This is a genomic window from Kitasatospora albolonga (assembly GCF_039535905.1).
Taxonomy (GTDB): Bacteria; Actinomycetota; Actinomycetes; order Streptomycetales; family Streptomycetaceae; genus Kitasatospora; species Kitasatospora albolonga.
The window spans coordinates 53,677-167,298 of the sequence record NZ_BAAAYB010000065.1 but is presented as its reverse complement, the minus strand read 5'-3'; the positions used below and the strand labels follow the sequence as shown (position 1 = coordinate 167,298).

Below are 113,622 nucleotides of genomic sequence, written 5' to 3'. Positions count from 1 at the left end.
TCCGCCCGGCGCCGGTGGCCCGCACCGCCTTCCCCGCCCGTTCTCCCGGCGCCTGCGCCGTGTCCCCGTCGTGCCGCCCGCCCGGGCCCCTCGTGCTGACCGGCCGTCAGGCCTCGCTGCGGATGATGGCGAAGCGGGCGCCGAACGGATCGGTGAGCCAGGCCATCCGGCCCGATGCCGGGGGCGTCCATGCCGGGAGCAGCACGGCGCCGCCGTGGGCCGTCGCGCGCTCGATGGTCGCGTCCGGGTCGGTGACCTCGAAGTAGGGGAGCCAGCCGGCCTCGTCGTGGCCGGGCTGGGCCGGGGCGATGCCGCCGAAGGAGGCGCGCTGCTGGTCCCTCGCCCTCGGCGGTGGAGAGCACGGTGTACGTCATCCCGGGCACCTCGACCTGCTCGTAGCGCCAGCCGAAGAGCGCGCCGTAGAAGCCCCGCGCGCCCGTCGGGTCGGGTGTGTGCAGCTCGGCCCAGCAGAAGCTGCCCGGGACGGTGGTGGCCTCTCCAGGCCGGCGATCCCGCCCGGCTGCCAGACAGCGAACTGACCGCCCGCCGGATCGGTGAACGCCGCCAGCCGGGCCCGCCCCGGGGATGTCGTCGGGGGAGACCCGGACGGTCCCACCGGCCTGCTCGACCGCCTTTCGCGGTGCCGTCCGCGTCGGGCGTGTGGAAGTACACCGTCCAGGCGGAGTGCGCGCCCTCCTCGGTGGAGCGGGCCGAGCGCGGCGACCGTTCCTCCCGTCGTGCCGGAAGAAGCCGTAGCCCGCCGGCCTCGTACCCGGCCGATTCGAAGGGACCAGCCGAACACCGCCCCGTAGAAGGCGGCGGCCGCCGCGGTGTCGGGGCTGCCCAGGTCCAGCCAGTTCGGCGAACCGGTCCGGAAGTCGGTGCTGAGCATGGCGGAGAGCTCCCTCGAGGAGGACGGGTCGGGTCGGACCCGCCCAGCCTGCCACCGCCCACCGACAAACCGCGCGTCGGGCCTGACGGCCCGTCACCCGAACGGCAGGACCACCCGGAGCGCCTCCATCGCTTCGCGCTCCCCGGCGACCTCGACCGCCGCCCGTTCGCCGCGCCCGAAGGCGTACAGCACCAACTCGCCCGGCTCGCCCCGCACCTCGACCGCCGGTCCGCCCTGCCGGCCGACCGCCCACCGACCGGCCGTCCGGGCGCCGCAGCACCAGCAGCAACGGGCAGCCGCCGCCCTGCCTCCAGCCGGACCAGCATCGGCAGCCGCTTCCAGAGCAGTTCGGCCATCGACGGGGCGACCGGCTCCGGCTTCCACCCCGGGCCCGGCCCGGCGGACGTCCTCGGCGTGCACGTAGTACTCGACCAGGTTGGCCGCCTCGTCCACCCCGGGCAGCGCGAACGGCGAGAACCCCGGGCCGGTGCGCACCAGCCGCAGCAACTCCTCGTACGGGCGGGCCCGGTAGCGCTCCTGCACCCGCGCCGTCCCACCCCGCCAGCGGCCCGATCCCGGATGCCGGGCCGCCGCGTCCAACCGCCGCTCCCCGCAGGACCAGATGGGCCGCCAGGTCCCGCGTGGTCCACCCGACGCAGAGCGTCGGCGCCTCCGGCCCCGCCGCTCGCCGCAGCAGATCGGGCCATAGCCGCTCCCGCTCCCCGCGCGCAAAGCTCGTCATGCGGCCACCTTAGACGGACCGGCGACCGGGGGCGCCGTCGTGGTGACCCCCAGGGGGCGAGGAACTGCCCGGAAGGAAGGCGGACCAGCACCGGGCCGTGCCGTTCGTGGTCAGGGGGCGGCGGTCGAGCCGGCGAGGTGGCCGGTGAGCTTGCGGCCCTGCTGGCTGTTGCTGGCCGAGAGGGTGCAGGAGGCGTCGCGGTGGCCCTGGGCGTAGTGCTTCACGGACGGCCCGATCGGGTAGCCGTAGTACGGGCCGCCGGAGGGCTGCCGTGCCTGCCACTCGGCGGCCGCGGGTTCGCAGAGCTGGCGCAGCGCCCGGGCGATGTCGGCGTCGTCCGCGAGGCCCTCCGGGAGCTTGACCACGGCCACCCCCTCGCCGTCGTGCGGGGCCTCGCAGGGGCGCAGTTTCGGGCAGCGTGATCACCTTGCTGAGCTGCGGGTGGTCGAAGCACTCGCCCGGCCAGAAGAACGGGTAGGGCGGCCGCTCCCGGGTCGGCGAGGGGCTGGGCGAGGCGCTCGGGCTCGGCGGCGGGGCGGCCGCCGGCTTCCTCGCCGGCTCCGGCCAGAACAGCACCACGGCCCCCACGACCAGCACCAGCACGGCCACCACCGTGGCCACCACCCGACGCCGCCTCATCCCAGACCCCCTCGACTCTCCGGAGCCCACATTCTGTCCGCCCGCCCCCCGTCCCGTCAGCCCGTTCCCGGAGCCGGCCCAGGCCGCGCGGAGCCCGGCGGGCGGCAGCAGCATGGAGGGAGGACGAGCCACGGGAGGCACCCCATGTGGTGGGAGCCCACGGATCCGCGGACGCAGCGCTTACGCGTCGAGACGCGCCGGCTGCTGGCCCTGCTGCGGTCGGCCCTCGGGCGCACCGAACCCCTCCGGCAGCCGCTGGTCTGGGGCGTCGGCAGCGCACCCGGGGCCGACGGCCGCTGGGGCTCTCCGCTGGTGGTGGTGAACGCGGCCGAGGCCGGGCCGACCGGACCGGGCCGGTACCGCTGGGAGGACCTCCGGAGCGAGGGCTCGCCGGTGACGGACCTGCTGGCCGGCTGGGAGCTCGCGCCCGGAACGCGGTTCGACGTGACGGGCCGTCCGGTCCCGGCCGCCCGGATCGACCCGACCGACCAGGTGGTGGCCCCGCCCGGTGGCCGGGGCACCGTCGGCCTGACCTGCACCCACCTGGGCGCCCCGGCCTTCCTGACGGCCGGGCACCTGGTCTCCGGCAGCGGTGGCCGGGTCGAGGTCGCGGCCACCGGACGGGGCGCTCCGGTCGGCTGGGTGAGCGGCCAAGTGGTGCGCTGGAACGACCCGTTGGGCCTCGGGCCGATCGGCGGCTACGACTACGCGGTGGTCCGGATCGCCCCGCCGGACGACACCGCCACCGTCACCCACGCCGGCCCGCTGCCCGCACCCGGCCCGCCGTACGGGCCGCTCGCCGTCTCCGTCTACGGCGGCCGCTCCGGCCGCTGCCGGGGCACCGTCACCGGCGCCCTCGAACAGCTCGGCGACGCCGACCGGCAGTGGCTGACGCTCTGGCAGGTCGTCACCTCGGAACCGCTCGGGTACGGCGACTCCGGCAGCCTCGCGATGGTCGACTCCGGCCCGTACCGGGGCCGTCTGCTGGGCCACCTCGTCGGCGGCACGGTGACCGCGCCGCACGCCTTCGACCACTGCTACGTCCAGGACCTGCGCGCCTGCCTCGCCCACCAGGACGGGCCGGACGTCCTCCTCTGACACCACCCGGTCCCGTCGGCCTCGGCGACGGGATCCGCGAATCCACCCGGAGGATCCGATGAGCACCATCCGCAGCATCGCCAAGGGGGCCCACATCCGCACCAGGGCGGCCGCGCTGCCGTGCTCGGCCCGCCGGGAGCGAAGGCCGTCGCGGTCCGGCCGGCCCAGCCGGCCCAGGGGCAGCAGGGCGGCGGTGGCGAGGCCGCGGAGCCCCAGGAGAAGGCCACCGATCTCAGCTCGTTGCTCAACACCGTCCCGGTGGAGGTGGTGGCGCTCTACACCACCGTGCTCGGCGTGCTCACCAGCGTGCTGGCGGCCGACGCCCAGGACAGCTACCTCCCGCTGCGGTGGTGGCTCTACGGCGGCTGCGTGCTGGCGACGGTCATGGCCGTGCCGCTCGCGTACTCGCTCGACAAGGCGCCGCCCGCGGAGCAGGGACAGGAACCCGCGGCCGAGCCGCCCGTCACGGCCCCGCCGCAGAAGCCGCCCGGGGTGGACGGCCCCGCCGGCGCGTCCGCCCTCGTCCCGGCCGTCGGGGCGGCCGCGGCTCCGGCCGCCGTGGAGACCCCCGTCAAGAAGCCTCCCGGCCGGGACCGCCGGGGCCCCGTCGCGGAGACCTTCATGGCCGCCTTCTCCTTCGCGGTCTGGGGCCTGGTCATCCCCGAGTCCCCGCTCTACCTGCTGATGGAGGCCCCCACCCTCCCCGTGGTGGTCGCCCTGCTGAGCGCCGCCGGCGCCTTCCTGGCCAACAACGTCTTCGGCCCCTGGCTGGACCGCCCGGCCCGCCGCATCCGGATCACCCTGTACTGAGGCCCCGCCCCGCCGGGACGCCGCCCCGCACGGGTACCCTGCCTGCGGCACGACCCTCACCCAAGGGGTCAACTCATGCGCGTAGGCATCGTCGGTCACGAGGGTCTCTCCGACCTCAGCGAGATGCTGGTCCGGGGCGAGCTCTGGCGCCTCGTCACCTCGCACACCCCGCACGACCTGATCGGCGTCAGCTGCCTGGGCCAGGGGCCAGAGAGCTGGTTCGCCCAGTCCGTGCTGGACCACGGCGGCAAGCTGGAGGTCGTCCTGTCCGCATCCACGGCCCAGGCGGGCGCCTTCGCCGGGCCCGCCCGCTCCACCGTCCGCTCCCTGCTCAACCAGGCCAACGCGGTGCACCGCCTGGCGCCCGAGCAGTACGGCGGCCTCGGCGACGACACCTGCCGGGCGATGGTCGGGATGATCGACGAGCTGGTCGCGGTCTGGGACGGCGTCACCCCCGGTGCCCCGGCCGAGCTGGTCGCGGCGGCCAGGGCGGCCGGGTTGTACGTGGAGGTGGTCTGGCCGGCCGGATGTGAGAGCCCGTCAGCGGGATGAGCCGGGCGCGGGGTGCCCGGTGCCCGGACGAGGGCCGGGGGAGCGGGGCCGAGCTGCCACAATGGGCCCCATGTCGATCACTCCCGCCGCCCCCGGCAGCACCGCGCTCGACCCGGCGATCGCCGCCCGGCTGAAGCGGACCGCCGACGGCCTGCTGCCCGCCGTCGCCCAGCAGTACGACACCGGCGAGGTGTTGATGCTCGGTTGGATGGACGACGAGGCGCTGCACCGCACCCTCACCACCGGCCGCTGCACCTACTGGAGCCGCAGCCGCAGCGAGTACTGGGTGAAGGGCGACACCTCCGGCCACGTCCAGGCGGTCAAGTCGGTCGCCCTGGACTGCGACGGGGACACCCTGCTGGTGAAGGTCGACCAGACCGGCGCGGCCTGCCACACCGGCGCCCGCACCTGCTTCGACGCCGACGTGCTCCCGCTCTCCTGAACCGCTGACCTCCCCTTCGACCGAACGGTGCCCAGCCCCATGGATCTCGAGACCTTCCGCAAACTCGCAGTGGACACCCGGGTCATCCCGGTCTCCCGTCGGCTCCTCGCGGACGGCCTCACCCCGATCGGGCTCTACCGCAGCCTGGCCGGGGAGCGACCGGGCACCTTCCTGCTGGAGTCGGCCGAGCAGGGCAACTGGTCGCGCTACTCCTTCGTCGGGGTCCGCAGCGCCGCCACCCTCACCGCCGACCGGGACGGCAACGCCCGTTGGCACGGCACCCCGCCGGTCGGCATCCCCACCACCGGCGACCCGCTCGCGGTGCTGCGCTCCACCCTGGAGGCGCTGCACACCCCGCGCCACGACGACGACGGCCTGCCGCCGCTCACCGGCGGCCTGGTCGGCTACCTCGGCTACGACGTGGTGCGGCGGCTGGAGAAGCTGCCCAACCTCACCCCGGACGACCTCCGGCTCCCCGAGCTGACCATGCTGCTGGCCACCGACCTCGCGGTGCTGGACCACGCCGACGGCTCGGTGGTGCTGATCGCCAACGCGGTCAACCACAACGACCTGGCCTCGGGCGTGGACGAGGCGTACGCGGACGCGGTGGCCCGCCTGGACGCCATGCAGGCCGACCTGGCCCGCCCGGTCGACCCGGGCCTGGCCACCTTCACCCCGACCGCCGTGGAGCCGCACTCGCCGTTCGGCGGGGCGCCCTACCGGGCCGCCGTCGAGGAGGTCAAGGAGCGCATCCGGGCCGGCGAGGCCTTCCAGGTGGTGCCCTCGCAGCGCTTCGAAGTGCCCTGCGCCGCAAGGGCCTTGGACGTCTACCGGGTGCTGCGCACCACCAACCCCAGCCCGTACATGTACCTGTTCCGCTTCCCCGGCCCGGACGGCACCGCCGAGGGCGGCTTCGACGTGGTCGGCTCCAGCCCCGAGGCGCTGGTCAAGGTGACGGACGGTCAGGCGATGCTGCACCCGATCGCCGGCACCCGGCACCGGGGCGCCACCCCGCACGAGGACGCCGAGCTGGCGGCCGAGCTGCTGGCCGACCCGAAGGAGCGGGCCGAGCACCTGATGCTGGTCGACCTGGGCCGCAACGACCTGGGCCGGGTCTGCGAGCCGGGCAGCGTCGAGGTGGTCGACTTCATGTCGATCGAGAAGTACAGCCACGTGATGCACATCGTCTCCACCGTCACCGGCAAGGTCGCCCCCGGCCGCACCGCCTTCGACGTGCTCACCGCCTGCTTCCCGGCCGGCACCCTCTCCGGCGCCCCCAAGCCGCGCGCCATGCGGATCATCGAGGAGCTCGAACCCACCCGCCGCGGCCTCTACGGCGGCTGCGTCGGCTACCTCGACTTCGCCGGCGACTCCGACACCGCCATCGCCATCCGCACCGCCCTCCTGCGCTCCGGCACCGCCTACGTCCAGGCCGGCGCCGGCGTGGTCGCCGACTCCGACCCGCACGCCGAGGACACCGAGTGCCGCAACAAGGCCGCCGCCGTCCTGCGCGCCGTCGCCACCGCCAACACGCTGAAGGCCTCCGGCTGACCCCCGGTGAACCGTCGGTGTACGGCTCGGGGATAGTGGACGGGTGACCACCGAGCTGCCTTCGCCCCGTACCGCCGAACCCGTCGAGACCGCTGCTCCGAGCCCGAAGGGGCGGCGGATGCTCGGGGTGATGCTGGGGTGCACGGTGCTGGGGGCGGTGCTGGTGCTGACCGCGGTGAGCCGGGTGTGGGCCGAGGGGACGGCCGGGGGTCAGCTGGAGGTGTCGGCGACCGGGAGCGCGGTGTCGGGCCTGCCGGGCGGGCTGGCGCTGGTCGGGCTGGCCTCGGCGGTGGCGGTGTTCGCGGTGCGCGGGGTCGGCAAGCTGGTGGTGGGCGCGCTGCTGACGCTGGCCGGGCTCGGTGCGGCGGTGGCCGCGGTGCTGGGCGCCACCGACGGTGCCGCGCTGCACTCGGCGGCGGCCAAGAAGCTGGCCCTGGTGAGCGCCTCGGCCGAGCAGGTGAGCCACACCGCCTGGCCCTGGGTCGCCTTCGCCGGCGGACTGCTGCTTGCGGTGGCGGGCGCCCTGACGGTGCGTCACGGCCGGTCCTGGCCGGCCATGGGTGCCCGGTACGAGGCCCCGGCCCGGAAGGCGGCGCCGAAGCCGAAGGGTGCGGGCACCCCCGCGGACATCTGGCAGGCCCTCGACCGCGGCGAGGACCCGACGGCGTAGCGGTGGTCGACCCGGGGCCCCGCAGGGGCCTCCAGGGGCGCGAGGAACTGCGCGCAGGGGAACGGCAGTACGTGCAACTGGCTGACGTGCCCCGATCTCACCCTGGGCCGCCTTCCGTACTCGCGCAGTTCCTCGCGCCCCTGGGCCTTCGGCCCCCGGGGTGACCGCGGCGGACCCCCGCTTGGGGTCGGGTGTGTGGGCCCGGCACAATGGACGAGTCAACCCGACGGGCGCCCGCAGTCCGGCCGGGCCCCGCAGATTCAAGGAGCACCATCAGATGTCGGCAACCGCGCACGGCCACACCCCCGCCGCCTGGACCGGCTCGACCATCGCCTTCATCGGCTTCACGGTCAGCGGCGTTGCGATGATCATCCCCGCCGTCTGGCTCTTCTGGGTGGGCCTGGGCGTGGTCCTGCTCGGCGGTGTCGTCGGCAAGGCGATGTCGATGGCCGGCATGGGCAAGCAGCCCAGCCCGTACTTCGCCACCCCGGAGGAGACCCTCGCCCGTCGCGAGCTGGCCGCCAAGGCCGCCGCGGGCGTCTGATCCACGGTCGACGAACGGGAGCGGTGGGGCGCGCGGAGCGCCCCACCGCTCCCGTTCGCATGACACGCACCGCCGGCTGAGGGATGCGCCCCGGCCCCGGGGGCAGAATCGGCCCTGTGACCGCCGCCCCGCAGCCGAAGCCCGCCGCCGCCCCGCCCTCCCGGGCGCGCCGGACGGTCCGTCCGCTGCTGGCGCTGGTGGCGGTGGCCGTTCCCACCGTCTACGTGGCCGCGGTCGACCCGAACGCCCCGGGCCACTACCCCGTCTGCCCGGTGCTGGCCGCCACCGGCTGGTGGTGCCCGGGCTGCGGGGGCCTGCGAGCGGTGCACGCGCTGGCCCACGGGGACCTGGCCACCGCCGCGCACGACAACCTGCTGGTGGTGGTGCTGGCGATGGTCGTCGGGGTGCTGTGGAGCGGCTGGCTCTGGGCCGCGCTGACCGGTGGGCGGGCGCCGAAGGTCCGGTTCGGGCTGCCGCAGACGGTGCTCCTGCTGCTGGTGCTGGCGGTCTTCATGGTCTACCGCAACCTCCCGGTCGGGGCCGGGCTGGCGCCCCCGGTGCTCTGACGGAGCCCACGCGACGGCGTACGGCCGGGTCCGCTCCGCGAGACGCGCGCCGGGCGGATGCGGTTCGCGCCCCCCGCGCCCGATACCATCGAGGAGCCGACGGGGGCCGGAAGTTCCGCGCCGTTCAGCAGGACGGAGCAGGACGTGGTCCGCCGCCCGCGGTGAAACACCCGACGAGCCGGGCATGTGCCCGGCGGAATGATGGGGGCGCCCGCGTGAGTGTGCTCGACGAGATCATCGACGGGGTCCGTGAGGACCTCGCCGAGCGGCAGTCCCGGGTCTCCCTGGACCAGCTCAAGGAGCTGGCCGCGAAGGCCCCCGACGCCAAGGACGGAGTGGCCGCGCTGCGCGGCGACGGCGTCCGGGTGATCTGCGAGGTCAAGCGCTCCAGCCCGTCCAAGGGGGCCCTGGCGGCGATCGCCGACCCGGCCGCCCTGGCGCTCGACTACGCGGCCGGCGGTGCCGCCGCGATCAGCGTGCTGACCGAGCAGCGCCGCTTCGGCGGTTCGCTGGCCGACCTGGACGCCGTCCGGGCGGCGGTGGACACCCCGCTGCTGCGCAAGGACTTCATCGTCACCGCCTACCAGCTCTGGGAGGCCCGCGCCCACGGCGCCGACCTCGCGCTGCTGATCGTGGCGGCCCTGGACCAGCCGGCCCTGGTGTCGCTCATCGAGCGCGCCGAGTCGATCGGGCTCACCCCGCTGGTCGAGGTGCACGACGAGGAGGAGATCGCGCGCGCGGTGGACGCCGGCGCGAAGATCATCGGCGTCAACGCCCGCAACCTCAGGACCCTCGAGGTGGACCGGAACACCTTCGGCAACGTGGTGGACGCCATCCCGGCGCACATCGTGAAGGTGGCCGAGTCCGGCGTGCGCGGCCCGCACGACCTGATCGCCTACGCCAACCTCGGCGCGGACGCGGTGCTGGTCGGCGAGTCGCTGGTGACCGGCCGGGACCCGAAGGCGGCCGTGGCCGACCTGGTCGCCGCCGGTGCCCACCCGGCGCTGCGCAACAACGGACGGGGCTGACCCGCAGATGAACGCCCGCCTCGCTCCCGGCTGCCGGCCGCGCGGTTGCCGCGCGCCCGCGCGCCGGGTGCTGGGGCGGCGGGTCCGGTACGTGATCGGTTGTGAGCCGGGGCAGGTCCCCGGTCGGCGATGGCGACGCACGCACGGCTGACGTTCCGTCAGCACGCATGCCATGCACGCCACTTCACCGATTCACGAGGACGTAACTGCCATGTCCGAAAAGGACTACCTGCCAGGCACCCAGGTCCCCGACGCCCGGGGGTACTTCGGGGCGTACGGCGGCCGCTTCATCCCGGAGGCGCTGGTCGCCGCCGTCGAGCAGGTCGCCGAGGAGTACGAGAAGGCCAAGGCCGACCCGGCCTTCGCGGCCGAGCTGGACGGGCTGCTGAAGGACTACACCGGCCGCCCGAGCCCGCTCACCGACGTGCACCGGTTCTCCGCCGAGGCCGGCGGGGCGCGGATCCTGCTCAAGCGCGAGGACCTCAACCACACCGGCTCGCACAAGATCAACAACGTGCTGGGCCAGGCCCTGCTCACCCGCCGGATGGGCAAGACCCGGATCATCGCCGAGACCGGCGCCGGCCAGCACGGCGTGGCCACCGCCACCGCCTGCGCGCTGTTCGGCTTCGACTGCACCATCTACATGGGCGAGGTCGACACCCAGCGCCAGGCGCTGAACGTGGCCCGGATGCGGATGCTCGGCGCCGAGGTGGTGGCCGTGAAGTCCGGCAGCCGCACCCTCAAGGACGCCATCAACGAGGCCTTCCGCGACTGGGTGGCCAACGTCGACGACACCCACTACCTGTTCGGCACGGTCGCCGGGCCGCACCCCTTCCCGGCCATGGTCCGGGACTTCCACCGGGTGATCGGCGTGGAGGCCCGCGAGCAGGTGCTGGAGCGCACCGGCAGGCTCCCGGACGCCGTGGTCGCCTGCGTCGGCGGCGGCTCCAACGCGATGGGCATCTTCCACGAGTTCATCCCGGACGCGGGCGTCCGGCTGATCGGCTGCGAGGCGGCCGGCGAGGGCGTGGACACCGAGAAGCACGCGGCCACCCTGACCAAGGGCGACCCGGGCGTGCTGCACGGCTCCCGCACCTACGTGCTGCAGGACGAGGACGGCCAGACCATCGAGTCGCACTCGATCTCGGCCGGCCTGGACTACCCGGGCGTCGGCCCGGAGCACGCCTGGCTGAAGGACACCGGCCGGGCCGAGTACCGTCCGGTGACCGACGACGAGGCGATGCAGGCGCTGCGCCTGCTGTCCCGCACCGAGGGGATCATCCCGGCCATCGAGAGCGCCCACGCGCTCGCCGGGGCGCTCAAGCTCGGGCGCGAGCTGGGCCCGGAGGCGACCATCCTGGTCTCGCTCTCCGGCCGCGGCGACAAGGACATGCACACCGCCGCCGAGTACTTCGGCCTGTACGACGCCGCGCAGAACGACAGCAACGGGGGCAAGTGATCATGGCTTCGAAGTTGAGCTCCGTGCTGGCCGCCGCCAAGGCGGAGGACCGCGCGGCCCTGATCGGCTACCTCCCGGCCGGCTTCCCGACCGTGGACGGCGGGATCGCCGCCGTGAAGGCGCTGATCGAGGGCGGCTGCGACGTGGTCGAGATCGGCCTGCCGCACTCCGACCCGGTGCTGGACGGCGCGGTCATCCAGACCGCCGACGACATCGCGCTGCGCGGTGGCGTGAAGATCAAGGACGTGATCCGCACCGTCGCCGAGGTGGCCGACGCCCACCCGGAGGCCGCGGTCCTGGTGATGACGTACTGGAACCCGGTCGAGCGCTACGGCGTGGCCCGCTTCGCGGCCGACCTGGCGGCCGCCGGGGGAGCGGGCTGCATCCTGCCCGACCTGCCGGTGGAGGAGTCCGGCGAGTGGCGCTCGGCCGCGGCCGAGCACGGTCTGGACACCGTGTTCGTGGTCGCGCCGAGCAGCAAGGACGCCCGGCTGGCCGAGGTCACGGCGGCCGGCTCCGGCTTCGTCTACGCCGCCGCGGTGATGGGCGTGACGGGCACCCGGGCCGCCGTCGGCTCGATGGCCGAGGACCTGGTCGCCCGGACCCGGGCCACCACCGAGCTGCCGGTCTGCGTCGGCCTAGGGGTCTCCAACGCGACCCAGGCCGCCGAGGTGGCCGGCTTCGCCGACGGCGTGATCGTCGGCTCCGCCTTCGTCCAGCGCATCCTGGACGCGGACGGCGAGCCGGCCGCGCTGGACGCGGTCCGCTCGCTCGCCGCCGAGCTGGCCGAGGGCGTCCGCAAGCGCTGACGCCACCCGCCGCCCGACCGAGGCCCGTGCGAACCCCCTCCGGGGGGCGCACGGGCCTTCGTCATCCCGGGCCGCGCCACGCTCGGGAGCGCCCCGCAGGGGCGCGGGGAACTGCGCGAGTACGGAAGGCGGCCCAGCGCTAGATCGGGGCAGGCGAGCCAGTTGCACGTGGTGCCGTTCCCCTGCGCGCAGTTCCTCGCGCCCCTGCGGGGCGCTCCGCCATTGCCGCGTCAGGGACGACACTCCGGCGGGCTGCCCCGTCCGGGTGAAGTACCCGGCTCCGACGCATCGGGGGGGATTGACCGGCGTTGAGTGGAGGGACGAGTTCGTGTGCGGTACGGACCGTTCCCGACCGAAGGAGTCCATCCAGTGCCCTGTTTCCAGCGCGCCGTCCTGCTCAGGGCGGCGGTCGCCGCCCTGGTGCTCGGCGTCGCGATGGGGGCGGAGGCGACCGTCGGTCCGGCGATGGCCCGGCGCGGGGTGGAGCGGGCCGAGCACGAGGCGTACCGCTGCGGGCAGTTGGCCAGCGCGGACTCGGCGGCCCGGGCCGGGCGCTCGCAGCCGGAGGGCCGGCCCCCGCTGGGGTCGGCGGCCGAGCGGCTGCGCTGCCGCCAGCTGCGCTGACCCACCGTCAGTGAGATCGGACATACGCACTATTCCATCACTCATTCGGCTTAAGGTGCGAATGTGGAGTAACCGCCATTCATCCCCTACGGTTCATCAGGAAGCGTGAGCGGCAGCCACGTCACGACGCACCGATGGGGGAGGACACCCGATGGCCAGTGAGCAGACCGCCGAGCGTCCGGGCGGCGGGTCCGCCCTGCGCAGGGCGGTGGACGGTCCGCCCGGTGAGTGGTTCGGGCTGGTGGTCCGGCTCGGCCTGGCGGTGGTCTGGGCCTGGGCCGGGCTGGCGAAGATCGCCGATCCGGCGGAGGCCGCCCAGGCGGTGCGGGCGTACGAGATCCTGCCCGAGTCCCTGGTCAAGCCGGTCGGCTACGGGCTGCCGTTCCTCGAAGTGACGCTCGCCCTGCTGCTGTTGATCGGTCTGGGCACCCGGATCGTCGCGGCGGTCTCGGCCCTGCTGCTGCTCGCCTTCATCGCCGGGATCGCCTCCGCGTGGGCCCGGGGCATCTCGATCGACTGCGGCTGCTTCGGCGGCGGCGGTGCGGTCGACTCCTCGAAGACCGAGTACGCGCAGGAGATCGCGCGCGACACCGGCTTCCTGCTGCTGGCCGCCTGGCTGGTCTGGCGGCCGAGGACCAAGCTCTCGGCCGACGCCTGGCTCAACGCCTGAACGGCCCGCGCCCGCCCCGGACCTGACGGACTCCCGACGACTTTCCCCGCCCACCCGGCCCCCACCTTGGACGTACCGAGACATGAGCGAGAAGAACCGAGAAGGCAAGCGCACCGCCCGCGAGCGGATGCTGGAGGAGCGGGCTGCGGAGGAGGCCCGGGACAAGCGCAAGAAGAAGCTGGTCATCGGCGGCGCGGTGCTGGCCGTGATCGCGGTCGGCGTGGTGATCGGCGTGGTGGTGCAGAACCAGCGCGACAAGCCGGACACCCCCGTCGCCCACCCGGCCGGGACGATCGGCGAGAAGAACCTGGTCATCCCGGACGGCCCGTCCAACGCCCCCTCGACGCTCACCGTCTACGAGGACCCGCGGTGCCCCGCCTGCGGCATCTTCGAGCGTGAATTCGCCTCCACGGTCGACCAGTTGGAGGACGCCGGGAAGCTCCAGGGGAACTACCACATCGTCTCCTTCATCGACCGCTCGCTCGGGGGCAAGGGCTCCAAGTACGGGGCCAACGCGCTCGGCTGCGCGCAGGACGCGGGCAAGTTCCGCGCCTACCACGACGTGCTCTACAAGAACCAGCCCGAGGAGACCGCCGACACCTTCGGCACCAAGTCGACCCTGATCGACCTGGCCAAGCAGGTGCCGGGCCTGGACTCGCCGGCCTTCGAGAGCTGCGTCAACGACAACAAGTACGCGGACTGGGTTTCGGCGGTGCAGCAGGACTTCGACAAGTCCAGCTACAAGTCGACCCCGACGGTGCTGCTCAACGGCCAGCCGGTCTACCCGAAGAACGCGGCCGGCGAGCAGATCTCCCCGGAGAACCTGGTGAAGTGGGTGGACGAGGCCAACGCCGGCAAGCAGCTCGGCACGGTGGCCTCCGCGCCCGCCTCGCCGGCCCAGTAGCGAACGTTCGGAAGCTGTGACCCCGCGCGGTGCAGGAGTGCCGGGCGGGGTCGGGTAGCGTCGACCCTGCCATGGATCTCGCATACATTCCGAGCCCGTCGCGGGGCGTCCTCTACCTGGGGCCGGTCCCGCTGCGCGCCTACGCGTTCTGCATCATCATCGGTGTCGTCGTGGCCGTCTGGCTCGGCAGCAAGCGCTGGGTCGCCAGGGGCGGCGCCAAGCACACCGTCGGGGACATCGCCGTCTGGGCGGTGCCGTTCGGCCTGGTGGGCGGCCGCCTCTACCACGTGATCACCGACAACCAGCTGTACTTCGGGGAGGACCGGAACCCGGTCGACGCCCTGAAGATCTGGGAGGGCGGCCTCGGAATCTGGGGCGCGATCGCCTTCGGTGCCGTCGGCGCCTGGATCGGCGCCCGCCGCCGGGGCGTGCCGCTGCCCGCCTACGCCGACGCGATCGCCCCGGGCATCGCGCTGGCCCAGGCCTGCGGTCGCTGGGGCAACTGGTTCAACCAGGAGCTGTACGGCCGGGCCACCGACCTGCCGTGGGGCCTGGAGATCCACAAGGTCGAGGCGGACGGCACCGTGGTGGACGGGGTCTTCCACCCGACCTTCCTCTACGAGTCGCTCTGGTGCGTCGGCGTCGCGCTGCTGGTGATCTGGGCGGACAAGCGCTTCACCCTCGGCCACGGCCGGGCCTTCGCGATCTACGTCGCCGCGTACAGCGTCGGCCGCTTCTGGATCGAGGGGATGCGGATCGACGAGGCGCACCACTTCCTGGGCCTGCGCCTGAACGAGTGGACCGCGATCCTCACCTTCGTCGCCGCGATCGTCTACCTGGTGGTGGTCGGCAGGCTGCGCCCCGGCCGGGAGGCTCCGGACAGCATCGACCCGGCCTCGAACGTGGGCGAACTGACGGTGTCCGCACCGGAGTCCGCCACCGGCGACCAGACCCCCGCCGAGACGCCGGCCGAGGCCCCCGCCGAATCGGACCGACCGGAGCCCGGCACCAAGGCCTGACCTGCGACTCCCCAACTCCTCGGCCGCCCGCACCGCTTGGTGCAGGGCGGCCGAAGTCGTGTTCGGGAAGCCTTACTTTGCTGGAAAGCCCCGATACATCGGACTACCTTTCAAATCGTCACGAGAAGACCGCAACCACCTTCCTGAGGGGGGCTATTCGCCATGGCCGCGACCATTGCCGAGCCGATCGCCGAGGAGAACCCGATGCCGCGCATCCCGGCCGAGGGGCACCACCGGGACGTCAACGGCGGCTGGCTGCGTCCGGCGGTCTTCGGCGCCATGGACGGCCTGGTGTCCAACTTCGCGCTGATGACCGGTGTGGTCGGCGGCGCCGCCTCGCCGGGCACGGTGATCATCACCGGGCTGGCCGGCCTGGCCGCCGGGGCCTGCTCGATGGCGGCGGGGGAGTACACCTCGGTGGCCTCCCAGCGCGAGCTGGTCGAGGCCGAGATCGAGGCCGAGCGGCTGGAGCTGCGCCGCAACCCGCAGGGCGAGCTGGCCGAGCTGGCCGAGCTCTACGTCTCGCGCGGGGTGGAGCCCGAGCTGGCCAAGGAGGTGGCCCGGCAGCTCTCCGCCGACCCGGAGCAGGCGCTGGAGGTGCACGCCCGCGAGGAGCTCGGGGTGGACCCGACCGACCTGCCCTCCCCGATGGTGGCGGCGGTCTCCTCCTTCCTCTGCTTCGCGGCCGGCGCGCTGCTCCCGCTGCTGCCCTACCTGCTGGGCGCCACCTCGCTGGCCCCGGCCCTGGTGCTCTCGCTGATCGGCCTGTTCCTGTGCGGCGCGGTGGTGGCCCGGGTGACGGCCCGCACCTGGTGGTTCAGCGGCCTGCGCCAGCTGGTGCTGGGCGGTGCCGCGGCGGCCGTGACCTTCGGGCTGGGCGCGCTGATCGGCGGCCAGATCGGCTGACCGGGCGAGCATGGTTATGACATTGCACACATGGTTCTGCGGGCCGACCTGCGCAGATCCCGGCCGAGCCGTGGTCCGGCCGCAGAATCTCATGCCGCGCTCGCCGATCGACGCAGGATTCGCAGGGCACCCGTTCTCGACATGTGGACAGGGAATTACGCCCCTGTTTCGTCCTCGGGGGCAGGGGGCACACTGGTGGGGGCACGCGGCCGAGAGCACGCCTCCGGCCCGTCCCCGATACGTCAGGTTGAGCGCCCTGACCAGGGCGGACTGTCCGCACTGTGGACGAGAAATCCCACTGTCCGGTCAGTCCGACATCATGTAACCTGCACGAAATCGCATGAGGGCCAACGTCGTCCCTACTGCACCAAGCACTTGCCAGAGACGACGACGGGAGAGCCGATGCTGTCTGCATCCATGCACTCCGCCAACGAGCCCGGTCAGGCCGCCGCGCGGCCTTACGCGCTCGTTCCGGATGCGCGACCCACTGCTCAGGGCCTGTACGACCCGCGTAACGAGCACGACGCCTGCGGCGTCGGTTTCGTCGCCACGCTGACCGGCATCGCCGACCACACGATCGTCGACCAGGCGCTGACCGTCCTGCGCAACCTGGAGCACCGAGGCGCCACCGGCGCCGAGCCGGACTCCGGTGACGGCGCGGGCATCCTGACCCAGGTGCCGGACGCGTTCCTGCGCTCCAAGGTCTCCTTCGAGCTCCCCGAGGCCGGCTCCTACGCCGTCGGCATCGCCTTCCTGCCGGACGAGGACGCCGCCGACGCGGCCGCCGTCGCGCAGATCGAGGCCATCGCCGCCGAGGAGGACCTGACCGTCCTCGGCTGGCGCGAGGTGCCGGTCACCCCCGACCTGCTCGGCGCCACCGCCCGTTCGGTGATGCCGCGCTTCCGCCAGCTCTTCGTCACCGGCGAGGGCAAGAGCGGGATCGCGCTGGACCGGGTCGCCTTCGTCGTCCGCAAGCGCGCCGAGCGCGAGGCCGGGGTGTACTTCCCCTCGCTCTCCGCCCGGACCATCGTCTACAAGGGCATGCTGACCACCGGTCAGCTGGAGCCCTTCTTCCCCGACCTGTCGGACCGGCTCTTCGCCTCCGCCATCGGCCTGGTGCACTCGCGGTTCTCCACGAACACCTTCCCGAGCTGGCCGCTGGCCCACCCGTACCGCTTCGTCGCCCACAACGGTGAGATCAACACCGTCAAGGGCAACCGGAACTGGATGACGGCCCGTGAGTCCCAGCTGGCCACCGACCTGATCCCGGGCGACCTGAACCGGATCTTCCCGATCTGCACCCCGGACCACTCCGACTCGGCCTCCTTCGACGAGGTCCTGGAGCTGCTCCACCTGGGCGGCCGCTCGCTGCCGCACTCGGTGCTGATGATGATCCCGGAGGCGTGGGAGAACCACGCCACCATGGAGCCGGCCCGCCGCGCCTTCTACCAGTACCACTCCAACCTGATGGAGCCCTGGGACGGCCCGGCCTGCGTGACCTTCACCGACGGCACCCAGATCGGCGCGGTCCTGGACCGCAACGGCCTGCGCCCGGCCCGGTACTGGGTCACCGAGGACGGCCTCGTGGTGCTCTCCTCCGAGGTCGGCGTGCTCGACATCGACCAGGAGAAGGTGACCCGCAAGGGCCGCCTGCAGCCGGGCAAGATGTTCCTCATCGACACCGCCGAGGGCCGGATCGTCGAGGACGAGGAGATCAAGTCCGCGCTGGCCGACGAGCACCCGTACCAGGAGTGGGTGGCCGCCGGGCAGATCGAGCTCAAGGCGCTGCCCGAGCGCGAGCACATCCACCACACCCACGCCTCGGTGACGCGCCGTCAGCAGACCTTCGGCTACACCGAGGAGGAGCTGCGGGTCATCCTGGCCCCGATGGCCAAGACCGGCGGCGAGGCGCTCGGCTCGATGGGCACCGACAGCCCGATCGCGGCGCTGTCCGAGAAGCCCCGGCTGCTCTTCGACTACTTCGTGCAGCTCTTCGCGCAGGTCACCAACCCGCCGCTGGACGCCATCCGCGAGGAGCTCGTCACCTCGCTGCTGTCCAACCTCGGGCCGGAGGGCAACCTGCTCTCCACCACCTCCGCGCACTGCCGCTCGATCGGCATCACCTTCCCGGTGATCGACAACGACGAGCTGGCCAAGCTGACCCACGTCAACCAGGACGGCGACCAGCCGGGCCTCAAGGCCGTCACGCTGTCGGGCCTCTACAAGGTCGCCGGCGGCGGCGAGGCGCTGGCCGCCCGGCTCGCGGCCATCGCGGCCGAGGCCGACGCGGCGATCGCCGACGGTGCCCGGATCATCCTGCTGTCGGACCGTCACTCCGACGCCGAGCACGCGCCGATCCCCTCGCTGCTGCTCACCTCCGCGGTGCACCACCACCTGATCCGCACCAAGCAGCGCACCCAGGTGTCGCTGCTGGTCGAGGCCGGTGACGTCCGCGAGGTGCACCACGTCGCGCTGCTGATCGGCTACGGCGCCGGCGCGGTCAACCCGTACCTGGCCATGGAGTCGGTCGAGGACCTGGTCGAGCAGGGCGTCTTCATCCAGGGCATCGAGCCCGAGAAGGCGATCAAGAACCTGATCAAGGCGCTCGGCAAGGGCGTCCTGAAGGTGATGTCCAAGATGGGCATCTCCACCGTCGCCTCCTACCGCGGCGCCCAGGTCTTCGAGGCCATCGGCCTCGACCAGGCCACCGTGGACGCCTACTTCGCGGGCACCACCACCAAGCTCGGCGGCATCGGCCTGGCCGAGGTCGCCAAGGAGGTGGCCGCGCGCCACGCCAAGGCGTACCCGGCCTCCGGCATCTCCGCCGCGCACCGCGCGCTGGAGATCGGCGGCGAGTACCAGTGGCGCCGCGAGGGCGAGCCGCACCTGTTCGACCCGGACACCGTCTTCCGGCTGCAGCACTCGACCCGCTCGCGCCGCTACGACATCTTCAAGCAGTACACCGAGCGGGTGAACTCCCAGTCCGAGCGCCTGATGACGCTGCGCGGCCTGTTCAAGTTCGACGCCAAGGGCCGTGCGCCGATCTCCGTCGACGAGGTCGAGCCGGTCTCCGAGATCGTCAAGCGCTTCTCCACCGGCGCCATGTCGTACGGCTCCATCTCGATGGAGGCGCACGAGACGCTGGCCATCGCGATGAACCGCCTCGGCGGCAAGTCCAACACCGGTGAGGGCGGCGAGGACCCGGAGCGCCTGTACGACCCGGAGCGCCGCTCGGCGATCAAGCAGGTCGCCTCCGGCCGCTTCGGCGTCACCTCCGAGTACCTGGTGAACGCGGACGACATCCAGATCAAGATGGCCCAGGGCGCCAAGCCCGGCGAGGGCGGCCAGCTGCCCGGCCACAAGGTCTACCCGTGGGTGGCCCGGACCCGGCACTCCACCCCGGGCGTCGGTCTGATCTCGCCGCCGCCGCACCACGACATCTACTCCATCGAGGACCTGGCTCAGCTGATCCACGACCTCAAGAACGCCAACCCGGACGCCCGCATCCACGTGAAGCTGGTCTCCGAGGTCGGCGTCGGCACCGTCGCGGCGGGCGTCTCCAAGGCGCACGCGGACGTGGTGCTGGTCTCCGGCCACGACGGCGGCACCGGCGCCTCGCCGCTCACCTCGCTCAAGCACGCGGGCGGTCCCTGGGAGCTCGGCCTGGCCGAGACCCAGCAGACCCTGCTGCTGAACGGGCTGCGCGACCGGATCGTGGTCCAGACGGACGGTCAGCTCAAGACCGGCCGCGACGTGGTCATCGCCGCCCTGCTGGGCGCCGAGGAGTTCGGCTTCGCCACCGCCCCGCTGGTGGTCTCCGGCTGCATCATGATGCGGGTCTGCCACCTGGACACCTGCCCGGTCGGCGTCGCCACCCAGAACCCGGTGCTGCGCGAGCGCTTCTCCGGCAAGCCCGAGTTCGTGGTGAACTTCTTCGAGTTCATCGCGGAGGAGGTCCGGGAGATCCTGGCCGAGCTGGGCTTCCGCTCCATCGAGGAGGCGGTCGGCCACGCCGAGCACATCGACGCCGCCGACGCGATCACCCACTGGAAGGCGGCCGGTCTCGACCTGGCCCCGCTGTTCCACGTGCCCGAGCTGCCCGAGGGCGCGGCCCTGCACTGCACCACCACGCAGGACCACGCGCTGGACAAGGCGCTGGACAACCAGCTGATCGCGCTCGCCGAGGACGCGCTGGAGCGCGGCGACTCGGTCCGCATCCAGCTCCCGGTCCGCAACGTCAACCGGACGGTCGGCACCATGCTCGGCCACCAGGTGACGAAGCGTTACCGGGGCGAGGGCCTGCCCGAGGGCACCATCGACGTGACCCTCACCGGTTCGGCCGGCCAGTCCTTCGGCGCCTTCGTGCCCAAGGGCGTGACGCTCCGTCTGGAGGGCGACGCCAACGACTACGTGGGCAAGGGCCTCTCCGGCGGCGTGGTCATCGTCCGCCCGGCGCGGGACGCGGCCGCCATCGGCGCCGACGCCCAGAACCACGTGATCGCGGGCAACACCATCGGCTACGGCGCCACCTCGGGCCGGATCCACCTGCGCGGCAAGGCCGGCGAGCGCTTCGCCGTCCGCAACTCCGGTGCCACCCTGGTGGTCGAGGGCGTGGGCGACCACGGCCTGGAGTACATGACCGGCGGGCGGGTCGTCATCCTGGGCGAGACCGGCCGCAACCTGGCGGCGGGCATGTCCGGTGGCATCGCCTACGTGCTGGACCTGCGCCCGGCCAACGTGAACGACGGCATGGTGGGCATCGAGGCCCCCTCGGCCGACGACCGCGAGTGGCTGCGCGAGACCGTCCAGCAGCACTACGAGGAGACCGGCTCCACCGTCGCCGCCGAGCTCCTGGCTGACTGGGGCAGCGGGGTCTCCCGCTTCTCCAAGATCATGCCGACCGACTACAAGGCTGTGCTCGCCGCCAAGGACGCCGCTGAGCGCGATGGCCTCTCCGAGGCCGAGACCACTCGCAAGATGATGGAGGCGGCACATGGCTGACCCCAAGGGCTTCCTGACCACGCCCAAGCAGCTGGCCGAGCGCCGTCCCGTGGACGTCCGTCTGCGGGACTGGAACGAGGTCTACGTCGAGCGCAGCCTCCTGCCGATCATCACCAAGCAGGCCGGCCGCTGCATGGACTGCGGCATCCCGTTCTGCCACAACGGCTGCCCGCTCGGGAACCTCATCCCCGAGTGGAACGACCTGGCCTTCCGGGACGACTGGAAGGGCGCCATCGAGCGCCTGCACGCGACCAACAACTTCCCGGAGTTCACCGGGCGGCTGTGCCCCGCGCCGTGCGAGTCGGCCTGTGTCCTGGGCATCAACCAGGACGCGGTGACCATCAAGAACGTCGAGGTCACCATCATCGACAAGGCCTGGGACAACGGCGGGGTCACCCCGCAGGTCCCCGAGCGCCTGTCGGGCAAGACCGTCGCCGTGGTCGGTTCCGGCCCGGCCGGTCTGGCCGTGGCCCAGCAGCTCACCCGGGCCGGCCACACCGTGGTGGTGTACGAGCGCGCGGACCGGATCGGCGGCCTGCTGCGGTACGGCATCCCCGAGTTCAAGATGGAGAAGCGCCACATCAACCGCCGCATCGAGCAGATGCGCGCGGAGGGCACCCGCTTCCGCACCGGCGTCAGCGTCGGCGAGGACATCACCGGCCAGCAGCTGCGCGAGCGCTTCGACGCCGTGGTGGTCGCCGCCGGTGCCACCACCGCCCGCGACCTCCCCGTCCCCGGGCGGGAGTTGAAGGGCATCCACCAGGCGATGGAGTACCTGCCGCTGGCCAACAAGGTGCAGGAGGGCGACTTCGTCGAGCCCCCCATCTCGGCCAAGGGCAAGCACGTCATCGTGATCGGCGGCGGTGACACCGGCGCCGACTGCCTGGGCACCGCGCTGCGCCAGGGGGCCGCCTCGGTCACCCAGCTGGAGATCATGCCGCGCCCCAGCGACGACCGGCCGGCCGGCCAGCCCTGGCCGACCATGCCGATGACCTACAAGGTCACCTCCGCGCACGAGGAGGGCGGTGAGCGCGTCTACGCGGTCAACACCACCCACTTCACCGGCGACGAGGACGGGAACGTGGCCGAACTCCACCTGGTGGAGGTCGAGTTCAAGGACGGCCGGTTCGAGCCGGTGCCGGGCACCGAGCGGGCCATCCCGGCCCAGCTGGTCACCCTGGCGATGGGCTTCACGGGTACGGACGTGAAGAACGGCCTGGTCGAGCAGCTCGGTGTCGAGCTGGACGCCCGGGGCAACGTGAACCGGGACGCCAAGTTCGCCACCAACGTGGACGGCGTGTACGTCTGCGGCGACGCCGGCCGCGGCCAGTCGCTGATCGTCTGGGCCATCGCGGAGGGCCGTTCGGCCGCCGCCGCGGTGGACAAGTACCTGGGCGGCAAGACCCCGCTGCCCGCCCCGATCCGCCCGACCGACCGCCCGCTGGTGGTCTGACCACTTCCGGTGGTCACCTTCAAATCCCTCACCAGAAACCGCCGGACGCCTTTGGTTCGGCTGCTTTAACCGCCTGCCCGTCAGAGCCGCCGGGCTCATGCGGTCCCTACGGCGCCTGCTCCCTCCCCGACCAAGTGGGGAGCAGGCGCCGTTTCTTGCGTTTCCGTCAGGTTAATGACAGGTAGAAGCTGTACGTTCGCTGGATGCGCACGGGAACCTGACGATGACCGCCGTACCCTTTCCGGGTTCGCCCCCGATGTGACGTACGGAGTCCTGCTGGTCCGTCAGATTCTGGCTGGTCAAGTTAGTTGACGGTTGAATGTCAGGTTCCTTTCGGATGTGATGGGCCGCAGTGGTGAGCGAGCCGGGTTCGAATTCGACGGCCCACGCTGCCACTTCCTTTCGGTGCCCCACGCCCGAGTCCTGTCACCGCATCCGGACCAGCCCGGCCCAATTGGGCGGTCCAGCGTATCCGAAACACGTCAAAGCGGCACCGGTCCATTTCTGGCCGTTGCCGGAAGGAAGGACCAACTGTGGCTCAAGTGACGGCAGTTGAGGCTCAAGACTGGCTGATCGAGAAGATCGCCCACCGGCTCGGATCCACGCCGGACCAGGTCTCGCCGGAGCAGTACTTCGACGAGCTGGACCTGGACTCCACCGAGGCGCTGATCCTGGCCGGGGAGATGGAGAGCTGGCTCGGCTTCGAGCTCGGCACCACCACCCTCTGGTACCACCCGACCATCAAGGACCTGGCGGCCCACATCGCGGAGGAGTGCAGCCGGCGTGCAGCCGCGTAGAAGCGGGCCCGCCCTGGTCCTGCCGCTGCGCCCGGCCGGACCGGGCGGCCGCACCGTCCACCTGGTGCACCCCGGGGCGCTGGCCGCCCAGGTGCACCACACCCTGGCCGAGGCCCTGCCGGACGGGACCGGGCTGACCGTGCTGGACCTCTCCGCCCTGCCCGAGTACGGCGAGGCCGCCCTCACCGGCGGCCGGGCCGAGACCACCGTCGGGGCGCTCGCCGAGCGGCTGACCGCCGAACTGAGGGACGGCCAAGTCACCTTGCTGGGTTGGTCGTTCGGCGGCGTGGTGGCCCAGGCCATGGTGGAGCTGCTGCCCGCCGAGCGGCGCCCGGAGCAGTTGGTCCTGTTGGACAGCATCGCGCCCACCGAGGAGTACCAGCAGCCCGACGAGGCACTCGAACCGCCGCTCCTGCTGGGCTGGTTCGCCATGTACCTGGGGGCCAAGCGCGGCCGCCCGGTGCCGATCGACCCGGGGGCGCTGGCCGGCCTCGGGACGGACCAGGGCCTGCCCCTCGTCCTGGACGCCGCCACCGCGAGCGGCGCCCTGCTGCCGGACACCCCTCTGCCCGGCCTGCGCAAGCTCTACGACACCTACGTGGACGGCCTGTTGCGCAACAACCGGCTCACCGCCCCGCACCGGCCGGAGCCGTCGAGCGTCCCGTTGGTCCTGGTCAAGGCCGAACAGAGCCTGATCCCGGAGGACCCGACGCTCGGCTGGCAGCCGCTCGCCCCGCGCGGGCTCGGCCTGGCGGTGGTCCCCGGGGACCACTACACGATGCTCACCCGACCGGACGCCGCCCGGGCCGTCGCCCGCCTGCTCGACCTCTGAGCGCCGGGCCGCTCCGGCCCACCCGAGGCCCCGCTCCGCGTACCAGACCGCGCAACCGCCCCGCCCCAGCCCTTCGCCGGGCCCGGGCCGGGCGGCAGACCCGGCCATCCGAGACCAAGAGAGCCCCGCCGTGAACCCTTCGCAGCCAGCGCACTCCCCGAAGCACACTCCCCTCGAAGCCGGCAGACCGAGCGACCGCGAGCTCGACCGCCGCCTCGCCAACGACCCGATCGCCATCGTCGGCATGTCCGCCCTGTACCCCAAGTCCCGTGACCTGCGGGAGTTCTGGTCCAACGTGGTGGCGGCGGCCGACTGCATCGAGGAGGTCCCGGCCGACCACTGGGACCTGGACGAGCACTACGACCCGGACCCGAACGCGCCGGACAAGACCTACTCCCGGCACGGCGGCTTCATCCCCACCGTGGAGTTCAACCCGCTGGAGTTCGGCCTGCCGCCGAACACCCTGGAGGTCACCGACGTCCTCCAGCTGCTCAGCCTGATGGTCGCCCGCGACCTGCTGAAGCACGCCGGGGCCGACCAGGGCTGGTACGACCCGTCCCGCACCGGCGTGGTGCTCGGCGTCACCGGCGCCAACCAGCTCACCCAGCCGCTCTCGGCCCGTCTGCAGACCCCGGTCATCAAGGAGGTGGCCCGCAGCGTCGGGCTCTCCGAGCAGGACGCCGAGGAGATCGCGGAGAAGTTCAAGCTGGCCTTCGCGCCCTGGGAGGAGAACTCCTTCCCCGGCATGCTGGGCAACGTGGTGGCCGGCCGGGTGGCCAACCGCCTCGACCTCGGCGGCATCAACATGACCATCGACGCCGCCTGCGCCTCCTCGCTCGGTGCGGTGAAGTCCGCGATCAGCGAGCTGATCGAGGGCCGCTCCGACACCATGCTGGTCGGCGGCTGCGACGCCGAGAACACCATCTTCATGTACCTCTGCTTCGCCAAGACCCCGGCCTTCTCCAAGGCCGGCCGCATCCGCCCCTTCGACAAGGAGGCCGACGGCACCCTGATCGGCGAGGGCATCGGCATGCTGGCGCTGCGCCGCCTCGCCGACGCCGAGCGCGACGGCAACACCATCTACGCCGTGATCAAGGGCATCGGCGCCTCCAGCGACGGCCGCTTCAAGTCCATCTACGCGCCGCGCAAGGAGGGCCAGATGACGGCCCTGCGGCGGGCCTACCAGGACGCGGACTGCACGCCCGAGAGCATCGAGCTGTTCGAGGCGCACGGCACCGGCACCGCGGTCGGCGACGCCACCGAGCTCTCCGCGCTGGCGGCCGTGGTCGCCGAGTCCACCGAGGCCCGGCAGTTCGCCGCCGTCGGCAGCGTCAAGTCCCAGATCGGGCACACCAAGGCGGCCGCCGGCGCGGCCGGTCTGATCAAGCTCTCGATGGCCCTGCACCACAAGCTGCTGCCGCCCACCATCAACGTGGACGAGCCCAACCCGGCCATCGACTTCGAGAACAGCCCGTTCTACGTCAACACCGAGACCCGGCCGTGGATCCGCGACCCGGAGCGGGAGCGCCGTCGGGCGGCGATCTCCTCCTTCGGCTTCGGCGGCACCAACTTCCACGTGGTGCTGGAGGAGTACGGCGACGGCGAGGACCTCAAGGTGCTCTTCCCGGTCGCCCGGGTGCACCACTGGCACGCCGCCACGGCCGGCGAGCTGGCCGGGGCGCTGAACGGGCCGGAGTCGGTGGAGGCGGCTCCGGCCGGGCACGCGCGGATCGCGCTGGTCGCCCGGACGGCGGAGGAGCTGGCCGAGCTGCGCGCGCTGGCCGCCGCCGAGCTGGCCGCCAAGCCGGGCGTGACCGAGTGGGCGCACCCCAAGGGCGTCTACTTCCGTTCCACCGCAGGGGAGTTCGGCAAGGTCGGCGCGCTCTTCGCGGGCCAGGGGAGCCAGTACGTCAACCCGGGCCACCGGGCCGTGCTCGCCGTCCCGCCGCTGCGGGCCGCCTTCGACGCCGCCAACCGCCGCTTCTCCGGCGCCGAGCCGCTCTCCCGGGTGGCCTTCCCGCCGCCGGCCTTCGACCCGGCCTCGCGCGGCGGTCAGGAGGAGGCGCTGCGCCGCACCGAGTACGCGCAGCCCGCGATCGGCGCGCTGGCGGCCGGCCAGTTCCGCTACCTGAGCGACCTCGGCTTCGCCGCCGAGGGCCACCTCGGCCACAGCTTCGGCGAGTTGACCGCCCTCTGGGCGGCCGGGGCGCTGGACGACGAGGCCTTCTTCGGCCTGGCCCGGGCCCGGGGCGCCGCGATGGCGCCGCCCGCCGAGGCCGGGTTCGACCCCGGTGCGATGGCCGCGCTCAGCGCGGACGACCAGCAGGTCGCCGAGCTGCTGGCCGCCCGCGACGGCGTGGTGGTCTGCAACCGCAACGCGGCCGACCAGATCGTGGTCGGCGGCGGCACCGCCGAGATCGAGGCCCTGGTGGCGGCGGCGAAGGCCGCCGGTGTGCGGGCCAGCCGGCTGCCGGTCTCGGCCGCCTTCCACACCCCGTACGTGGCGCACGCGGTGGAGGCCTTCCGCGCGAGCGTCGAGCAGGTCGAGGTGCGCGAGCCGCGCGGCCCGGTGTACGCCAACACCCCGGGTGCGGTCTACGGCGCGGACGTCGCGGCCAACCGGGCCGTGCTGGCCGAGCAGTTGGTCAACCCCGTGCACTTCGCCGACCGGGTCGAGGAGATGTACGCGGCCGGGTTCCGCACCTTCGTGGAGTTCGGCCCGAAGGGTGTGCTCACCCAGCTGGTCCGCCGCATCCTCGGTGAACGCCCGCATCAGGCTGTTCAGTTGGACCCGGGCCCGGGCGGTGACGCCGACGTCGCGCTGAAGCGCGCGGTGGCGCAGCTGCTGGTGCTCGGCCTGCCGCTCACCGCGGCCGACCCGTACGTGGCGGCCGAGACGGCGGAGGAGGCCGGGAAGAAGGGCATGGCGGTGCCGCTGAACGGCATCAACCACGTGTCCGAGCAGCGCAAGGCCGCCTACAAGGAGGCGTTGGAGAACGGCTACCGGGTCTCCACGGCTCCGTCGGCCCCGGCCCAGGCCCCGGCCGCCGCCGCGGTGCCGGCGTCGGCCCCGAAGCCCGCCCCGGCCCCGGCTCCGGTCGCGGCTCCGGCTCCGGTGGTGGCAGCGCCCGTCGCCGTGACGCCCGCTCCGGCACCCGTCGTCGCCCCGGCTCCCGTCGCCGTGCGGCCCGCCGTCCCGGTGGTGCCGGTGGTTGCGCAACCCGCCTCGCCGGTCATACCCCCGGCCGTCCCCGTACCTGCCCAGGAGGCAGCACCCGTGGAGCACGAAAGCCGGTCCGACCGGCTGTCCGAGCTGATCAGTGATCACCTCGCCCTGCACGACGACTACATGAACGGCCAGATGCAGAGCGCCGAGCGGCTCGCCGGTCTGCTGGAGAACGCGGTCGGTCAGGGCCGGCTGGCCGAGGTGCTCGGCGGCGTGACCGCCGTCAAGGAGCACGGCCTCGCCATCGGCCGCACCCACCTGCGGGCCAACGAGATCCTCCGCGACCTCGCCGCCCTGGAGCTCGGCGGCACCCCGGCACCCACCCCTGTGGTGCCGGCCGCCTTCGCCGCTCCGGTCGCCCCGGTGGCCCCGACTGTCGCCGTGCCCGCCCCGGCCCCGGTCGCCCAGGTGGCACCGGCCCCGGCCCCGGTACGGGAGATCGCCCCCGCCCCGGTCGCTCCGGTGGCCGCACTGCCGCCCGCTCCGGTGGCCGCCCCGGCGCCCGTGGTGGCGGCCCCGGCCCCCGTGCAGGCCGCCGCACCGACGGTCGACGTCGCGTCGGCCCTGCTGGCCGTGGTGTCGGCGAAGACCGGCTACCCGATCGACATGCTCGACCTCGGCATGGACGTCGAGGCGGACCTGGGGATCGACTCGATCAAGCGGGTCGAGATCCTGGGTGTGCTCTCCGAGCAGTTCCCGAGCGACACCCACGTGGGCCCGGAGCAGCTGGGTGAGCTGCGCACCCTGGGCCAGATCGTGGAGTTCATGAGTGCCTCCGCTCCGGTGGCTGCGGCTCCGGTGGCTGCGGCTCCGGTCGCCACCGTTCCGGCCGCCGATGTGGCCGGCGCCCTGCTGGCGGTGGTCTCCGCCAAGACGGGCTACCCGGTGGAGATGCTGGACCTGGGCATGGACGTGGAGGCCGACCTCGGCATCGACTCGATCAAGCGGGTCGAGATCCTGGGTGTGCTCTCCGAGCAGTTCCCGAGCGACACGCACATGGGCCCGGAGCAGCTGGGTGAGCTGCGCACCCTGGGCCAGATCGTGGAGTTCATGAGCGCTGCGGCCCCGGCTGCTCCCGCTCCCGCCGCTCCCGCTCCGGTCGCCGCTGTTCCGAGTGCTGATGTCGCGTCGGCGCTGCTGGCGGTGGTGTCGGCGAAGACCGGTTACCCGGTGGAGATGCTGGACCTGGGCATGGACGTCGAAGCGGACCTGGGGATCGACTCGATCAAGCGGGTCGAGATCCTGGGTGTGCTCTCCGAGCAGTTCCCGAGCGACACGCACATGGGCCCCGAGCAGCTCGGTGAGCTCCGCACGCTGGGTCAGATCGTGGAGTTCATGTCCGGTGCCGTTGCTCCGGCCGCCGCGCCGGTCGCCGCGCCGGTCGCTGCCCCGGCGGCTCCCGCCGTCGACGTGGCGGGTGCGCTGCTCGCGGTGGTGTCGGCGAAGACCGGTTACCCGGTGGAGATGCTGGACCTCGGGATGGATGTCGAGGCGGACCTGGGGATCGACTCGATCAAGCGGGTCGAGATCCTGGGTGTGCTCTCCGAGCAGTTCCCGAGCGACACGCACATGGGCCCCGAGCAGCTGGGTGAGCTGCGCACCCTGGGCCAGATCGTCGAGTTCATGTCCGGTACTGTCGCGCCCCAGCCCGTCGCCGCTCCGGTGGTGGAGGCGTCCGCGCCGGTCGCCGCCGTGCTGCCCGGCCGGCTCGGCCGCACGCACGCCACGCTGACCGAACTGCCGCTCCCGGACCGCCTGGTGGGTGCCTACCCGGCCGGCTCCGGCGCGCTGCTGGTGGACGACGGCGGGGAGCTGACCCCGGTGCTGGCCGAGCGGCTGGCCGCCGAGGGCTGGCAGGTGCAGGTGCTGCGGCTGCCCGGGGTGACCCGGGAGGTCGAGGGGGTCCGCAACCTGGCGCTGAACAGCTGGGGCGTCAACGAGCTGGCGGACCGGATCGAGGAGCTGACCCAGGTCCGACTGGCCGTCAACCTGGCCGTCCGCCGGGACGGCGACTGGGCGGACGGCGTGCGCCGGCTGTCCCACGCGCTGCTCACCGCCAAGCACCTGGTCGAGCCGCTGACCCGGGCCGCCGACGGCGGCCGGGCCTGCTTCGCCACCGTGACCCGGCTGGACGGCGGCTTCGGCCTCGCCGGCGTGGACGAGGCGCTGGCCCCGTCCGGCGGGTACGGCGGTCTGGTGAAGACCCTGGCCGTGGAGGCCCCGGAGCTGTTCTGCCGGGCGGTCGACCTGGCTCCGGCCCTGTCGGACGCGGCCGCCGTCGAGCTGCTGCTGGACGAGCTGCTGGACGCCGCCGCCGAGCCGGTGCAGGTCGGCCACGACGGCACCCGCCGGGTGACCCTCGGTCTGCTGACCACCGATCAGCTCCCCGCCACCACCGAGCCGGTGGCCGCGCCGACCTCCGAGGACCTGATCGTGGTCACCGGCGGAGCCCGTGGCATCACCGCCCGCTGCGTGGTCGATCTGGCCGCGACCCACAAGCCCGGCTTCCTGCTGCTCGGCCGCACCGCGCTGGCCGGAGAGCCTGCCTGGGCCCAGGGCATCACCGGGGACGCCGAGTTGAAGGCCGCCGCCGTCGCGCAGCTGCGCACCGCGGGTGAGAAGCCGACCCCGAAGCGGGTCGAGCAGCTGTACCAGGGCGTGGTGGGCGAGCGGGAGATCCGTCGCACGCTGGCCGAGGTGCAGGCGGCCGGGGGCACGGCGGAGTACCTGGCGGTGGACATCACCGACGCCGCCGCCACCGCCAAGGCGCTGGCCCCGTACGCCGCGAAGGTGACCGGTCTGGTGCACGGCGCGGGCGTGCTGGCGGACCAGCTGATCAGCGCCAAGAAGGCCAGCGAGATCGAGCGGGTCTTCGCGCCCAAGCTGACCGGGCTGCGCTCGGTGCTGGACGCGCTGCCGGCCGACGGCCTCAAGCACGTGGTGCTGTTCACCTCGGTGGCCGGGTTCTTCGGCAACCGCGGCCAGTCCGACTACGCGATGGCCAACGAGGCGCTGAACGCCTGGGCGGCCGGTTGGAAGCGCAAGCACCCGCAGGCCCGGGTGACCGCCCTCAACTGGGGTGCCTGGGACAGCGGGATGGTCTCGCCGCAGATCAAGGCGGTGTTCCGGGAGCGCGGCATCACGCTGATCCCGGAGGAGGTCGGCACGGCCCTGTTCACCGGCCAGTTCGCGCCGGAGCGCGGGCAGGACGTGGTGACGGTGCTGGGCCCGACGACGCCGCTCTCGGTCCGCGAGCAGTCGGTGCCGGAGGCGACGGTGCTGGAGCGCCGCCTGGACGTGCTGGCCGGTGACCCGATCGTGGCCGACCACGTGATCGGCGGGGTGCCGGTGCTGCCGGCCGCCGTCGCGCTCGGCTGGGCGGTCGGTGCGGTGGAGCGGCTCAGCGGGGGGACGGTCCGTCAGGTCCGGGACTTCGCCGTGCACAAGGGCGTCACCTTCGACGGCGGTGAGCACGGCAGCTTCCAGCTGGCGGCCTCCCCGGCCGGTGACGGTGCCACCACCGAGGTGGTGATCCGCTCGGTCGCCGCCGACGGTGCGGTCCGTCCGCACTACGCGGCCGGTGTGGTGCTCGGTGCCGACCCGGCGGGCGAGGTGAACCGGCCGAGCATGGCCGGGCTGCCCGCCCTGGGCCGCGGCCGCGACGCGGCCGGCTTCTACGCCGACGGCACGCTCTTCCACGGCGAGGCCCTGCGCGGACTGCGCAAGGTGCTGGCGGAGGACGAGTCCCGGCTGGTGCTGGAGGCGCAGCTGTCCGAACTCCGGCCCGGGAACGGCGCGTTCGGCGCCTCGCTGTACGGCCCCGGCACCGCCGACCTGCTGCTGCAGGCCGCCCTGGTGTGGATGCGGCTCTACCGCTCGACCGCGAGCCTGCCGCTCTCGGTGGCCCGTGCCGAGCTGTTCCAGGCCCTGCCGGACGGTGAGCCCTTCCTGATCGTGGTCGAGCCGGTCTCCGCCAACGGGGTCAGCGCGTCCCTGACGGTCACCGCCTGCGCCCCCGGCGGCCGGGTGCTGGCCCGCTTCGGCGGGATCAGCCTGGTCTCCACCCCGCAGCTGGCCGCCAAGTTCGCCGCCAACTGACGTACCTGGCACCCGGGTCCGGCCGGCCGTCCCCCGTGGGCGGCCGGCCGGGCCCCGGCCCCGTCAGGCTCCGGAAAGGACCACAGCTTCCATGAGCAAGTACGCCATTGTCGGCCTCTCCTGCCTCTTCCCCGGCGCGGCCACGCCCGCCGAGTTCTGGCAGAACCTGAGCGCGGGCGTGGACAGCCGCCGGGAGGGCGGCGCGGAGGTGTTCGGCCCGCAGGCCGACCCCCGCGACGAGGACCCGGCCCACCGCATCTACTGCAGCCGGGGCGGTTTCGTCTCCGGCTTCGACTTCGACCCCACCGGCTACCTGCTGGACGCCGACCGGCTGGCCGGGCTGGACCGGGTCTTCCACTGGACCCTGCACGTGGCCCGCGAGGCGCTGCGCGACAGCGGTGCCGACGGACGCCCGGAGCTGCTGGCCCGGACCGGCCTGATCATGGGCAACTACTCGTTCCCGACGCCCGGTTCGGCTCGGATCAGCCTGCCGCTGGTGGACCGCGCCGTGCTGGCCGGTCTGCGCGAGGCGGGCCTGCCCGGCCTCGACCTGCCCGAGCCGGCCGCCGCCGAGCCCGCCGACGCCCGGGTCAGCGGCGCTCCGGCCCGGGTCGCGGGAGCGGCCCTGGGCCTCGGCGGTCCGCGCTTCGCACTGGACGCCGCCTGCTCCTCCGCGCTCTACGCGCTCAAGCTGGCCTGCGACCAACTCGCGGCCGGCCAGGCGGACCTGGTGCTGGCGGGTGGCGTCTGCGCCCCCGACCCCACCCTGATCCACCTCTCCTTCTCCGATCTGCACGCCTACCCGGAGAACGGCTTCAGCCAGCCCTTCGACTCCTCCTCGGCGGGCATCCTCACCGGCCAGGGCGCCGGGATGGTGGCGGTCAAGCGCCTCGCCGACGCCCAGCGCGACGGGGACCGGATCCACGCCGTGATCGACGGCATCGGGCTCACCAACGACGGCGCCGGCCGTCACCTGCTGCTCCCCAACGCGGCCGGGCAGCACAGCAGTTACCAGCTCGCCTACGCCGAGGCCGGGGTCGAGCCGACCGCGATCGACTACCTGGAGTGCCACGCCACCGGCACCCCGGCCGGTGACTCCACCGAGGCCGAGTCGGTGGCCCGCTGGTTCGGCGGCCACGGCAAGGTGCCGCTGCTGGGCTCGGTGAAGGGCAACATCGGGCACCTGCTGACGGTGGCCGGGCTGAGCAGTCTGCTCAAGGTCATCCTGGCCATGCAGCACGGCGAACTCCCGCCCACCGTCGGGGTGGACACCCCGGTGGACGCCACCGTCGGCGGCGCCCTGGTGCGCGAGCGGACGGCCTGGCCCGCGCACGAGGGCCCGCGCCGGGCGGCGGTCTCCGCCTTCGGCTTCGGCGGCACCAACGCCCACGTGGTGCTGTCGAACTCGGCGGAGCAGGTGGCCGAGGCGCAGCCGGTGGAGGCGCCCGCGCTGGACATCGTCGGGCTCGGCGCGCACTTCGGCACCCTGGAGACGGTGGCCGAGTTCGAGCGGGCCCTGCACGAGGGCGCCGACGCGTTCCGTACGCTGCCCGAACTGCGCTGGCGCGGCATGGAGTCCGGCCCGGTGCCGGAGGGCGGCTTCGTCGACCAGGTGGCCATCGACCCGGTGGACTACCGGATCCCGCCGGCCGACCTGCGCAACTACAACCTCCAGCACGCCCTGATGGCCAAGGTGGCCGACGAGGCGCTGGCCGACGCGGGCTTCGCCCGCACCCCGGCCGAGGGCCAGTCGGTGCCGGCCCCGCGCCGGGTCGCGGTGGTCGTCGCGATGGAGATCGAGCCCAGCGCCCACCTGCACCTGGCCCGGCACGGCCTGGCCGGGCGGCTGCGCGAGGCGTACGCGGCGGCCGGTCTGGAGCTGACGGACCAGCAGGTCGAGCAGCTGGCCGCGGCGGCCCGGGACGGCGTGCACCAGCCGATCGTGGCCAACGAGGTGCTCAGCTACATCGGCAACATCATGGCCAGCCGGATCTCCGCCCTGTGGAACCTGACCGGCCCCTCCTTCACCATCTCCTCCGACGGCGCCGGCACCGCCGAGGCGCTGGACATCGCGCGGCTGCTGCTGCTCGACCCGGAGATCGAGGCGGTGCTGGTCGGCGCCGTCGACCTGGCCGGCTCGCCCGAGTCGCTGCTGCTGCGCAAGGACGCCCCGGTGACCGGAGCGGGCCTCAGCTTCGGCGCGGGCAGCCAGGGTTGGCGGATCGGTGAGGGAGCCGGCGCCGTGGTGGTGGCCCGCCCCGGGAGCGACCGCCAGGTGTACGCCCGGCTGGACGCCGCCGTGGTGCGGCACGCCGTCCCGGTGGCCGGGGAGCTTCCCGAGGCCGACCCGGCACTGTTCGCCGAGGCGGCCCGCGAGGCGCTGGCGCTCGCCGGGGTCGGCCCGGCCGAGGTCGGCTACCTGGAGGCCCACGCCGGCGGCACGCCGGAGCAGGACGCGGCCGAGCTGACCGCACTGGCGGAGGTCTACCCCGCCGGGGCCTGCGAGCCGGCACTCGGCAGCGGCAAGGCCCAGTTGGGCGACACCCAGGGCGCGGCCACCATGGCCGGGCTGCTGCGCGCGGTGCTGGCCCTGCACCACGGCTACCTGCCGGGGGTGCCCAACTGGCGCGGCCCGGCCGAGGAGCACGCGGAGACCTTCGCGGCGGCGGGCTTCCACCTGCCCGGCGAGTCCCGTCCGTGGCTGCGCGCCGAGCGCTCGGCCCGCCGGTACGCGGCGGTCAGCTTCCTGGGCAGCGGCGGGGCGCACGGACACCTGGTGCTCTCCGCCGGTCAGACCCGCGGCGCGAGCGTGGAACGGGACTGGCGGCGGGCGGGCGGCCCGGTGCTGCTGGCCCTCGGCGCCGAGGACCGCGCTGGGCTGCTGGCCGAACTGGACCGCCACCTCGACCTGCTCTCGGTCAACGCCGACCCGTACGCCCTGGCGGTGGCCGCGAGCCGCCGCCTGACGCCCGGTCGGACCGTGCGCGCGGTGCTGGTCGGCACCGACGCGGACAGCCTCACCGCGCAGCTCACCGCCGCCCGGCGGGACCTGCCCGGGGTGTTCGCGCGGGACGAGGAGTGGGCCACGCCGGCCGGCAGCTACGCCACCGCGCGGCCGATCGGCCCGGAGGGCAAGGTCGCGCTGGTCTACCCCGGAGCCTTCAACTCCTACCCGGGGCTGGGCCGGGACCTGTTCCGCGCCTTCCCCGGCCTGCTCACCCGCTTCGAGGCCGAGGCCGAGCAGCCGGACCGCGCCTTCCGCTCAGCGCTGCTCCACCCGCGCTCCCAGCAGCCGCTCGGGAAGCGGGAGTTGATGGGGCTGGAGGAGAAGCTGGGCGGTGACCTGCCGTTCATGCTGGCCACCGGCACCAGCTTCGCGATCCTCTACACCGACCTGGTCCGTGAGCTGCTCGGGGTCAGGGCGCACGGCGCCTTCGGCTACAGCCTGGGGGAGAGCAGCATGCTGTTCGCCACCGGCGGCTGGCTGCGGGAGGCCCGGCGGGACGACCGGATCAGCGCCACCCCGCTCTTCAAGGACCGGCTCTGCGGGCCGCGCCGGACGGTCCGTGAGCTGTGGGGCCTGGCCGAGGACGCGCCGGACTCGGCGGTCTGGGGCAGCCACGTACTGCTGGCCGGGGCGGAGGACGTGCGGGCCGCGATGGCCTCGTACGACCGGGTGTACCTGACCCACGTCAACACCCCCAACGAGGTGGTCATCGCCGGGGCGCCCGACCAGTGCAAGGCGCTGATCGCCGAGCTCGGCTGCCCCTCGGCCCGCTCGCCCGTCAACTCGGTGATGCACTGCCCGGTGGTGGACGAGGAGTTGGCCGGCCTGGCCGAGCTCAATGACCACCCGGTCGGCCCGGTCGGGGAGTTGGACCTCTTCACCGCCTACGACTACGGCACGGTGGGAGAGTTGGACCGGGAGACGGTCGCCGGGCGGATCGCGCACACGCTCCGCTCCACCATCGACTTCCCCAAGCTCACCCGCACCGCGTACGAGCAGGGCTTCCGCTACTTCGTGGAGGTCGGCCCCAGCTCCACCTGCACCCGCTGGGTGAAGGAGTCGCTGGGCGCCGAGCACCCGCACGTGGCGGTCTCGGTCGACCGGCGCGGGGTGCCCGCCACCAAGGCGATCGCCCAGTTGGCGGCCCGGCTGGTGGCGCACGGCGTCCCGCTCGACCTGACCGGGCTGCTCGGTGAGCTGCCCGCCCCGGAGGGGCGGAAGCGCCTGCGCTTCCCGGTCGGCGGCGGCCCGTCCATCCCGGCCGCCGTGGCCGCCGCGGCCAGGCCGGTCGTCAGCGGCACGGTGGGTGCCCCGGCCGCCTTCGCGGGCGTCGGCATCGTGCCGGGCGCACCGCTCGCCGCCACCGCCGCGTCCAGCGCCCCGCCCGCCGTCTCCGCCCGGCGCCGCCGCGCCGAGGCGGCGACCGTGCCGGCCGGCCCGGTGGCTCAGGCCGCTCCGCGCGGGACGGTCGCCTCGATCGACCTGCCGGGTGCGGGTGCGGCCGCGCGGCCCGGTGTGGGCGCTGCGGCCGGTCCGGCCGCCGCCGCTCCCGCCGGGGCGGGTTCGCCCGCGCAGCCGGGGCAGGTGACCGCCCTCGGTGCGTCCGGGCCCGTCGCGATCATGGCCGGGCCTCCTGCGGTGAGTGCCGCGCCCGCCGCCCCGCCCACCCCGCCGGTACGGCCGTCCGCCGTCGTCCCGCCGTCCCCCGGACCGTCCGGTCCCGTTCCCGTGGAGGGCCAGCCCCCGATGCCTGTCGATCCGTCAGTCGCCGACCCCGAGGTCATCACCTTCGACGGCGAGCCGATCTCCTTCCTGCCCTGGGCCGAGCCCGAGGCGGCCCCGGTGGCCCAGCTGCCCGCGCGGCAGTCCGTGGCCGCCACTGCTCCGCAGGACACCGCTCCGCAGGCGGCTGCGCCGCAGCCCGGCGTCAGCCCGGCGGGCCAGCTGGTCCGCGAGCTGCGCGAGCAGCTGCTCGCCACCCACTCGGTGGTGATGGAGACCCAGCGGGTGCTCCAGGAGTCCACCCTCAGCCGGGCCGAGGCCCTGCTCTCCCAGGCGCCGGTCGTGCAGCCCGGATTGCCGGTGCTCCCGGCCCCCGAGCCGATCGCCTTCGCGATCGAGACCACCGTCCCGCAGGCCTCGGCCCCGGCTCAGGCCCCGGTGCTGCCCGCCGCCGTGCTGCCGCCGGTCACCCCGCAGCCCGTCGCCCCGGCCAAGCCGGCCGGAGTGATCTGGGACCAGGCCGACCTGCTGGAGTTCGCCACCGGCAGCCTGGCCAAGGTCTTCGGCGCCGAGTTCGCCGAGATCGACTCCTACGGCAAGCGGGTGCGCCTGCCCGCCGAGCCCTACCACTTCGTCACCCGGGTCACCGACCTCAAGGCGGAGACCGGCGTCTACCAGCCCTCCTTCATCCGCACCGAGTACGACGTCCCCGAGGACGCCTGGTACACGGTGGACGGCGGTGTGCCGCCGGCCGTGGCGATCGAGGCCGGGCAGTGCGACCTGCTGCTGATCAGCTACCTCGGCATCGACTTCAAGAACAAGGGCAAGCGGGTCTACCGCCTGCTCGACTCCACCCTGGTCTTCCACGGCGACCTGCCGAAGGCCGGGCAGACCCTGCGCTACGACATCTCGATCAACCGCTTCGTCACCCAGGGCGAGACCACGATCTTCTTCTTCTCCTACCTCTGCTACGCGGACGGCGAGTTGATCCTGGAGCTCAAGGACGCCTGCGCCGGCTTCTTCAGCCAGCAGGAGCTGGAGACCCCGCTCGGCGTCGTCATCACCGAGAAGCAGAAGGCCGAGCGGGCCGCGCTGAAGAAGACCTGGTTCAAGCCGTTGGCGGAGACCGGCCACAACGACCTGACCGCCGCCGATCTGGAGCTGCTGGCCCAGGGCAAGCCCGGGGAGGTGTTCGGCCCGCACCACGCTCAGGACGAGGGGATGAACCCGGCGCTGCGGCTGCCGGACGCCCGGCTGCGGATGATCGACGAGCTGCACATCGACCGCACCGGCGGCCCGCGCGGCCTCGGCCTGCTCACCGCGAGCAAGCAACTGCAGCCCGATGCCTGGTACTTCGAGTGCCACTTCCCGGACGACCCGGTGCTGGCCGGCTCCATGGTGGCCGAGGGCGCGGTGCAGGCCCTGCAGGCCTACCTGCTCCACCAGGGCATGCACCTGGTGCTGCCGGACGCGCGCTTCCAGACCATCATCGGCCTGCAGACCGAGGTCCAGGTGCGCGGCCAGATCACCCCGCAGCACAGCGAGATCCGCTACGAGATCGAGGTGATGGAGCTGACCCTGCTCCCGCGCCCCTCGGTGATCGCCGACATCCTGGTCTACCTGGGCGACAAGCCGGTGATCCGGATGCACAACTTCGGCATCCAGATCCGGGAGAAGGAGGGCACCCCGTACCGTCCGGAGGCGGGCGGCGTCCCGGTCTTCCTCGGCCGGCGCAACCGCAGCGGCGAGCCTGCGATGATCAACGAGCTGCACCTGGCGCACGCCGCCAAGGGCGACCTGGGCACCGCGATGGGCCCCGAGTTCGACGTCTACGCGAACAGTCGCGCGCCCTACATCCCCAACGGGGACTTCCAGTTCGTCGACCGCATCATGCGGCTCGACGGCACCCGCGGCGACCTCAACCCGGGCTCGGAGATGGTCACCGAGTACGACTCCCCGGCGGACGCCTGGTACTACACCCAGAACGCCCACCCGCACATGCCGAACGCGGTCTACATGGAGACCTCGCTGCAGGCCGCCATCCTGCTCGGCTACTACCTGGGCGCCACCCTGAAGCGCCCGGAGGAGCAGTACGCGATCCGCAACCTGGACGGCAAGGCCACCCTGGTCAAGGACCTGGACCTGCGCGGGAAGACCATCCGCCACCACTCCAAGCTGCTGATGACCAGCGCCATGTCCGGCGCGGTGCTGCAGAACTTCAGCTACGAACTCTCCGCCGACGGCGAGGTGTTCTACGTCGGCGAGTCGCTGTTCGGCTACTTCAGCGACGCGGCGCTGGCCAACCAGGTGGGCCTGGACGCGGGGACGTACGTGGCCCCGTGGATCGAGCAGGAGCAGCCGGCGAACGTACGCCGGATCGAACTCCCCTCGGACGCACCGGCGTTCACCGACCCGACCGGTGGACGGCTGCACCTGCCGGGCGAGCACTACGCCCTGGTGGACCGGGTCGACCTGGTCGAGGGCGGCGGCAGGTTCGGGGCCGGCTACCTGCACGGGCACCGCGAGGTCCGCCCCGACGAGTGGTACTTCGACTGCCACTTCCACCGCGACCCGGTGATGCCCGGCTCGCTCGGGGTGGAGGCGATCCTCCAGGGCCTGCGGCTCTTCGCCCTGGAGCAGGGCCTGGCCGAGGGGATCGAGCAGCCCCGCTTCGGGCTGGCCGTGGACGTGCCGATGAGTTGGAAGTACCGCGGCCAGATCCTGCGCCACGACCGCGAGTTGAGCTTCGACGTGCACGTGAAGGAGGTCCGCCGCGAGCCCGGCCGGGTGGTCGTGATCGCCGACGCCGACCTCTGGAAGCCCGGCCTGCGGATCTACGAACTCACCGACGTGGCCATCGAGGTCCGCTCCGACGCCGTCTGACGGCTCACCAGACACCCGGGGCTTGCCGGGTCGGTCCTCGGCCCGGCAAGCCCCTTCCCCAGCTAGGAGACAGAGACCCCACCCATGGACACGCTGGAGACACCGCTCCGCTGGTACGGGGAGAGCTACCCCGCCACCGACTCACCGGGCATCTACCAGGCCCTGGCCGCACTGGACCGCCCCTGCTTCATCGTCCGCACCCCCGAGGGCATCGGCGCCGTCGCCGAGGGCCACCCCGCCGCGCGCGGCGCCCGCGCCGGCGGTGGACTGCCGCTGCTGGCCGCCGTCCCGCCGCTGCCCGCCGACCGGCTCGGCTCGCCCGAGTTCCGCGCCGCGCACGGCGTCCGCCAGCCGTACCTGGCCGGGGCGATGGCCGGCGGCATCGCCTCCGCCGATCTGGTGATCGCCCTCGCCAAGGAGGGCTACCTGGCCTCCTTCGGCGCGGCCGGCCTGCTGCCGGAGACCATCGAGCAGGCGCTCACCCGCTTCGCCACCGAGATCCCCGGCCTGCCGTTCGCCGTCAACCTGATCCACAGCCCGAGCGAGGAGCGCCTGGAGCGCGAGGCGGTCGAGCTCTTCCTGCGCTACGGCGTGCGCTGCGTGGAGGCCTCGGCCTTCATGGCGCTCACCCCGCACGTGGTCCGCTGGCGGCTGGCCGGGCTGCGGCCCGGCCCGGACGGCCGGGTGCTCGCCGAGCACCGGCTGATCGCCAAGATCTCCCGGACCGAGACCGCCGAGCGCTTCATGAGACCCGCTCCGGCCGCCATGGTCGGCGCGCTGCTGGCGGAGCGTCTGATCACCCCGGAGCAGGCCGAGTTGGCCCGCCACGTGCCGATGGCCGACGACATCACGGTGGAGGCCGACTCCGGCGGCCACACCGACCGCCGCCCGCTGCCCGCCCTGCTGCCCTCCATCCTGCGGCTGCGCGACACCGTCCAGCGCGAGCACCGCTACCCCGCCCAGATCAGGGTCGGCGCGGCCGGGGGCCTCGGCACCCCGACGGCGGTGGCCGCCGCCTTCGCCATGGGCGCCGCGTACGTGGTGACCGGCTCGGTCAACCAGTCCTGCGTGGAGTCCGGCGCCTCCAAGGCGGCCAAGGCGATGCTGGCCGAGGCCGGGATCGCCGACTGCGAGATGGCGCCGGCCGCCGACATGTTCGAACTCGGCGTCGAGCTCCAGGTGTTGAAGAAGGGCACGCTCTTCCCGATGCGGGCCAAGCGGCTCTACGAGCTGTACCAGGCCTACGACGGGCTGGAGGCACTGCCGGCCGAGGAGCGGGCCCGGCTGGAGACCCAGGTGTTCCGCCGCCCGCTCGCCGAGGTCTGGGACGAGTGCGTCGGCTACTTCCGGCGGCGCGACCCCGAGCAGCTGGCCCGGGCCGAGGGCAGCCCCAAGCGGCGGATGGCGCTGGTCTTCCGCTGGTACCTGGGCATGTCCTCGCGCTGGTCGGTGGTCGGCGACCCGGACCGCACCCTGGACTACCAGGTCTGGTGCGGCCCCGCGATGGGCAGCTTCAACGACTGGGTGACCGGCAGCTACCTCAAGACCCCCGGCAACCGCCGGGTGGCCGACGTGGCCCACCACCTGATGCACGGCGCCGCCTTCCACACCCGGGTCGCGCAGCTGCGCACCGCCGGCGTGCGGATCCCCGCCACGGCGGGCGACTACCGGCCGGTGCCGCGGTGACGCCCGAGGAGCTGGACCGCGAGCTCGGTGACCCGGCCGACCCGGAGAACCCGTACGGCTGGGCGGCGGCGGTGCGGCGGGACGAGGCGGGGGAGTACCCGGAGGAGCTCGCCGCCGCGCTGCGCAAGCACGACTTCCACCTGAACTACCTGCCGCGCGAGCTGGGCGGCGCCTTCGAGGGCTTCGACCGCAGCCTGACCCTGGTCCGCACCGCCGCCCGGCGGGACCTCAACGTCATGCCCAGCACCATGTTCTCGATCACCGCCGCCACCTGCGTCCAGCTCCACGGCTCGGCCGCCCAGCAGGAGCGCGTGGCGGAGGTCCTCCGCCGCGGCGGCTCCGTCGCCTTCGCGATGTCGGAGGCCGACCACGGCAGCGACCTCCTGGCCAACGAGGTCCGGCTCACGCCCGTGGCGGCGCGCAGCGCGAGTTCGCCTGCGGCGGGCTCGGTGGAGGAGACGGGGCAGGCCGCGCGCAGCGCCGGGTCGCCTGCGGCGGGCTCGAGTTCCGCCTCCGACGCCTCTCCCGCGCGGAGCGCGTCCCCGGCCTCCGGCGAGAGCGCGGCGGCGGCCTGGCGGCTCGACGGGGCCAAGTGGATGGTCGGGCTCGGGCAGCGCAGTGAGGCGGCGTACGTGGTGGCCCGGACCGGCGAGCGCGGGCCCGGGGCGTTCTCGGCCGTCCTCACCGGTCTGGACGGGGTGGAGCGCGGCCCCGAGGTGCCGACCGGCGGCATGCGCGGGATCGACTTCGCGCACCTGCGGTTCGAGGGGCACCCCCGTCGCGGCCGAGGAGCTGGTGGGCCGTCAGGGGGAGGCGCTGGAGGCGGCGGTCAAGGCGCAGCAGGTGGTGCGGCTGATGAGCACCGCCGGCAGCCTCGGCTGCGCCGACACCGCGCTGCGCCTCACCCTCGACTTCGCCACCGAGCGCCGGATCGGCCGCACCGCGCTGGTCGAATCCCCCTACCCCCGCCGCGAGTTGGCGATCGCCTCGGCGGCCCTGCTGGCCGCCGACGCGGTCGCCCTGGCGGCGGCCCGCGGCATCCACGTGGCGCCGGAGCAGTTCAGCGTCTGGGGGTGCGCGGCCAAGCACGTGGTGGCCGAGGCGGTGGAGGACGCGATGGGGCGCTGCGCCACCGTGCTGGCCACCCGTTCGGTGCTGCGCACCGAGGGCCCGGGCGGCGGGATCTTCCAGAAGCTCCAGCGGGACGCCGCGCTGGTGCGGGTGGTGGACACCTCCACGGTGGCCAACCTGCGCTCCTTCGCCGGACAACTCCCGGCGCTGATGCGGGGGCTGAACGGGATCGACGCGGATCCGAGGGCGGTCCGGGAGGTCTTCGACCTCCAGGCCGAGCTGCCGCCGTTCGAGCTCGGCCGCCTCGACCTGAACGCCCGCGGCCGGGACCTGGTGACCGCGGGCCTGCCGGACACCGGGCCGATCCACCGCCACCTGGCCGACCTCTCGGTCCAGGTCTCCACCGCCGACCCCAAGGGCAACGAGCTGGTCGACCTGGCCGAGCGGTTCGCCTGGCTGCACGCGGCCGCCGCCTGCCTGCACCTGTGGGTGGTGAACCGGGAGAACGAGGTGCTCGGCCGCCCGGACTGGCTGACCGCGGTGCTCGCCTACCTGCTCTCCCGCGCCGAGGGCACCCCCGTCCGCCGCCGTGAGGCCGAGCTGCTGCCGGCCCTCGCGACCGTCCGGGACCTGTACGGGCGGGGCCGGCTGTTCTCCGCCGTCCCGGTCCAACTCATCTGATGGCACCACCGATCCACAGGAGCGAACCACCGTGCCGAAGGCAGACCTGACCGAGCTCGCCGCGCGGCTCGAAGAGCAGCTCGGCGACCCGCACGACCCCGACAGCAGCATGCCGTTCGAGCAGATCCTGGCCCACGACGAACGGGAGGAGTTCCCCTACGCCTTCGTCAACCTGCTCCAGCGCTGGGGCGTGCACGAGTACGTCATCCCGAAGGCGCAGGGAGGCAAGGCGGGTGACGTCGAGGTCGGCTTCAACCTGCTGCGCCTGATCGCCCGCCGCGACCCGACCTCGGCCACCGCGCTGATGCTCACCAGCCTCAGCTTCATGCCCGCCTGGATCGCCGGAACGGACGAGCAGAAGCAGTACGTCGTCGACCGGATGAAGCAGGGCACCAAGCTGGCCTGGGGCCTGTCGGAGCGTCACCACGGCAGCGACGTGCTGGCCAACGAGATGCGCGCCGAGAAGGTCGAGGGCGGCTACCTGCTGACCGGCGAGAAGTGGCTGATCGGCAACGCCACCGTGGCGGACGGGGTCAGCGTCTTCGCCCGCACCGACCCCAAGGGCGGCCCGGCCGGGTACTCGATCTTCCTGGTGGAGAAGCGCAACACCCCGGCCGGCTCGGTGGTCGAGCTGCCCAACGAGCGGCTGCACGGCCTGCGCGCCCTGGACATGAGCGGCATCCGGCTGGACGGGGTCTTCGTGCCGGACTCGGCCCGGCTCGGCCACGAGGGCCAGGGCCTGGAGATCGCGCTGAAGAGCGCCCAGGTGGCCCGCACCACCATCGGATCGATGGCGCTGGCGGCGGTGGACACCGCGCTGCGGGTGACCCTGGACTTCACCGAGCAGCGCGAGATCTTCGGCAAGAAGGTCAGCGACATCCCGTACTCCCGGCGGCAGTTGACCGAGGTCTTCGCCGATCTGCTGACCGCCGACGCGGTCAGCCTGGGCGCGGTGCGCAGCCTCCAGCTGGTGCCGGAGCAGACCAGCGTCTGGTCCTCGGTCGCCAAGTACTTCGTGCCGACCCTGCTGGAGCGCTCGATGGCCCAGCTGAACATCGTGCTCGGGGCCCGGCTCTACCTGCGGGCCCATCCGCACTACGGCATCTACCAGAAGATGCTCCGCGACCTGTTGGTGGCCATCTTCGCGGACGGCAACACGGTGGTGAACCTCAAGAACATCGCCCTCCAGCTGGACGGTCTGCTCACCACCGCGGGCAACCCCGAGGCCCGGGCCGAGGCCGAGCGGCGCACCCCCGTGCTCTACGGCATCGACCGCGAGCTGCCGCTCTACCGGCCCTGGGACCAGGAGCTGTTCAGCCGCGGCAAGGACGACGCGCTGCTCGGCGCGCCGGCCGCGCTGTCCCGGCTGTGCGAGCTGGCCGCCGCCGCCAAGGGCGAGGAGCGCGGCTGGCTGGAGCGCTCCGCCGCGCTGGCCGCCGAGCTGCTGGAGCGGGCCGAGGACCTGCACGCGCAGGCCGCCGAGCTGCGCTCCGAACTCGGCCGGGAGTACGGCCAGTCGGCCGAGCTCTTCGACCTGGCCAAGCAGTACGCGACCCTGCACGCCACCGCCGCGGTGCTGCACACCTTCGTCCACTCGCACGCCGCGCTGGACGACCCGCTGCCCAGCGGCGCCCTGCTGCTGCTCCAACTGGAGCGGCTGGCGAAGGAGTTCGAGCCGCACCGGGTGGTCACCGGAGCCGCCGAGGTGGACGAGGTGATGCGGGTGCTGCGGCACCTGCACCGGGCCAACCGGCTGTTCTCGTACTGGCAGTTCCCGCTCGCCGAACGGACCGGAGCCGTCCATGCCCAGAGCTGAGCGCCGTACCGCACCCCGCACCGCCGTCTGCCACGGCTGCCAGGGCGTCTTCGCCAAGGAGGAGCTGGACCACACCCTCAAGGTCTGCGAGCCCTGCCGGACCGGCTTCCGGCAGTCCATGGACGAGTGGCTCAAGCGGCTGGTCGGCCTGGCCGCCCTCGCCGAGCCGGCCGAGCGCCGCCCGGCTGCCCCGTACCGGGCCAGGCCGTGACCACCGCGGCCACGGGCACCGAGGTCCTGGCCGCCGATGCCCACCTCTACCTGCTGCCGGAGCGCTCGGTCGACGGCTTCGCCGAACTCCACGGTGGAACGGGCCTGTTGACCCGGGCGGAGCGGGAGCGGATGGACCGTCAGCGCACCGCGGGGGCGCGGAGACGGTACCTCGGTGCCCGGCTGCTCTCCCGGCACGCGCTGAGCGACCGGGACGGCCGCCCGGTGGGGGAGTGGCGGTTCGCGGTGGCGGCCTCCGGCCGTCCGGAGGCCGAACCGGACGGCCACGCCCTGCGGTTCAACCTCTCGCACACCGAGGGCCTGCTGGCCTGTCTGGTCACCGAGGGCCGCACCTGCGGGGTGGACGTGGAGGCCACCCCGGCCCGGCCGGACGCGGTGACCCACCTGCCGCGCTGGTTCGCCCCCGCCGAGCGGGCCGCACTGGCCGGCGCGGCGGACCGGGCGGCCGCGGTTGCCGCGTACTGGGTGCTCAAGGAGGCCTACCTCAAGGCGCTCGGCACCGGCCTGCGCCGGGAGCTGGACGGCTTCGCCGTCAGTGCCCCCTGGCAGCCGCCGATCCGGCTCCACGACCCGCTCCAACCCCCGGACTCCGACTGGAAGTTCGACCTGCTCCACCCCGCACCCGGCTATGTGCTCGCCACCGCCGTCGCCGACGGCACGGCCGGCCGGCTGCACCAGACCTGGATCACCCCGTAGAACCGCGTAGAAGAGGAACAGCCAGATGTCCAAGCCCCGTGTCGCCGTCGTCGGAGCCGGTGTGGCCGGTCTCTCCGCCGCCTACAAGCTGCGCGAGCACGCCGAGATCACGCTCTTCGAGGCGGAGGGCCGCCCGGGCGGCCACGCCAACACCATCGAGGTGGAGGACGAGGGCCGCACCCTCGGCATCGACACCGCCTTCGTGGTCTTCAACCAGCCCAGCTACCCCAACCTCAGCAAGTTCTTCGCCGAGCTCGGCGTGGAGAGCCGCCAGCACCTGGGCGGCTTCAACTTCTTCGACCTGGACAGCGGCCTGCAGTACGGCACCGTCGAGATGGGCCTGCCGGAGGAGGAGGTGACCGGCCGCTACGGCGCCGAGTTCCAGACCATCTGGCGCGAGGCCCGCCGCTTCCACGAGGAGGGCCGCAAGGACTTCCTGCGCAAGCGCACCGACCTGCCGCTGGGCGAGTACCTGGACCGGGGCGGCTACAGTCAGGAGTTCCGGTACGGCTACGTGATCCTGCTCTGCACCGCGGTCTGGTCGGTGCCGGCCGAGCTGATCTGGGAGATGCCGGCCACCACGGTGATCGCCTTCTTCATGGCCCACGACGAGGGCGGCCTGGGCGGCCAGAAGGTGGACTGGCGGACCGTCAGCGGCGGCTCGATCTCCTACGTGCGCAAGGCGATCGCCGCGATCGACCCGAAGCTGCGGCTGGCCGAGCCGGTCACCGGCATCCGCCAGGAGGAGGACGGCGTCACCGTCTCCACCGCGCGCAGCTCCGAGCGCTTCGACCACGTGATCCTGGCCACCCACGGCGACACCGCCCGGGAGCTGCTCAGCAACCCGGACGAGGTGCAGCGGCGCACCCTGGAGAAGATCCGCTACAACACCTCGCTCGCGGTGCTGCACACCGACGCCTCGGCGATGCCGGCCGACCGCGGCCGCTGGGACAACTGGAACTACGGCAAGGTCGCGGTGGACGGCGTCAGCCGCCCGTACGTGGCGTACTACATGAACCGCCTGCACGGCTTCGAGTCCGCCACCGACTACTTCGTCACCCTGGACTACCCGCGCGAGATCCGCGAGGAGCTGGTGATCCGCGAACTGTCGTACTCCCACCCGGTCATCGACATCGACCTGCGCCGCCTCCAGCAGACCATCTACGAGGTGAACGAGGGCACCCGGGTCAAGCTGGCCGGCTCCTACTTCCACTCCAAGCAGCTCTACCACGACCAGATCGGCTCCCACGAGGCCGCCTTCTCCTCCGGCATGGAGGCGGCGGCCCAACTCCTTCGCGAGCTGGGCCACCGCGAGGCCTGACGGTCGCTCAGGCCGGGAGGCCGTAGCGCTTGGCGGACTCGTTCTCCTGGGCCATCCGGCGCAGGGCGAGCAGGACGGGTTCCATCAGGATGGTGAGCAGGACGGCACGCTCGACCCGCTCCAAGGGGTCGGGGACGCCCTCGAGTTGGTCGAGGTCGAGGGCGGCGGTGTTCGCGGCCAGCTCGGCGTAGGGGAGCAGGGCCTGCCAGTCGGCCGGCAGGCCCAGCTCCCTGAGCGTGGCGAGGGTGTCGGTGACCACGGCGCGGGTAGGAGCCTTCTCGCTGACCTCCCAGCCCATGGCGGAGATCAACTCATCGGCGGGGGAGGGTTCTTGCGGTCCGTCCACGGACGGTTCGGCATCGCCGGTCGGCACCGCGCCGACCGCCAGACCGAGCAGGAAGTGGACGTCGGTCGAGTGCTCGTCCAGGCCCCGGAGCACCTCCCGGGTGGTGGACACCGACAAGCCGCGCACGGTGACCAGCGCGCGGGCCAGCCGGAGCCGCCGGAGGTGGTGCTCGTCGTACTCCGCCTGGGTGGCGGAGGTGGCCACCCCGGCGGGCAGCAGTTCCTCCCGCAAGTAGTACTTGATGGTCGCCACCGGGACGCCGCTGCGGCGGCTCAGCTCCGAGATCCGCATCTTCTCCGCTCTCCACTGGAAATTAGGTAGCTGCACTGTCTAATATAGATAGTGCGACACTCCAATAGTGCACCGAAAGGCCGACGCATGCCCACGCTGCCCTGGACCACCCCCAACACCCCTCGCCCGAACAGCCAGGTGCTGGTGATGGCCTCCCGGCTGGAGGTCCGGTCCCTCAAGGACGTGCCGCGCTTCTTCCTCAAGTCCCTGGCCGCCTGGAAGCAGGTCAAGACCGCGCCCGGCGCGGTCGGCGCCTCGCTGATCGCCCAGCCGCTGAAGGGCGTCTTCTGGACGCTCTCGGCCTGGGAGGACCGCCAGTCGCTCTACGCCTACGCCAAGGCCGAACCGCACTACACGATCATGACCGGGCTCCGCGAGGTGACCAAGCAGTCGGTGTTCACCTTCTGGGACACCACCGCCGAGCAGCTCCCGATCACCTGGCCCGACGCCAAGAACCGGCTGGCCGAGCAGCAGCGCACCGACGCCGCCGGCTGACCACCGACCCCTCCAACAGCCCCGCCCGACAAGGGAGATCCCCGCCATGTCCGCACCCGCCCCCGCCGGGCGCAAGGTACCGCTCTGGCTGTCGATCGTCGCGTGCAGCCTGCCGATGTTCATGGTGGCGCTGGACAACCTGGTGGTGTCCACCGCCCTGCACACCCTCGCGGTGGACCTGAAGGCCACCACCCAGGACCTGCAGTGGTTCGTCAACGCCTACGTGCTGAGCTTCGCCTGCCTGCTGCTGACCGGAGCCGCGCTCGGTGACCGCTTCGGCCACCGCAAGGTCTTCGCGCTCGGCATCGTGCTGTTCACCCTCTCCTCGATCGGCTGCGGACTGGCCGACACCAGCGGGCAGTTGATCCTCGCCCGGGCGATCCAGGGCTTCGGGGCGGCGGCCGTCATGCCGCTCTCGCTCACCCTGCTCTCCAACGCCGTGCCGGAGAAGATGCGCAGCCTGGCGCTCGGCCTCTGGTCCGCCGTCAGCGGCCTGGCCATCGCGCTCGGCCCGGTGGTCGGCGGCGCGGTGGTCGAGGGCCTCGCCTGGGAGTGGATCTTCTGGATCAACATCCCGGTCGGCATCGTCGCCGTCCCGCTCGCCCTGATGGCGCTGAACGAGAGCCACGGCGAGAAGGCCAAGCTCGACCTGGTCGGCATGCTGCTGGCCACCGGCGGCCTGCTCGCCCTGGTCTGGGGCATCGTCAACGGCAGCGAGGACGGCTGGACCGACACGAAGATCCTCGGCGCCTTCGCCGTCGCCGCGGTGCTGCTGGCCGCTTTCGTGGCCTGGGAGCGCCGTGCCCCGCACCCGCTGCTGCCGCTCGGCTTCTACCGGATCCGGGCCTTCACCCTGACCAACCTGGTCTCCGCCTCGATGTACTTCGGGGTCTTCGGCTCGATCTTCTTCCTCTCCCAGTACCTGCAGATCGCCCCGCCCCGCACCCCGCTGCACGCCGGCACCCTGACGCTGGCCTGGACCCTGATGCCGATGGTGATCGCCCCGATCGCCGGCGCGCTGACCGACCGGGTCGGCGGCGGCCGCCTGATGGCGCTCGGCCTCTTCCTCCAGGCCGGCGGCCTGGCCTGGATCAACCTGGCGGCCGGCCCGGACACCCCGTACTCCCGACTGGTCGGTGCGATGCTGCTGGCCGGTGCGGGCATGGGCTTCGCCATCGCCCCGACGGCGGCCGTGGTGCTCGGCGCGGTCGGCCCGGAGCACCGGGGCAAGGCCTCCGGCGCCAACACCACCGTCCGCGAGATCGGCGGAGCGCTCGGCATCGCGGTGCTGAGCAGCGTCTTCACCGCCAACGGCAGCATGCGCGGCGCCCAGGAGTTCACCGACGGCCTGCACCCGGCCGTCTGGGTCGGCGTGGCGGTCGTGGTGCTCGGCGCGCTGGCCGCGCTGGCCATCCCGCGTCCGCCCAAGGCGGCCCCGGCCGAGACCGTCGAGACCACCGAGGCCCCGGCCCCGGTCACCGTCTGACCCGCCTTCAGCAGGGGCCCGGGGAGCGTGCGACTCCCCGGGCCCCTCGGCGTTCGGTGCCGGGCCGATGGTGGAGGTGCCGGCCGGGTGCGGCGGCGGAGCGCGGCGGTGGCCGCGCCGCCGCCGCTCATCAGCTCACCAGCTCCCCTGCGGGGCGCCGGTGGCGAGGTCGAGCACCAGCCGGGCGTCCAGCGGGCGGGTCAGCTTCACGGTGACGCGGTCCGTCACCAGCACGAGGGTGCACGGCTGCTGCTGCGGCTGCGTCCGCCGCACCTCGGCGATCAGCACCACCAGCCGGTCGGTCTCGTACGCCTCGGTGCCGGTCACCCGCTCGCAGGAGCCCCGCCCCACCCTGCCCGTGACGGTCAGTCCGTCCGCCGAGACCGACTCGTAGGTCACGCTCCGGTCGGCCCACCGCTGCACGGGTCGGCCGACGGGCGGCTGTTGCGGGGCGACCGCCGGGTAGACGAAGGGATCCTGGTAGCCCGCGATGGTGAACTCCCAGACCGGGACGGTGGCCTGGCCCCGGCTGGTGGCCACGGTGCGGCTGCCCCGGGCCACCCCGGTGAGCTTCAGCGGGGGTTCGCAGTCCGCCCCGCACGGGGGCTTGCCCTTGGCCAGCCCGTCCAGCACCTGCCGCGGCGAGATCATCGGCAGGGCCTGCCGCCGGCCGTGGACCCAGACCACCTCGGCGGTGGCCTCGGCGGTGGGCAGTGCGGTGACCGGCTCGATCAGCCCGCTGAGGTAGGCGGTCTTGCCGCCGTGGGTGAAGGCGTCCGGGGGCAGCCACTCCTGGCGCGGGTCCAACGGGTAGTACCCGTCGGACCAGGCCCGTTCCGCCTCCGACCCCGGCCACTCCCGGGCCACCTGCGCGGCCCGCTCCAGGGCCGTCCCGCTCGTCGTGGGCACCGGTGTGCGGTCGATGTCGTGCCCGGCGTCGGTGGCGGCGCAGCCCGCCGTCAGCAGCGCCGCGAGTGCGAGTGTCGTGATGCGTCTCATCTGGTCGTCCCCCCGTACCGGATAGCCGAGTCGGCGCCGATCGGACGCGGCCGGTCAGCCGTCGGTTCCACCGGAGGAGGGCACCGGGCGGACCGGACGGGGCTCGCCGGTGGTCAGGTCGAGGACCGTCCGGTCCCCGAGCGGGGCGCGCAGGCGGACCGTGGCCGTCCCGCTCACGGTCCCGGTGGTGGCGCAGTCGGCGCCGGTGGTGCCGGTGAGCAGCAGCACCGGCACCACGGAGTGCTCGGTCTCGAACGCCTCGCTGAGGAACACCCGTCGGCAGGGCGGGAGTTCGACCGTGCCGGTGACGGTGAGGCCGTCCCAGGAGGCGGTGCGCGGGTCGAACTCCGCCACCGACAGGCCGGCCGGTGACGAGGGGTAGCCCGTGGGCGGGAGGGGGTCGGCCCGGCGCTGGGCGGCGACGGCGGGCAGCACGAACGGCTCGGAGTAGCCGGGGGAGACGAACTCCCAGACCGGGACGGTGGCCTGGCCCCGGCTGGTGCCCAGCTCGCGGCGGGCCGGCCGGATCTCGGTCACCTTCAGCGGGGTGCAGTCGGCGTGGCAGCTGCCGAACTGCTCCCCTGCCATGTCCCGCAGCGCTTCCAGGGGCGAGCGCCCGACCAGGCCGAGGGCGCGCCCGTCGGACCAGCGGACCTCCGCGAGCCGGTCCGTGGCCGGCCAGGAGTCCGCCGGGTCGACGCTGCCACTCAGGTAGCCGGCCTTCTCGGCGAGGCTGCGGAAGGCCTCGGGCGGAAGCCACTGCGGGGACCGGTCCAGCGGGTAGTACCCGGCCCGCCAGGCCTCGTGGGCGGCGGTGTGCTCCCAGGCCCGCACGGCCTCCAGGGCCCTGGCCCGGGCGGCGGTGGCCACCGGGTCGTCCGGTGTGCCGCTCGGCCCGCTGGGGCGCGGCGCCGGGCCGCCGCCGGTGGTGCAGCTGAGCAGTGCCAGTGCCGCCAGCGCCGCGACGACGATCCGCTTCATCTCATCCCCCGTGCCGGAAAGCCGAGTTGGCGGCACCGGTGCCCGGTGCCGCCAACTCGTACATGCCCGGTTCGGACCCGGTCAGAACAGCGGGACGCCGTTCCGGACCAGGCGCCAGGTGCCGCCGCCGAACTCGGCCGGGTCGATGACGCCCTTGGCCTTCACCCAGGTGATCATCGTGTTGCGGATCTCCTCGGAGTTGGACCAGGCGACCGTGGCCTTGGCCACGTGCGGGAAGTTGCCGCCGCCGTTGGCCCGGTAGTTGTTGACCGCCAGCACGAACTGGGCGGCCGGGTCGACCGGGGCGCCCTCGAAGGTGAGGCCGACGATCCGGGAGCCGACCGGCTTGGTCAGGTCGATGTCGTAGGAGACGCCGTACACCGAGTCGAAGTTGTAGTCCGGCGTGTTGGCCTGGTTGGTCAGCGTGTCGAGGTTGACCGCGTCGCCGGGGGCCAGCTGGGCGAAGTACTTCGCCGAGTACTCCAGGTAGTCCTTGATCTGGGCACCCGTCAGGACCCGGGCCTCCAGGGTGTTCTCGTAGATGTACAGCCCGGCGGCGTCGCGCAGCTTCACCGTGCCGGCCGGGATCACGGCGGTGCGGTTGAACGGCGCGGCCTGGGCCAGCACCGGCAGGGCCGCGTACGAGGTGCCCACGAGGGCGGCCTTCACGGTGTCGACCTGGACCCGGCCGATCAGGTCGATGATCGGGACGTCCTTGAACCGGGCCTCGGCGATGGAGAGTTCGCTCTTGCAGGTGCCGATCACCTGGTTGACGTAGGCGACCGTCTTCTTGTGCTGGGCGTCGATCAGCCGGACGACCTCCTTGTCCTCCGGCACGGTGTTGGAGTTGAGCACCCGGGAGGTCACCGAGGTGACGTTCCACCGGCCGCGCTCGAACTCGACCTCGAAGTCGAAGCAGGTCAGGCGCTGGCCCCAGGCGAGCGGCTCGGAGAGCACGACGGTCTTCCCGGTCTCCCGGTTGGTCACCAGGCGCTGCGGGATCTCCTTGTGCGCGTGGCCGACCAGCACGGCGTCGATGCCGGGCACCGCGGCGGCCAGCTCGGCCGCGACGTTCTCGCCCCACGGCAGCTGGTCGCCCCAGGAGCTCGGCTCGTCCGCACCGGTGTGCGCGGCCACCACGACCACCTCGGCGCCGGCCGAGCGCAGCCGCGGCACGTACTTCCTGGCCTGCTCCACGATGCCGGGGAAGACCATCTGCCCGGCCACGTTGGCCTTGTCCCAGATCGCGATGCCGGGGTTGGTCAGGCCCAGGATGCCGACCCGCAGCGCCCGGCCGTGGCCGAGGTGCAGCTCCTTGATGACGTACGGCGGGAAGGCGGGGCGCTCGTTCTTCGCGTCCAGCGCGTTGGCACCCAGCAGCGGGAAGTCGAGCTGGCGCTCGAAGGCGCGCAGCAGCGGGATGCCGTAGTTGAACTCGTGGTTGCCCAGCGCGGCGGCGTCGTACTTCAGCGCGTTCATCGCCACGGCCATCGGGTGCTTGGGCGCGCGCTTGCCGGTGATCGGCTCGACCCGGGCGTAGTAGTAGGCGAGCTGGGTGCCCTGGATGGTGTCGCCGGCGTCGATCAGCAGGGTGCGCTCGCAGCCCTTCTCGGCCCGGATCTGCTTCACCAGGGTGGCGATCTTGGCGAGGCCGACGTCGTTGTGCGCCTTGTCGTCGTACTCGGCGTCGGTGAAGTAGTCCCAGTTCAGCACCCGGCCGTGCAGGTCGGTGGTGCCCATCACGGTGAACGTCTGCTTCTTCTTCTCGCGGCCGCGCTGCTCGGCGGGCGCGGCCGCCGCCTCGGTGGCGGTGACCATCGGCAGGCCACCGGCCAGGGCGGCACCGGCGGCGGTGACCGCCGACCGGGCGACGAAGTCACGACGGTTCAAGGGCATGGACGGCTCCAACGTGAACGGACGGGGCGTCAGCAGGCAGACGGTGACGCGCGTAGAAGTCTGCACGCAAAACCCGCCCGCGAACACCCCCGGCACCTTTCCGGCAGGTGAGCTCTGCAAGTCCCGCACATGAAACCCGTACCCCCGTGGCGGCGGGGGCACCCGCTGGGGCTTAGATGTAACCCTCGCGCAGGGCGTGGGCGACGGCGTGGGCGCGGTTGCGGAGGTTGAGGCGGGTGGTCAGGCCGTGCAGGACGTTCTTGACGGTCCGTTCGGAGTAGGAGAGCTTCCCGGCGATCTCACCGGTGTCCCAGCCCTCGGCGATCAGCCGGAGGATGTCGGACTCGCGCTCGGAGATGCCGGGCGGGGCGTAGCCGGGCAGGCCCTGGACGCTGCGCTGGAGCCGGCCCATCTGGGCGATCAGGCGGCCGAGGAGGTCACCGGGCAGGTCGCCCTCGCCGCGCGCGGCGGCCACCACGGCCTGCCCCAGCCGCTCCGCGGTTGCCTCGCGGCGCCGCAGGATGGCGGAGACCCCGCACTCGACGGCCTCCAGCAGGTCGGCCTCCCGGATCTGGTCCACCACCAGGACGACCCGGCTGCCGTCCCGGTGCACCAGCCGCCGCATGGTCCCGGTGACGGCGTTGTCCACGCTCTCCGCGACCACCACGGTGACCGTGCCCGGTCCGGCCTCGGAGACCACCTGGAGGTCGCCGCAGGCGCGCAGCTGACTGGCGGCCCCCGCGTAGGAGATGGGGTCGGTCGCATGGATCGCGACCTGGACCACGGCGGTGTGCCGCAGCGTCTCGTCGGCGAACTGGATCGTCACGGTGGCCTGCCTCATGCCTCGTCGGTGCCCTGACATGCGGGAACGGCTCAGCCCTCGCCCTCCCCGACTGCTCACATGCTCACCGCGGGCACCTCGGGGTGACCATCGTGGTCCACCACGAGATCCACGGGGTGAGACGAAGGTCACACCACGAAGTGGTCGTTCGGGGGGTCCGGGTCAGGGGGTGGACACGTGGAATGAGCAGGAGCGGTTGTGGGAGGGGAAGCGATGTACAGCGGTGGCACGGCCGCCGGGGTGCTGGGCCCGGTGCAGGCCGGTCTGGTGGAACGTCAGGCCGTACTGGCCGAGGCGGCCCGGCTGGCCGACCTGGCCCGGCACGGGGCCGGCACCCTGCTGGTGCTCACCGGCCCGACCGGCATCGGACGCAGCGCCCTGCTGGACGCCGTCGCCGGCCCGGCCGTCTCCTGGGGCATGACGGTGCGCCGGGCGGCCTGCGCCCCCGACGAGACCGGCCACTCGTACGCGGTGGCCCGCCAACTCAGCGGATCCGGACCGGAGTTCGTCCCCGACGAGGAGGGTCGCACCCCCTGGGAGGTGCTCCGCGAGACCGCCGTACGGCGCCCGCTGCTGCTCCTGGTGGACGACGTCCAGCACGCCGACCCGGCCTCCGCCGACTGGCTGCGCCAGCTCGCCCGCCGGCTCCACCAGCTGCCCGTGCTGCTGGTGGTGACGGAGCGCCGGGACGCCGGACGGGCGGACCGCAGGCCGCCGTTCGGCGCCGGCCTGCCCGCCGCCGTGCTGCAGACCCGCCGCCTCGCACCGCTCAGCCAGGCCGGCACCGCGGCCCTGCTCACCGCACGGCTCGAACGCCCGGTGCCGGACCGCCTGGTCCAGGAGTGCCACCGGGCCACCGCCGGACTGCCGCTGCTGCTCACCGCCCTCACCTGCCCGGACGGCCGCCCGGTCGGCGACGGACTCGGCCCGGTGCCGACCGGCGCCTTCCGCGAGGCGGTCGGCCACTGGCTGGAGCGCGTCGGCGAGCCGGCCGCCACCGCCGCCCGCACCCTCGCCCAGCTCAGCGGTACCCGCACCGGCTCGGTCGGCCTGGCCGACCTGGTCGCCGCCCAGTCGGGCCGCACCGGCCGACCGGACCGCTCGGAGCACCCCGAGTACCCCGGGCACGCCGGGCACGCCGGGCCGTCCGAGGGCCCCGACCTCTCCGGCTGGCTCCCGGACTGGCTGCACGGCCTGCAGGCCGTCGGCCTGCTGCGCCCCGGCCGCGGCGGCGCGCTGCCGGAGTTCGCCCACCCCTGGCTGGCCACCGCCCTGCTCGCCGGCTGGAGCGACCAGCGCCGGGCCGAACTGCACCGGGGCGTCGCCACCCTGCTCTACGGCCGCGGCGCGCCGGACGACCTGGTCGCCGAACAGCTGCTGCACACCGAGGTGTGCGGCGCCGAGTGGGCCGCCGACGTGCTGATCGGCACCGCCCGGCAGACCCAGCGCGACGGCGACCGCGAGTACGCGGTGCGGCTGCTGCGGCGCGCGCTGCGGGAGCCGCTCAGCCAGTGCCGCCGGGGCTCCGTCCTGGTCGAACTCGGCTGCCTGGAGGTGGCCCTGGGGCCGCCGGAGTCCGTCAACGGCACCCGCCACCTGGCCGAGGCGGTCCGGCTGCACCGCTCCGACGAGGCGGTCTTCGAGGCCGCCAACGCACTGGGCGTGGCGCTGGCCGGCCGCGGCGAGACCGCCGCCGCCCTGGACGTGCTGGAGGACCTGGCCGAGCGCTTCGCCGACCGCTCCGACCTGGCCCACGCCGTGCACGCCGCCACCGCGATGATCGCCTCCCACGACGGCGAGAGCTGGCTCCAGGTGGTGGACGGCGTGCGCCGGATCGAGGCCCGCTCGGCCACCGGCGTGGCCCCGGCCGCCTACAGCCTGCTGACCGAGTTCGACGCCACCAGCGGACGGCTCTCGGCCACCGAGGTCTCCCGCCGGGTGGTCGAGTTGACCGCCCAGCCGATGGACAGCTTCTCCGCCAGCTACCTCACCGCCTCCGCCGCCACCCTGGCCCAGTGGGCCGACCGGCTGGACCTGGCGGACCGGCTGGTCGCCGAGGGCCTGACCGCGCACCGGGGCGCCAAGCTCCACCCGGCCTACCAGTGCCTGCTCAGCGTGCGGGCCGAGAGCCGGATGATGCGCGGTCAGTTCTCCCTGATGCTGCAGGAGCTGGCCGCCGCCTCCGACCAGCGCGGCGTGCTCAGCCTGGGCAACGCCCACCTCACCTCCCAGGCCGTGCTCGCCCTCTGCGAGACCGGGCACCCGGTGCAGGCCCGGCAGCTGATCGCGGCCGGCTTCGAGGACAGCCCGCCGGGCGGCCCCTCCTCCTGGGAGCTGAACGAACTCGTCTACGCCCGCGGCCTGCTGCGGCTCGCCGACGGACGGGCCGAGGAGGCGCTGGCCGACCTGCTGGACTGCGGGCGCCGCCAGCTGGAGCGCCAGGTGCTGAGCCCGATCGTCACCCCCTGGCGCTCGGCCGCCGCCGACTGCCACCTGATGCTCGGTCAGGTCGGCCCGGCGGCCGAACTCGCCGCCGAGGAGCTCCGCCTGGCCCGCGTCTGGGACACCCCGCGGACCGTCGGCCGGGCCCTGCGGGTGCTCGGCGCCGCCACCGGCGGACGGCAGGGGCTGGCCACCGTCCAGGAGTCGGTGCGGCTGCTGCGCGCGGACGGGCTGGACGTCGAGCTCATCCCCGCGCTGACCACCCTCGGCGGGCTGCTCGGCGGCAGCGGGCAGCGCGCGGCTGCCCGGGAGGCCCTGCGGGAGGCGGTCAGCCGGGCAGAACGGATCGGCGCGGTCCGGCTGCGCGCCGTCGCCGCCGACCTGCTGCTGGCCTCCGGGGCACGGACCGACCGGCAGCGGCAGACCGGCGCGGGCGCCCTGACCGCCGGCGAGCAGCGGGTCTGCCGACTGGCGGCGGAGGGCAACTCCAACCCGGAGATCGCCGAGCTGCTGCACCTGGCGCTGCGCACGGTGGAGACCCACCTGACCAACAGCTTCCGGAAGTTGGGCATCAAGCGGCGGGCCGAGCTGGCGGGAGTGCTGGAGCAGCCGCAGGACTGAACGCAGCCGCGCGCCGAGGCGCGCGCGGTGCCGTCCGGGGGAGGTGGCCGTCGGCACCGGCGGATGCGGTGGGGCGGCGGTCACCTGGGGCGGTCCTCTCCGGTCTGCTGGTGAGGCCAAGCCTGCCCGCAGTGACGGGAGTGACACCAGGGCCGGACGGTCACCGGCGAGGGACGACCCGGGGTGTCCGCAAGGGCAACCCGGCAGTAACCTCGCCGCCGGTGGCCCGGTGGCCCGGTGGCCCGGTGGCCCGGTGGCCCGGTGGCCCGGTGGCCCGGTGGCCCGGTGGCCCGGTGGCCCGGTGGCCCGGTGGCCCGGTGGCCCGGTGGCCCGGTGGCCCGGTGGCCCGGACCGGCGGGTGGGCGGCCTCAGAGGAGACCGGCGAGCCGCTCCAGCTCGGCCTTGAGGGCCGCCGTCGGGTCGACCCCGCCAGGGACCAGCGTCTCCCAGCTGCGGGCCCGCACGTAGCCGTCGAGCGCGAGCGGCAGCTCCCGGAGGAGCAGCTGCCGGGCCGGCCCGGCCTCCGCCCTCGCCAGCGCCGCGAACAGCCCCTCCGCGTCCACCGAGGACGGCAGCCCGACGGCCGCCGCCCGCTCCCGCAGCACCGCCAGCTCCGCCCGGAGCTCGGAGGGCAGCGCCTTGGGCCGTGGCGGCTTCGGCACGGGCCGCGGCACCGGCGTCGGCGTCGGCGTCGGCCCGACCGCCCCGCCCGCGGGCCCGGGCGCGGCCTCCACCTCGGGCGCGCCACCGCCCTCCTGACGGTCCCACGGCCACCGCCGGGGGGCGAGCAGCGCGCCCGCCCCGTACAGCCCCGCGACGACGGCGGGCCACCACGGCCCGGCCGCCCCCGCGAAGTACAGCGCCAGGCCCCCGGTGCCCGCCGCGCACCCGATCAGGTTGCGCGGCGACTCCAGGTATCCCAGCAGCCGGTCACTGATACCCACGGATCTCCTCGAACGCCCCGTCCAGCGAGCCCCGCCCGTCGAACAGCTTCCCGCCCGTCAGGTCCGCGATGCCCTGGAGCTGCCCGGTCGCCGCGTCGCCGAACAGGATCGGGAAGACCGGCACCGCCCGCGCCGCGCCGGACAGCCCTCCGTACCAGGCACGGAACTCCTGGTCCTTGAGCCCCTCGTTGCTCTCCCCGTCCGTCATCACCACGATCGAGGTGAAGCGGTCGTCGTTGCTCTCCGCCCGCTGACGGGCCACCAGCTCGAAGGCCTCCTTCAGGCTGCTGTACACCGCCGTGCCGCCGTCCGCCGCCAGCCCCTGCACCTCCTTCTGGATGCGGGCCAGCTCCGCCTCCGGCGGCCCGGCCGGGATCCGGTAGGTCCGCTCCGACTTCACCACCGAGGCGAACTCGACCACCGTCACCTCCTCGCGCTGGCGGAACCGCCGCTGTCCGCGCGGGTCCTGGGCCCCCGTCAGCCGGGCCATCGCGGCCTTCAGCGACTCCAGCCGGGCCCCCTTCATCGAGCCCGAGGTGTCCAGCACGTACACCGTCCGCGACGGGCGGCGCAGCTCGTTCTGGTACGCCGTCAGCAGTCCGTCCGCCACCGCCCGGGTGCCCGGGAACGGCAGCTCCCGGCGCCGGTCGGCGGGCAGACCGGCGGCCGGCGCCACCCCGGTGGCCACCGGGCGGCGCAGGGTCTCCTCGGTCATCCGCTGCTGCGCCTTGGGGTCGAGCAGGTAGCGGCCGAGGCGCTGGAAGGAGTCCTGCGCGGGCTTGCCGGCCGAGGCCAGCAGGCTGAGCGGGTAGTCGGCCGAGACCACCCCGTCCACCGGCCGGACCACGGTGAGCCGGTCCTCGGCGGGCAGGGTGCGGTTCATCGAGAGCAGCACCGACTCGTAGTTGACCAGGGCGCCGACCTTGGTCTCGTTCTGCTTGGCGGCCTTCTGGTAGGCCTCCGCCAGCCAGCCCGAGGAGCCCGAGGTCAGCTTCTGTCCGCTGAAGAACTGCTTCAACTGCGGTGCGGCCTTGGCCACGTCGGCGTCGGTGAGGGCCGAGCCGGCCCCCGAGAAGGCCGAGGCCAGCGCGACCAGCGCGGAGAATCCGGAGTTGGAGCGGGACGGGTCGGCCATGCCGTAGCTGAGCTTGCCCGCCACCGCCGCCTCGCCGATCTTCCCCCAGGTGACCTGCGAGCCGTCGCCCCAGCCCAGCTCGCTCAGCATGGTGGACCGCACCCCGACCGCCACCGGCGTGCTCATCACCGGCGTCTCGGAGAGCAGCTTGCCCCTGCCCGCCTCGTCCAGCCGCAGGTAGTGGTTGGACGGGAACCAGACCGCGTCGTACTTGCCGTCCGCCTGCCCCGAGGCCACCGTGTCGGCCCCGTCCAGCGAACCGGTCCAGGTGAACTGCACCGTGACCCCGGTCGCCGCCTTGGCGTCCGCCAACACGGCCGCCATGTCCTGGAGTTCACTCCCCGCCAGGACCCGTAGCACGCCGTCCTTCGGCTGCGCCGTCCCGCCGCCGCCGTCCCCGCCCTCGCTCGTGCAGCCCGTCCCGGCCAGCGCCAGCGCCAGCACGGCGGGTGCGATCCGTCGCAGCACTCCGTCCCCCCTCATCCCCTGCCTCACTTCCCCTTGGCGGCGTCGACCAGCTAGGCCAGCACCTCGACCGTCGGCGGCTGGGCCTGCACGATCCCGGCCTCGGACAGCCCCGGCACGAAGGCCGTGGTCGGGTTCGGTTCCTTGAGCGCCCGGGCGAACGCCCCGGGGTCGGCCTGCGGGCGGAAGCCGTGCAGCGCCGCCAGGTTGATCAATTTCGGGTCGTCCCGCAGCAGTTCGGCGATCTTCTGCCCGTCCGGCGTCAAGGCGACCGCCGTGTGGTCACTCGAAACGGTGGTGTCCGGGTAGAGCACCACCAGGTCCTTCACCGTGGTCCCGTGCGCCACCAGCGAGGCCACCTGGGACTCGTAGGTCAGCACCAGGGGATTGCCGACCCCGCTCAGGAAGTCCTTGAAGGGGCCGTCCGAACTGGTCTTCTGGTCACCCTGCTTGGCCGTCAGCTTGCGCAGCAGCGGGGCGACGGCCTGCACCCCGGCGGCGTCGGAGACCACCCGGTTGCCGTTCTTCACGTAGGCGGCCGCGGCCAGGTAGAGCGCACCGGAGGAGGAGGTGGCCGGGTCGGTGCTGGTCACGTAGAGGTCGCCGGCCAGCTCCGGGATGACCTGCGGCTCCTTGATCTTGTCCCATCGGACGTCGTTGCCCACGGCCTCCAGGTACTTGGCCATGTCCAACTTCCAGGCCTGGTTGTCCTTGTGGGTGGCGTAGCCCTTGTCGACCAGCAGGGCGGCCACGTTCGGACGCGCGATCACCACCAGCGGCGAGTAGAACGGCCGGACCGGCTCGGTGGTGATGCCGCGCTTCTTGGCCACCTCCTCGGCCGGCCCCCGGCTGGCCGGGAAGACCATTCCGTAGCCGTCCAGCTTCGCGTTCGCCATCGACCAGGAGCCGATGGTCTGGCTCTTCACCTCGAACCCCTTGGCCCGGAACTCGGCGGCCACTTCGGGGTCGTTGAAGAACTCCGCCTTCTCCGAACCGATCAGGATCCGCACTTCGGCGAGCCCCGGTCCGGATTCCGGACGGAGCAGCGCGAATGCCACCCCGCCCAGCAGCACCAGCGCCGCAAGTACGCCGATGACTCGTCCTCTCATCGTCAACCCTTCCCCCACCAGCGGCACTTCAGGACCTTGAGATTCCCGCCAAGTCGGGAGCGGCACCCGAACCGAGGGTGAACCGGGGGTGAACAAGCCTTCACGGAACCGCATCGGTTCCGGTACGTCAGCACCAACTCGGCCTCACGGTCCGAGAACTAACGATGTGTCACGTCGTTCACCGAATCGTTCGACAACCGCCATGGTGAGGTCGGCCGGAACGGCAAAGTTACGTGCCGGTAATGTTTAGGCTCTCAGCCATGCGCCGAGCAAAAATCGTCTGCACCCTCGGGCCTGCCGCCGACTCGTACGAGCAGATCAAGGCCCTGGTCGACGCCGGTATGGACGTCGCCCGCTTCAATCTCAGCCACGGCTCCCAATCGGAACACGAGGAGCGGTACCGCCGGGTCCGCAAGGCCTCCGAGGAGACCGGCCGCAGCGTCGGGGTCCTGGTCGACCTCCAGGGTCCGAAGATCCGACTGGGCACCTTCGCCGAAGGTCCCGTACTCCTCGAACGCGGTGACGAGTTCACCATCTCCGTCGAGGAGGGCGTGGTCGGCGACCGCGACACCTGTGGCACCACCTACGACGGGCTGGCCGACGACGTCCGGCCCGGTGAACGCATCCTGGTCGACGACGGCCGGGTCTGCCTGGAGGTCGCCGAGGTCGCCGGCCCCCGGGTCCGCTGCACCGTCCTGGAGGGCGGGCTGATCTCCGACCACAAGGGACTCAACCTCCCCGGCATCGCCGTCTCGGTCCCCGCGCTCAGCGACAAGGACGTCGCCGACCTGCGCTGGGCCCTGCGGACCGGTGCCGACCTCATCGCCCTCTCGTTCGTGCGAAGCGGGGCCGATGCGGAGGACGTCCGCCGGATCATGGCGGAGGAGGGCCGGTTGGTGCCCGTCCTCGCCAAGATCGAGAAGCCGCAGGCGGTGGAGAACCTCGAGTCCATCGTCGACGCCTTCGACGGCATCATGGTCGCCCGCGGCGACCTCGGGGTCGAAATGCCCCTGGAGGACGTGCCGTTGGTGCAGAAGCGGGCCGTCAAGCTCGCCAAGCGCAACGCCAAGCCGGTCATCGTCGCCACCCAGATGCTGGACTCGATGATCAACGCCTCCCGGCCCACCCGGGCCGAGGCCTCCGACGTGGCCAACGCCGTCCTGGACGGCACCGACGCGGTGATGCTCTCCGGCGAGACCTCCGTCGGCAAGTACCCGGTCGAGACCGTCCGCACCATGGCCCGCATCATCAGCGCCGTCGAGGACGACGTCCTCGCGGCCGGCCTGCCGCCGCTGACCGACTCCAACAAGCCGCGCACCCAGGGCGGCGCCGTCGCCCGCGCGGCGGCCGAGATCGGCGACTTCCTGGGCGCCAAGTACCTGATCGCCTTCACCCAGTCCGGCGACACCGCGCGCCGCCTCACCCGCTACCGCTCACCGATCCCGGTGCTGGCCTTCACCTACGAGCCGGCCGTCCAGGGCCAGCTCGCCCTCACCTGGGGTGCCGAAACCTTCCTGGGCCCGTTCGCGGCCACCACCGACGAGATGGTCGCCCAGGTGGACGCCGCACTGCTCTCCCTGGGCCACTGCCAGAAGGGTGACATCGTGGTCATCACGGCGGGCTCCCCGCCCGGCCTGGCCGGCTCCACCAACCTCGTCCGCGTCCACCACGTGGGTGAACTCGACAACTGACCCGACGTCCGAAAAGGGCGGGGCGCGGCCATCGGGCCGCGCCCCGCCCTCAGCTGTGCCGGGTGCGGGATTCGAACCCGCAAGCCCTTTCGGGCAGATGTGTTTGAGACATCCGTGTATGCCGTTCCACCAACCCGGCGGGGGTGAGCGCTCAGAAGGATACCCTGTGCGCGCCTTCTGGTGCAGCTAGGTAGGCTCGTCCATGCAGCACCCCGCCGGAACGAGGAGCCCCGTGAGCACCGCCGACGAGCAGGCACAGCCGCTTGACACCGACTCGCCCCAGATCACCCGCATCGTCATCGCCGAGGACGAGGCGCTGATCCGCCTCGACCTGAAGGAGATGCTCGAGGAGGAGGGCTACACCGTCGTCGGTGAGGCCGGGGACGGCGCCACCGCCGTGAAGCTGGTCGAGGAGTTGAGGCCCGACCTGGCCATCCTGGACGTCAAGATGCCGGTGCTGGACGGGCTCTCGGCGGCCGAGCAGATCCACGAGGCGCACCTGGCGCCGGTGCTGATGCTGACCGCGTTCTCGCAGCGCGAGCTGGTGGACCGGGCCCGGGACGCCGGGGCGATGGCCTACATCGTGAAGCCGTTCAGCAAGAGCGACCTGGTCCCCGCGATCGAGATGGCGGTCTCCCGCTACACCGAGATGCGCACGCTGGAGGAGGAGATCGCCGACCTCACCCAGCGCCTGGAGACCCGGAAGCTGGTGGACCGTGCCAAGAGCGTCCTGCAGACCAAGTTCGGCCTGACCGAGCCCGCCGCCTTCCGCTGGATCCAGAAGACCTCGATGGACCGCAGGATGACCATGGCCGCCGTCGCGGAGGCCGTGATCGAGGAGGGCCACGCCCAGGACAAGAAGAAGGCCGAGGCGGCCGAGGCCTGAGCCCCGGCCCCGCGGCAAGCACGGCGAAGGCCCGCCCCTCCGAGGAGGGGCGGGCCTTCGCCGTGACGGGGGGTCAGTCCTCGCCGAGGTAGGCCTTGCGGACCTCGTCGTTGCCCAGCAGCTCGCGGCCGCTGCCGGTGAGGACGATCTTGCCGATCTCCATCACGTAGCCCCGGTCGGAGAGCGAGAGCGCGGCCTGCGCGTTCTGCTCCACCAGCAGGATGGTGGTGCCGGCCGCCTTGAGCTCGACGATGGTGGCCATGATCTTCTGCATCATCAGCGGGGACAGGCCCATGGAGGGCTCGTCCAGCATCAGCAGCTTCGGACGGGACATCAGGGCGCGCCCCATGGCGAGCATCTGCTGCTCGCCGCCGGAGAGCGTGCCGGCCGCCTGCTTGCGGCGCTCGCCGAGGATCGGGAAGAGCGTGTAGGCGCGCTCCACGTCCTCGGCGATGCCGGCGGTGTCCTTGCGGAGGAAGGCACCGAGGAGGAGGTTCTCCTCGATGGTCATCCGCGGGAAGATGTGCCGGCCCTCGGGGGAGTGGGCCAGTCCGAGCGCGACGATCTTGTGCGCGGGGACGGAGCCCAGCGGCTGCCCGTCGAAGGTGATGGTCCCGCCGGTCGGCTTGAGCAGGCCGGAGAGGGTGCGCAGGGTGGTGGTCTTGCCGGCGCCGTTGGTGCCGATCAGGGTGGTGACCTCGCCCTGGTTCGCGGTGAAGCTGATGCCCTTGACGGCCTCGATCTTGCCGTAGGCGACGCGGAGGTCCTGGACCTCGAGCAGCGCGGTCATTCGGCGTCTCCCGCCTGCGAGTCGGTGCCGGTGGTGCTGGTGGAACCAGTGGTGTCGGTGGCGGTCTCCAGGGGTGCGCCGAGGTAGGCCGTGATGACCCGCTCGTCGCCCTGGACGGTCTCCTTGTCGCCCTCGACGATCTTCTGACCCTGCACCAGGACGGCCGTCCGGTCGCAGAGGTTGAAGATGAACTTCATGTCGTGCTCGATCACCAGGATCGCGATCCCGAGGTCGCGGATGGCGAACACCAACTCCTCGGCGGCGTTGGTCTCCTGGGGGTTCATGCCGGCGGTCGGCTCGTCCAGCAGCAGCAGGCCGGGGTCGCTGGCCAGCGCGCGGGCGATCTCCAGCTTGCGCTGCTCGCCGTAGGGCAGGTTGCGGGCCAGGTGGTCGGCCTTGGCCGCCAGGCCGGTGAACTCCAGGAGCTCCATGGCCCGTTGGCGGCTGGCCGCCTCGGCCCGGTGGTAGCCGGGGCCGCGCAGGATGGCCGAGAACAGGCCCTCCTTGGTGCGGCTGTGCCGGCCGACCAGGACGTTCTCCAGCACGGTCATGTTGGCGAACAGCCGGATGTTCTGGAAGGTGCGGGCGATGCCGGCCTGGGTCACCAGGTGCGGCTTGGGCGGCAGCACGGTGCCCTTGTAGCTGACGGTGCCCTCGGTCGGGACGTACAGGCCGGTCAGGCAGTTGAAGAAGGTGGTCTTGCCGGCGCCGTTGGGGCCGATCAGACCGACGATCTCACCCGCGTTGACGGTGAGGTCCACGTTGTTGACGGCGGTGAGGCCGCCGAACTTCATGGTGACGCCGCGGGCGTCCAGCACCGTCTCGGTCGTGGTGGTGGTGCTCATCTGGGTGTTCACGCCCCTGCCTTGGTGAGGACGGTGTCGCCGGGCGTGGCCTGGGCGGGGATGTCGGCGCTCTCGTACTCCAGCTGCTGGCGGCGTCCGGCGACCAGGCCGGCCGGGCGCAGGCGCATCAGCAGGATCAGGGCGACGCCGAAGGCCAGCAGCTGGTAGTCCTTCAGGAACTCCAGCTTGGCCGGGATCAGGTAGAGCAGGCTGGCGCCGAGCAGCGGGCCGCTGATGGTGCCCATGCCGCCGAGGATGACGGCGGCGAGCAGGAAGGCCGAGTTCGGCGGGACGGGCCCGGCGAAGACGTAGACCTCGGGGGTCACGGCGCTCTGCACGTGGGCCTGGACGGCGCCGGCCATGCCGGCCAGGGTGGCGCCGAGCGCGAAGGCGATCAGCTTGACCCGGAAGCCGTTGATGCCCATGGCCTCGGCGGCGGTCTCGTCCTCGCGGATGGCGACCCAGGAGCGGCCGATCCGGGAGTCGGAGACCCGGCTGAAGACCAGCACCACGATCGCGGTGACGGCCAGCATCAGCAGCAGGTAGTTGGAGAACTTGCCGACCTCGAGTCCGAACAGGTCGTGCGGCTGGCCGAAGTCGAAGCCCAGGATGTTGACCTGGGGGATCGCGCCGATGCCGTTCGGGCCGTTGGTGATGCTCGGGCCGGAGGTGCCGTCCATGTTGTTCATGGCGATCCGGAAGATCTCGCCGAAGCCCAGCGTGACGATGGCGAGGTAGTCGCCGCGCAGCCGCAGGGTCGGGGCGCCGATCAGCACGCCGAAGACCAGGGCGGCGACCGCGCCGATCAGCACGGCCAGCGGGAACGGCGCCTGCCAGCCCCGGAAGACCGAGAACTGCGAGCCGGAGACCAGGGCGGCGGCGTAGGCGCCGACGCCGAGGAAGGCGACGTAGCCGAGGTCGAGCAGACCGGTGAGGCCGACCACGACGTTCAGGCCGAGCGCCACCGTGGCGAAGACCAGGATGTTGACCCCGACCAGGATGTAGAGCTCGCTGGACTGGGTGAACGGGAAGGCGGCCGCGGCGGCGAAGGCCCCGGCGGTGGTGACCGCGCGGTGACGGGCCGTCAGGGCGCTGAAGCGGCGCAGCAGTCCGGCCTGGGCCAGCGCGATCGCGCTGGGCACCACGGCGAACAGGTAGCTGGAGAACAGCTCCTTCTCGGCGCCGATGCCGAAGGCGAACAGCAGCAGGCCGACCGCGAAGACGGCGACGATCACCAGGACCTCGGCCCAGGAGCTCAGCGGCTTGGGGGCGCTGACGGGGCGTCGGTCCTCCGGCAGCGCGAAGGCGGCCAGGGTGAGCAGCGAGCCGACGGCGAGCACCCAGCCGCCGGGCTCCAGGTTGGCCAGCCCGCCGAGCTGGTAGGAGATCATCGTGACCGAGAGCCAGGAGCTCAGTACGGCGCCCAGGGCGAGCAGCCGCAGCGGCCAGGCGGAGCCGGCCGGGACGAGCCACTGCAGGCCGCGCACGCCGTAGGAGGCGAGCACGAAGAGCAGCGTCACCAGGCCGGAGCCGAGGGCGACCCACTGCAGGCCGGCCGGGGAGAAGTCGTACGTGAGGTCGCCGGGGAACTCGTCGGTCCAGGTCCAGGCGAGCATGGACGAGGCGGCGGTGAGCACGGCGCCGGCGGCCGTGACGGCGCGGGCGACGGGAGCGGGGAGGAAGGTGGTGGTCATCGCGGCCTCACGCCCGGTCTGCGACGCGCTCGCCCAGCAGACCTTGTGGTCTCACCAGGAGCACGACGATGAGGAGTACGAACGCCCAGACGTTGGCCCAGCTGGCACCGCCGAGCTGGTCGAGGCCGGGGACGTGCTGGATGTAGGCGGTGGCCAGCGATTCGGCGACGCCGAGCACCAGGCCGCCGAGCATGGCGCCGTAGATGTTGCCGATGCCGCCGAGCACGGCGGCGGTGAAGGCCTTGAGTCCGGCGATGAAGCCCATGGTGAACTCGACCTGGCCGTACCGGAGTCCGTGCGCGACCGCGGCGATGGCGGCGAACGCGGCACCGATCGCGAAGGCGACCACGATGATCCGGTCGGTGTTGATGCCCATCAGCTTGGCGGTGTCCGGGTCCTGCGAGGTGGCCTGCATGGCGCGGCCGGTGCGGGTCATCCGGACGAAGGCGCCCAGGATGATCATGCAGAGCGGGGCGGCGACCAGCAGGAAGAGGTCGTTGCGCTGCAGGGTGAAGGCACCGAGGTCGATCGCGTCGCCCTGGAAGTGCGGGAAGGTGCGGGCCTTCTTGGCGTCGGGGTAGAAGCGCCAGACCACCTGCTGGAGGGTGATCGAGAGGCCGATCGCGGTGATCAGCGGGGCGAGCCGGGGTGCGGTGCGCAGCGGCCGGTACGCCAGGCGCTCGGCGCCGGTCGCGACCAGGACGGAGACGATCACGCCGCCGACGATCATCAGGGGCAGGGCCAGCCAGAGCGAGGTGCCGGACGGCAGGAGCAGGTATGCGGTCAGCGCGCCGAAGCCGCCGACCATGAAGATCTCGCCGTGGGCGAAGTTGATCAGCTGGACGATGCCGTAGACCATCGTGTAGCCGACGGCGATCAGGCCGTACATCAGCCCGAGCATCAGGCCGTTGGCCAGGTTTTGCGGCAGTTCGTGCACCGCAGGCCTCCGTGGTGTGGGGTATGGGACGGGCGGGGGTGCTGTTGGCGCCCCCGCCCGGGTGCTGCATGGTGTGACTCTGGTGACCCGGCGTCAGAAGCCGGACCGGTTCAGCCGGTTCAGCCGGTGTAGGTGCCGCTCTTCACGGCGGCCCACTTGCCGTCCTTGACCTGGTAGACGGTCAGCTGCTTGTTGGTGGTGTCGCCGTACTGGTCGAAGGAGACCTTGCCGGTGGCGCCCTCGAAGGAGACCTTGCCGAGCGCGTCGATCACCTTGGCGCGGGCGTCGGACGGGAGCTTGCCGCCGTTGGCCGCGACCACGGCCTTGACGGCCTCGACGATCGACCAGGCGGCGTCGTAGGAGTAGCCGCCGTAGGCCGCGTACGGCTCCGGGTAGCCGGCCGCCTTGTAGCCCTCGATGAAGGCCTTGGCGGAGTCCAGCTGCTCGACCGGGGCGCCGACCGAGGTGGCGAGGTCGTTCTCGGCCTGGCCGTTGGCGAGCTTGATGAACTCGTCGTCGTAGAGGCCGTCACCGCCGAAGACCGGGACGGTGGCGCCGGCCTTCTTGATCTGGCCGCTGAGCGGGCCGCCCTCGGGGTACTCGCCGCCGTAGTAGACCGAGTCGGCGCCGGAGGACTTGACCTTGGTCGCGACCGCGGAGAAGTCCTTGTCGTCGGGGTTGATGTGCTCGGTGCCGACGACCTGGCCGCCCAGCTTCTTGAACTCCTCCAGGAAGATGTTCGCGAGGCCGGCGCCGTAGGTCTTCTTGTCGTCGATGACGAAGACCTTGGTCTTCTTGGCGTCGTTGTAGAGGTACTGCGCGGCGAACTTGCCCTGCACCACGTCGGTGGTGGCGGTGCGGAAGTACGAGGCGTACATGCGCTTGAAGCTCTGCTTGCCCCAGTCCGCGCCGAGGGACAGCTGCGGGTTGGTGTTGGCGGGGGAGACCTGGGCCAGCTTGGCGTCGTTGAAGACGCTCTGCATGGTCAGCGAGACACCGGAGTTGAGCGGGCCGACGACGCCGAGGACGTCCTTGTTGCCGACCAGCTTGGTGGCGTTCTGCTGGCCCGAGGACGGGTTGGCCTGGTCGTCCAGGGCCTCCAGCTCGAAGGTCACGCCGGGGACGGTCTTGTCCTTGTTGGCCTTCTTCACCGCGAGGTCGGCGGAGTTCTTGATGCCGAGGCCGAGGGCGGAGAGCTTGCCGGTCAGGGGCGCGTCGACACCGATGACGACCTTGACGCTGCCGCCGGCGGCGCCTTCTTCGGCCTTCTTCTCACCGCGCGAGCCGCAGGCGGAGACCGTGAGCGCTCCGGCGACCGCGATGCTCACGACAAGCAGTGAACGATTACGCACGAGGGTTCCCTTTCTGAGGAAAAGCACCGGGCCGGATGTGACGGGGTGCTCGTCGCGCGCTGGGGCCAGGCCCGATTGTGTGGCGCGGTGACTGGCCGTGACTCTAGAGCGCATTTCGCGGCTCGGGCAGGGGTGCGGACAGGCTGTGATTCTCTTGTTATGAGGACACGGCGGATTAATCTCACATGGTGGTCGTTCGCCCACTGTTCCCGGGTCCTTGACAGGAGCTTGACCCGTCCGTGGACCTGAATTGCCGCCAGAAATGCAGGTGGTCGGCGATCCGTCCGGTTATCGGACGCCGCCGTCCGGAGAGACGGTTTCGGCCGGAGCCGTCCGGATATCGGAACTTCGGCAGGCCGATCCGAGCCAGTGGGCCAGTGATTCGGAGTAAACCGCCCCCGGGATCTGACTCACCGTCTGGATTGCGCGGGTGTTACGCAGCGTTACATCGATGTAGGGCAGTCCCACTCCGATGGGTACGGTCGAACAGTCCGTCAGGTCGTACTCGAGCCGCAGGAGCAGCGGCCGTCCGGCCGCCGCGGTGAGCGGCAGTCCGCCCCGCACCGCGAGGCTGATCCCCGGGTACGGCTGGCCCACCGCCAGCAGGTCCACCGGGGCGTCCCCCTCCACCCGGAGCTCGGCCGACACCAGCAGGTGCCTGCCCTCGGCCCGCCCCTCGGCCGTCACCGTCAGCCTGGTTACCTGGGCCGGGTACGGGACCGGCGGCGGTGCGGCCCGGGCGGGCGGGTCGCGCTCCAGCGCGCGGAAGACCAGCAGGGCGACGACGGCGACCGCGAGGGCCAGGAGCGCGTACCGCCGCCGGAGCCCCAACTCCCGCTGCGCGCGCGCCAGTCGGCCGGTCGGACCGCCCTCGGTCCGCACCGTGCCGTCCCCGGCCTCCAACGGCCCGAGCCCGTCCCCGGACATGCCAGCGCCCCCTCGTCCGGCAGCTTCCTGCCCGGTGCGGACAGGTGCCAAACAAGGGGGCGTGGGGGGCGCGCGGGAAGAGCGCGCGGACGTGCGGGGGCTCGTGCGGTCAGAGGTCGCGGAGCATGCAGGTCAGCCGGCAGCTGGTGATCCGCTTGCCGGTGTCGTCCGTGATCGCGATCTCGTAGGTGGCCGCGGTCCGTCCCTTGAACACCGCGGTGGCCACGCCCGTCACCAACCCCGAGGTGGCGGACCGGTGGTGAGTCGCGTTCAGGTCCACCCCGACCGCGTACCGGCCGGGGCCGGCGTGCAGCATCGCGCCGATCGAACCCAGCGTCTCGGCCAGCGCCGCCGAGGCCCCGCCGTGCAGCAGCCCGTACGGCTGCTGGTTGCCCTCCACCGGCATGGTGCCGACCACCCGGTCCGCGCTGGCCTCCACCACCTTGATCCCCAGCCGGTCGCCGAGGTGGCCGCCGCTGAAGGTGGAGGGGTCGACGCCCAGCTTGGCGAAGTGGTCGAGCACGTCCTGCGGGACGTTCAGGATCGGGGCCGCGTCGGTCATGGTGCTCCTGCCGTTCGAGGGTCACTGCGAGATCACGTCGTGGTGCTGCGGTGGTGCTCCCGTGATCGTACGACCGCCCGCTCGCGGCGACACGGGGATGTCCCCGCCGGGCCATAGGATCGGTCAGTGGCAGAGCAATCGGCAGGAACGGACGTGGACGTGGCTACGCAGAGTACGGACAAGGCAGCGGCGAGCCCCGGGGAGCGTCCCCGGCTGATGCTGCTCGACGGGCACTCCATGGCCTACCGGGCCTGGTTCGCGCTGCCCGCGGAGAACTTCTCCACCGTCACCGGCCAGACCACCAACGCGATCTACGGCTTCGCCTCGATGCTCGCCAACACGGTGCGGGACGAGCGGCCGACCCACCTCGCGGTCGCCTTCGACCTCTCCCGGAAGACCTTCCGCTCCGAGGAGTTCCCCGACTACAAGGCGAACCGGGCCAAGACGCCGGACGAGTTCAAGAGCCAGATCGGCCTGATCCACGAGCTGCTCGACGCGATGCACGTCTCCCGGATGTCCGTCGAGGGCTTCGAGGCCGACGACATCATCGCCACCCTGGCCACCGCCGCCGAGGCGGCCGGCTACGACGTGCTGATCGTCACCGGGGACCGCGACTCGCTGCAGCTGGTCACCGAGCACGTCACCGTGCTCTACCCGACCAAGGGCGTCTCGGAGTTGACCCGCTACACCCCGGAGAAGGTCGCCGAGAAGTACGGCGTGACGCCGAGTCAGTACCCCGACCTGGCCGCCCTGCGCGGCGACCCGTCGGACAACCTGCCCGGCATCCCCGGCGTCGGCGAGAAGACCGCCGCGAAGTGGGTCAACCTCTACGGCTCCTTCGACGAGCTGGTCGCCCGGGCCGACGAGGTCAAGGGCAAGATCGGCGAGAAGCTCCGCGAGCACCTCGACTCGGTCAAGCGCAACCGGGTGCTCACCGAGCTGGTCCGCACCGTCGAACTCCCGCTCGCCGTCGACGACTTGGCGCGTCAGGCGTTCGACCGCGAGGCGGTCGGCCAGCTGCTGGAGTCGCTGGAGTTCCGCAACCCCAACTTCCGCGAGCGGGTCTACGCCCTCGACCCGGCCCCCGCCGACGAGGCCGAGGCGGCCCCCGCCCCCGGCATCGCCGTCGAGGGCACCCTGCTCACCGAGGAGGGCGCGCTCGCCGCCTGGCTGGCCGAGCACGCGGCCGGCACCGTCGCGGTCGCCGCCCTCTACCAGTGGGCCCTCGGCTCCGGCGAGGTCGAGCAGATCGCCCTGGCCACCGGCGAGACCGCCGCCTGGTTCGACCCGGCCGAGCTCGCCGAGGCCGACGAGCGCGCCCTCGCCGCCTGGCTGGCCGACCCGGCCCGCCCGAAGGCCCTGCACATCGCCAAGCAGGTGATGCGCGCCTTCGCCGAGCGCGGTTGGCGGATCGAGGGCGTGGTCGCCGACACCGCGCTCGCCGCCTACCTCGACAAGCCGGGCCGGCGCACCTTCACCCTCGACGTGCTCGCCGAGGAGTACCTGGCCCGCTCGCTGGCCCCCGCCGAGGTGGCCGAGAGCGGCCAGCTCTCCTTCGACGCCCCCGAGCACGACCCCACCGCCGGCGCCCAGGCCCTGATGGCCCAGGCCCGCGCCGTGCTCGACCTCGCCGAGTACTTCGACACCCGGCTCGCCCAGGTCGGCGCCGTGAAGCTGCTGCACGAGATGGAGCTGCCGATCGCCGAGCTGCTGGCCCGGATGGAGCGCACCGGCATCGCGGCCGACCGCGAGTGGCTCACCACCATCGAGTCGCAGTTCGCCGCCGAGATCCAGCGGGTGGTCGGCGAGGCGCACGCCGCGGCCGGCCACGAGTTCAACCTCGGCTCGCCCAAGCAGCTCCAGGAGATCCTCTTCGGCGAGCTCGCCCTCCCCAAGACCAAGAAGATCAAGACCGGCTACACCACCGACGCCGACGCGCTCGCCTGGCTGGCCACCCAGACCACCAACGAGCTCCCGGTCATCCTGCTCCGCCACCGCGACCAGGCCAAGCTGCGCACCACCGTCGAGGGCCTGCTCAAGACCGTCTCGCCCAAGGGCCGGATCCACACCACCTTCAACCAGATGGTGGCCGCCACCGGCCGGCTCTCCTCGCAGGACCCGAACCTGCAGAACATCCCGGTCCGCACCGAGGAGGGCCGCCAGATCCGCCGCGCCTTCGTGGTCGGCGAGGGCTACGAGGCCCTGCTCACCGCGGACTACTCGCAGATCGAGCTGCGCATCATGGCCCACCTCTCCGAGGACGCCGCGCTGATCGAGGCCTTCGAGTCCGGCGAGGACCTGCACACCACGGTCGCCTCCCAGGTCTTCGAGGTCGCTCCCGAGGCGGTCGACGCCGAGATGCGGCGCAAGATCAAGGCGATGTCCTACGGCCTCGCCTACGGCCTCTCCGCCTACGGCCTCTCCCAGCAGCTCGGCATCAAGCCGAACGAGGCCCAGGGCCTGATGGACACCTACTTCGAGCGCTTCGGCGGCGTCCGCGACTACCTGCACCGGGTGGTCGAGGAGGCCCGCGCAGTCGGCTACACCGAGACCCTGCTCGGCCGCCGCCGCTACCTCCCCGACCTCACCAGCGACAACCGCCAGCGCCGCGAGATGGCCGAGCGGATGGCCCTCAACGCCCCGATCCAGGGCACCGCCGCCGACATCGTCAAGATCGCGATGCTCAACGTGGACCGGGCGCTGACCGAGGCGAAGCTCTCCACCCGGATGCTCCTCCAGGTCCACGACGAAATCGTCCTCGAACTCGCCCCGGGCGAGCGCGAGCAGGTCGAGGCCCTGGTCCGCGAACAGATGGCCGCCGCCTACCCGTTGCGCGCCCCGCTCGACGTCTCCGTCGGCATCGGCGCCAACTGGGAGGAAGCGGCCCACTAGGGTTGCGGAAGGTACGCACCCGGGGGCGCGAGGAACTGCGCGATGCGGAAGGCGGCTCGCCGCACTGCCGGTCGAACAGCCCTCGCGCCCCCGGTGCGCTCACCCGTTGAACGCCGCGAACAGCTTCGAGAACTGGTACGGCGTCTGCGGCACGTTGGTGCACTTCGGCAGCGACCCGGTGCACGCGTTGGCGTCCCGCGTCATCTCCCAGAACGCCAGCTCACCCAGGTGGTTCTGCTGCGCGAACGCCACCACCTGCTGGGCGTCGGCGAGCCCGAACACCTCCGAGGGCGTGTCGTTCTGCCCCAGCATCGGCGTCAGCCCGGTCTTCGCCCACGCCTGGGCCGCCGTCAGCTCCGGCCACACCTGCCGCACCTGGGCCTGGGTGGACTGCCCGGACTGGATCACGTACGCGCCCATCTTCCCGGCCGGGCTCGGCGCGGCCCAGTCCCCGAAGTCCATCGCCATCGCGTTGACCACGTCCACCGCGAGCCCGGCGTTCTTCGCCGACTGCAGCACGTAGACCCCGTCGGCCGTCAGCCCGCTCGGCAGCACCGGCAGCGTCAGACTGACCTTCAGGTCACGCCCCTTGGCCCGCTGCGCCGCCTGCACCTGGGCGACGGCGGCCGAGCGCCGGTCCACCGAGGCCTTCTCGGTGACGGCGGTGCCCTCGATGTCGAAGTCGATGTGGTCCAGCCCGTAGACGTCGACCACCTTCTGGTACTGCGCCGCCAGCGCGGCCACGGTGGTGCAGGACTGCGCCAGCTCGGTCCCGTTGGCCCCGCCGAAGGACGGGCGCACGGTGCCGCCGGCCGCCCGGAAGGCGTCGATCTCCGGCTTGTACCAGCCGCTCGCCGGGTCGAAGGCGCCGAACCAACTGGCCGTGCAGGGCTGGCTCCCGTTGATCAGGAAGGCCAGCGAGAACTGCTTGAGCCCGCTCGCCGCCGACAGCGCCGTCAGGCTCGGCGTCGGGTACGCGCCCAGGTCCACGTACGGGGCGGAGGCCCCCGCCGCCGTCCCGCTGCCGGCCACGGCCGACACGGTCGCCGAGACGGCCGACTCGTTCCCGGCCGCGTCGAAGGCCGAGACGCCGAACACGTGGGTGCTCCCGGCCAGCAGGCCGCCGACCGTCGCGGTGGTGCCGGTCACGGTGGCCACCACTGCGCCGCCCTCCCGCAGGTGGTAGCCGGCCACGCCCTGGTCGTCGGTGCTGGCGTTCCAGGCGAGCGAGACGCTGCCCGGCCCGGTGCCGGAGACCTTCAGGCCGCCGGGCACGCTCGGTGCGGCGGTGTCGGCCGGCAGGCCGGCGCAGGGCTTGTCGTTCACGGTGCAGTTGGCCGGAGCGGTCTGCGGCGCGGAGCCGTTGCTCACCCCGAACCCGACCACCGCCGCCGTCGCCCCGGGCGCCAACGGCCCGGCCCAGCTCGGCGGGGTGACGGTGTACCGGCGCCCGCCGGTGACGGCGACGGAGGTGAGCGTGCCGTTCCAGGCACCCGTCACGGTCTCGCCGGCCGGCAGGTCGAAGGAGAGCGCCCAGGTGGCCACGGACGCGTTGGTGTGATTGGTGACGGTGTAACTGGCCTCGAAGCCGGTCTGCCAGTTGGAGGTGACCGCGTAGGTGGCGGTCACCCCGGTCACACCGGCCTCGGCATGGGCTCCCACCGCGGAGAGCGGGACGGTCAGGGCGGCGGCCGTGGCGGCTGCGATGGGCAAGGCGACGCGCCTCATGGGCGGGTACTCCTCAACGTGGGGTGGGGGATGGCAGCCGCGCGGCCTCCACAAGATGGTCCAGACCAATGCGGGTCGTCAATGGGAAACCCGCCCGTTAGGCGAAGTCTTTGCCATCTTCCGTGCAGCGGAGCCGAGTTGGCCGGACACCGCTTGACCTGCCGCTACGACTCCCTTAAGGCCCCGTTGAGTTCCGGTCAGCCCCTGCGGGCCCACGCCACCGCCTCCCGCACGTCCGCCACCTCGTCCCCCGCCAGCCGGTCCAGCAGCTCGGCCGCCCCCGGGGTCCGCCACCGCGCCACCGCGTAGACCAGGTCCTCCCGCACCTCCGGGTCGGGGTGCTCCGCCAGCCGGGCCACCGCCTCCACGGGCCCGCGCCCCCGCTTGCCCAACCAGTGCAGCAGTCGGCCCAGTTCGGCCGGATCGCCCGGGTCCCCGGCCGCCGCGAGCCGCTCCAGCAGCACCGGCACCTTCGGCCCGGGCAGGTCCGAGGGATCCGCCAGCCGCTCGCGCAGCCGCCGCCCGCCGTACTCGCCACGCCCCTGACAGCCGAAGCAGACGCACGGCCGGGTCCCGTGGACGCCGGGCGCGTACCGCCATCCCACGCCCTGCGGCACCGCCCGCACCCGCCGTACCTCGCCGGCCGTCACCGCCCGGGGCACGAAGACCTCCCACCCCAGCGGATCGCCCAACTCCCGTACCCGGCGCACCGCTTCGGCCGCCGTCACGGTCCGCTGGGCGCTCTTCGCCCGGTCCCGGTAGTGCCCGACCAGCACCGGCTGTCCGTCGTCCAGGCGCAGGTGCACGGCCACCATCCCGCCGCCCCGGGTGCCGCGCCGGGCCAGCTCCCGCAGCCACTGGTGCGTCACGGCGAACGACGGCAGCACCGGGAAGCAGTACACCCCGCGCTCGCCGCCCTGCCCCCAACTGTCGGCCCGCAGCCCGGCCCGCCGGATCTTCGGGGCGTTGGCCGCGGAACTGAGGTGTACGAAGGTCGCCATGCCGCGGATGCTAACGGCCCGTCGGCGACCCGGCCCGTCCTTTTCGGTGGGGCAGCACGGGGCGGCAGGGCAGCGACCCAGGGGCGCGAGGAACTGCGCGCTGCGGGAGGTGACTTCCCGTCTGCCGGGTACGGGCACTCACGTGCAAGTGGATCTCCGTACCCGGCACACGGGTCTCCTTCTTCCGCCTCGCGCAGTTCCTCGCGCCCCTGGGCCGCTGCCCTGCCGGGCGTCGTGCCTTCAGCCCTTGCGGGGGTTGGTGCGCTTGGTCGGCTCCGCCGTGCTCGGGTCCTCCGGCCACGGGTGGCGGGGGTAGCGGCCGCGCAGGTCGGCCCGGACCGCCTTGTACCCCTCGCGCCAGAAGGTGGCGAGGTCGCCGGTGACGGCGGCCGGGCGGCCGGCGGGGGAGAGCAGGTGGACCGTCAGGGGCACCCGTCCGTCGGCCAGTTTCGGTGCGGCCTGCCAGCCGAACAGCTCCTGCAGCTTGACCGCCAGCACCGGCCGGTCGCCCGAGTAGTCCACCCGGATCCGCGAGCCGCTCGGCACGGTGATCCGCTCCGGGGCCAGCTCCTCCAGCCGCCCGGCCTGGCCGGAGGCCCAGGGCAGCAGCCGCTGCAGGGCCGAGGCCACGTCGATCCGCTCCAGGTCGGCCCGCCGCCGGGCCCGGGACAGCTCCGGCTCCAGCCAGCCGCCCCCGGCCAGCGCCGTGTCGTCCACCTCGGGCCAGGGCTCGCCCAACTCCCGCTGGAGGAAGGCCAGTCGGGACCGTAGCCCGACCGCCTCCGGCGTCCACCGCAGCAGCGCTCCGACCCCCTCCCGGGCCAGGCCGTCCAGCAGTGCGGCCCGCACCAGCTCCGGATCCGGCTTCGCCAGCGGCGCCGCCTCCAGCTCCACCGCCCCCAGCGCGGACACCCGCCGCGCCGTCAACTCGCCCTGCCGCGAGGACCATTCGACCTCCTCGCGGGAGGCCAGCAGCGCCGCCCCGGCCACCCGCGCGGTCTCCTCCTCCAGGGCCGCCGCGAGCCGCACCCGGGCCGAGTGCGCCCCGGCCGGACGGTCCGCGACCGCCACCGCCAGCCACTCCTCGCCCGCCAGACGCGAACCGGCCCCCAGCTCGGCGGCCGTCCCCGAGGCCATCAGGTACGGCCCGTCCGCGGCCCGCGCCCGCGCGATCCGCTCCGGGTACGCCAAGGCGGCCACCATCCCCGGTACATGACGCTCCGTCACCGAGGGGCTGTCGCCGACGCCCTCCACCAGCCGCCCCAGCCGCCGCACCTCGTCCTTCCACCGCCGCGCGTACGGGTCGTCGGACGCTCCCGACCGCACCCGCCGCCACGCCTCGGTCAGGTCGTCGCCGAAGGCCCGCGGCGGCTCCTCGGAGAGCAGCGCCACCACCTCCGCCGCCCGCCGTGCCCCGACCAGCTCCGCGCCGTCCAGCAGCGCCCGGGCCAGCCGCGGGTGCAGCCCGCTGCGGACGATCCGCTGCCCGCGGGCGGTGGCCCGCCCGTCCGCGTCCACCGCGCCCAGGCCGGCCAGCACCTGACGCGCCGCCGCCATCGCCCCGGCGGGCGGGCGGTCCGGCAGCGCGAGCCCGGCGGCCGTCGGGTCGCCCCAGCAGGCCGCCTGGAGCGCGAAGGAGGTCAGCTCGGCCTGGGCGATCTCCGGGGTCGGGAAGCGCGGCGCCAGTGCGTCCTCCGCCTCGGCCCAGCACCGGTAGACCACCCCGGGAGCCTCGCGGCCGGCCCGCCCGGCGCGCTGCCGGGCCGCCGCCAGCGAGGCCCGCACCGTCACCAGCCCGGACAGGCCGCGCGCGTGGTCGGTGCGCGGTTCCCGGGCCAATCCGGAGTCGACCACCACCCGCACGCCCGGCACGGTCAGCGATGACTCCGCCACCGAGGTCGCCAGGATCACCCGGCGCCCCTCGCCCGCCGTCAGCGCGGCGTCCTGCACCGCCGCCGGAGCCTGCCCGTGCAGCTGCAGCACCTCGACCCCGGAAGCCCCCAACTGCCCTGCCACCCGGGCGATCTCCCCCACCCCCGGCAGGAAGCACAGCACGTCCCCGTCGCGCTCCGAGAGGGCCCGCCGCACCGTCGCGGCCACGTGCTCCAGCAGCAGCGGGTCCACCCGCGTCCCCTGCGGCGGCCGGACCCCGCGCGGCGGCGGCGCCCAGACCGTCTCCACCGGGTACGAGACGCCGTGCGCCTCCACCACCGGTGCGCCGCCCAGCAGTTCGGCCCAGGCGGCGGTGTCCGAGGTGGCCGAGGCGCAGACGATCCGCAGCTCCGGCCGCAGCGCGCCCCGCACGTCCAACAGGAAGGCCAGCGCGGTGTCCGCGTCCAGGTGCCGCTCGTGGCACTCGTCCAGCACCACCACGTCGACCCCGGTCAACTCCTGGTCCCGCTGCAGCCGTTGCAGCAGCACGCCGGTGGTGACCACCTCGACCACCGTCGAGGGCCCCGCCCGCCGCTCGCCGCGCACCGTCAGGCCGACCGCCCCGCCGACCGGCTGCCCCAGCAGCCAGGCCATCCGCCGGGCCGCCGCCCGCACCGCCAGCCGCCGCGGCTCGGCCACCAGCACCCGCCGCGCCGGGCCCGGAAGCCCGTCGGCCAGCCCGGCCAGTGCCAGCGGGACGAGCGTGGTCTTGCCCGTCCCGGGCGGGGCGGAGAGCACCGCCACCCCGTCCGAGGCCAGCGCCCGCTGGAGCGCGGGCACGGCGGTGCGGACCGGCAGTTCGAGCCCGGCGGAGCGCACGGCTCAGCCCCGCTCGGCGACGAAGACCGCGGTGCCCGGGATCAGCCGGCCGCGCAGCGGGCTCCAGCCGCCCCACTCCTGCTCCAGCCCCTCCGGCCACTCCGGCTCGACCAGGTCCAGCAGCCGGAAGCCCGCCCCGGTCAGCTCGCGCACCCGGTCGCCCACCGTCCGGTGGTGCTCCACGTAGGTGGCCCGCCCCTCGGCGTCCTGCTCGACGTACGGGGTGCGGTCGAAGTACGAGGCGGTGGCCGTCAGCCCCTCCACCCCCGGCTCGTCCGGGAAGGCCCAGCGGATCGGGTGGGTCACCGAGAACACCCAGCGGGCCCCGGGCCGCAGCACCCGGTGCACCTCGCGCATCAGCTCGGCGGTGTCGGCGCTGAACGGCACCGCCCCGTACGCCGAGCAGGCCAGGTCGAAGGAGCCGTCCGCGAACGGCAGCACGCCCGCGTCCGCCTGCACCACCGGCAGCGGCTCGGTGCCCCGGCCGAGGTCGATCCGCCGGGAGTGCTGCAGCTGCCGGTAGGAGATGTCCAGCGCCACCGGCACCGCCCCCTGGGCGGCCAGCCAGCGCGAGCACTGGGCCGCGCCGGCGCCGAGCTCCAGCACCCGCAGCCCCTTGAGCCCGGCCGGGTCGCCGAGCAGCCCGGCCTCGGCCTCGTCCAGGCCCTCGGGGCACCAGGTGAAGCGGTCGTCGCCCAGGAACGCGCCGTGCTCGTCCTGGTACTCGTCCGCGTTCCGGTCCCACCAGTGACGGCTGGCCCGGCTGGACTCGCCGGCTTCGGCGTCCCGCCGCAGCGCCTCGTCCTCGTCCTCCTCGGGGAGGTCGAGCGGCGCGAGGTCGTCGGGGTCGGTGGAGGAGGGGGTGGTGGCCAAGGTCGTGGAGCCCGTCGCGTAGGGTATGGGGTGCGGAAGCGCTGCTGTCGCGAGCGGTCCTCTACGAGGTCCGGTTCACGGCCGTGGCATCCGGGGAGAGGCCCCTGTGGCTGCCACCTGCTGGGTGCGCAATCGGAGGATATGGCCTGATCCATCCCGGCCTCCACCGTCTCGTCGTCTTCGACGTTGACCGTGCCCGGCTGTCCCCGTATGCTACAAGTTGCGCTGCGGGCCTGCGCGCCTCGGACGGAGCAGGTCGCGCTCGCATCTGTCGAAGACCCCACGGTCGCAAGACGGACACCATCTGGTTACCCAGACAGGTGGGCCGTCGTCTTGGCTGTCCGGCTTTCGGTGGGAGCGATACGGGCCCTCCGCGTGGCATTACCTACGACTTCATGTCCGTACCGGAGCCCTTTTCCTAATGACGAGCCCCACCGACACCTCTGTCAGCACCACCCCGCAGGTTGCGGTCAACGACATCGGCGATGCCGAGGCTTTCCTCGCCGCCATTGACGAGACCATCAAGTACTTCAACGATGGCGACATCGTCGAGGGCATCATCGTGAAGGTCGACCGTGACGAGGTGCTCCTCGACATCGGTTACAAGACCGAGGGTGTCATCCCCTCCCGCGAGCTCTCGATCAAGCACGACGTTGACCCGCACGAGGTCGTCAAGGTCGGCGACGAGATCGAGGCCCTGGTTCTCCAGAAGGAGGACAAGGAGGGTCGTCTGATCCTGTCCAAGAAGCGCGCTCAGTACGAGCGTGCCTGGGGCACGATCGAGAAGATCAAGGAAGAGGACGGCATCGTCACCGGTACCGTCATCGAGGTCGTCAAGGGTGGTCTCATCCTCGACATCGGCCTCCGTGGCTTCCTCCCGGCCTCGCTGGTCGAGATGCGCCGCGTCCGCGACCTCCAGCCCTACGTGGGCAAGGAGCTCGAGGCCAAGATCATCGAGCTGGACAAGAACCGCAACAACGTGGTCCTGTCCCGCCGTGCCTGGCTGGAGCAGACCCAGAGCGAGGTCCGCCAGACCTTCCTCACCACCCTCCAGAAGGGTCAGGTGCGCTCCGGCGTCGTCTCCTCGATCGTCAACTTCGGTGCCTTCGTGGACCTGGGTGGCGTCGACGGTCTGGTCCACGTTTCCGAGCTGTCCTGGAAGCACATCGACCACCCGTCCGAGGTCGTCGAGGTCGGCCAGGAGGTCACCGTCGAGGTCCTCGACGTCGACATGGACCGCGAGCGCGTCTCCCTGTCGCTGAAGGCGACCCAGGAGGACCCGTGGCAGCAGTTCGCCCGGACCCACCAGATCGGCCAGGTCGTCCCGGGTAAGGTCACCAAGCTGGTTCCGTTCGGTGCGTTCGTCCGCGTGGACGAGGGCATCGAGGGTCTGGTCCACATCTCCGAGCTGGCCGAGCGCCACGTGGAGATCCCGGAGCAGGTCGTCCAGGTCGGCGACGAGATCTTCGTCAAGGTCATCGACATCGACCTCGAGCGTCGTCGCATCAGCCTCTCGCTGAAGCAGGCCAACGAGGCCCTCGGTGGCGACGCCGCCGCGGCCGAGTTCGACCCGACCCTCTACGGCATGGCTGCCTCGTACGACGACGCGGGCAACTACATCTACCCCGAGGGCTTCGACCCCGAGGCCAACGACTGGCTCGAGGGCTTCGAGAAGCAGCGTGAGGAGTGGGAGCGCCAGTACGCCGAGGCGCAGACCCGCTTCGAGGCCCACCAGGCTCAGGTCATCAAGAGCCGTGAGGCCGACGCCGAGGCCGCTGCCGAGGGTGGCGACGCCGTCGCCGCCGCTGCCGGTGGCTCCTACACCTCGGCCAGCGACGAGGGCTCCGGCGCCCTCGCTTCGGACGAGGCGCTCGCCGCGCTCCGCGAGAAGCTGGCCGGCGGCCAGAGCTGAACACCGCCTGACCTCGGTCTCTGAGGTTCGGTAGTACACGGACCCCCCGTCCCGGTTCCCGGGACGGGGGGTCCGTTCGTGTGAGATGGATCGCGGCGCAGCGGTATAGGGAATTGGGTGGTTTACACCTAGCTTGGTGGGGAACCGCCCGAAAGGCCTACGCACCATGCGCACAATCCTCACTGCGGCACCCCCCTCCCCGTCCGACGACCAGAAGGTCGGCGGACGGCTCGCGGCCCTCGGTCGGTTCTGCTTCCGGCGCCGCCGCTGGGTGCTCGGCCTCTGGGCGGTGGTGCTCGTCCTCGGCGTGCTGATCGGCGGGAAGGTGTTCGAGGGCACCGTCTCGGCCACCGACGCCAAGGGCTCGGAGTCCTCGGCCGGCGCCGCCGTGCTGGCCCAGGCCGACCCCTCGCGGGGGACCGTCACCGCGGTGGTGGACGGCGTACAGGTGACCGACCCGGCGGTGAAGTCGGCCGTCACGGACGCCACTTCGGTGATCGGGAAGCTGCCCGGGGTGCTCTCGGTGGCCGACACGTACGGCAGTGACGGGGCGCTGAGCGCCGCGGACGGGAAAGCCTCGCTGGTCTCCGTGCGGATGGCGGACGGCTCGACCGACGCGCAGCTCAAGGCCGTGACGGACGGCTTGAAGGGGATCCACGCGCCGGGTGCCAAGGTGACCGTCGGCGGGGACCTGGTGACCCAGCAGGAAGTGGTCGCCCAGACCCAGGCGGACACCCGTTTCGGTGAGATCGTCACGCTGCCGTTGACGCTGCTGGTCATGGTGCTGGTCTTCGGCGGCTTCGCGGCCGCCAGCCTGCCGGTGATCGGGGCGGTCGCCTCGGTGGGCGGGGCGCTGCTGGCCATGTTCGGCTTCAGCCGGCTGATGGACATCGACACCAGCGTGCTGCCGATCGCCACCGTGCTCGGCCTCGGACTCTCCATCGACTACGCCCTCCTGATGGTCAACCGCTTCCGCGAGGAGCGCGGCCACGGGGCCGCGATCGCCGCCGCGGTGGAGCGGACGGCGGCGACCGCCGGACGGACCGTCATGTTCTCCGGCCTGACCGTGGCCGTCGCGCTCTCCGGCCTCTTCGTCTTCACCAGCCCGGTCTTCCGGGCGGTCGCGGTGGCCGGGGTGAGCGTGGTGGTGATCGCCGTCGCGGCCGCGCTGACCCTGATCCCCGCACTGCTGGGCTTCGTCGGCCACAAGGTCAAGACCCCCACCGAGCCGGTGCCCGACGAGGGCTTCTTCACCCGGACGGTGCGGCGGGTGCAGCGCCGGGCGATCCCGGTGGTGCTGGCCTGCGTGGCGCTGCTGATGGCGGCCGGCGCCCCATTCCTCGGCTCCGACTGGCGCAGCTCCGGCGCCGCCGTGCTGCCGGCCTCATCGGCCGGCCGGCAGGTGGCCGAGACCGTCGAGCAGCGTTTCCCGGCCCTGGCCCCCGCACCGGTGACGGTGGTGGTCGAGGCCGACCGGGCGGCCGCCCAGCACTACGCCGACCAGGTGGTCTCCAAGCTCCCCGACGTCGCCGGGGTCCGGGCCGTGACCGCGGTCTCGCCGGGGGTGAGCACCGTGGAGGTGCTGGTCCACGGCGATCCGCAGGGCGCCGAGGCCAAGCGGGTGGTGAAGGAGCTGCGCGAGCAGCGCGACGGGATGACCACCCACGTCACCGGGGACGCCGCCTCGGTGGTGGACTTCCAGCACGAGATCGTCACCCGCGGCCCGTGGGCGCTGGGCCTGGTCGCCGTCGGCACGCTGGTGCTGCTCTTCCTGATGACCGGCTCGGTGGTGATGCCGGTCAAGGCCCTGCTGATGAACGTCCTCTCGCTCGGGGCCTCGCTCGGCGCGCTGACCCTGGTCTTCCAGCACGGCTACTTCAGCGGCCTGCTCGGCTTCACGCCGACGGGCGGGCTGGAGACCTTCATACCCGTGCTGGTCTTCGCCTTCGCCTTCGGGCTCTCGATGGACTACGAGGTCTTCCTGCTGGCCCGGATCAAGGAGCTCCGGGACCAGGGCCACAGCTGCTCGCGCGCGGTGGAGCTCGGACTCCAGCGCAGCGGGAAGATCATCACCTCGGCCGCGCTGCTGATGGTCATCGTCTTCGCGGGCTTCGCGGCCGGGCAGATGCTGATGGTCAAGGAGATGGGGATCGCGCTCGCGGTGGCCGTGGCGGTGGACGCCACCCTGGTGCGCTGCCTGCTGGTGCCGGCCGCGATGACGCTGTTCGGCGAGTTCAACTGGTGGGCACCGGCGCCGCTGCGCCGACTGCACCGGCGGTTCGGGCTGACCGAGCACGTGGCGCTGCCGCCGCTGCCGCAGCCGGTGCTGCCGGCCCAGGCGCCGCCGGTGGACGGACGGCTGGACGGGCCGCTGGAGGAGAAGGTGCCCGCCCCGGTCGGCTGACGGTGGGTCAGCGCAGGGTGCAGGAGTTGCCGAAGTCGCCGTTGAGGGCGGACAGTCCGCCGAGCGCGTCGCAGGCGGCGGCCGGGCCGGCGGTGAGCAGCAGGCCGCCGACGGTGGTGGCGAGCAGGAGCGCGAGCCGGGTGCGGGTGAGCTTCATGAGGGTTCCTCGGGGTTCCTTGCTCGGTGGGGCGTGGCGTGGTTCGTACGGAGCGCACTGCACAACGCCGGTGCGGCGGCGAGGGAATGGCGGCTCACCCGGGCGGCGGAGCGTACGCCGGTAGGCGGTAGCCTGGCCCGCATGCTGAGGATCGGACTGACGGGCGGGATCGGGGCGGGCAAGAGCGAGGTGTCCCGGCAGTTCGCCGCACTGGGTGCGGTGATCGTGGACTCCGACCTGATCGCCCGTGAGGTGGTGGAGCCGGGGACGGACGGGCTGCGCGCGGTGGTGGCCGAGTTCGGCGAGGGGGTGCTGCGCGAGGACGGCACGCTGGACCGGCCGGCGCTCGGCGCGCTGGTCTTCGGCGACCCGGAGCGGCTGGCCGCGCTGAACGCGATCGTCCACCCGCTGGTACGGGCCCGCTCCGCGGAGCTGGAGGCCGCCGCCGGGGACGCCGACGTCGTGGTGCACGACGTCCCGCTGCTCGCGGAGAACGGGCTGGCGCCGCTGTACGACCTGGTGGTCGTGGTGGACGCCGAGGACGAGGTGCGGCTGGACCGGCTGGTGCGGCTGCGGGGGATGGCGGCCCAGGAGGCCGAGGCCCGGATGGCGGCCCAGGCGACCCGCTCCGCGCGGCTGGCGGTGGCCGATCTGGTGATCGACAACAGCGGGCCGCTGGCCGAGCTGGCGCCGCAGGTGCGCGCGGTGTGGGAGCGGCTGCGCGAGCGGCTCTGAGGCGGTGCCGCGGGCCGGTGTCGTGGGGTGGTGTCGCGGGCCGGTATTCCGCACGGGCGTCCGGGCTGTTCGGCTAAGGTCTCGGTGATCTTGTCGAACACCTGCCCGTAGCGGAGACGCACGGGCGCCAGGGGGAGTCGTACCAGCCATGACCGAGAACCAGCCGTTCCCCGGCGGTCCGTCCGCCACCGACCCGTGGGCCGTTCCGGCCGCCGCCGCGCCCGCCGTCGCGTCGGCCGGAGGGAGCCGGAAGCGGTTCCTGCTGGGGACGGCGGCGGCGGTCGTGGCCGCCGTCGTGGTGGCGGGGACGCTGCTCTACGTCAAGGTGGACGACCTGGTGCGCGAGGCGGTCGCCTCCGGGGCCGGGCCCGCGACCGGGCAGTGCTACGTCGAGGGGCTGCGGAGCGGCGAGGACGACTCGGTGCTGCTCTCCCGGCTGCGGGTCGTCCCCTGCGAGCAGCGGCACGAGGGCGAGGTGGCCGGCACCGTCCGGTTGGAGGACTCGCTGGGGGCCGCGCCGACCGAACGGCAGATCTCGCACGCGGCGGTGCTGGCCTGCTCGCCGCAGTGGGACGCGTACGCCCCGGACAGCTGGGCGATGCCGCGGCACGTGGGGGAGTCCCACATCTACCCGTCGAGCCGTCAGTGGGCGGCCGGGAAGCGGGAGGCGCTCTGCGTCTTCGACGGTGGCAGGACGGGCTCCACCGGATCGGTGCGGGTCGCGGCCGGCTCGCTGAACGAGAGTCAGCTCGCCTACCTGCGTGCGGTCAACCCGTACAACCGGGCCTACGCGGAGGACCCGTACAACGGCTCCGGCGAGGTCGAGCGCGCCGACCTGGCGGAGTGGGTGCGGCAGATGGCCGAGGCCTCGGAGCGGGAGGCCCAGGCGCTGCGGGCGGTGGTGTGGCCGGAGGCGGTCCGGCAGCCGATGAGCAGGATGCTGGACGCCAAGGACCGGGAGACCGCCGCCTGGCGGGCGGCCGTGCACGTGGGCGACGCCGAGGACCTGGAGGACCTGGCGGACTCGGCGGACGAGATCTCCTCGGACAGCATTGGCCCCGCGACGGCGGTCCGCAAGGCGCTCGGGCTGGCCACCGGCTCGACGGGGTCCCCCACGGCGGGGACGACGGCGCCGGGCGGGCTCCAGGTCTGACCGCGCGGTGGCCCCCGCCGGATCACGGCGGGGGCCGTTCTCGGCTCTGTTTTTAGGTCGAGTGACCTATATTGGGTCCATGGCACTCGATCAGCTCTCCCACGACCCCGCCGGACCGGTCCTGCTGCTCGGCGGCTACGGCACCGTCGGGGCCGAACTCGCCCGCGCCGCAGCCCCGTTCGCACCGTTGCTGCTGGCCGGCCGTAGTCCGGAGCGGGCCGCGGAGCTCTGCCGGGAGACCGGCGCCGAGGCCCGGCGGTGGGACCTGGCCGACCCGGAGCCCTTCGCCGCCGGGGTGCGGGCCGTGGTGGCCCTGGTGAACGACCCGGCCGACCGGGCGCTGGACGCGGCCCTGCGCGGCGCGGTCCCGCACGTGGACGTGACCCGCTGGACGGCGCGGCTGCAGCGGGCCGTCGCCCGCGTCTCGCTGGCCCCGGCGGGCGGGCCGGTGCTGCTCTCCTCCGGGTGGATGGGCGGGGTGGTCCCGCTGCTGGCCGCCGCACTCGCCGAGCGCCTGGGCGGGCTGGAGACGCTGGACACCGCCATCCGCTACGACCTCGCCGACCGGGCCGGGGCCGACTCGGTGGAGTTCATGGACCGGCTGGGCCTCGCCTTCGAAGCCACCGAGGGCGGCCGGACCGCGCCGGTGGTGCCGCTGACCGGGGCGCGGACCTTGGTCGTGGGCGGCGAGCGGACCAAGGTGGCGCGGATCGACACCCCCGAGCAGTTCACCCTCCCGCTCACCCTGGGCGCCACCGGCGTGGCCACCCGGATCGGCTTCAGCAGTACGGGTGCCACCAATGCGCTGCTCGGCCTCGGCCGCCTCGGTTTCTTCCGCTGGGCCTCGGGCGAGCGCTGGCAGCCGACCAGGCGCCGCCTGCTGTACGCGCCCGGGCAGGGCGGCACCGCGCGGATCCGGCTGGACGCCACCGGGCCCCGGGGGCGGGCGTCCTGGACCGTCACCGATCCGCTCGGGCAGGCCCATCTCACGGCGGTGGGAGCCCTGTTGGGGCTGCGGCGGGTGCTGGGGGAGGACGGTGCCGCGGCACCGTCCGGGCTCGCCTTCCCGGAGCAGCACCCGCTGCCGGGCGGGGTCCTCACCGCGCTCGCGGAGCTGGGAGTGGTGGTCGAGGCCGGGGCCGTCGGGGCCGCCGGGGCGGTCGCGGCGTGAGCACGGCGAAGGGGAGCGCGCGGCGGACGGCCATCCTGGACGCGGCGGAGCGCACCCTGGTGACGGGTGGTCACGGGGCCCTGTCGCTGCGGGCGGTGGCCGAGGCGGCCGGAGTGCGGCTCGGGCACCTGCAGTACTACTTCCCGAGCCGGGACCAGCTGGTGGCGGAGCTGCTGGCCCGGGTGCTGCACCGCTCACTGGACCAGCTCGGGGCGGAGAGCGCCGCCACCGAGGCCGACCCCGAGCGGCTGGTGGCGATGCTGCTGGCCCAGCACCAGGACGGCGAACTGGTGCGGCTGTTCGTGGAGTTGTGGGCGCTGGCGGCGCGGGACGAGGCGGTGGCGGCGGCGGTCCGGGCGTTCTACGCCGACTACGGGCGGCTGGTGGCCGGGCAGATCGGGGGTTGGCGTCCGGAGCTTCCGGTGGCCGAGTGCCTGGCCAGGGCGGAGGCCTTCGTGGCGCTGATCGAGGGGGGCCTCGCTCTTCCGGTCGGGGGTGGCGGGGCGCGCCTCGGCCGGGACGGACGGTCAACTCCTGTCGGCCGCGCGGCTGTTGCTCCTGGGATAGGCCGGCCGGGTGTTGTCCCGCTCCGACGCCCGGTGCGTCAGACGGCGCGCAGGGCGCCGGGGCGGCGGCCGGTGAGGCGGTCGAGGGCGGCGGCGGTGGCCTCGTCGGCGGGCAGGTGGACGATCAGGCGCTGCTCGTCGTCGGCGGGGAGGTCGAGGGTCTCGTAGGCCAGTCGCAGGGCGCCGGCCTCCGGGTGGGTCAGGCGGGTGGTGCCGCTGGTGCGGGGCAGACCGGCCAGCCGCTCCAGCCGGTGGCTGAACCCGGCACCGGCCGCCACCGTCAACTCGTCCATCAGGGCGGCGACATGGGGATCCGAGCGGCCAGGGCCCTGCTTGAGGGCGGCCACCTGGTCGTCGGCCGCCTGCTCCCAGTCGGGGAGGGCGGTGCGGGCCCGCGGGTCGGTGAAGACGTAGCGGGGGAGGCTGGGCCACGGGCCGTCCAGCAGGCCGATCGGCTCCATCAGCAGGCGGTAGCCGGAGGTGGTGGCGAGCACCTCGCCGAGCCGGTTGACCAGGACGGCGGGGCCCGGCTCCAGCCGGTCGAGCAGTGCCCGCACCGTCGGCCGGACGGCCCGGCGGGGCTGGGCGCCGCCGGTGCAGCTGAACGAACCGTCGGCCCCCTTGGCGAGGCGGTGCAGGTGCACGCGCTCGGACATGGTCATCCGCAGCGCGTCGCCCAGTGCGCCGAGCACCTCGGTGGAGGGCCGGCGGTCCCGGCCCTGCTCCAGCCGGGTCAGGTACTCCACGCTGACCCCGGCGAGGGTGGCGAGTTCGGACCGGCGCAGCCCCGGTGTCCGGCGGCGGGTGCCGGTCGGCAGACCGGCCTCGGCGGGCGTCACCGACTCGCGGCGCAGGCGCAGGAAGAGTCCCAACTCGTTGTCGCTCATGGTGGCGACGCTAACAGGCGGGGCGCGGCGGATCGTGGCCCTGGTACTACCACCCTCGGCGCGGTCTCCCTCCGGCTCCGGTGGGGCGGCAGATTGGTGGAGCGGCCCCGGTCGGGGGCCGGTCCGGAAGATCCGATCCATCGTCAGGAGCAGTGCCATGTCCGGTGACAAGCTCAATCTGGTCGTCCTCGTCGGCAGCGTGCGGGAGGGCCGCTTCGGCCCGGTGGTGGCCGACTGGTTCGCGGGCCGTGCGGCGGAGCACGGCGCGTTCGCGGTGGAGGTGGTGGACCTCGCGGAGTACGACGTCCCGGTGTCGCTGCCGGCCACGCCGCCCGCGATGCACCCCGAACTGCCGCGCCCCGAGCGGATGGCGGGGCTGACGGCGAGGCTGGCGGCCGCGGATGCGGTGGTCGTCCTGACGCCCGACTACAACCGCAGCTTCCCGGCCTCCCTGAAGGCGGCCGTCGACTGGTACCACCGGGAGTGGGCCGCGAAGGCGGTCGGCTTCGTCGGCTACAGCGGCGCCAGCGGCGGCGTGCTGGCGATCGAACAGCTGCGGCAGGTCTTCGGCGAGTTGAACGCCCATGCGGTGCGGGAGTACGTCTCCTTCCCCCGGTTCTACGAACTCTTCGCGGCGGACGGCACCCTGCACGCCCCGGACGGCCCCGAGGCGGCGGCCAAGGCGATGCTCGACCAGCTCGCCTGGTGGGGGTCGGTGCTCCACGACGCCCGCCGGGACCGGCCGTTCGCGGCCTGAGGCGGCGCGGGCTAGAACCGCTGTGGTGCGGCCAGGTACCAGGCCGGCGGAGGCGGGGTGGGGTGGGCCAGCTTGTAGAGCCGGGCGCCCCCCACCGCCAGGGTGGTGCAGGAGGCCAGGGCGACGACGGCCAGCGTCATGACGTGCCCCGAGAGCAGGATCGACCAGGCCACCGCCTGGAGGGCGGCGAGCGGGACGAGCAGCAGGGCGCGCGTCCGGATGCCCAGCCACCCGAGGACGGTGACCACCAGGGCGAGCAGGGTGGCCGGCCCCATGACCACGGCGCATCCCAGGATCACGAGGAAGATCAGTTCGAAGATCACGCCGCACGCTCCGGTTCGGACGGGAGGGTCCTGACGACGCCATCCTGACAGAGAGTTTGAACATGTTCAATCTCAAGGTCCGGGTGGCGGTCACGTGTGCCAAATGCCCGGTGTTGGGCGGAAATTGGCAGGAGGGAAACGTCCGGGTCCTTGTGTGCGGGGCGGGTTGCGTGGAGACTGCCGGGCAATCGTTCGAGGTGCTCGGCAGGAGGGGAGGGTGGGGCGGATGGCCGTACGGCGGTACTGGTACGTGCTCGCGCTGTTCGGGGTGCTGATCGGCTGTTCGCTGCCGCTGTACCGGGTGCCCGTGGACGGCTGCCGCCAGGTGGTGCCCGACGGGTTCTGCGCGGCGGTGGTCTTCCGCTCGCCCGGCGGGCTGCTCGGGACCCACGAGCTGGCCCGGCCGGGGTGGCTGGCGGTGTACTGGGCCCTCGCGCTGGTGCTCGCCTGCTGGCTGGTGCTGCGCCGCTACCGGCGGGCCGGGCGGCCGGTGCGGGTGGTGCCGGCGGTGCTCGGGATGGTGCTGCTCGGCGGGGCGGCGGCGGTGCTCACCGTGATCGGGTGGAACGGGCTGCGCAGCCCCTCGGCCTGGGCCGCCTCGGCGCACCTGCTGGTCTTCAACGGTGCCACCCCGCTGGTGGTCGCGGCCGGGGCCCTGCTGCTGCTCGGGGCGGGGGAGCGCAGCTGGGTGCTGCTGCTCTTCGCGCTCGGCTTCGCGGCGGTCGCGTACGGCTGCGCCACCTACGACCCGCTCCACCTCGCGGAGCGGCTGGGCTGGGTGGTCGAACTGCCGGACGGGCTGGTGGAGTACCGGCCCGCCCTCCACCTGGCGATCCCGGCCGCCGTGCTGCTCGCCGCGGCCGTGGCGGCCGGCCTGACGGGTCGTTTCACCCGGGGCACCGGCGGCCGCCACGCCCGCGAGGAGGAGTAGCGGCCCCGTCGGCCCTGGCTGCCTGGCTGCCTGCCGGTCCCGCCGGCCCCGTCAGCCGAGTACGGCGGTGGTGAGTTCGGCGACCGCCGTGGCGAGGGGGGCGATCGGGACGGCGATGGCGGTGAGGCGGTCCAGGGCGCGGCGCAGGACGCCGGGCTGGGGGTCGTCCTCGGCGAGCTCCTCGCGCAGGCGGCGGAGTTCGACCTGCGGGGTCTCGGGGTCGGGGAGATCGCCGGCGTGGGCGGTGAGCAACTGCTCGATGACGGCGAGGAGTTCCTCGACCCGGCGGGACGGGGCGGCGGACTGGAAGGCGATCTGGTGGGCGATGGCCCGGGCGCCGGGGCCGACGGCCTGGTTGCCGACCTGGCTGTGGCCGCCGGACTGCTGGACGCCGTAGTTGGCGCCGGGGTCGGAGTGGGTCAACGCTGGCTCCTCGGTTGCTGGACGGACGGTGCGGCCGGTGCGGGGGAGGACTGGGCGAGGGCGCCGGGGCCGACGGCCTGGTTGCCGACCTGGCTGATCCCGCCCTGTTGGATGACCCCGAAGTTCACCAGGTTGTTCTGCTGCTGGGCGGTCAGCGGGCCGGTGTCCACGCCGTGCTCGTCCAGGAAGTCGCGGACGGCGGTGAGCGCGTGCTGGAACAGGGCCAGGGCGGTGTGGACGCAGTCGCTCTCCTGGTAGTGGTTCGGGAAGCCCGGGCCCGCGGCGGCCTCCCGGACGCTGAGGCGGGCGCCGTGGTCGAACGCCGGGTCGTGTTCGAGGGCGAGGAGCCCCCGTCGCAGCCGGTTGCGGTGGCGGCGGTCGTAGCCGGCCAGGTCGAGGTAGGCGGAGGGGGCCCGGCGCAGCAGGGTGGGGGCCTGGCCGAGGGCGGCGAGCCGGAGGGCGTCCAGCCGGGCGCCCGAGAGCTCGCGCGGGAGCAGGTCGACCTCGTGGTGGGCGGCCAGGACCGGCCGCAGGACGTGCAGCGCGGAGTCCAGGTGGAGGGTCCGCCCGCTGATGGAGACCCGGAGGAAGTGACTGGGCACCACGTCGTCGCCCCAGAGCGGCAGATGGGCGACCAGGTGGTGGCGGGCCCGGCCGTCGGGGTCGAGCGTGATCTCCCTGACCTGCTCCTCGGACAGTCGGGTGACCGGGTGGAGCAGGTCGGCCGGGAGCAGCCGGGGATCGTCGGCGGCCACCGTGCCGTGGACCGAGACGCGGTGCTCCAGCCGCAGGCCCGCCAGGTCGGCCTCGGCGCCGCCCGGGGGCTCGGCGGAGTGCCGGTCGGAGGTCTCCCGGAGCCGGTCGCGCACGGCCGTGATCAGCTCCCAGGCGTCGAACTCCCGTATCGCGGACGGCTGCCCGCCCGGCAGGCCGCCCGCGGGCAGCAGGGGGACGACGATCGGCGGGACGGTGGCGAGGGCCGGGCCGTAGCCGAGGAACGGCAGGTAGCTGCTGTGCACGGTGACGTTTCCCTGCTGGGCCCGGGCGATGGCCAGCAGGCGCTCACCGGTCCAGTCGGGGCCGAGCGGCTCGACCGGTGCGTCCGGCCGGAAGGCCTCGCGGTGGAGCTGGCCGCGCAGCCGGGCGTCCACGTCCCGGACGTGACGCAGGGTCAGCAGCTGGGCGGCGGCCAGTCCGCCGCCCATGGCCAGCAGCGCCGGGACGCCGGCCAGGTAGCCCCCGGTCAGCCAGGCCCAGAACCCGGGGGGTTCGTACGCCGCGAGCAGGGCCAGGGCGGCCGCCGGGACGGCCGCCGCCACCGGGACGGTGAGCAGCAGTAGGACCAGCGCGCGGGGGGTGACGCCCTCGCGGCGCCCGCGCTCGGACCCCTCCGAGCGGTCGTACCGGCCGTTCCGGGCGGCGGCGCCGAGCACGGCCAGGACCAGCCCGGTGAGCAGCAGCCAGAGCGGGCTGACCAGCAGCAGCGCCAGGAAGGCCAGGGCCAGCGCGCCGTCGCGGCGGCGGCGCAGGGCCTGGGCGGCCAGCGCGTGCCGGGCGACCGGCACCAGGTCCACCCCCGGTGAGGCGGCGACCGCGCCGAGCTCGTCCGCGACCAGCTCCTCGGTGACCAGGCGGGCGAAGGCGGGGTCGGTGTAGACGGCGGCGCTCAGGTACCGGGTGACGTCGCCGGGCTCACTGCCCAGCGGGACGCCGGTGGCGTGCGGCACGGACATCGCGGAGCTCCGTTCGGAGGGCGGGGTGGCCGGGCGGGTCCGGCGACCCGGGCCGAGACCCGGGCGGCGGGCCGTGGACGGGTGGCCGAGGGGGTCCGTACCGAGGCCGGACAGGGCGAGGGCGAGGGCGCCCGCCAGCAGCAGGCCGAAGTCCGCGGAGACCGGAAAGAGCAGGTCGACCCCGGCGCTGGACAGCTCCGAGCCCCTGAGCACCAGGAACAGCGCGGCCCAGTGGGCCAGCGAGGCCAGCACGGTGGCGAGGGTGGCCGTGCCCACGCAGCCGGCCAGCAGCCGGCCGCGGCCCTGGCCGATCGGCACCAGCCGTGGTGTCCACCAGAGCAGCGCCAGCAGCAGGACGGCGGTGGAGGTGGTGCTGATGATCCGGCCGTCGGTCTCGCTCAGCCGGAAAACGGTGCCGACCAGGTCCTGGTCGGACAGCCAGGCCGGGAACCGGAGTTGGTAGAGCAGCCAGCGCAGCACGGGGTTGTCCGCGTCGGGCGCGGGGAGTGCGCGCTGGGTCCACGGGAGGCCGGTGAGCAGGAGCACCAGGACGAGCAGGTGCACCCTGCGCCGCACGGCGCGGTGGGTGGCGCGGTCCGCGCCGGTCATGTCTGCGCGGGCTGCGCGGGGAGCGGTGCGGGGGCGGTGGGTCGGGCATCGGCCTGCGGTCCGACGGCCCGGTCGGTGACCGCGCCGACGCCTCCCTGCCGGCTCACGCCGTGGTGGAGCGGGGCCCGCAGCGGGTTCCTGGTGGCGCCGTCCGGTTCCATCTGCCCCCCATGCGTCAGGTGGCAGCACTCTACGGTTCCGGACGGCGCCTGTCAGGACAACTGACCGGCCGGGTCAGGCCTTTCGGGCCACGCCCGCCCAGATCGCGGTCTCGGCGTCGGTGGGCTTGGCGGCCTCGTCCGGGCGCCAGGTGGGGGCGGTGACCAGGCCGGGCTCCAGCAGCTCCAGGCCGTCGAAGAAGCGCAGCACGTCGGCCCGGGGACGCATGGTGAGCTGGGCGGTGGCGGTCTTGTAGACGGCCGGGCCCTTGGAGGCCTGCTCGGGGGTGGAGAAGTCGCCGGTGCCGTGCGAGACCGCCAGGAAGCTGCCGGAGGGCAGGGCGTCGACCAGGGTGCGGACGATCTCCCACGGGTCGTCGGCGTCGTCGATGAAGTGCAGCACCGCGAAGAGCAGCAGGGCCACCGGCCGGTCGAAGTCGATCACCTTGCGGACCTCGGGGTCCTCCAGGATCGCCTCCGGGTCGCGCAGGTCGGCCTGGACCACGGTGGCGTTGCCCGCGCCGGCGGCGGAGAGCAGGGCGCGGCTGTGCACCAGCACGATCGGGTCGTTGTCCAGGTAGGCGACCTTGGCGTCGGGGTGCACCTGCTGCGCGATCTCGTGGGTGTTGCCCGAGGTGGGGATGCCGGTGCCGATGTCCAGGAACTGCGTGATGCCGTGCTCGGTGGCCAGCTCCCGCACCGCGCGCTGGAGGAAGGCGCGGTTGGCCTGGGCGCTGATCCGCACCAGCGGGCTGAGCCCGAGCACCTTCTCGGCGGCCTCCCGGTCGGCCGGGAAGTTGTCCTTGCCGCCCAGGTAGTAGTCGTACATCCGGGCCGGGTGCGGCACCTCGGGGCGCAGGTCGGTGGGCGGCCGCACCTCGTCCTGGTCGCCCGACATCCAGTCCAGCGAGACGTCCTGATGGTCGGTCATGTCTGTTCTCCCCCGTGGCTGTTCGAGACGGCCGGGTGCCGTGGTGCCGGGCTGTGCCAGAGGCAGCATAGATGGCTCAGGGCCGTTCGGGGGACGCCTCGGTGCCCTGGGCCGGATCGCTGGTGAGGAGGTAGCGGGCTCCGGGGCCGGCGGCGGCGGCGCGGTCGCCCGCGTTGTAGAGGGCGCAGCGGGACAGCGAGAGGCAGCCGCAGCCGATGCAGCCGGTGAGCTTCTGCTTGAGGCGCTCCAGCTCGGCGATCTGCTCGTCGATCCGGGACTGCCAGGACACGGCGACCCGGCTCCACTCCCCGGCGTTGGGCGCGCGCTCGGCCGGGAGCCGGTCGAGCGCGGTGCGGGCCTCGTCCAGCGAGAGCCCGACCCGCTGGGCGGCCCGGACGAAGGCGACCCGGCGCAGGGTGGCCCGGGCGTAGCGGCGCTGGCCGCCGGCGGTGCGTTCGGCGTGGATCAGGCCGAGCTTCTCGTAGTAGCGCAGCGCGGAGGTGGCCAGGCCGCTGCGGGCGGAGAGTTCGCCGATGGTGAGGAGGTCGTGCCGGGAGAGCGCCATGGGCGGAACACTAACGGTCCCCCGAAGGCCGGTCGGGGGCGGCTTGACTTGAAGTGCGCTTCACCTTGCACGCTTCTGTCCATGACCTCCGCAGCCACCGCACCGCAGAGTTACGGACACCACGACCTGGCCGACCTGATGGCCCTGATGACCGGCGCCGAGAAGCACGGCCCGGCCGCGACCTCCACCCTGGACGTCCTCTGGGTGCTCTACGACCGGGTGCTCCGGGTCTCCCCGCAGACCCTGGAGGACCCCGAGCGGGACCGCTTCCTGCTCTCCAAGGGCCACGGCCCGATGGCCTACTACGCCGTGCTCGCCGCCAAGGGCTTCCTGGACCCGGCGGTGCTGCCGAGCTTCGGCGCCTACGACTCCCCGCTCGGGCACCACCCGGACCGCCTGCTGGTGCCGGGTGCCGAGATCGGCTCCGGCTCGCTCGGCCACGGCCTGCCGCTGGCGGTGGGGACCGCGCTCGGCCTGCGGGCCCAGGGGCTGACCGGCCCGGCGGTCTGGGTGCTGCTCGGCGACGCCGAGTTCGACGAGGGCAGCAACCACGAGGCGGTCGCCTTCGCCGGAGCGACCGGACTGGACCGGCTGCACGCCGTGGTGATCGACAACTCCTCGGCCACCCACGGCTGGCGGGGCGGGATCGCCTCCCGCTTCGAGGCCGAGGGCTGGTCGGCGGTCACGGTGGACGGCCGGGACCACGAGGCGCTGCACCGGGCGTTCACCGCCTCGCACGACGGGCGGCCGCACGCGGTGATCGCCCGGGTCGAGCCCAAGAACTGACGAAGAGGAACAGGGGAGAGGGAACGATGGAGACCACCGAGACCATGCGAGACCGCTTCATCGGGATCACCGGTGAACTGCTGGAGCAGGACCCGAGGTTGGCCGTGGTGCTGGCCGACATCAGCGCCGCCAGCCTGGAGGCGGAGGCCGCCCGGCACCCGGACCGGGTGATCAACGTCGGCATCCGGGAGCAGCTGCTGATCGGCGTGACGGGCGGGCTGGCGCTGGCCGGGCTGCGTCCGATCGCCCACACCTTCGCCAGCTTCCTGGTGGAACGGCCCTTCGAGCAGGTCAAGTTGGACCTGGGCCACCAGGGCGTCGGCGCGGTGCTGGTCAGCGCGGCGGGCTCCTACGACTGGCCGGCCGGGGGTCGTACCCACATGGCGCCGGGGGACGTCGCCCTGCTGGACACCCTGCCGGGCTGGACGGTGCACGTGCCCGGCCATCCGGACGAGGCGGAGCGGCTGCTGCGGCACGCGGCGGCGGACGGCGACGAGAAGGTGTACGTCCGGCTGTCGGTGCACCAGAACGCGGAGGCGATGCCGGTCGCGCCGGGCAGGTTCCTGACGGTGCGGCAGGGGCGGCGCGGGGTGGTGCTGGCGGTCGGGCCGATGCTGGACGCGGTGCTCGCGGCCACCGAGGGGCTGGACGTGACGGTGCTCTACGCGGCGACGGTGCGGCCCTTCGACGGGGCGGCGCTGCGGGCGGCGGTCGGGGACGGGCCGGCGGACGTGGTGCTGGTCGAGCCCTACCTGGCGGGCACCTCGGTCGGGGAGGCCAACGACGCGCTGGCGGAACTGCCGCACCGGGTGCTGGGGCTGGGCGTGCCGAAGGAGGAGCACCGGCACTACGGGACGATCCCGGAGCACCTGGCCGCGTACGGGCTGGACGCGTCGGGGCTGCGGGCGCGGATCGCGCCGTTCCTGCGGTGAGGGGCCGCTGCGCGGGGCTCGAGTCGTTCCTGCGGTGAGGTCAGTCGATCTCCAGGAGGGCGGTCGAGTCCGGGCCCAACAGGAGGCCGTCCGGGGTCTGTTCGGCCTTGCCGAAGGTGGCCAGGGGGGTGCCCGGGGGGACGGGGAGGAGGCGGTCCTCGGGGGCGAGGTTGACCGCGAGGCGGTGGGGGCCGCGGTGGACGACCAGCCAGCGGCCGAGCTCGTCGACGTCGACCCGGACGGCCGAGAGGTCGGGGTCGATGAGGGCGGGGTGGGCACGCCGCAGACGGATCAAGGCGCGGTACCAGTCGAGGAGTTCGGCGTGGTGGCGGGCGCCGGGCTCGGTCCAGTCGAGGGTGGAGACCAGGACGGTGGCGGGGGCCTGCGGGTCGGGGACGTCCTCGGCGGCCCAGCCGTGGGAGGTGAACTCGCGGCGCCGGCCCTGCCGGACGGCCTCGGCCAGCTCCGGGTCCGGGTGGCTGGTGAAGTACTGCCAGGGGGTGGCGGCGCCCCACTCCTCGCCCATGAAGAGCATCGGAGTGAACGGCGAGGTGAGCACCAGCGCCGCCCCCGCTGCCAGCCGGCCGGGGGAGAGGGTGGCGGAGAGCCGGTCGCCCAGCGCGCGGTTGCCGATCTGGTCGTGGGTCTGGGTGTAGCCGAGCAGCCGGTGGCCGAAGGCGGCGGGGAACGGGCGGCCGTGGCTGCGCCCCCGGAACGAGGACCAACTCCCGTCGTGGAAGAAGCCCTTGGTGAGGGTCTTGGCCACGGCGGTGAGCGGTGCGGCGGCGAAGTCGCCGTAGTACGCCTGGGACTCACCGGTGAGGGCGGCGTGCAGCGCGTGGTGGAAGTCGTCGCTCCACTGGGCGGTCAGGCCGAGGCCGCCGGACTGCCGGGGGTTGGTGGTGCGCGGGTCGTTGAGGTCGGACTCGGCGACCAGGAACAGCGGCCGCCCGGTGGCTGCCCCCAACTTCTCGACCTCGACGGCGAGTTCCTCCAGGAAGGGGTAGGCCCGGTCGTCGGCCAGGGCGTGCACCGCGTCGAGGCGCAGCCCGTCGATCCGGTAGTCCCGCAGCCAGGCCAGCGCGCTGCCGATCAGGTAGGCGCGGACCTCGTCGGAGCCGGGGGCGTCCAGGTTCACCGCCGCGCCCCAGGGGGTGTGGTGGCGGTCGGTGAAGTACGGGCCGAAGGCCGGGAGGTAGTTGCCGGAGGGCCCGAGGTGGTTGTGCACCACGTCGAGGACCACCCCGATGCCCTTGCGGTGCGCCTCGTCGACGAAGCGCTTGAGCCCTTCCGGTCCGCCGTAGGGCTCGTGCACCGCCCAGAGCGAGACCCCGTCGTAGCCCCAGCCGTGCCGCCCGGGGAAGGGGCAGACGGGGAGCAACTCCACGAAGTCCACGCCCAGTTCGACCAGGTGGTCGAGGCGCTCGGCGGCCGAGGCGAAGGTGCCGCCGGGCGTGAAGGTGCCCACGTGCAGCTCGTACACCACGGCCCCGGGCAGCGCCCGGCCCTGCCAGGGGGTGTCGGACCAGTGGAAGGCGGCGTGGTCAACGGGGCGGCTGAGGCCGTCCGGCCCGTACGGCTGGCGGGGCGAGCGCGGGTCGGGCAGCGGGCGGCCGCCGTCGAGGCGGAAGCCGTAGTCGCCCTCCGGCGCCTCGGCCCGCCACCAGCCGGCCCGGCCGGGCCAGGGCGCCATGGGGTGGGCGTCGCCGTCCACCTCGACCTCCACCCGGGACGCCACCGGCGCCCAGACCTGGTACTGCGTCACAGGGCGCTCCTCGTGCTGCGGTCGTGGGTCCGGCCCGGGCCGGCGGTCAAGTCTGGACCAGGAGGGCGACGGGCAGGGTGGCGAACAGCTCGGCCACCGGTACTTGTCCGCCTCCGAACCGACGTTGCGTCAGCTCCTCGTGCCAGGTGCCCGGCGGCAGCTCCAGCGTGGTGGTGCGCCAGCCGCCGGAGCGCTCCAGCCCGTACGGCAGCCTGGTCACGGCGGTGACGGTGCGCCCGCCCCGGGCGAAGGCGAGCAGGTGGCCGGCGGCCGGGCCGACGGCGGCCAGCGGGCGGTAGGGGCCCGGCTCCCCGGCCCGGCGCAGGTGGAGGGCGGTGGTGGTGAGGTGGAGCTTCTCCCGGGCCGGGTCGCCGTGCCGGGGAGCGGCGGAGTCGGTGAGGCGGACGGCCAGGGCGTCCAGGTCGACGGGGGCGCGGTTGTCCGGGTCGACCAGGGTGTGCAGCGGCTCCTCGCTGCCCTGGTAGAGGTCGGGCACGCCGGGGCCGGTGAGGTGGAGGAGGGCGGCGGCGAGCGAGTTGCTGCGCGCGTAGGGGGCGATCGAGTCGACGAAGCCCTCGATCCGGGGGCGGAGGGAGGCGTTGGCCAGGGCGCCCCGGGCGTGGTCGAGCACGGCCCGCTCGTACCGCTCGTCGGGGTCGGTCCAGGAGGTGGCGAGCTTGGCCTCGCGGACGGACTTGAGCAGGGTGGAGCCGAGCCGCTCGGGGGTGATCGGCCAGGCGGCCACCAGGGTCTGCCAGAGCAGCCAGGCGGTGGGCCGGTCCGGGCAGGGCCCGGCGGCGGTGGTCCAGGCCGCGCACTCGGCGGCCCAGCGCCCGGGCAGCTCGGCGAGCACGGCCAGGCGGGCCCGGGCGTCGGCGCTGCGCTTGGTGTCGTGGGTGGAGAGGGCGGTCATGGAGTGCGGCCGGTGCGCGTCCAGGTAGCCGTACCAGGCGTGGAACTCGGCCGGGCTCAGGCCGGGGCGGGCGGGGCTGCCGCCGACCTCGTTCAGGCCGATCAGCGCGTTGAAGCGGTAGAAGGCGGTGTCCTCCACGCCCTTGGCGGCCACGGCGGCGGCGGTCTGGCCGAGGCGCGCGCAGAACTCGTCCTTGGCCGGGCCGCGCCCGTGCTCGCCGAGGGCCAGCGCCCGGACCAGCCCGGCGGCGCCGCTCAGCCGGGCCGGCACTCCGGCCAGTGCCGCGCTCACGCCCTCGACGGCCTCGGGCGGAGCCGGCTCGCCGGGCACCACGTAGGGACGGTAGACCGGATAGGCCGTCAGCAGCTCGGCCAGCACCTCCCGGACCGCCCAGGCCGGGTGGTCGGCCAGGCCGGTGTCGGCGGCGCAGATCCGGCCGACCAGGCGGACCAGGCGGCCCAGCTCGGCCGACAACTCGCCGTCGGGGGTGAGGAGTTCGGCCCGGCCGTGGCGGATCTCGGCGAGCATGCCGGCTGTCCCGGCTGCCCCGGCTGCCCCGGCCGGGGGGCCGGCGGCGGGCTCGCCGGTCCCGGCGCCCGGCGGCCGCGCGCCGTCGGGGCCCGGGGCTGCTCCGGCGCCGGGACCGCCCGGGTCGGTGGGCGCGGAGCGCGCCGGGGCGTCGTGCCAGGAGCCCGCGCTGGGACGGGTGGGCTCGAAGTGGGCCGGGTCGTGGGAGGGCGGGGCGGGCTCGGCCACCGCGCAGTCGGCGCGGTAGGCGGTGGCCAGCCGCTCGGCGCCGAGGTGGTCGGTGAGGACGCCGTCGATCCGGCGCAGCGCGTCGTAGCCGGTGGTGCCGGCGCAGGGCCAGTCGGCGGGCAGGCGCTCCTCGCCGGTGAGGATCTTCTCGACCACGGTGTAGGCGCCGCCGGTGGCCGCCGCCAGGCGGCGCAGGTAGCCGCGCGGGTCGGCCAGGCCGTCGGGATGGTCGATCCGGAAGCCGTCCAGGACGCCGTCGGCGTGCAGCCGCAGCAGGGTGCGGTGGGTGGCCTCGAAGACCTCGGGGACCTCGACCCGGACCGCGATCAGCTGGTTGACGGTGAAGAACCGGCGGTAGTTCAGCTCGCTGTCCGCCACCCGCCACCAGGCCGGCCGGTACCACTGGTGCCGGACCAGCTCCGCGAGCGGGAGGTGCCCGGTGCCGGGCCGGATCGGCAGGGCGTGCTCGTGGTAGCGCAGGACCTCCCCGTCGACCGTCAGCTGGTCGAGCACCTCGCCGAGCCGCCCGCCGAGCAGCGGCAGCAGGACGCGCCCGCGCTCCGGCGCGTCGGCCGGGCCGTCCTGGGCGGACCAGTCGATGTCGAACCAGGCCGCGTACGGGGAGTCCGGGCCGTCCCGGAGCACCTGCCAGAGCGGCTGGTTGAGCTGCTCGGGGACGGGCAGCGCCATGTGGTTGGGCACCACGTCGGCGATCAGCCGCAGGTCGTGGCGGTGCGCCTCGGCCGCCAGCGCGCGCAGCGCGGCCTCGCCGCCGAGCTGCTCGCTGATCCGGGTGTGGTCGACGGTGTCGTAGCCGTGGGTGGAGCCGGGGGCGGCCTCCAGTAGCGGGGACAGGTGCAGGTGCGAGACGCCCAGGGCGGCCAGGTAGGGCACCGCCCGGCGGGCGTCGTGCAGGGTGAAGGCGGGCTGGAGCTGGAGGCGGTAGCTGGCGGTGGGCGGGCGCGACTGCGCTGACGTCATGGGGTGATGGGTACCCGCCCACCGGGCCCGTTATGGCGGTGTTGGTGCGAACGGCGTAGCCGTGTCAGGTCGTGACGCGCCGTCAGTCGCGCCGCCGGCCGGCCACCGGGCGGGGCCCGACGCCGTGCAGCAGGGTCTCGACGATCCGGGCGGCCAGGGTGTCCGGGTCCGGGTCGCCGGGGAGCGGGCCGCCGTGCAGGGCCTCGCCGATCAGGGCGTAGAGGACCCGGCGCGCCCACTCGGGGTCGGCATCGGCGGCGATCACGCCGTCGTCCCGCATCCGGGAGAGCAGGGCGGTGCAGCGCCGGGCGATCTCCTCGTGCCGCCGGGCGGCCTGCTCGCTCAGGGTGGCGGCCGGGCCGAGCGCGAAGCCCCAGGCCCCCTTGACCCGCAGGACGTTGGCGGTGGCGCGGTGCAGGGCGACCAGCGGAGGGGCGGTCTCGGGGTTGCTGTCCTCGATGGCCCGCGCCAGCTTCTCGGCCGCGTCGGTGGCCAGTGCCTCCAGCAGGGCCTGCCGACTGGCGAAGCGGCGGTGGACGGTGATCCGGGTGACCCCGGCGGCCTCCGCGATCTGCTCCATCGAGGCGGCCGGATGCTCCGTCAGCACCCGCTCCGCCGCCTCCAGGATCGCGCGGACGCTGCGTTCGGCGTCGGCGCGCAGCGGGCGTCCCGCGGTCGTGCTCATCCCTGCCTCCAGACCGGTTCGTCGTCCCCGGAGACGTTACCGGGTGATTACTGATACTGCACTGTTGCATTTTTCTGGAGATCAGATACTGTCGTGTATCAGATGACGGAGCGTCAGCTCCCCGATCGAAGGAGTCCACCCATGCGCACCACCGCCCTGATCACCGGCGCGTCCTCCGGCATCGGCGCGGAGTTCGCCGAGCAGCTCGCCGCCCGGGGCCACGACCTCGTCCTGCTCGCCCGCTCCGCCGACCGGCTCGCCGAGCTCGCCCGCCGGCTCGGCGAGGCCCACGGGGTGAGCGCCCACGTGCTGGTCCAGGACCTCGCCGAGCCGGACGCCGCCCGCCGGGTCGGCGCCGAACTGGCCGAGCGGGGGCTGGAGGTGGACCTGCTGGTCAACAACGCCGGCTTCGGCACCTGCGGCCGCTTCGAGGAGAACGACCCGCGCCGCGACCACGAGCAGCTGATGGTCAACGTGGTGGCGCTGGTCGGCCTCACCCACGAGCTGCTGCCCGGCATGCTGGCGCGCGGCCGCGGCTCGGTGGTGAACGTGGCCTCCACCGCCGCCTTCCAGCCGACCCCGTACTTCGCCGTCTACGGCGCCTCCAAGACCTTCGTGCTGGACTTCGGCCTCGCCCTGCACCAGGAGTACCGCCGGCGCGGCATCAAGGTGCTGACGCTCTGCCCGGGCCCGGTGGAGACCGGCTTCTTCGAGGTGATCGGCACCCGGAAGGCGGCCGTGACGGGGGCCTTCACCCTGCCGGCGACGGTGGTGCGGGCGGCGCTGCGCGCGCTGGACCGCGACCGGGCCTACGTCACCCCCGGGCTGTCCAACCTCGTCGGTGCCCATCTGACGCCGCGTCGGCCGCGCACCCTGGTGGCGGCGGTGGCCGAGCGGATGTCGCGCGGGGCCCGGGACGCCGAGAAGACGGCGCCGCCCGCCCCGCGGGTGGCGGAGCGGGCGGCCTGAGCCGGGCGTGCGTCAGGCGGGCGTGGGTCAGGCGGACGTGCGTCAGGCGGGCCGCTGGAGCACCATCAGCGAACGGTCCGTCAGCCAGAGGGTGTCCCCGGCCTTGACCCGGGTGCCGGTGCCGCGGGCCGGGAGGGTGGGCAGGGTGGTGTCCACCACCACCTGCCACTCCTCGCCGTGGTCGGCCGGGACGGTGAACTCCAGCGGCTCGGAGTGGGCGTTGAAGAGCAGCAGGAAGGAGTCGTCGACGATCTTGCCGCCGCGCCGGTCCGGCTCCGAGATGGCGTGCCCGTTGAGGAAGACCGAGAGCGACTTGGCGTAGCAGGTCGACCAGTCCTCCTGGGTCATCTCGTCCCCGGCGGGGGTGAACCAGGCGATGTCGGTGAGGTCGTCGTGGGTGCCGGAGACCGGGCGGCCGTGGAAGAAGCGGCGGCGGCGGAAGACCGGGTGGTCGCGCCGGAGCCAGATCATCCCCTGGGTGAACTCCAGCAGCGAGGCCTCCGGGCCCGGGGCCTTCGGCCAGTGCACCCAGGAGAGCTCGTTGTCCTGGCAGTAGGCGTTGTTGTTGCCCAGCTGGGTGCGGCCGAACTCGTCGCCGTGGGAGAGCATCGGCACGCCCTGGGAGAGGAAGAGCGTGGCGATGAAGTTCCGCTGCTGGCGTGCCCGCAGCGCCTCCACTTCCTGGTCCTCGCTGGGGCCCTCGGCGCCGCAGTTCCACGAGCGGTTGAACGATTCGCCGTCGCGGTTGTCCTCGCCGTTGGCCTGGTTGTGCTTCTCGTTGTAGGAGACCAGGTCCCGCAGGGTGAAGCCGTCGTGGCAGGTGACGAAGTTGATCGAGGCGATCGGGCGGCGGCCGTCGTTCTGGTACAGGTCGGAGGAGCCGGTGAGCCGGGAGCCGAACTCGGCCAGCGTCGCGTTCTCCCCGCGCCAGAGGTCGCGGACGGTGTCGCGGTACATCCCGTTCCACTCCGTCCAGAGCGGCGGGAAGTTGCCGACCTGGTAGCCGCCCTCGCCCAGGTCCCAGGGCTCGGCGATCAGCTTGGCCTGGGAGACCACCGGGTCCTGCTGGCAGAGGTCGAAGAAGGAGGACAGCCGGTCCACCTCGTGGAACTGCCGGGCCAGGGTGGCCGCCAGGTCGAAGCGGAAGCCGTCCACGTGCATCTCGGTGACCCAGTACCGCAGCGAGTCCATGATCAGCTGGAGCACGTGCGGGCTGCGCATCAGCAGGCTGTTCCCGGTGCCGGTGGTGTCCTCGTAGAACCGCTGGTCCTTGGCCAGGCGGTAGTACGAGGCGTTGTCCAGGCCGCGGAAGGAGAGCGTCGGGCCGAGGTGGTTCCCCTCCGCGGTGTGGTTGTAGACCACGTCGAGGATCACCTCGATGCCGGCCGCGTGCAGCGCCTTGACCATCGACTTGAACTCCTGCACCTGCTGCCCGCGGTCGCCGCCGGAGGAGTAGGAGGAGTGCGGGGCGAAGTAGCCGATGGTGTTGTAGCCCCAGTAGTTGGACAGCCCGAGGTCGCGCAGCCGGTGGTCGCGGACGAACTGGTGCACCGGCATCAGCTCGATCGCCGTCACCCCGAGCTTGGCCAGGTGCTCGATCACCGCCGGGTGGCCGATGCCCGCGTACGTGCCCCGGATCTCGTCCGGGATGCCGGGGTGCAGCCTGGTCAGGCCCTTGACGTGCGCCTCGTAGAGCACGGTGCGGTGGTAGTCGGTGCGCGGCGGGCGGTCGTTCCCCCAGTCGAAGTAGGGATTGATCACCACGGAGTGCATGGTGTGCGGGGCGGAGTCCAGGTCGTTCCGCCGCTCGGGGGCGCCGAAGTGGTAGCCGTAGACCGACTCGTCCCAGTCGATGTGGCCGCTCATCGCCTTGGCGTACGGGTCCAGCAGCAGCTTGGAGCTGTTGTGCCGCTGGCCGAGCCCGGGGTTGTGCGGGCCGTGCACCCGGAAGCCGTAGCGCTGGCCGGGCTGGATCCCGGGCAGGTAGGCGTGCCGGACGAAGGCGTCCGTCTCGCGCAGCTCCACCGACTGCTCGGAGCCGTCCTCGCCGAGCAGACAGAGCTCGATCCGGTCGGCGCTCTCGGAGAACACCGCGAAGTTGGTGCCGGCTCCGTCATAGGTGGCGCCGAGCGGGTACGGCTGCCCAGGCCAGATCTGCATCCTGCCTCAACTTCCCTGGCACATAGCGGAATTGACGCTTCAATCGAGATGCCCGGCATCCTGCCGGGGCATGCCCGTACGGCTCGTGCCGTGACGTACGGCACAGCTCGATGTTCCCCGGCCACCGCTCCTCGGACGAGCGAATGGCCGTCGGTTCGCCCGAACGAGTGTCCGTCCCCGGGGCATTCCCGCGCACTTGACGGAGTGCGGGGCACTCGCCGGAGCGAGGGTTGTGCGCGCAAGGGGCTGCGCCCCTCCAGCTGCGGGCAGTACTCTTGATCGTCCGTCAGATCGCGTCAGGTCGCGGCCGGACCGATCGCGGTGGGGCCCGGCAGCGGGCCGAGAGGTGTGAGGTAGCGCATGGTGGTCCCCGCCGACGGCGGCTCCGGGCGGAGCGAGGCGCCGACGGCGGTGCTGCGCGGCGGCCCCCCGAGGCGCCCCACCGTCCCGGCCCAGGGCGGTCCGGCGGAGAGCGTCCCGCTGGCGTGGACGGCGGGCCAATGGGGGCAGGCCGACCAGCGGGTCCGGCTGGCGGGCCGCGCGTACGTCTGGCTCAACCTGGTCGAGCAGCGCCTGCGCTCCCTGGTGGACGAGGTGCTCCGCCCGGTCTACGCGCCCGCCCACGGCGAGGACTGGGTGACGGCCGCGGCCGGCCCGGCCGGCGAGGAGTGGGTGCACCGGGCCGGCGCGGTCCGCGAGGTCAGCCGCCGCAAGGGCTACCTGCTCGACCCGGCCGACGACGACCCGCTGGTCTTCCTCACCCTCCCGCAGCTGCGCGAGCTGATGGTGCAGCACTGGCCGTGCTTCGAACCGCACCTGATCGACCGCCGGGAGATCGAGCTCGCCCTGGACGAGCTGGAGGTCGCCCGGCACGTGGTCTCCCGCAACCGCAGCCTCTCCACCACCGTGCTGGCCCAGACCGAGCGGGCCGCCGCCCGGCTGCTCGGCCTGCTGGACGGCGGGGGCGGCGGCGGGGTGCCCGGCGACGTGGTCGAGGACCTGGTCGGCGGCCGCTTCGCCGACGTGGTCTCGGTGCACGCCGACCGGGTCCGGCTCCAGCGCGACCTGCCGGTGGAGGACCTGCTCGACGGCGCCCGCCGGCTGGACGCCCTCGGCATCGGCCTCGGCATGCTCTGCCAGAACTACACCGGCAAGCGCCTGGTCCGCCTCGCCTCCGACGGCTGCCGGGTGCGGCTGCTCTTCCTCAACCCGGCCGGCAGCGCCGTCCGCCGCCGCGAGCGCGAACTGGGCCTCGGGCGCGGCGAACTGGCCCGCTCGATCGAGATGAACATCATGCACGTCCGCCGGGTCCGGGCCCACCTGCGCGACCAGGCCTCCTTCGAGATCCGGGTCTTCGACGAGACACCGCGCTTCACCGCCTACCTGGTGGACGGCCCGCGCACCCCCGGGCGGCGCCGCTCCGGCGACATCGGCGTGGTGCAGCCGTACCTGCGGCGCACCCGGGGCATCGAGTCGCCCGCGCTGGTGCTGCGCGGCGGCGGGGCCGAGCCGGGGCTGCTGGAGGTCTACCGCGAGGAGTTCGAGGACAGCTGGGGAGACTCCCGGGCGGTCTCGTGAGGACGGCCGTGCGGGTGGTGGTGACGGGACCCGGCGGGACCGGCTGTCACTGGGGCACGCGATGATGGGGTCCACAGCGACCGCACCGACGGAAGGACATCTCGGATGAGCTGGTGGAAGGAGCCCCTGGTCGGCTTCGATCTGGAGACCACGGGCACCGACCCGGCGACCTCCCGGATCGTCACCGCCGCGCTGGTCGACACCTTCGGCGGCCGCCCGGAGCGCGTGCTCAACTGGCTGCTCGACCCGGGCGTCCCCGTCCCGGCCGAGGCCACCGCGATCCACGGCATCACCGACGAGCAGGCCCGGCGGGACGGCCGCCCGGCCGCGCTCGCTGTCGAGGAGATAGCCCACGCCCTCTGCGAGCGGCTGGCCGCCGGCCGCCCGGTGGTGGCCTTCAACGCCCCGTTCGACCTGTCCCTGCTGGACGCCGAACTCGCCCGCCACGGCCGCCCCTCGCTGGCCGCCCGGCTCGGCGGCGAGGTCGTCCCGGTGATCGACGCGCTGGTCGTCGACCGCGCGGTGGACCGCTACCGCCGCGGCTCGCGCACCCTGCAGAACGTCTGCGAGGTCTACGGCGTCGAGCTCACCGACGCCCACGAGGCCGGCAGCGACGCCCTCGCCGCGGTCCGCGTCGCCGTCGCCCTCGGCGAGCGCTACCCGGCCGAGGTCGGCGCCCTGACGCCGACCCAGCTGCACGCCCGTCAGATCGCCTGGCACCGCACCTGGGCGGCCGACCTCCAGGCCTGGCTGCGCCGCGAGAAGGACCCGGCGGCGGAGATAGACCCGGCCTGGCCCCTGCGCTGACGGCTGCGGCCCGCGGGCAGCTGAACCACCGTCAGCCGGACGCGGGTGCCGCGGTTCCGCTGCGCGCCCGCGCCGCGGAGGCGCAGATCGGCAGGGCCCCGGGCCCTCGGCGTGACCTTTGTCATGTTCGCCGTACGGGTCACCGAACCGGCCGTCCGTGTCCGGTCGCCGACTGTAGGCTCGCCGCCGTTCGTACCCGTCGGTAGGGGAGGTGCTCGGTGGCGGACAAGCTCGGCGGCCTGCTGCGCGGGTTCCGGGACGAGGCGGGCCTGACGCAGGAACAGGTCGCCGAACGGTCCGGGGTCAGCGTGCGCACCATCCGCCGCCTGGAGAGCGGGAGTTCCACCAACCACCGGATGGGCACGGTCCAGCTGCTCGCCGACGCGCTCGGCCTCGGCGAGCAGGACCGGGCCCGGCTGGCCGCGACCCTGGCCGGATCGCCCGGCGACCCGGTCGGCCCCACCGCGCCGGCGACGACCACCGCCCCGGACGACCTGACCGCGGCCGCGCTCGAACTGGCCACCGAGGTCCGGCGCCGCTGGCGGCGGGAGGAGGCCCAGCGCCGGGTCCACGACCCGTTCCCGCTGCCGGTCCGCTGGCAGGCGGCACCGTCCGGCCTGACGGACCGTCCGGAGAACATCCAGCGGCTCGGGCCGGGCGGCCGGTCGCAGGAGGTCGACCTCGGCGGCGACCTGCGCGCGGTGGCCGAGGTCTACCGCCGGATCCCGTCCGGCCGGCTGGTGATCCTCGGCCGGGCCGGCTCGGGCAAGTCCGTGCTGGCCATCCGGTTCACCCTCGACCTGCTCGCGGCCCCGGCGGCCGGCGGCCGGGTGCCCGTCATCCTCGGCGTGGGCTCGTGGGACCCGTCCACCACCGCCCTGCGGGACTGGCTGGTCGCCCGGCTGCTGCGCGACCACCCGCACCTGGCCCGCCGCAGCGCCCGGGGCGCCACCCTGGCGGCGGCGCTGGTCGACGCCGACCTGGTGCTCCCCGTGCTGGACGGCTTCGACGAGATGGCCCCCGGCCTGCGCCGCGAGGCCCTCGAAGCGCTCAACGCGACCTCCTCCCCCCTGGTGCTCACCAGTCGGCGGGCGGAGTACGCCGACGCCGTCGGCGCGGCCCACGCACCGCTGGTCTGGGCCGGGGCCGTCGAGCTCACCGACCTGACCCTCGACGACCTCGCCGACTACCTCCCCCGGACCACCCGTGCCCACCTGGCCACCGCGGATACGGCCGCACCCGCCGAGGGCCGTCCCGCCGAGGCGCACGCCGGTGCCTGGGACACGGTGCTCGCGCGACTGCGCCGTGCCCGGGACGCGCACGACCCCCGGGGTGCGGACCTGGCGGCGGTGCTGACCACCCCGCTGATGGTCATCCTGGCCCGGACGCTCTACAGCGACACACCCGGCCGCGACCCCGCCGAGCTCCTCGACCCCACCCGGTTCCCCACCGCCCGCAGCCTGGAGGAGCACCTGCTGGCCGGCTTCGTGCCCGCCGTCTACCGCCGCCGCGCCCCGGAGCGGGACGCCGGCGGCCGGCGGCCCGGGGCGCCGTTCGCCGACCCGGCCCGGGCCGAGCGCTGGCTCGGCCACCTCGCCCGGCACCTGAACCGGCTGGACCACGAGCAGCGCGACCTGGCCTGGTGGCAGCTCAGCGACTCGCTCTCCCGCCGCTCCCGGAGCCTGGCCGTCGTGCTGGCCACCGGACTCAGCGTGGCGATCGCGGACTGGCTGCTCTGCCTCCTCCTCAGCCCGCTCCCCGGGTTCCGGCTCCTGCTCCAGGGAACGCTGCTGGGCCTGGCGGCCGGGCTCGCCTTCGGCTCCGTCTACGCGCTGGCGGACCGCTCGCGGAGCGGCGCGCCGCTCGAACCGGCGGGCGTCCGGCTGACCCTGCGGCACGGACCCGGAGGGCTCGGCCGCCGACCGCTGCGCACCTTCGCGATCCGCGCCGGTCAGGGGCTGTTCGGCGGAGCCGTGATGGGCACCGGCTGCGCCCTCGCCCTCACCACCGAACGCGCGGTGGCCTCGGGGACCCGGCTCGCCGACCGGTGGGTCGTCGAGGGCACCCTGATCGATGTCCTGGTCTTCGCCCTCACCTTCGGCCTGGCCGCCGCCCTGGTCTTCGGGCTGGTGGCCGCACTGGAGGCACCGGTCGACGTGACCGCCGCCGCCACCCCGGCCGTGCTGCTCGCCTCCAACCGCAGCACCGTGGGCCGGCAGTTCCTGGTGCTGGCCCCGGCCCTCACCCTGGCCATCGCGCTCACCGGCCGCCTCCTGGTGCAGCTGCTCCGGGGCTCGCTGGACCGGCGGTTGGAATGGGAGTTCTGGGACGGTCTGCTGATCGGGGCGGTCGGCGGCCTGGGCGGCGCCACCGCGTACCTGCTGGCCTTCACCGCCTGGGGCCAGTGGCTGCTGCTGGCCCGGATCTGGCTCCCGCTGACCGGCCGGCTGCCGTGGGACCCGGCGGCCTTCCTCGACGACGCGTATCAGCGCGGGGTGCTGCGGCAGACCGGTGCGGTGCACCAGTTCCGGCACCTCCGGTTGCAGCACCACCTCGGCGGCCGCTGCGGCCGGACGCCTCCGGGCCTCGGCCCGGGGCCGGCCGCCGGAGCCTGACGACCGGTCAGCGATGGCCGGTGGCATGGCCTGTCCACCGGACGCGGGCCGCCACCAGGATCGGGACGACCGGCCCGCCGCGTGCCACCCCGCCGCGCGGGCCCTCCCGACGAAGGGTTCCCCGATGACCTCCGCGATGCCCACCCGCCTCGCCGCCGGCGCGGCGGTGCTGCTCGCCGTCCTGACCGGTGCCGCCCCGGCCGGTGCCGCCGTCCCCGCGCCCGCCGCCCCCGCGCCCGCCGCCGTCTCCGCCGCCGTCCCGGCCTTCGCCGACGGCCAGGGCCTGACCGTGCTGGCCGGCGCCACCGAGGTGCACGGCCCCGGCGACTTCACCATCACCGTGACGACCCCTCAGGTCGCCGGGAAGCACCGGATCCGGATCCTGCTCCCGGCGGGCTACGACGCCGACCCGGGCCGCCGGTGGCCGGTCGCCTACTTCCTGCACGGCGGGTGGCGGCGGGGTGGACGACGTGGCCGCCGCGCCCGCGCTGCACTCGGACTCGATGATCACCGTGGTGCCGGACGGCGGGCTCAAGGGCTGGTACGCCGACTGGCTGATGCAGAACACGGCGGAGGGGGCGGCGAACTGGGAGACCTTCCACCTCACCCAGGTCGTCCCGTTCGTCGACGCCAACCTGCGCACCGTCGCGGACCGGGCGCACCGGGCGGTGACCGGGCTGTCGATGGGCGGCTTCGGCGCGCTGCACTACGCCGAGAGCCGGCCCGACCTGTTCGGGCCACGTCGCGGCGCTGTCCGGCGGCATCGACTTCGGCATCTGGCAGGTGCGGGCGGCGGTGCTGGCCACCGAGCTGAACGTGACCGGCGCCTGGTGCGCGGTCAGCAGCTCCTCGGGCTCCGGCTCGGGCGACTGCACCGGCTACGGCCCCTACGTCGACAGCGACGCGATCTTCGGCTCGCCGTACCCGGTGTTCAACGCGGACCGGATCTGGAAGGCGGTGGACCCGGCCGCGCCGAAGAACCTGGCCCGGCTCTCCGCCACCGGCATCACCCTCTACACCGGCAACAACGACGTGATCGACGCCAACACCGCCGTCGCCTCCAGGAACGTCAAGAACCGGCTGGACGCGCTGGGCATCCCCAGCCGCCTGGTCGACTACGGCAACGGCGCGGCGCTCGCCCCGACCTGCAACGGCGGCCACAACTACGGCTGCTGGGCCCCGGCCTTCGCCGACTACGTGCCGCGCCTGGCCGCCGCCTTCGCGGCAGCGGGCTGACCGGCCGTCACCTGCGCCTCCCCCGTACCGACCCGAGCGATCCCCAGAGGAGCACAGCCATGAAGCACACCCGGCAGCGGTTCGCGGCCGTCATCGGAGCGGTGGCGGCGGCAGCCGCGCTGCTGACCGCGGGCACCGCCCAGGCCGCCCCGGCGGGCGACCACTCCGCCACCCTCGCGGCGCTGAAGACCTTCCAGGCCGCCGCCGGCCCGGGCGCCGGGATCTTCGCCGGCGACACCACCGGCTCCTGGCAGCTGTCGGTCGGCACCAGCACCATCAACACCAGCAAGCCGGTGCTGGCCGACCAGTACTTCCGGATCGGCAGCCAGAGCAAGTCCTTCACGGCGGCGACCGTGCTCGCCCTGGCCGACGAGGGCAAGGTCGCGCTGGACGCGAGCGTGGCGACCTACCTGCCGGGCGTGGTGAACGGCAACGGCCACGACGGCACCGTCATCACGGTGCGTCAGCTGCTCCAGCACACCAGCGGAATCCCCTCCTACGACCCGCTGGGCAGCCTCGCCCTGGCCGAACCGGACGGGTCCTTCAAGGCGGCCACCCTGGTGCGCGAGGGACTGAAGCGGCCCCCGGCCGGAGCCCCGGGCACCGTGTTCAGCTACTCCAACACCAACTACCTGATCCTCGGCATGATCGTGGAGGAGGTGACCGGCCTGCCCGTCCACGAGGCCGTCACCCGCCGGGTGATCCAGCCCCTCGGCCTGACCCGCACGCTCTTCCCCGCCCCCGGCGACCGGGCCCTGCCCGCGCCGGGCATCCCCGGCTACCACGGTGCCCGGCTCGGCCCCTTCTTCTTCTGGAGCCCGGCCCTCGACTACGACCCCTCGCTGTTCGGCCCGGCCGGGGCGGTCATCTCCACCGAGCAGGACCTCGCGACCTTCTACCGGGCCCTGCTGAACGGGCAGGTGCTCTCCCCGGCGATGACCGCCGAGCTGCTCGCCACCACCCCGGTCACCAGTGACGCGTACGGCCTCGGCGTGTTCAGGATGGCCCTGTCCTGCGGCGGCGAGGCGTGGGGCCACAACGGCGGCGTCCCCGGCTACTTCAGCCAGACGGTGGCCACCAAGGACGGCCGGTACGCCTCCGCGATGACCAACGTGCACTTCACCAACAACACGCCCGTGCAGCAGATCTTCACCCTGCTGGACACCGCGCTCTGCGAGAACCACCGCTAGCGGTGCGCGCCGCCGGCTGACGGGCCCTCATACGGAGGGGAATGCGGGCCCGTAGCCGTTGGCCGCCAGCCAGGGGAGGAGGCGGGCGAGGGCGGAGACCGTCTGGGAGCGGTCGCCCCCGCCGTCGTGGAGGAGGACGACGCCGCCGGGGCGGAGGTCGTGCTGGACGCGGGAGAGGATGGTGTCGGCGCCCGGGCGGCTCCAGTCGCGCGGGTCGACGGACCAGCCGAGGGGACGCAGGCCGTTCCGGGCGGCGACCGACCGGTTCTCGTCGGTGAAGGCGCCGCCGGGCGCGCGGAACCAGGGGACCTGGGTGCCGGGCCCGCCGGCCTGGACGATCATCGCCTTGGCGTCGACGATCTCCTCCACCATCCGCTGCCGGGGCAGCGCCGCGAACGGCTGGGGGTGGTCGACGCTGTGGTCGCAGAGCCGGTGCCCCTCCGCGCGGATGCGCCGGATCAGCTCCGGGTGCGCGGCGGCGTTCCTGCCCGTGACGCAGAAGGTGGCCCGGACGCCGTACCGGGAGAGCAGGTCCAGGACCTGGCCGGTCGCCGCCCCCGGGCCGTCGTCGAAGGTCAGCGCGACGCCGTGGCCGGTCCCGGTGGAGGTCACCAGCTCGGTCGAAGTCCCTTGCGGGGGAGGGGGCTTCGGGGTGCTCGGCCTCGGGGTGCTCGGCTTCGGCGGCGGTGGCTCGGACGGCGACGGGGAGGCCGGCTTCGAGGGGGAGGGCGGTCGGGGGCTCGACGGCTTCGGGGTCGGCGAGGGCGTGGGTGAGGGTGCCGGTGTCGGAGAATCCGTGCGGCCGGCCGTCGGTGACGGAGCGTCGGAGGAGGCCGGGGCGGAGGGGGACGCCGACACCGTGGCGGCCGGCCGTTCCGTGGCCACGGGGGCGACGGAGCAGCCGGCCAGCACGGCGACCAGCAGGACGAGGGATGACCGGTGGCGGGGCGTCCACATGGCGGGTGGCTCCTGGGGTCGCGGACCGGCGGGGAGACACCAGGAAGGACGAGGCGAACACCTGCCCGGGTTCCGCGCGGCGCACCGCACCGGCGCGAACCGGCCAAGGTCGGAGGGCCGGCCTCAGAACGGGTGCCAGCGCACCTCGGTGGCCCCCCTCCCGGAGCGAGGCCACCCGGCGGGTGAACTCCGCGAGCGCCGACGGGTTCCCGGCCGCCTGCTGCGCCACCCAGGAGGCGCTGGCGGTCTCCCGGGCGCCGCGCAGCACGGCGAAGCCGGGCCAGTCCCGGACGTCCAGGCCGTAGGCCTCGGTGAAGGCGAGGTACTCCTCCTCCGGGACGCCGTAGCGGTCGTGGCTGAGGGCCAGCACCACCAGGTCGTGTTCGCGCAGGTCCGAGGAGGCCGTCTCCAGGTCGAGCAGGACGGGCCCGTCCGCGCCGACGTGGACGTT

85 protein-coding genes, 1 tRNA gene and 4 pseudogenes (1 of these 90 only partly in view) are annotated in these 113,622 nt (G+C 73.5%); 52 read left to right on the top strand and 38 right to left on the bottom strand.

The features are described 5' to 3' along the window. Window positions 1-106: 106 nt before the first annotated feature. From ABD946_RS16785 to ABD946_RS16775, 3 genes and pseudogenes are all read right to left on the bottom strand, one after another. Window positions 107-310: a VOC family protein gene (locus ABD946_RS16785; RefSeq protein WP_345284365.1), complete on the bottom strand. Its 204-nt coding sequence runs from the start codon at window positions 308-310 to the stop codon at window positions 107-109. A gap of 675 nt (window positions 311-985) precedes the next feature. Then, window positions 986-1,634: pseudogene (locus ABD946_RS16780) on the bottom strand (TIGR03085 family metal-binding protein). Window positions 1,635-1,744: 110 nt separating this feature from the next. Next, the gene (locus ABD946_RS16775; protein WP_345284349.1) at window positions 1,745-1,999 is read right to left on the bottom strand and encodes a hypothetical protein; all 255 of its coding nucleotides are present in this window, start codon (window positions 1,997-1,999) and stop codon (window positions 1,745-1,747) included. A 418-nt stretch (window positions 2,000-2,417) separates the two neighbouring features. Between ABD946_RS16775 and ABD946_RS16770 the strand changes: the two genes are divergently transcribed. The 24 genes from ABD946_RS16770 (at window position 2,418) to ABD946_RS16660 (ending at window position 40,630) form a co-directional block, all read left to right on the top strand. Next, window positions 2,418-3,371 (top strand): chymotrypsin family serine protease, encoded by a 954-nt coding sequence (locus tag ABD946_RS16770; RefSeq protein ID WP_345284348.1) that lies wholly within the window; start codon window positions 2,418-2,420, stop codon window positions 3,369-3,371. Between the two features lie 120 nt (window positions 3,372-3,491). Further along, on the top strand, window positions 3,492-4,181 hold the full coding sequence (locus tag ABD946_RS16765) for a hypothetical protein (protein WP_345284347.1): 690 nt from the start codon (window positions 3,492-3,494) through the stop codon (window positions 4,179-4,181). Between the two features lie 75 nt (window positions 4,182-4,256). Continuing rightward, window positions 4,257-4,733 (top strand): hypothetical protein, encoded by a 477-nt coding sequence (locus ABD946_RS16760; protein ID WP_345284346.1) that lies wholly within the window; start codon window positions 4,257-4,259, stop codon window positions 4,731-4,733. Between the two features lie 70 nt (window positions 4,734-4,803). Next, window positions 4,804-5,175 (top strand): phosphoribosyl-AMP cyclohydrolase, encoded by a 372-nt coding sequence (hisI, locus tag ABD946_RS16755; protein WP_345284344.1) that lies wholly within the window; start codon window positions 4,804-4,806, stop codon window positions 5,173-5,175. A gap of 39 nt (window positions 5,176-5,214) precedes the next feature. After that, on the top strand, window positions 5,215-6,726 hold the full coding sequence (locus ABD946_RS16750; RefSeq protein WP_345284342.1) for an anthranilate synthase component I: 1,512 nt from the start codon (window positions 5,215-5,217) through the stop codon (window positions 6,724-6,726). Between the two features lie 43 nt (window positions 6,727-6,769). Further along, a complete protein-coding gene (locus ABD946_RS16745) occupies window positions 6,770-7,396 on the top strand; it encodes a TIGR02234 family membrane protein (RefSeq protein WP_345284340.1) in 627 nt (208 codons plus the stop codon). A gap of 277 nt (window positions 7,397-7,673) precedes the next feature. Next, entirely contained in the window at window positions 7,674-7,940 is a 267-nt protein-coding gene (locus tag ABD946_RS16740; RefSeq protein WP_345284338.1) for an HGxxPAAW family protein, read from the top strand. Window positions 7,941-8,056: 116 nt separating this feature from the next. Then, window positions 8,057-8,506, top strand: a complete 450-nt coding sequence (locus ABD946_RS16735; RefSeq protein ID WP_345284336.1) for a DUF2752 domain-containing protein — start codon at window positions 8,057-8,059, stop codon at window positions 8,504-8,506. A gap of 215 nt (window positions 8,507-8,721) precedes the next feature. Then, window positions 8,722-9,534, top strand: coding sequence for an indole-3-glycerol phosphate synthase TrpC (trpC, locus tag ABD946_RS16730; protein ID WP_345284335.1), 813 nt, complete (start codon window positions 8,722-8,724; stop codon window positions 9,532-9,534). Window positions 9,535-9,541: 7 nt separating this feature from the next. Beyond that, entirely contained in the window at window positions 9,542-9,685 is a 144-nt protein-coding gene (gene trpM, locus ABD946_RS42735) for a tryptophan biosynthesis modulator TrpM (protein WP_380148896.1), read from the top strand. A gap of 60 nt (window positions 9,686-9,745) precedes the next feature. Next, a complete protein-coding gene (trpB, locus tag ABD946_RS16725) occupies window positions 9,746-10,993 on the top strand; it encodes a tryptophan synthase subunit beta (protein ID WP_345284333.1) in 1,248 nt (415 codons plus the stop codon). 2 nt (window positions 10,994-10,995) lie between these two features. Continuing rightward, window positions 10,996-11,802: a tryptophan synthase subunit alpha gene (trpA, locus tag ABD946_RS16720; protein WP_345284331.1), complete on the top strand. Its 807-nt coding sequence runs from the start codon at window positions 10,996-10,998 to the stop codon at window positions 11,800-11,802. Window positions 11,803-12,171: 369 nt separating this feature from the next. Beyond that, the gene (locus ABD946_RS16715; protein WP_345284329.1) at window positions 12,172-12,426 is read left to right on the top strand and encodes a hypothetical protein; all 255 of its coding nucleotides are present in this window, start codon (window positions 12,172-12,174) and stop codon (window positions 12,424-12,426) included. A gap of 151 nt (window positions 12,427-12,577) precedes the next feature. Beyond that, window positions 12,578-13,096, top strand: coding sequence for a MauE/DoxX family redox-associated membrane protein (locus ABD946_RS16710; RefSeq protein WP_345284327.1), 519 nt, complete (start codon window positions 12,578-12,580; stop codon window positions 13,094-13,096). Between the two features lie 82 nt (window positions 13,097-13,178). Then, on the top strand, window positions 13,179-14,000 hold the full coding sequence (locus ABD946_RS16705; protein WP_345284325.1) for a DsbA family protein: 822 nt from the start codon (window positions 13,179-13,181) through the stop codon (window positions 13,998-14,000). Window positions 14,001-14,071: 71 nt separating this feature from the next. Further along, on the top strand, window positions 14,072-15,019 hold the full coding sequence (gene lgt, locus ABD946_RS16700) for a prolipoprotein diacylglyceryl transferase (protein WP_345284323.1): 948 nt from the start codon (window positions 14,072-14,074) through the stop codon (window positions 15,017-15,019). A gap of 204 nt (window positions 15,020-15,223) precedes the next feature. Continuing rightward, complete coding sequence (locus ABD946_RS16695) at window positions 15,224-15,925, top strand: VIT1/CCC1 transporter family protein (RefSeq protein ID WP_345284363.1); 702 nt, start codon at window positions 15,224-15,226, stop codon at window positions 15,923-15,925. 417 nt (window positions 15,926-16,342) lie between these two features. Beyond that, entirely contained in the window at window positions 16,343-20,926 is a 4,584-nt protein-coding gene (gene gltB, locus ABD946_RS16690; RefSeq protein WP_345284362.1) for a glutamate synthase large subunit, read from the top strand. After that, a complete protein-coding gene (locus tag ABD946_RS16685) occupies window positions 20,919-22,379 on the top strand; it encodes a glutamate synthase subunit beta (RefSeq protein ID WP_345284321.1) in 1,461 nt (486 codons plus the stop codon). Before gltB ends, ABD946_RS16685 begins: the two co-directional genes overlap by 8 nt. Before the next feature lie 542 nt (window positions 22,380-22,921). Continuing rightward, window positions 22,922-23,176, top strand: a complete 255-nt coding sequence (locus ABD946_RS16680) for an acyl carrier protein (RefSeq protein ID WP_345284319.1) — start codon at window positions 22,922-22,924, stop codon at window positions 23,174-23,176. Continuing rightward, the gene (locus tag ABD946_RS16675) at window positions 23,163-24,008 is read left to right on the top strand and encodes an alpha/beta fold hydrolase (RefSeq protein ID WP_345284317.1); all 846 of its coding nucleotides are present in this window, start codon (window positions 23,163-23,165) and stop codon (window positions 24,006-24,008) included. Before ABD946_RS16680 ends, ABD946_RS16675 begins: the two co-directional genes overlap by 14 nt. 130 nt (window positions 24,009-24,138) lie before the next feature. Then, a complete protein-coding gene (locus tag ABD946_RS16670) occupies window positions 24,139-31,332 on the top strand; it encodes an SDR family NAD(P)-dependent oxidoreductase (RefSeq protein ID WP_345284315.1) in 7,194 nt (2,397 codons plus the stop codon). 91 nt (window positions 31,333-31,423) lie between these two features. Continuing rightward, window positions 31,424-38,944, top strand: coding sequence for a beta-ketoacyl synthase N-terminal-like domain-containing protein (locus ABD946_RS16665; RefSeq protein ID WP_345284313.1), 7,521 nt, complete (start codon window positions 31,424-31,426; stop codon window positions 38,942-38,944). A gap of 84 nt (window positions 38,945-39,028) precedes the next feature. Beyond that, window positions 39,029-40,630, top strand: coding sequence for a PfaD family polyunsaturated fatty acid/polyketide biosynthesis protein (locus ABD946_RS16660; RefSeq protein WP_345284311.1), 1,602 nt, complete (start codon window positions 39,029-39,031; stop codon window positions 40,628-40,630). Here the strand turns inward: ABD946_RS16660 and ABD946_RS16655 are convergent. Continuing rightward, entirely contained in the window at window positions 40,609-40,770 is a 162-nt protein-coding gene (locus ABD946_RS16655; protein WP_345284309.1) for a hypothetical protein, read from the bottom strand. The genes ABD946_RS16660 and ABD946_RS16655 overlap by 22 nt on opposite strands. A 5-nt stretch (window positions 40,771-40,775) precedes the next feature. Next, complete coding sequence (locus ABD946_RS16650) at window positions 40,776-41,315, bottom strand: hypothetical protein (protein WP_345284307.1); 540 nt, start codon at window positions 41,313-41,315, stop codon at window positions 40,776-40,778. Window positions 41,316-41,425: 110 nt separating this feature from the next. Here ABD946_RS16650 and ABD946_RS16645 point away from each other — a divergent pair, with 110 nt between their 5' ends. Genes ABD946_RS16645 through ABD946_RS16625 form a run of 5 tightly spaced genes read left to right on the top strand, consistent with a single transcriptional unit; the run spans window position 41,426 to window position 46,446 of the window. After that, window positions 41,426-42,382 carry an acyl-CoA dehydrogenase family protein gene (locus ABD946_RS16645; protein WP_345284305.1) on the top strand — a complete coding sequence of 319 codons (957 nt, stop codon included), beginning with the start codon at window positions 41,426-41,428 and terminating at the stop codon, window positions 42,380-42,382. Window positions 42,383-42,413: 31 nt separating this feature from the next. Beyond that, window positions 42,414-44,198 (top strand): acyl-CoA dehydrogenase family protein, encoded by a 1,785-nt coding sequence (locus tag ABD946_RS16640; RefSeq protein WP_345284303.1) that lies wholly within the window; start codon window positions 42,414-42,416, stop codon window positions 44,196-44,198. Further along, entirely contained in the window at window positions 44,185-44,409 is a 225-nt protein-coding gene (locus ABD946_RS16635; RefSeq protein ID WP_345284301.1) for a hypothetical protein, read from the top strand. The genes ABD946_RS16640 and ABD946_RS16635 overlap by 14 nt, the downstream gene beginning before the upstream one ends. Continuing rightward, window positions 44,406-45,125, top strand: a complete 720-nt coding sequence (locus tag ABD946_RS16630) for a 4'-phosphopantetheinyl transferase family protein (protein ID WP_345284299.1) — start codon at window positions 44,406-44,408, stop codon at window positions 45,123-45,125. The genes ABD946_RS16635 and ABD946_RS16630 overlap by 4 nt, the downstream gene beginning before the upstream one ends. A gap of 25 nt (window positions 45,126-45,150) precedes the next feature. After that, window positions 45,151-46,446, top strand: coding sequence for an NAD(P)/FAD-dependent oxidoreductase (locus tag ABD946_RS16625; RefSeq protein ID WP_345284297.1), 1,296 nt, complete (start codon window positions 45,151-45,153; stop codon window positions 46,444-46,446). Window positions 46,447-46,453: 7 nt separating this feature from the next. Here ABD946_RS16625 and ABD946_RS16620 read toward each other — a convergent pair whose 3' ends face one another. Beyond that, window positions 46,454-47,083: a MerR family transcriptional regulator gene (locus ABD946_RS16620; protein ID WP_345284296.1), complete on the bottom strand. Its 630-nt coding sequence runs from the start codon at window positions 47,081-47,083 to the stop codon at window positions 46,454-46,456. A gap of 87 nt (window positions 47,084-47,170) precedes the next feature. Between ABD946_RS16620 and ABD946_RS16615 the strand changes: the two genes are divergently transcribed. Next, window positions 47,171-47,578, top strand: coding sequence for a DUF3291 domain-containing protein (locus ABD946_RS16615; protein WP_345284294.1), 408 nt, complete (start codon window positions 47,171-47,173; stop codon window positions 47,576-47,578). Window positions 47,579-47,624: 46 nt separating this feature from the next. Next, the gene (locus ABD946_RS16610) at window positions 47,625-49,064 is read left to right on the top strand and encodes an MFS transporter (RefSeq protein WP_345284292.1); all 1,440 of its coding nucleotides are present in this window, start codon (window positions 47,625-47,627) and stop codon (window positions 49,062-49,064) included. Window positions 49,065-49,199: 135 nt separating this feature from the next. On the opposite strand, the gene ABD946_RS16605 is transcribed toward ABD946_RS16610, so the two are convergent. The 4 genes from ABD946_RS16605 to ABD946_RS16590 form a co-directional block, all read right to left on the bottom strand. Further along, window positions 49,200-50,063: a hypothetical protein gene (locus ABD946_RS16605; RefSeq protein WP_345284290.1), complete on the bottom strand. Its 864-nt coding sequence runs from the start codon at window positions 50,061-50,063 to the stop codon at window positions 49,200-49,202. Between the two features lie 54 nt (window positions 50,064-50,117). Continuing rightward, window positions 50,118-51,044, bottom strand: coding sequence for a hypothetical protein (locus ABD946_RS16600; protein ID WP_345284288.1), 927 nt, complete (start codon window positions 51,042-51,044; stop codon window positions 50,118-50,120). Window positions 51,045-51,125: 81 nt separating this feature from the next. Continuing rightward, entirely contained in the window at window positions 51,126-52,940 is a 1,815-nt protein-coding gene (locus tag ABD946_RS16595) for a bifunctional metallophosphatase/5'-nucleotidase (RefSeq protein WP_345284286.1), read from the bottom strand. 172 nt (window positions 52,941-53,112) lie between these two features. Continuing rightward, window positions 53,113-53,781 carry a response regulator transcription factor gene (locus tag ABD946_RS16590; RefSeq protein ID WP_345284284.1) on the bottom strand — a complete coding sequence of 223 codons (669 nt, stop codon included), beginning with the start codon at window positions 53,779-53,781 and terminating at the stop codon, window positions 53,113-53,115. A gap of 213 nt (window positions 53,782-53,994) precedes the next feature. Here ABD946_RS16590 and ABD946_RS16585 point away from each other — a divergent pair, with 213 nt between their 5' ends. Next, window positions 53,995-56,844 (top strand): helix-turn-helix transcriptional regulator, encoded by a 2,850-nt coding sequence (locus tag ABD946_RS16585; protein ID WP_345284282.1) that lies wholly within the window; start codon window positions 53,995-53,997, stop codon window positions 56,842-56,844. A 368-nt stretch (window positions 56,845-57,212) separates the two neighbouring features. On the opposite strand, the gene ABD946_RS16580 is transcribed toward ABD946_RS16585, so the two are convergent. From ABD946_RS16580 to ABD946_RS16570, 3 genes are read right to left on the bottom strand one after another with little or no spacing between them, the layout of a single operon-like run. Next, window positions 57,213-57,788, bottom strand: a complete 576-nt coding sequence (locus tag ABD946_RS16580; protein ID WP_345284280.1) for a hypothetical protein — start codon at window positions 57,786-57,788, stop codon at window positions 57,213-57,215. After that, on the bottom strand, window positions 57,775-59,391 hold the full coding sequence (locus ABD946_RS16575) for a substrate-binding domain-containing protein (RefSeq protein WP_345284278.1): 1,617 nt from the start codon (window positions 59,389-59,391) through the stop codon (window positions 57,775-57,777). Before ABD946_RS16575 ends, ABD946_RS16580 begins: the two co-directional genes overlap by 14 nt. 50 nt (window positions 59,392-59,441) lie before the next feature. Further along, window positions 59,442-60,497, bottom strand: coding sequence for a hypothetical protein (locus tag ABD946_RS16570; protein ID WP_345284276.1), 1,056 nt, complete (start codon window positions 60,495-60,497; stop codon window positions 59,442-59,444). Window positions 60,498-60,757: 260 nt separating this feature from the next. Between ABD946_RS16570 and pyk the strand changes: the two genes are divergently transcribed. After that, window positions 60,758-62,188, top strand: coding sequence for a pyruvate kinase (pyk, locus tag ABD946_RS16565; protein ID WP_345284274.1), 1,431 nt, complete (start codon window positions 60,758-60,760; stop codon window positions 62,186-62,188). Between the two features lie 56 nt (window positions 62,189-62,244). Here pyk and ABD946_RS16560 read toward each other — a convergent pair. After that, window positions 62,245-62,327, bottom strand: a tRNA-Leu gene (locus tag ABD946_RS16560). Between the two features lie 93 nt (window positions 62,328-62,420). Between ABD946_RS16560 and ABD946_RS16555 the strand changes: the two genes are divergently transcribed. Continuing rightward, on the top strand, window positions 62,421-63,074 hold the full coding sequence (locus ABD946_RS16555; RefSeq protein WP_345284273.1) for an ANTAR domain-containing response regulator: 654 nt from the start codon (window positions 62,421-62,423) through the stop codon (window positions 63,072-63,074). A gap of 73 nt (window positions 63,075-63,147) precedes the next feature. Here ABD946_RS16555 and ABD946_RS16550 read toward each other — a convergent pair whose 3' ends face one another. The 7 genes from ABD946_RS16550 to ABD946_RS16520 form a co-directional block, all read right to left on the bottom strand. After that, window positions 63,148-63,864, bottom strand: a complete 717-nt coding sequence (locus tag ABD946_RS16550; RefSeq protein ID WP_345284272.1) for an ABC transporter ATP-binding protein — start codon at window positions 63,862-63,864, stop codon at window positions 63,148-63,150. After that, window positions 63,861-64,709, bottom strand: a complete 849-nt coding sequence (locus tag ABD946_RS16545) for an ABC transporter ATP-binding protein (RefSeq protein WP_345284361.1) — start codon at window positions 64,707-64,709, stop codon at window positions 63,861-63,863. Before ABD946_RS16545 ends, ABD946_RS16550 begins: the two co-directional genes overlap by 4 nt. An 8-nt stretch (window positions 64,710-64,717) precedes the next feature. Beyond that, a complete protein-coding gene (locus tag ABD946_RS16540; RefSeq protein WP_345284270.1) occupies window positions 64,718-66,403 on the bottom strand; it encodes a branched-chain amino acid ABC transporter permease in 1,686 nt (561 codons plus the stop codon). Between the two features lie 7 nt (window positions 66,404-66,410). Further along, on the bottom strand, window positions 66,411-67,340 hold the full coding sequence (locus ABD946_RS16535; protein WP_345284268.1) for a branched-chain amino acid ABC transporter permease: 930 nt from the start codon (window positions 67,338-67,340) through the stop codon (window positions 66,411-66,413). A gap of 119 nt (window positions 67,341-67,459) precedes the next feature. Then, entirely contained in the window at window positions 67,460-68,692 is a 1,233-nt protein-coding gene (locus tag ABD946_RS16530) for a branched-chain amino acid ABC transporter substrate-binding protein (RefSeq protein ID WP_345284266.1), read from the bottom strand. 288 nt (window positions 68,693-68,980) lie between these two features. Continuing rightward, window positions 68,981-69,619, bottom strand: coding sequence for a Tat pathway signal sequence domain protein (locus ABD946_RS16525; RefSeq protein ID WP_345284264.1), 639 nt, complete (start codon window positions 69,617-69,619; stop codon window positions 68,981-68,983). Between the two features lie 109 nt (window positions 69,620-69,728). Further along, window positions 69,729-70,181: a PaaI family thioesterase gene (locus ABD946_RS16520; protein WP_345284262.1), complete on the bottom strand. Its 453-nt coding sequence runs from the start codon at window positions 70,179-70,181 to the stop codon at window positions 69,729-69,731. 216 nt (window positions 70,182-70,397) lie between these two features. Here ABD946_RS16520 and polA point away from each other — a divergent pair, with 216 nt between their 5' ends. Beyond that, window positions 70,398-73,073, top strand: coding sequence for a DNA polymerase I (polA, locus tag ABD946_RS16515; RefSeq protein ID WP_345284359.1), 2,676 nt, complete (start codon window positions 70,398-70,400; stop codon window positions 73,071-73,073). 99 nt (window positions 73,074-73,172) lie between these two features. On the opposite strand, the gene ABD946_RS16510 is transcribed toward polA, so the two are convergent. From ABD946_RS16510 to ABD946_RS16495, 4 genes are all read right to left on the bottom strand, one after another. After that, window positions 73,173-74,786, bottom strand: coding sequence for a cellulose binding domain-containing protein (locus tag ABD946_RS16510; RefSeq protein WP_345284260.1), 1,614 nt, complete (start codon window positions 74,784-74,786; stop codon window positions 73,173-73,175). Between the two features lie 212 nt (window positions 74,787-74,998). Further along, the gene (locus tag ABD946_RS16505) at window positions 74,999-75,802 is read right to left on the bottom strand and encodes a HEAT repeat domain-containing protein (RefSeq protein ID WP_345284257.1); all 804 of its coding nucleotides are present in this window, start codon (window positions 75,800-75,802) and stop codon (window positions 74,999-75,001) included. A 240-nt stretch (window positions 75,803-76,042) separates the two neighbouring features. Next, entirely contained in the window at window positions 76,043-78,553 is a 2,511-nt protein-coding gene (gene hrpB / locus ABD946_RS16500; RefSeq protein WP_345284255.1) for an ATP-dependent helicase HrpB, read from the bottom strand. 3 nt (window positions 78,554-78,556) lie between these two features. After that, on the bottom strand, window positions 78,557-79,348 hold the full coding sequence (locus ABD946_RS16495) for a class I SAM-dependent methyltransferase (RefSeq protein WP_380148947.1): 792 nt from the start codon (window positions 79,346-79,348) through the stop codon (window positions 78,557-78,559). Window positions 79,349-79,847: 499 nt separating this feature from the next. On the opposite strand from ABD946_RS16495, the gene rpsA reads away from it, so the two are divergent. Both rpsA and ABD946_RS16485 read left to right on the top strand, forming a co-directional pair. Continuing rightward, entirely contained in the window at window positions 79,848-81,338 is a 1,491-nt protein-coding gene (gene rpsA, locus ABD946_RS16490) for a 30S ribosomal protein S1 (protein WP_345284251.1), read from the top strand. Window positions 81,339-81,504: 166 nt separating this feature from the next. Continuing rightward, window positions 81,505-83,742 carry an MMPL family transporter gene (locus tag ABD946_RS16485; protein WP_345284249.1) on the top strand — a complete coding sequence of 746 codons (2,238 nt, stop codon included), beginning with the start codon at window positions 81,505-81,507 and terminating at the stop codon, window positions 83,740-83,742. Between the two features lie 7 nt (window positions 83,743-83,749). Here ABD946_RS16485 and ABD946_RS16480 read toward each other — a convergent pair whose 3' ends face one another. After that, window positions 83,750-83,899, bottom strand: a complete 150-nt coding sequence (locus ABD946_RS16480; RefSeq protein ID WP_345284247.1) for a hypothetical protein — start codon at window positions 83,897-83,899, stop codon at window positions 83,750-83,752. Window positions 83,900-84,040: 141 nt separating this feature from the next. Between ABD946_RS16480 and coaE the strand changes: the two genes are divergently transcribed. The 4 genes and pseudogenes from coaE to ABD946_RS16460 form a co-directional block, all read left to right on the top strand. Then, a complete protein-coding gene (gene coaE / locus ABD946_RS16475; RefSeq protein ID WP_345284245.1) occupies window positions 84,041-84,634 on the top strand; it encodes a dephospho-CoA kinase in 594 nt (197 codons plus the stop codon). Between the two features lie 148 nt (window positions 84,635-84,782). Beyond that, window positions 84,783-85,787 (top strand): septum formation family protein, encoded by a 1,005-nt coding sequence (locus ABD946_RS16470; protein ID WP_345284243.1) that lies wholly within the window; start codon window positions 84,783-84,785, stop codon window positions 85,785-85,787. 79 nt (window positions 85,788-85,866) lie between these two features. Then, on the top strand, window positions 85,867-86,958 hold the full coding sequence (locus ABD946_RS16465; RefSeq protein ID WP_345284241.1) for a saccharopine dehydrogenase family protein: 1,092 nt from the start codon (window positions 85,867-85,869) through the stop codon (window positions 86,956-86,958). Next, a pseudogene (locus tag ABD946_RS16460) lies at window positions 86,955-87,071 on the top strand (TetR/AcrR family transcriptional regulator); the annotation flags it as partial. The gene ABD946_RS16465 and the pseudogene ABD946_RS16460, both read left to right, overlap by 4 nt. Before the next feature lie 491 nt (window positions 87,072-87,562). Here the strand turns inward: ABD946_RS16460 and ABD946_RS16455 are convergent. Continuing rightward, window positions 87,563-88,411, bottom strand: coding sequence for a helix-turn-helix domain-containing protein (locus ABD946_RS16455; protein ID WP_345284240.1), 849 nt, complete (start codon window positions 88,409-88,411; stop codon window positions 87,563-87,565). A 157-nt stretch (window positions 88,412-88,568) separates the two neighbouring features. Between ABD946_RS16455 and ABD946_RS16450 the strand changes: the two genes are divergently transcribed. After that, window positions 88,569-89,168, top strand: a complete 600-nt coding sequence (locus ABD946_RS16450) for an NADPH-dependent FMN reductase (protein ID WP_345284239.1) — start codon at window positions 88,569-88,571, stop codon at window positions 89,166-89,168. Window positions 89,169-89,179: 11 nt separating this feature from the next. On the opposite strand, the gene ABD946_RS16445 is transcribed toward ABD946_RS16450, so the two are convergent. Next, window positions 89,180-89,491, bottom strand: a complete 312-nt coding sequence (locus tag ABD946_RS16445) for a hypothetical protein (protein ID WP_345284238.1) — start codon at window positions 89,489-89,491, stop codon at window positions 89,180-89,182. A 226-nt stretch (window positions 89,492-89,717) separates the two neighbouring features. Here ABD946_RS16445 and ABD946_RS16440 point away from each other — a divergent pair, with 226 nt between their 5' ends. After that, window positions 89,718-90,422, top strand: coding sequence for a hypothetical protein (locus tag ABD946_RS16440; protein ID WP_345284237.1), 705 nt, complete (start codon window positions 89,718-89,720; stop codon window positions 90,420-90,422). 51 nt (window positions 90,423-90,473) lie between these two features. Here the strand turns inward: ABD946_RS16440 and ABD946_RS16435 are convergent, their stop codons facing one another. The 4 genes from ABD946_RS16435 to soxR form a co-directional block, all read right to left on the bottom strand. Continuing rightward, window positions 90,474-90,845 (bottom strand): DUF5955 family protein, encoded by a 372-nt coding sequence (locus tag ABD946_RS16435; protein ID WP_345284235.1) that lies wholly within the window; start codon window positions 90,843-90,845, stop codon window positions 90,474-90,476. Beyond that, window positions 90,842-93,187: a hypothetical protein gene (locus ABD946_RS16430; RefSeq protein WP_345284233.1), complete on the bottom strand. Its 2,346-nt coding sequence runs from the start codon at window positions 93,185-93,187 to the stop codon at window positions 90,842-90,844. Before ABD946_RS16430 ends, ABD946_RS16435 begins: the two co-directional genes overlap by 4 nt. 234 nt (window positions 93,188-93,421) lie before the next feature. Then, a complete protein-coding gene (locus ABD946_RS16425; protein WP_345284231.1) occupies window positions 93,422-94,276 on the bottom strand; it encodes an SAM-dependent methyltransferase in 855 nt (284 codons plus the stop codon). A gap of 76 nt (window positions 94,277-94,352) precedes the next feature. Then, window positions 94,353-94,841, bottom strand: coding sequence for a redox-sensitive transcriptional activator SoxR (gene soxR / locus ABD946_RS16420; RefSeq protein WP_345284229.1), 489 nt, complete (start codon window positions 94,839-94,841; stop codon window positions 94,353-94,355). Window positions 94,842-94,922: 81 nt separating this feature from the next. On the opposite strand from soxR, the gene ABD946_RS16415 reads away from it, so the two are divergent. Beyond that, window positions 94,923-95,627 (top strand): transketolase, encoded by a 705-nt coding sequence (locus tag ABD946_RS16415; protein WP_345284227.1) that lies wholly within the window; start codon window positions 94,923-94,925, stop codon window positions 95,625-95,627. Between the two features lie 26 nt (window positions 95,628-95,653). Further along, window positions 95,654-96,559: a transketolase family protein gene (locus tag ABD946_RS16410; protein ID WP_345284225.1), complete on the top strand. Its 906-nt coding sequence runs from the start codon at window positions 95,654-95,656 to the stop codon at window positions 96,557-96,559. Window positions 96,560-96,599: 40 nt separating this feature from the next. Here the strand turns inward: ABD946_RS16410 and treZ are convergent, their stop codons facing one another. The 3 genes from treZ to ABD946_RS16395 form a co-directional block, all read right to left on the bottom strand. Further along, window positions 96,600-98,324, bottom strand: a complete 1,725-nt coding sequence (treZ, locus tag ABD946_RS16405) for a malto-oligosyltrehalose trehalohydrolase (RefSeq protein ID WP_345284224.1) — start codon at window positions 98,322-98,324, stop codon at window positions 96,600-96,602. 46 nt (window positions 98,325-98,370) lie between these two features. Next, the gene (locus ABD946_RS16400; protein ID WP_345284222.1) at window positions 98,371-100,974 is read right to left on the bottom strand and encodes an alpha-amylase family glycosyl hydrolase; all 2,604 of its coding nucleotides are present in this window, start codon (window positions 100,972-100,974) and stop codon (window positions 98,371-98,373) included. 82 nt (window positions 100,975-101,056) lie between these two features. Next, the gene (locus ABD946_RS16395; RefSeq protein ID WP_345284220.1) at window positions 101,057-101,659 is read right to left on the bottom strand and encodes a TetR/AcrR family transcriptional regulator; all 603 of its coding nucleotides are present in this window, start codon (window positions 101,657-101,659) and stop codon (window positions 101,057-101,059) included. A 141-nt stretch (window positions 101,660-101,800) separates the two neighbouring features. Between ABD946_RS16395 and ABD946_RS16390 the strand changes: the two genes are divergently transcribed. Then, window positions 101,801-102,628, top strand: coding sequence for an SDR family NAD(P)-dependent oxidoreductase (locus tag ABD946_RS16390; protein WP_345284218.1), 828 nt, complete (start codon window positions 101,801-101,803; stop codon window positions 102,626-102,628). Between the two features lie 42 nt (window positions 102,629-102,670). On the opposite strand, the gene glgX is transcribed toward ABD946_RS16390, so the two are convergent. Next, complete coding sequence (gene glgX / locus ABD946_RS16385; RefSeq protein ID WP_345284216.1) at window positions 102,671-104,788, bottom strand: glycogen debranching protein GlgX; 2,118 nt, start codon at window positions 104,786-104,788, stop codon at window positions 102,671-102,673. A 360-nt stretch (window positions 104,789-105,148) separates the two neighbouring features. On the opposite strand from glgX, the gene ABD946_RS16380 reads away from it, so the two are divergent. The 6 genes and pseudogenes from ABD946_RS16380 (at window position 105,149) to ABD946_RS16355 (ending at window position 112,214) form a co-directional block, all read left to right on the top strand. Next, window positions 105,149-106,366, top strand: a complete 1,218-nt coding sequence (locus ABD946_RS16380; RefSeq protein ID WP_345284214.1) for an SAV2148 family HEPN domain-containing protein — start codon at window positions 105,149-105,151, stop codon at window positions 106,364-106,366. A 105-nt stretch (window positions 106,367-106,471) separates the two neighbouring features. Then, the gene (locus ABD946_RS16375; RefSeq protein WP_345284212.1) at window positions 106,472-107,173 is read left to right on the top strand and encodes an exonuclease domain-containing protein; all 702 of its coding nucleotides are present in this window, start codon (window positions 106,472-106,474) and stop codon (window positions 107,171-107,173) included. A gap of 218 nt (window positions 107,174-107,391) precedes the next feature. Next, on the top strand, window positions 107,392-109,788 hold the full coding sequence (locus tag ABD946_RS16370; protein ID WP_345284209.1) for a helix-turn-helix transcriptional regulator: 2,397 nt from the start codon (window positions 107,392-107,394) through the stop codon (window positions 109,786-109,788). A 503-nt stretch (window positions 109,789-110,291) separates the two neighbouring features. Beyond that, a pseudogene (locus ABD946_RS16365) lies at window positions 110,292-110,465 on the top strand (alpha/beta hydrolase-fold protein); the annotation flags it as partial. A 118-nt stretch (window positions 110,466-110,583) separates the two neighbouring features. After that, window positions 110,584-111,024, top strand: a complete 441-nt coding sequence (locus tag ABD946_RS16360) for a hypothetical protein (RefSeq protein ID WP_345284367.1) — start codon at window positions 110,584-110,586, stop codon at window positions 111,022-111,024. A 59-nt stretch (window positions 111,025-111,083) separates the two neighbouring features. Continuing rightward, the gene (locus tag ABD946_RS16355) at window positions 111,084-112,214 is read left to right on the top strand and encodes a serine hydrolase domain-containing protein (protein ID WP_345284357.1); all 1,131 of its coding nucleotides are present in this window, start codon (window positions 111,084-111,086) and stop codon (window positions 112,212-112,214) included. A gap of 27 nt (window positions 112,215-112,241) precedes the next feature. On the opposite strand, the gene ABD946_RS16350 is transcribed toward ABD946_RS16355, so the two are convergent. Both ABD946_RS16350 and ABD946_RS16345 read right to left on the bottom strand, forming a co-directional pair. After that, a complete protein-coding gene (locus ABD946_RS16350; RefSeq protein ID WP_345284207.1) occupies window positions 112,242-112,826 on the bottom strand; it encodes a polysaccharide deacetylase family protein in 585 nt (194 codons plus the stop codon). A 468-nt stretch (window positions 112,827-113,294) separates the two neighbouring features. Continuing rightward, window positions 113,295-113,622 (bottom strand): annotated as a pseudogene (locus tag ABD946_RS16345) (phosphotransferase enzyme family protein); it runs 559 nt beyond the window's last position.

Coding starts and splice junctions, on each gene's coding strand:
- ABD946_RS16770 (WP_345284348.1), top strand. CDS start 2,418: ATGTGGTGGGAGCCCACGGATCCGCGGACGCAGCGCTTACGCGTCGAG.
- ABD946_RS16760 (WP_345284346.1), top strand. CDS start 4,257: ATGCGCGTAGGCATCGTCGGTCACGAGGGTCTCTCCGACCTCAGCGAG.
- hisI (WP_345284344.1), top strand. CDS start 4,804: ATGTCGATCACTCCCGCCGCCCCCGGCAGCACCGCGCTCGACCCGGCG.
- ABD946_RS16750 (WP_345284342.1), top strand. CDS start 5,215: ATGGATCTCGAGACCTTCCGCAAACTCGCAGTGGACACCCGGGTCATC.
- ABD946_RS16740 (WP_345284338.1), top strand. CDS start 7,674: ATGTCGGCAACCGCGCACGGCCACACCCCCGCCGCCTGGACCGGCTCG.
- trpM (WP_380148896.1), top strand. CDS start 9,542: ATGAACGCCCGCCTCGCTCCCGGCTGCCGGCCGCGCGGTTGCCGCGCG.
- trpB (WP_345284333.1), top strand. CDS start 9,746: ATGTCCGAAAAGGACTACCTGCCAGGCACCCAGGTCCCCGACGCCCGG.
- trpA (WP_345284331.1), top strand. CDS start 10,996: ATGGCTTCGAAGTTGAGCTCCGTGCTGGCCGCCGCCAAGGCGGAGGAC.
- ABD946_RS16710 (WP_345284327.1), top strand. CDS start 12,578: ATGGCCAGTGAGCAGACCGCCGAGCGTCCGGGCGGCGGGTCCGCCCTG.
- ABD946_RS16705 (WP_345284325.1), top strand. CDS start 13,179: ATGAGCGAGAAGAACCGAGAAGGCAAGCGCACCGCCCGCGAGCGGATG.
- lgt (WP_345284323.1), top strand. CDS start 14,072: ATGGATCTCGCATACATTCCGAGCCCGTCGCGGGGCGTCCTCTACCTG.
- ABD946_RS16695 (WP_345284363.1), top strand. CDS start 15,224: ATGCCGCGCATCCCGGCCGAGGGGCACCACCGGGACGTCAACGGCGGC.
- gltB (WP_345284362.1), top strand. CDS start 16,343: ATGCACTCCGCCAACGAGCCCGGTCAGGCCGCCGCGCGGCCTTACGCG.
- ABD946_RS16685 (WP_345284321.1), top strand. CDS start 20,919: ATGGCTGACCCCAAGGGCTTCCTGACCACGCCCAAGCAGCTGGCCGAG.
- ABD946_RS16665 (WP_345284313.1), top strand. CDS start 31,424: ATGAGCAAGTACGCCATTGTCGGCCTCTCCTGCCTCTTCCCCGGCGCG.
- ABD946_RS16660 (WP_345284311.1), top strand. CDS start 39,029: ATGGACACGCTGGAGACACCGCTCCGCTGGTACGGGGAGAGCTACCCC.
- ABD946_RS16635 (WP_345284301.1), top strand. CDS start 44,185: ATGCCCAGAGCTGAGCGCCGTACCGCACCCCGCACCGCCGTCTGCCAC.
- ABD946_RS16625 (WP_345284297.1), top strand. CDS start 45,151: ATGTCCAAGCCCCGTGTCGCCGTCGTCGGAGCCGGTGTGGCCGGTCTC.
- ABD946_RS16620 (WP_345284296.1), bottom strand. CDS start 47,083: ATGCGGATCTCGGAGCTGAGCCGCCGCAGCGGCGTCCCGGTGGCGACC.
- ABD946_RS16615 (WP_345284294.1), top strand. CDS start 47,171: ATGCCCACGCTGCCCTGGACCACCCCCAACACCCCTCGCCCGAACAGC.
- ABD946_RS16610 (WP_345284292.1), top strand. CDS start 47,625: ATGTCCGCACCCGCCCCCGCCGGGCGCAAGGTACCGCTCTGGCTGTCG.
- ABD946_RS16605 (WP_345284290.1), bottom strand. CDS start 50,063: ATGAGACGCATCACGACACTCGCACTCGCGGCGCTGCTGACGGCGGGC.
- ABD946_RS16600 (WP_345284288.1), bottom strand. CDS start 51,044: ATGAAGCGGATCGTCGTCGCGGCGCTGGCGGCACTGGCACTGCTCAGC.
- ABD946_RS16595 (WP_345284286.1), bottom strand. CDS start 52,940: ATGCCCTTGAACCGTCGTGACTTCGTCGCCCGGTCGGCGGTCACCGCC.
- ABD946_RS16590 (WP_345284284.1), bottom strand. CDS start 53,781: ATGAGGCAGGCCACCGTGACGATCCAGTTCGCCGACGAGACGCTGCGG.
- ABD946_RS16585 (WP_345284282.1), top strand. CDS start 53,995: ATGTACAGCGGTGGCACGGCCGCCGGGGTGCTGGGCCCGGTGCAGGCC.
- ABD946_RS16570 (WP_345284276.1), bottom strand. CDS start 60,497: ATGAGAGGACGAGTCATCGGCGTACTTGCGGCGCTGGTGCTGCTGGGC.
- pyk (WP_345284274.1), top strand. CDS start 60,758: ATGCGCCGAGCAAAAATCGTCTGCACCCTCGGGCCTGCCGCCGACTCG.
- ABD946_RS16550 (WP_345284272.1), bottom strand. CDS start 63,864: ATGACCGCGCTGCTCGAGGTCCAGGACCTCCGCGTCGCCTACGGCAAG.
- ABD946_RS16545 (WP_345284361.1), bottom strand. CDS start 64,709: ATGAGCACCACCACCACGACCGAGACGGTGCTGGACGCCCGCGGCGTC.
- ABD946_RS16540 (WP_345284270.1), bottom strand. CDS start 66,403: ATGACCACCACCTTCCTCCCCGCTCCCGTCGCCCGCGCCGTCACGGCC.
- ABD946_RS16525 (WP_345284264.1), bottom strand. CDS start 69,619: ATGTCCGGGGACGGGCTCGGGCCGTTGGAGGCCGGGGACGGCACGGTG.
- ABD946_RS16520 (WP_345284262.1), bottom strand. CDS start 70,181: ATGACCGACGCGGCCCCGATCCTGAACGTCCCGCAGGACGTGCTCGAC.
- polA (WP_345284359.1), top strand. CDS start 70,398: ATGCTGCTCGACGGGCACTCCATGGCCTACCGGGCCTGGTTCGCGCTG.
- ABD946_RS16505 (WP_345284257.1), bottom strand. CDS start 75,802: ATGGCGACCTTCGTACACCTCAGTTCCGCGGCCAACGCCCCGAAGATC.
- rpsA (WP_345284251.1), top strand. CDS start 79,848: ATGACGAGCCCCACCGACACCTCTGTCAGCACCACCCCGCAGGTTGCG.
- ABD946_RS16485 (WP_345284249.1), top strand. CDS start 81,505: ATGCGCACAATCCTCACTGCGGCACCCCCCTCCCCGTCCGACGACCAG.
- ABD946_RS16480 (WP_345284247.1), bottom strand. CDS start 83,899: ATGAAGCTCACCCGCACCCGGCTCGCGCTCCTGCTCGCCACCACCGTC.
- coaE (WP_345284245.1), top strand. CDS start 84,041: ATGCTGAGGATCGGACTGACGGGCGGGATCGGGGCGGGCAAGAGCGAG.
- ABD946_RS16470 (WP_345284243.1), top strand. CDS start 84,783: ATGACCGAGAACCAGCCGTTCCCCGGCGGTCCGTCCGCCACCGACCCG.
- ABD946_RS16465 (WP_345284241.1), top strand. CDS start 85,867: ATGGCACTCGATCAGCTCTCCCACGACCCCGCCGGACCGGTCCTGCTG.
- ABD946_RS16455 (WP_345284240.1), bottom strand. CDS start 88,411: ATGAGCGACAACGAGTTGGGACTCTTCCTGCGCCTGCGCCGCGAGTCG.
- ABD946_RS16450 (WP_345284239.1), top strand. CDS start 88,569: ATGTCCGGTGACAAGCTCAATCTGGTCGTCCTCGTCGGCAGCGTGCGG.
- ABD946_RS16440 (WP_345284237.1), top strand. CDS start 89,718: ATGGCCGTACGGCGGTACTGGTACGTGCTCGCGCTGTTCGGGGTGCTG.
- ABD946_RS16430 (WP_345284233.1), bottom strand. CDS start 93,187: ATGACCGGCGCGGACCGCGCCACCCACCGCGCCGTGCGGCGCAGGGTG.
- ABD946_RS16425 (WP_345284231.1), bottom strand. CDS start 94,276: ATGACCGACCATCAGGACGTCTCGCTGGACTGGATGTCGGGCGACCAG.
- soxR (WP_345284229.1), bottom strand. CDS start 94,841: ATGGCGCTCTCCCGGCACGACCTCCTCACCATCGGCGAACTCTCCGCC.
- ABD946_RS16415 (WP_345284227.1), top strand. CDS start 94,923: ATGACCTCCGCAGCCACCGCACCGCAGAGTTACGGACACCACGACCTG.
- ABD946_RS16410 (WP_345284225.1), top strand. CDS start 95,654: ATGGAGACCACCGAGACCATGCGAGACCGCTTCATCGGGATCACCGGT.
- ABD946_RS16400 (WP_345284222.1), bottom strand. CDS start 100,974: ATGACGTCAGCGCAGTCGCGCCCGCCCACCGCCAGCTACCGCCTCCAG.
- ABD946_RS16395 (WP_345284220.1), bottom strand. CDS start 101,659: ATGAGCACGACCGCGGGACGCCCGCTGCGCGCCGACGCCGAACGCAGC.
- ABD946_RS16390 (WP_345284218.1), top strand. CDS start 101,801: ATGCGCACCACCGCCCTGATCACCGGCGCGTCCTCCGGCATCGGCGCG.
- glgX (WP_345284216.1), bottom strand. CDS start 104,788: ATGCAGATCTGGCCTGGGCAGCCGTACCCGCTCGGCGCCACCTATGAC.
- ABD946_RS16380 (WP_345284214.1), top strand. CDS start 105,149: ATGGTGGTCCCCGCCGACGGCGGCTCCGGGCGGAGCGAGGCGCCGACG.
- ABD946_RS16375 (WP_345284212.1), top strand. CDS start 106,472: ATGAGCTGGTGGAAGGAGCCCCTGGTCGGCTTCGATCTGGAGACCACG.
- ABD946_RS16355 (WP_345284357.1), top strand. CDS start 111,084: ATGAAGCACACCCGGCAGCGGTTCGCGGCCGTCATCGGAGCGGTGGCG.